The organism is Streptomyces sp. DSM 15324 (assembly GCF_001514285.1).
Taxonomy (GTDB): domain Bacteria; phylum Actinomycetota; class Actinomycetes; order Streptomycetales; family Streptomycetaceae; genus Streptomyces.
In genome coordinates, this window is sequence record NZ_KQ949037.1 from 1 (window position 1) to 113,768 (window position 113,768).

A 113,768-nucleotide genomic window follows, 5' to 3' on the forward strand; every position below is an offset into this window, starting at 1 on the left:
CCTTCCACGGCCAGGGCCGGCGAACGGTGACGGCCGAGCTGACGTTTCCGAGGGCGTTGTGCGAGCGTGAAGGTGCGGGCAGCGCGGCTTGGCTCGGGCTCAGGACCCAAGGAACTCGAGTGCCCTTGCCACGAATTCATCGTGGTACTGGAAGATCCCCCCGTGTCCGGCATCCGGGTAGAGGGACACGAGTTCACTCCTGGGCAGGCGGGCGGCCAGGTCGAGTGTGTTGTGGCTGGGCACCATGCGGTCGTTCTCGCCGTTTGCCACGAGCACCGGTTGACGAATCTCCGACAGGTCCGACGGCGCCTGACGGCCCCATTGTCTGATGGCCTTCAGCTGGGCTCGGAACGCCGGCAATGAGATGTCCTTGTCGCGGTGTTGCGTGCGCTCCTTCAGCCGTTCCAGCAAGGCCCGTCCCGCCCGCCGACCGCCCTCGGTTTCGGTGAAGAAGAGGGAGAGCTTGGGATCCTGGCGGGTCAGGGCGCCCTTGAGCGTGGCCTGGAGGGTGAGCGCCGGGACCTTGTCGATGCCGGGGCCACCGGCGGGGCCTGTGCCCGCCAGGATGACCTTGCGGATGAGGTGAGGTTCTTGTTCCGCGATGACCTGTGCGATGAAGCCGCCCATCGACAGGCCGAGCAGATCGACCTGGTCGAACCCGAGGGCTCGGATGAACAGCACCGCGTCGCGGGCCATCGCCTCGATCGTGTCCGGCGTGGAGCCGCTCGATCCGCCCACCCCGCGGTTGTCGAAGGCGATGACCCGGCGTCGTGCGGCGAGTCCGTCGACGACGCGCGGGTCCCAGTTGTCCAGGACCCCGGCCAGGTGAATCAGGAGGATCAGCGGTACGCCGTCCTCAGGGCCGAGTTCCCGGTAGGCGAAGTCCTCGCCGCGGACGGACACGGAGCGGGTCGGCGCGTTCTGGTACGACGACGAGGGCGAGGAGGACGGTGAATTCCGCTGTGTGTTCATGTCCAGGTCCTTCTGTAGCGAGTTTCAAGGACGGAGTTCTCTTCGCCGGCGCCCGATGCACTGCACCGACACTGTCGACCAGGTCACACAGTGGTGGGTACCGACCCATGTCATCCGGCTCGTTCTGATCACACCCGGCATCCGCCTCGCCGAGCGCTGAGGCGGCGCCAACCGAGGGACATTGGATTACACTCATAATACTGTGCATGAAGACGATGGATGGCAAGCGGGCCCCCGCAGTCGACCGCACTCCATGGTGCGCAAATGAACGCCCCGAGTGAGGGGATGCCGCTCCGCCTGGCACGGCACCTCGCCGCCGAACGGGCGGCCGTCGGAGCCTCGAATCCATTGAAGTACGATCGAAATGTAAAATGATAAGAGTGCCCGCCAAGAGCAAGCAGCCTCTCCGACGAGCAAAGGAGCGCGCGGTGCGCTACGGGAAAGAGCACAAGCAGGCGACCCGGCAGCGGATCATCGAGGCGGCCGGTCGCCGGTTCAAGCGGGACGGCATCGACGGCTCGGGCATCTCAACCCTCATGACGGACGCGGGGCTGACCAACGGCGCCTTCTACACCCATTTCACGTCGAAAGACGACCTCGTGGCCACCGCGGTCTCCGACCAATTGCAGGCGCAGAACGCGAGGATCGTCGCGCAGGCGGCACCCGGGCGCGCAGGACTTGAGCAGATCGTGCGCCGGTACCTGTCCGCCCAGCATCGCGACAGCTCCGACGACGGCTGCCCCTCCGCCGCCCTGCTCGACGAAATCCGGCGCTGCACAGACCCGACCAAGCAGGCTTACACCGACGGCGTACTGATGGTCATCGACGGCATCGCCGCCCGCCTGGCACCCGACGATCCCCTCTCGGCCCGCACCAAGGCGCTCGGCGCCTACGCGATGATGGCCGGGACGCTCCAGCTCTCCCGAGCCCTCACCGACCGGCAGCTTGCCGACGAACTGCTCGAACAGGGCATCCACAACGCCCTCGCCCTGCTGGGCGTGGAGCACGGGCACTCCAGCCCCGGGATGTGACACACCCGCACCCCTTGGATGGTTCCGACCCGGAACTCGGTCGACCTGGCGCGCGAGTGCCGAACGGCGAGTTGGTCCCTCTACCCCGACGCCGGCCATGGCGGCATCTTCCAGTTCCACGGGCAGTTCGTGGAGACGGTTCTCGAGTTCCTCGAGCGGCAAAAGGCGTGCGGTGCGGTCGTAGTCCGGGCCGAGGGTGGTGCCTCAGGGGCGTGGCGCCCTTTGGGCGAGCGGCTCGAGGCGCCCGTTCACTGACGCGACCTCGCCTTCCGCCTCACCCCATGAACGCGAGAGCGTTCTCGATCCCCAGCTCAAGGACCTCATCGGCGCGCTTCCGGTCGGACAGGGCGCGGGACAGCTGCATCGTCCCCACCAGCATGGTGAACAGCCCGATGGCCTTGGCCTGAGCGGACCGCGGGTCCTCGGGTGTGAGGCGGGCGGAGATCTCCTCCAGGATGGCCCGCGCGCCGTCGCTGTAGGCCTGCCTGGTCCCGTCCTCGCAGCGGCCGATCTCGTCGAGAAGGGCGGCGGAGGGGCATCCGAGGCCGGGGTGGTCCCGGTGCTCGGGAGACAGGTACTCGCGGATGAGGTCCTCGAGTCCCGGGCGGCCGGGCCGCAGGGTGCTGTAACTCGCGACCTGCGTGTGCAGTTCCTCGGCCACGACATGGGCGACGAGGTCGTCCTTGGACGCGAAGTGGGCGTAGAAGGCTCCGTTGGTGAGCCCCGCGTCCGCCATCAGCGTGGAGATACCCGAGCCGTCGATGCCGTCCTGCTTGAACCGGTGGCCGGCCTTTTCGATGATGCGTCGCCGCGTCACCTGCTTGTGCTCCTTGGCGTAGCGCACCACGAGCTTTCTCCGTTCGCTCCGTAAGGCCATGCTTCGCACTCAAGGATAAGCCATGGCCTGACGCACGTAATATCATGACCGGCGACCCCATGACCGGCGTGCTCACGACCGGATGCGGGCACCGGGTCCGAGTCGGGCGGTGACTTCCGCGGGGCTGAGGGTGGAGTGCTCCGCGGAACACTCGACGACGACGCGGACCGGGGCGTCGCAGTCGGTGTGACGGATGTCCAGTACGGGCCCCTCGGGGCCGAGGGCGTTCGCCTCGCCCCACTGGCTCAGCGCCATCAGGACAGGCCACAGATCCCAGCCCTTGCGGGTCAGGCGGTACTCGTTGCGGGAGCGGCTGCCCGGCTCCTGGTATGGGACGGTCTTCAGGATGCCGGCCGCGATCAGCTTCCGGAGGCGGTTGCTGAGGACGGCTTCCGACAGGCCGATGTGGCGGTGGAAGTCGTCGAAGCGGCGGACTCCGTTGACGGCGTCACGCAAGATCAGCAACGTCCATTTCTCTCCGACCACGTCGAGCGTGCGCTGGACGGGGCAGTTCTCCGTGCTCGCCTCAAGCCACTCCATCCCGCCAGCGTAAGGGTCTGGCTTCGTCATTGACAGTCAGGCGAGCGGGAAACTAGCTTCGTTTTCAAAAGTCAGATGGAAGGTGCCCGGCCGTGGGACGAACGCGTACGTATCAATGGGAAGATCCCGCGATCCTGGCGGAAGCCGCCGGACGCATGGCCGGCATCGACTTCCTGCGTGAGTTGCAGGCGGGGCGACTGCCGGCGCCGCCCATCAATTACTCCATCGACTTCACTCTGAGCGAGGTGGAGCCCGGCAGGGCGGTCTTCTCCCTGACACCGGGTGAGGAGCACTACAACCCGATCGGCAGCCGTGCACGGCGGCATCTTCGCCACCCTGCTCGACTCGGCGGCCGGCTGCGCGGTCCAGTCGACCCTTCCGCAGGGCGTTGCGTACACCTCGCTCGACCTCACGGTGAAGTTCCTGCGACGGATCACCTTGGACACGGGCACGGTACGCGCCATCGGCACGGTGGTTAGCAAGGGCCGTCAAACCGCCCTGGCCCAGGCGCAGTTGGTCGACGGCTCGGACCGTCTGTTCGCCCACGCCACCAGCAGCTGCATGCTCTTCCCGGTGCCACCCTCGCAGGGGTGAGCCTCGGCGGCGACCGGTATCGGTCCGGGCCGTGACGTCGCACTCCCTCGATCGCGGCGCAGACCGCCGGTGTGTGAGGTGAAACCGCTGCGGCGCACGTCGGTCGCGGCCCGTAACTCCTCGGGCCGCCGGCCTCCGTGCGCCGCAGCTGTGTCGAGGCGCCCGAAAGTGGTGGTTCCCTCGGGCGCCGGGCTGCTCTTCGTCAGGCGGCGTGGGTGGGGTAGTCGGTGTAGCCGGCCGCGCCGCCGCCGTAGAAGGTGGCGGGGTCGGGGGTGTTCAGGGGGGCGCCGGCGCGTACGCGCTCGACGAGGTCGGGATTGGCGAGGGCCATGGTGCCGACGGTGACGACGTCGGCCAGACCGTCTTCGACGTCCTTGGCGCGGGTGGCGATGTCGGCACCGGCCCGGTTGAGGATCAGCGTGGTCGGCCACAACTTGCGGAGGGTGGAGAGGAGTTCCTCGTCGCCGCCGTGGCCGATGTGCAGGTAGGCGAGGTTGAGGGGGGCGAGGGCGCGCAGGAGGTGCGGGTAGAGCTCGTGCGGGTCGCTCTCCGCGAGGTCGTTGAGCTTGAAGGGGTTGCCGGGAGAGATCCGGATGCCGGTGCGGCCGGCGCCGATCTCGTCGGCCACGGCCGTGGCGACCTCCACCGCGAAACGAATGCGGTTGTCGAGGGAGCCCCCGTACTGATCCGTGCGCTGGTTGGCGCTGGGGAAGAGGAACTGGTTGACCAGGTAGCCGTTGGCCCCGTGGATCTCGACGCCGTCGGCGCCGGCCGCGATGGCGGCCGCGGCGGCGCGCCGGAAGTCGTCGACCGTCGCGGCGACCTCCTCGGTGGACAGTTCGCGCGGCTCCGGCATCTCCTGGAGCCCGGACGGGGTGAACGTCTGGCCGGCCGGCTTGATCGCGGAGGGTGCCACCGGCTGCCGGTGGTGGGGGGTGTTGTCCGGGTGGGAGATGCGCCCGGTGTGCATCAGCTGGATGACGATGCGTCCGCCGGCCTTGTGTACGGCGTCGGTGACCTTGCGCCAGCCGGCGATGTGATCCTCGGTGTAGATGCCCGGGGTCACCGGGTAGCCCTGGCCGTCGGCGGAGGGCTGGGTGCCCTCGGTGATGATGAGCGCGTGCGAGGCGCGCTGGGCGTAGTACTCGGCGTTCAGCTCGGTCGGCACGCCGTCCGGGGTGGCCCTGCTGCGGGTCAGGGGGGCCATGGCCAGCCGGTGCGGCAGGGCGATCTCTCCGACGACGGTCGGGTTCCACAGGGCGTTGAGCATGGGTCATTCCTCAGGTGGTGTGTGGTGGTGCCGAAAGGGGCGGGGGCGGACACCGCGTGGACCTGGACACCTGGCTCTTCTGCCTCCGGGTCCGAGGACGCACCCGCCCTGCGCCCGCAGGTCGAGTCGCAGTCGGCAGTGGCCCATCAAAGTACGATCGTAATACTAAGCGGTCGGGTGGGCTGTGGCAAATGGGTCCCGGCAGGGGGCACGAAGCCGTGCGGCGCAGCTCGCGCAAGGACCTCACGCCAGAGCGGTGGGAGTTCCGCAACGGCAGCTGGAACCGCCTGCTCCGCCTGGATGACCTTGTCCTTGCGGGTGTGTCGTGTGCTCCAGTATTCGGTGGGGTGGGCGACGAGGCAGGCCGCGGCCGCCGTCGTCGAGACCTGGGCGCGGCGCAGGTGCGGGGCGGTGCTGCTGGCGTCGGAGATTCGCTCGTCAGGGCGGACTGAAGGATCATCCGCAGTTTGACAGGGCTCTTGCCGTAGCGGATGGCGGTCGTCACCAGTTCGGTGACCGCGAGTTCACTGGCTGCGAGTTCGGGGGGTGAAGACCAGTTCCTCCAGCTCTCGGAGGGCGGTTCGTGAGGTGTTGTCCGTTTGCAGGTGAGGTTGGGGCAGGGCTGCTGGTCGCGGGGGCTTGGTCGGCTACTGCCTTCTGGTGAAGCTGCCGGCGTCGGCCTCGGTGAGGACGTCGAGCCTGACGAGGCGTTTCAGCTTGGCGCGGGTGCCATCGATGTTCTTCGGCAGCGGTTCGTGGTCGAGGGCTTCGTGGACATCACGGGCCCGGAGGGGGCCGGTGACCTCGTTGAAGACGGCGAGGATGCGGGGGGTAGTCCGGGTGCTCGGGCAGGTCGGGCGCGGCGGTCTGGGCTGGGAGACGGTCAGCGAGAGCAGTAATGGCCTTCCGGTTGATCGTCAAGTGTTCGTCGTCACCGACGCGGCGCTTTCTGCCGCACATGCTGCGCCCCGTGCTCCGCCGTGACGTTCACGGCTGACGGCGTGCCCCCCGTGCTCGACCGGTAGGCCGCCACACGATCACAGTCACCTCGGAACTTGCTTGCGGCCCCTCGGTCGCTCCGATAGCATTACGATCGTAAGGTAATGAGTGGTCGCCCTCGCCCTCCCCGTGATGACGCTCGTGACCGGCGGGTCCCGGGCTCGGAAGGGGCGGTCGCACTCGCGCACGTCGGAAACGTGCCAGACCCTGCTCGTCCAACCCGCCTGTTCGATCCGATTCCCCTGTCCGTCACCGGGGCGGAGCCGCTCCGTCCATCCACATTGGAGAAGCACATGTCTTCCTCGAACGCCGAGCCCCGAACGTCCGCCGCCGACTTGCACCGGCTTGCCGATGAGTACGTCAGGCGCGTCAACCTGCGCGACCTCGACGCCCTGTTCGCCCTGTACGCGCCGGACTTCCGCAACCACGCCGCCGATGGCACCACCACCGGCCTCGAGGAGGCCCGCGCGGTGCTTGCGTCGTTCCTCGACGCGGTCCCCGACTTCGCCGCCACACCGGTCCGTGTCATCGCCGAGGACGACTGGTTCGCGATCAGCTTCATCCTCACCGGCACGAACACCGGGTCCTTCAACGGCACTCCCGCCACCGGCCGATCGATCAAGGTGCTGGAGGTCCACATGTTCAAGGTGGCCGACGGAAAGCTCACCGACCACTGGGGCCTCATCGACCTGGCGACGCTCTTCGCCCAGTTGCAGTCCTGAGAGGGGTACGTGAGTTGATGCCTGCTTCCCCCTTTCGGGAGGGGCAGGCGGGCCGGTCGCAGCGTCGCCGGGCGGCTACGGCCGCGACTGGGTGAACAAACCCTGCCCGGTCTCGACCAGGATTCCGCGCTCGGTCAGCCGCTTGAGCTTCAGGCGGGTGTTGTTGATGGTGTTGGACGCGATCTCCATGTCCATCGCCTCGCACACCTGCCGCGCACGCAGCGGAGCGTCGGCCGCGGTGAATACGGCCAGGATCTGCTGGTAGGCCGGATGGTCGGGCAGCTTCGGCGCCGGCGGCGCGGGTGGCTGCGGATCGGGCAGCTCCAGCAGTGTCTTGCGGGTGATCCGGATCTCCTCAGCGGCCCTGCCGAGCTCGTCCAGCCGTGCGGTCAGCTGCTCGATCTGCTCTCCTGTCGTCTCGGCCAGCGCGGCGATCTCCCGTTCCCGCTCCTCCAGCCGGGCCAGCACCGCCCCGAGGGTCAGCTCCCCGCCCGTCATGTGCTGCGCCAGGCCGCGCTTGCGGCCCGGTACTTTTTTTGCCGCATCACACCCCGTCGACTCCGCGGGCACCCCGGCCGCCGCATGCATGCTCTGGGTGTCGAGCACCACCAGGCTCGGGTCCGATTTCGGCCGCGCAATCTCCCGCACCTGCCGGCGCAGCAAGTCGTGGATGGTCTGGTCGGTGCCGTCGTCGCGCCACTTGGCGAAGTTGGTACGTCACCGCGCCGCCCGGCGGCAGGTCGTGCGGAAGCAGGTCCCACTGGCGGCCGGTGCGGCCCTGGTAGAGGAGCCCGTTGACGATCTCCCGCATCTCGTACCGTCCCTGGTGGCCGCTGACCGAACGGTGTGCGGCCTTCCACGCGACAATCATCGGCTCGATATCTCAGGTGGTCAGTTGATCGGATGCCTGGACGCGGGCCGTGGAGACGACTGCCAGGTTGCTGGGGAGACCCCAGGTCGCGTGATCGGCGTCAAAGGCTCCGGTGGGGCAGTCCGCCGGGCGCTACCGCCCACCGCAAGCCAGGGAAGGCCACAGCCGATCACGGGGTGTGACCGGCGCGGCGGAGAACAGGGCGCAGGGCCTCGATGACACCGGGGTCGTCCACGGTGGAGGGGATCGGTTCGTCGTGCCCGTCGGCGATGCCGCGCATCGTCTTGCGGAGGATCTTCCCCGAACGGGTCTTGGGCAGGGCGGCCACGACCGTGACGTCCTTGAGGGAGGCGACGGCGCCGATGCGCTCGCGTACGAGCTGGACGAGTTCGGCCTCGACCTCGCCCGGTTCGCGGTCGCTGCCGGCTTTCAGGACGACGAAGCCGCGCGGGATCTGTCCCTTTAGTTCGTCGGCGACGCCGATGACGGCGCATTCGGCGACGTCGGGGTGGGCGGCCAGGGCCTCTTCCATGCTGCCGGTGGACAGCCGGTGTCCGGCGACATTGATGACATCGTCGGTGCGGCCCATGACGAAGACGTAGCCGTCGTCGTCGAGGTGGCCGCTGTCGCCGGTGAGGTAGTAGCCGTCGTAGGCGGAGAGGTAGGAGGCGACGTAGCGGTCGTCGTCCTGCCAGAGTGTGGGCAGCGCGCCGGGCGGCAGGGGGAGCCGCACGACGATCGCGCCGTCGACGCCTGCGGGCACCGGCTCGCCCGAGGCGTCGAGGACGCGGACGTCCCATCCCGGCAGCGGGCGGGTGGGAGACCCGGGCTTGAGAGGAGCCGCCTCGATGCCCACCGGGTTGGCGACGATGGGCCAGCCGGTCTCGGTCTGCCACCAGTGGTCGATCACTGGTACGCCCAGCAGGTCGCTCGCCCAGTGGTAGGTCTCGGGATCGAGGCGCTCACCGGCCAGGAAGAGATAGCGCAGGTGAGAGAGGTCGTAGCCGGCGGTGAGCGTCCCCTTCGGGTCCTCTTTCCTGATCGCCCGGAAGGCGGTAGGCGCCGTGAACATGGTCTTGACGCCGTACTCGGCGGCCACCCGCCAGAACTGGCCCGCGTCCGGGGTGCCGACCGGCTTGCCCTCGTACAGCACCGTGGTCGCGCCGACCAGCAAGGGCGCGTAGACGATGTACGAGTGCCCGACGACCCAGCCGACATCGGAGCCGGTGAACATGGTCTCGCCCGGGCCCACGTCGTACACGGCCCCCATCGACCAGTGCAGGGCCACCGCGTAGCCGCCACTGTCGCGGACGACTCCCTTCGGCTTTCCGGTCGTTCCGGAGGTGTAGAGGATGTAGAGCGGGTCGGTCGCGGCCACCGGCACGCAGTCGGCCGGTGCCGCGGCGGCGACCAGGTCCGCCCAGTCGAGATCGTCCGGCCCCAGCGCGGCCGTCTCCTGCGGGCGTTGCAGGATCACGCTCTTCTCCGGCTTGTGGCCCGCGAGCTCGATCGCCTCGTCGAGCAGGGGCTTGTACGCGATGACCCGCTTGCCCTCGATGCCGCAGGAGGCGGAGACGACCACTTTGGGGGCGGCGTCGTCGATGCGAAGGGCGAGTTCGCGTGCGGCGAATCCGCCGAAGACGACGGAGTGGACCGCGCCGATGCGTGCGCAGGCCAGCATCGCGACGGCGGCCTCGGGGACCATCGGCATGTAGATGACCACGCGGTCGCCGTGTCCCACGCCGAGCTGTGCGAGTGCTCCGGCGAAGGCCGCCACCTCGTCCCTCAGCTGTTTGTAGGTGTAGGTGCGCCGGGTGCCCGTCACGGGGGAGTCGTGGACGAGCGCGGGTTGCTCGCCCCGGCCGGCTTCGATGTGCCGGTCGAGCGCGTTGAAGCAGACGTTGAGCCGTCCGTCGGGAAACCAGCGGTAGAAGGGCGCGCCCGAGGAGTCCAGAGCGCGTCGCGGAGCGACATCCCAGTCGACGCCCTCCGCTGCCTTCAGCCAGAAGCTCTCCGGGTCCTCGGTACTGGCGCGGAAGACATCTTCGTATGTTCCCATCGCGCACTCCTTTGTGGCATCAAGGGACGGTGATGTGGCTGGGTGCGGAACCGTGTCGGACACAGGCACCGCATGCCGGCCGACATGGTCTGGCAGGATGCCGGCGACCGGCGGGAACCGGTCACCGGCGTCGCGGTGGTGCGGCGGTCCGGCCGAAGGGCCGCTCCGCCCAGTGTGCCTTCAGCTCACGCGCCGAGGTGCTTGCGCAGCCATTGGCCCATCTGCTGGATCGCCTGGTCCACCTCGGGTACGCGCCCGGCGCCCAGGATGAACGAGTGCTGCCCTTCGGGCATCGGGTGGACCTCTGAGGTGACCTTGAAGTCCGCGAGGCGTCGGCCGAGTTCGGCGCCGTCGTCGGCGAGGGTCTCGTACTCGCCGTAGTGGACGGTCGTGGGCGGCAGGCCGGTCAGATCGGCGTTTGCGATGCTGATCGCGGGGTCGGTGAAGTCCACGGCGGGATCCTGCAGCCAGGCTCCTCGGAAGAGTTCGAGGGTGCTCCTGCTGAGCATCTTGTCGTTGTCCTCGTTCTCGTCCACCGACGCGTTCTGGATGGTGAGGTCGGTCCACGGCGAGACGCTGACGATCGCGCCCGGCGTCGCCTCGCCCTTCGCGAGCAGGCGCAGCGGGAGCATCACCGCGAGGGTGCCGCCGATCGAGTGGCCCGTGCTGCCGATGTTCCGCGGCTCGTAGCCCTGCGAGAGCAGCCACCGGTACGCCGTCTCGGCGTCGTCGAGCTGCGCCGGGTAGGGGTGTTCGGGCGCCAGGCGGAAGTCCACGACGAGGGAGCGGGCTCCGGCTGCCTTGGCGATGTGGCCTGCGGCCTTGCGGTCCGAGTGCATGGAGGCGGTGACGGATCCGCCGAAGTGGAAGTGGAGCAGTGCCTTGTCGGGGTCGGCGCCCTCGGGGATGGCCCAGAGGGCGGGGACGCCGCCCGCGTCCACCTCGGCGTACGTGACGCCTTCCGGCTCGGTCGACGCCTTGTGGTTCGAGTCCACGATGTCGCGGATGACGGCCAGGTCGAGACCGGGTGTCGACGACTTCGCGCTCACGCTCGCGAGGAACTCCGCGAACTCCTGTGCCTCTCGGCTTACGCCCATGGTGGTGCTCCTTCGCAGGTTGCTGCCACGCCCACGTCCCGCGTGCAGCCAGGTTGATGTGCTGGTCCTGACGCTACTGGCTGAGTATAAGAAAGTAAACCCAGGAGGTTGGGGGTCGCCTCTGGCTGCGGGCGCGGCGGCGCAGTGAGGGCGACCGAGGGTGATCAACGCTCCAGAATCTCTGCCGTTGCGGATCAGCGGTCTGAGGTCCGACTGTCTAGGAGGGAGTAGTCCCCCCGTCGCCTGGGCCGGTGCGGCGGAACGCCTGATGGTGATGCGTGAGGACGCCGGACTGCAGCCGTGTCTGTCTGCCGGGACCGTCCCGGATCCGACGACCGATTCGCTTGGCGCCGGCCTGCCTGTGGGGCGTACAGGGCGGCCGGATGCGGGACTACAAGGCTCCGCACGAACCTCAGCATCACGACAGCGATGCGGACGAGAAGACAACTCTGTTCGGGACCGGCGTTCCTGCCGGTCGCCGCCGTTGTTGACGCGCTCACTCATGCCGTCGAGGCGTACGTGAGCCGCAAGGCCAATCCGTTCTCCGACGGCCTTGCGCTGAACGCTCTCGTCCGCGCAGGGGCAGATGGCGTGGGGCGAGTCGACCATGGCACGGCATGAGCCGCGCGATCGGCGCGCACTTCCACGTCGCTCATGGCCTGTCGAACGCGATGCTCTTCCCCGCGGTGACGGCGTTCTCCGTACCGGCCGCCGAGAGCCGGTACGCCGACTGCGCCCGCGCGTTCGGAGTTGCCGCCGACGGCGACGGCGATGCCCTGGCGGCCGGGAGGTTCGTGGAGGCGCTCCGCGACCTGTGCGAGGATCTTGACCTTCAGCCGTAGATCTGCGGGTAGAGGTCCTGGATCTCGTCCACGGTGGGCACAACGGGGTTGTTGGCGGGGTTCCGGACACGAGCGCCTGCTCAGCCATGAGGGGCGACAGTCGGCGACGGAGGAACGGTGATGGCACAACAGCCAGGTCCGCGCGGAGTACGAGATGAGACGCATGACTGACATTGCTGAGGGCGAGGTTCTCACCGATGTGCACCGGGGCGTCGGCCGGATCCTTCTGAACCGACCCAAGGCGCTCAACGCCCTGACGACAGGCATGGTCGCGGCCATTGACGGTGCGCTCGCCGCATGGGAGCACACACCGCTGTCCGCTGTGGTGATCGCCAGCACCAGTGTGAAGGCCTTCTGTGCCGGCGGCGACATCCGCACGATCCGTGAGCACAGCCTCGCTGGGGATGCCGAGGCCAGTGAGCGGTTCTTCGCCTCCGAGTACCGGCTCAACGCCCGGATCGCTGAGTATCCCGTGCCGGTCGTGTCGCTCATCGACGGCATGTGCATGGGCGGTGGTCTCGGTCTGTCGGTCCACGGCACCTTCCGCGTCGTCACCGAGCGTGCGGTGCTGGCGATGCCCGAGACCGGGATCGGTTTCTTCCCCGACATCGGGGCCAGCTACTTTCTGCCGCGGCTGCCCGGCGCGATGGGCATGTACCTGGGACTGACCGGGCACCGTCTCGACGCTGCCGACGCCCTGTACGCGGGGCTGGCCACGCACTTCGTCCCCACGGACAGGCTCGGTGCGGTCGCAGACGCCCTGGCGGACAGCCCAGGCGCCCCGGTGGACGTCGTCCTGAACCGCCTTGCCGACCGTTCTCCGGTGGGGGCGAGCAGGCTGGCGGAGGTACGCGGGGAGATGGACTGGGCGTTCGGCGCGCCGACCCTCGGTGAGATCGAGAAACGCCTGCGTCACCTCGACACCGTCTGGGCGTCAGACGCGTTGATCGCCCTGGAGTCCGCCTCGCCGCAGAGCTTGGAGATCACTCACAACCTGCTGGCCCGGGGCAGACAGACGTTGCGCGAGTGCCTTGCCGCCGAGCTCACTCTCACGCGCACGACCATCCGCACGCCGGACTTCCTGGAGGGCGTCCGAGCGGCCTTGGTCGACAAGGACCGCAGTCCCATCTGGGAACGTGAGGCGCAGGGCGGACAGACGCCGCCGGCCTGACCGGTAGTGCAGGGTGAGCGGCTGCCCGTTGTCCGCACTGCCGCACTGCCGGACAGGTTGTTCTTGCCGAGTTGCGCGGCGCGGATCGCGGTGACGTGCCCGCGCTTCCGCCGCCGATGGTGACCACGCCGTAGCGCGTGCTCACGAAGTGCCCCCGTTCCGGGGACATGGTCGGCTCGTGGAGCGAGCGGTCATGCGGCGCGGATGTGCTGCGCCAGGGTGGCGTGGACCTGGTCACGGATGTCGGCGAGCACGGCCTCGTCGCTGCGGTGCAGGCACACGGTGGCGGTGGTGCTGATGTGAATGATCGCGGTGATCACCCGCGCCAGCGTTGCCGCGTCGGCGGCGCCGATGTCCTCGTTGCGCGTGAGCAGGCCCGTGATGCCGTCCTCGACGCGGCCGGCAAGGGTCAGACCCACTTGCCGGTATGGCTCGGCCGGGTCGCCGAAGACAAGTTCGCGCAGATAGGTGCGGCCGTTCTCGATGTGCTCCCGCACGCACTCCACCAGGGGGCGGATGAGAGCGATGACCCGCTCCAGCGCGCCCTGTCCTACGGCGGCGTCGGCGGCGGCGAGGCCGGAATCGACGGCGGCGGCGAACTTCTCGTTCTGCACCATGATCAGCAGCTCGGCCTTCGTGGACGCGTACAGGTAGAGCGTCCCGATGGCGACATCGGCCCGGCGGGCGACCTGCTGCGTCGTGACCCTGTCCACGCCGTGTTCGGCGAACAGCTCGCGGGCGGCGGTCATGATGCGCTCGCGCTTGTCCTGTTTGGCCCTCTCGCGGCGCCCGGTCGGCATGTGATCGCTTCCCATGGGGACCCCCTTGACAATAATTATGAGTGGACTCATAGTTGAGTGTACTCGGATCGATCGGATGGTGCGAGGTCGTGAGGCCCCCGGATGTCGCGCCGGGTTTGCCGATCCAGTCTCAGACCTGGATAAATAGGACAAGTATCAGGAGTGGCGCCCTATGCGAGCGTTCGTCGTCACCAAGTACAAGGAGCCGCTGCAGGAGGCGGAGGTCCCCGAGCCCACCGTGGGGGAGCACGACGTGCTTGTGCGAGTGGAGGCCGCCGGGCTGAACCCGCTGGATGAGAAGATCCGCGCCGGTGAGTTCAAGCAGATCCTGCCCTACAAGCTGCCGCTGATCCTGGGCAACGACGTCGCGGGCACCGTCGTCCGCGTCGGGACGGCGGTTCGCGGCTTCAAGCCCGGAGACGAGGTCTACGCCCGGCCCCACCAGGACCGCATCGGCACGTTCGCCGAGCGCATCGCCGTAGCGGAGGGCGACCTGGCGCTCAAGCCCGCTTCGATCAGCATGGAAGAGGCCGGCTCGCTGCCGCTGGCGGCGCTCACGGCATGGCAGGCGCTGGTGGAGCGCGGGAAGCTGCGGCCCGGGCAGAAGGTGCTCATCCACGCCGGTGCCGGCGGGGTCGGTTCGATCGCGATCCAGCTCGCCGCGCACCTCGGCGCGAGTGTCGCCACCACTGCCAGCGGTTCCAACGCGGCCTATGTGCGCGCGCTCGGCGCGGACACGGTGATTGGTTACCGCACCCAGGACTTCGAGCAGCTCCTGACCGGCTACGACCTGGTGCTGGACAGCCTCGGTGGAGAGACCCTCGAGAAGTCCCTGCGGGTGCTCAGGCCCGGCGGCAAGGCCATCGGGATCGCCGGTCCCCCGGACCCCGCGTTCGCCCGCCAGGCCGGCCTGAATCCGCTGCTGCGCCTGGCGGTCACAGCCCTGAGCCGCAAGATCCGCAAGCAGGCGAAGAAGCTCGGCGTGACGTACGAGTTCCTGTTCATGCACGCCAGCGGCGACCAGCTCCGCCGGATCACCACCCTCATCGACCAGGGCGCGGTGCGCCCGGTCGTGGGAAAGGTGTTCCCCTTCGACCAGACCCCGCACGCGCTGCAGTCCCTGTCTCAGGGCGGCATCCGCGGCAAGGCCGTCATCGGCAACAGCTGACCCGCCGCAACCGCGACGGGCGACACGAAACACACAGCGACACAGAACACGCAAGGAGAATCGGTCATGAGCAGCACAGACGCCCCGAACGAACCCGTCATCACCTCCTACGCGAAGGCCCCGGCCCGCACCGTCCGCGCAGGCGGCGTCACCTACGCCTACCGCGAGCTGGGTCCGAAGGGCGGTATCCCCGTCGTCTTCTTCGTCCACCTCGCCGCGACCCTGGACAACTGGGACCCGCGCATCGTCGACCCCATCGCGAAGGGCCGTCACGTCATCGCCTTCGACAACCGCGGTGTCGGGGCGTCCACCGGTCAGGTGCCGGACAGTGTCGAGGCGATGGCCGACGACGCCTACACCTTCATCAGGGCCCTCGGGTACGACAAGATCGACGTCTTCTCCTTCTCCCTCGGCGGCATGGTCGCTCAGGCCCTGGTGGTGAAGCACCCCGAGCTCGTCCGCAAGCTGGTCCTCACCGGCACCGGGCCCAAGGGCGGCAAGGACATGGACAAGGTCGCCAGAGTCACCTACTGGGACATCCTGCGTGCCACGTTGACCCGTTCGGACCCCAAGGAGTTCCTGTTCTTCAACCGCAATGCCACCGGCAAGCCCGCCGCACGCGCGTTCGTCAACCGGCTCAAGGAGCGCACCGTCGACCGCGACGTGGACATCAAGACCAAGGCGTTCCAGACGCAGCTGAAGGCCATCAAGAAGTGGGGGCGCTCCGCTCCCGACGACCTGTCGTCGATCACGCAGCCCACCCTGATCGCCAACGGCGACAACGACCGCATGGTGCCGTCGGTCCTGTCGGAGGACCTGCACCGGCGCATCAAGGGCAGCGAGCTGATCATCTACCCCGACTCCGGGCACGGCGGCATCTTCCAGTACCACCAGGAGTTCGCCCCCGTCGCGGTCGAGTTCCTGGCTCGATGACCGCCATCTGACCAGGAAAAAGGGCAACATCATGAGCACGTCGCCGGTCGCCGCGCCCCCGGAAGTGAAGAAGCCTCTCACCTCCTCGATCCTGCTGTGGGTGCGCACCGACCAGCCCCGCCAGACCGGCATGGACCACTGGAAGGGCCCGCACTCAGGGATCATCTCCGCCACCCCGGGGCTGGAGGAGTACCGGCAGATCCACCTCGCCGAGCAGAACACGGGCCTGTGGCCGGCCATCGAGGGGGTCCAGACCGCGATCCCAGCAGACCGGAAGATCGACGGCGTCGCGGAAGTCACCTTCCAATCGGTGCTCGCACCCCTGAAAGGGCGCGAGCAGACGAAGCTGGCCTACGCCGACGAGATCAACGTGTTCCGCCGCACCCTGCTCTACGCCGGCCCGCCGAACTCCTCCCGGTGGTACGACGTCGCGGGCCCCGGAGAGACGGTCGGTGCCCGCGCGCTGATCTACCTTCGCCGCAGGGACGGGGTCGGCGCCGGCGCCTTCCGGAAGTTCGTCAACGAGGAGCTCGCACCCGCGCTCGCCCGCACCGGAGTGCTGAAGGAACTGCGCACGCAGACGTTCCTGCCCTGGACGAAAAAGCTCTGGGACACCCCGGACGTCGCCCACGACAACCCCCACGACCAGCGCTTCCACGCCTCGGTCAGTCTCGGGTTCACCGACACCGCGGCACGGGACGCCTTCTTCAGAGGCAACGCGATCGAGGACCTGTCCGACCGGCTGGCACCGCAGGTCTCCGCGATCCACGCCTACGACGTCGCCGCCGCCCTCACCTACGTCAAGAACGGCGAGATCCTCCCGCACTACCAGGAGTGAGCAGCGCAGACGGGAAGCGGTTCCGCCGGATCTGCTCGGCACATCCATCCGCCCCGGCTTCCTTGCCCTCCTCGCACCCCAATCGCCGTCTGATACCCACCACGCATCCGGAGCCAGCCATGAGCGAGCAGCAGAGCACCATCCACTACGAGCGCACCTCACCGCAGATCGCGAAGATCACCTTCGCCAATCCGCCCGTCAACCTCATCGTCGGCGAGACGGTCCTGCGCCTCATCGAGATCGTCACCGAACTGGCCACCGACCCGGACATCCAGGTCGTGCTGTTCGACAGCGCCACCCCCGACTTCTTCTACAACCACTTCGACCTGGCCGCCGCCGCCGACTTCCCCGCCCCCGAGGACCCGGACGCGGTGCCGGCATGGACGAATCTGGTCCTGGAACTCTCCAAAGCGCCGTACATCACGATCGCGGTCATCCGTGGACGCACCCGCGGCGGCGGGAACGAGCTCGCCCTCGCCCTCGATCTGCGCTACGCCAGTCGTGAGAAGGCGATCTTCGGACAGCCCGAGGTCGGCAGCGGACTGCTGCCCGGCGGTGGTGGCAGCGAACGCCTGCCCCGGGCCATCGGACGCGACCGCGCCCTGGAAGCCATCCTCACCAGCGACGACTACGACGCCGACACCGCCGAACGCTGGGGCTGGATCACCCGCGCCCTCCCCGACAGCGAACTCGACGCCTTCGTCGGCACCGTCGCCGCCCGACTCGCCTCCTTCGACCGCGCCTCACTCGCCTCGGCCAAAGCCCAGATCAACCGGGCAACCCTGCCCCCGGACGGGGACCTGGTCGCCGCGTACGGCGAGTTCGCCCACTCCCTCACGCTTCCCGGTTTCCTCACCCGGGCCGCAGGCACGCAGGCCGTCGTCGAACAGGCCGGCATCGACTTCGAGTACCGTCTCGGGCACTACATCGGCATCGCCAACCAGCAAAGCTGACACCCATCAGAAAGTGAGCACGGATGCAGCGGATGCTGCGTCCGTCCTCATTTGCCGCGGGGCCCACCTGATTTCCGACGTCTTCGGCACGATGGTCGGATCGGGCTGCTGCCGGATCGACCGCCGATGTCCTCCACCGCTCGATGGCCGCGACGGTGCACCGCTTCTGGACACTGGTCGGCCGACCGTTCGCACGCCATGGATCACTGGGTCCCCGACGTGAAGAGATCGCGTCGGGACCGAACAACAAGCTCAGGCTTCCGTGCTGTGCAGGTCCGGGTAAAGCGCCTCGACCGGGCCGCTCAGAGCCGCCTTGACCCCCTTGGTCAAGTCGTCGGCCAGGACCTCGTATTCTCCGGCCTCGACGGCGTCGTAGACGGTCGTCACCAGCCGTGTCGGCAGCATCTTGGGGCCGTCGGCGTGCGCGGCCATATCGGTGTCGACGTAGCCCATGTGCACCCCCGTCACGTGGACGCCCATGGGTGCGAACTCGATGCGCAGCGAGTTGGTGGCCGACCACAGTGCGGCCTTGGAGGCGCTGTAGGCGCCGCCGAAGGCATACCAGCTGGCAACGGAGTGCACGTCGATGAGGACTGACCCCTTGTTGGCGGCGAGGATCGGTGCGAAGGCGCGGGCGAGGAAGACCGGTCCGAAGAAGTTCGTCTCCATGTTCGCCCGGATGTCCGCCTCGGTGACGTCCAGCAGGCTCGCGCTCGGCGGGGTGGCGCCCGCGTTGTTGACGAGCACGGTGACATCCGCCGCGGCGGCCACGGCCGCGTCGATCGACGTGCGGTCGGTCACGTCAAGGGTCAGGGGGACGATGCGGTCGTTGTCCCAGGCGCGGGGGGAGCGGGCGGTGGCGTAGACCTTGACGGCGCCGCGCGCCAGGGCGTCGTGGACGAAGTGGGTGCCGATACCGCCATTGGCGCCGGTGACGAGGACGACTGCTCCATCGAGGGAGGGCATGGGTTCCTTCTTTCCGAGGGGGATGTGAACTACGTGGCTGCGCACGGATGGGGCAAGGACACATCGCCCCGCGATGGGAGAATGAGCGGAGCCACATTCGAGCCCACATGACATTGAGTACAATCATGACTGATTACAGTCAGAATCTATTCCTGGAGGACACCGCCATGCCTCTCGGACGGCGCGAGCGGAACAAGCAGGAGAAACTCGACCGCATTGTCGCTGCCGCCAGTGATCTGTTCGCCGAGCACGGCGTCGATGAGGTCACGACCCAGCAGATCGCGGACAAGGCCGACATCGGCACCGGGACCCTGTTCCTTTATGCCAAGACCAAGGGCGAACTCCTCCTCCTTGTCCAGAACGCCAAGTACGTCGAAGCACTTGAGCGGGGCCGGGCGGACGCCGAGACCGTCCCAGGCGTGCTGGACGCGGTGCTGGCGATCGTCCGGCCGATCGTCGAGTGCAACCGCGTCCAGATCGACAACGGACGCACCTACCTGCGAGAGATGGTCTTCGGTGACCCCGAGGAGCCCCGGCATGGCGCGGCACTCGCCATCGTCGCGCAGACCGAGGAGGCCGTCGCCGCCGTGCTGCGCCGAGACGAGCGGGTCACCGAGGGCGACGCCGCGACGCTGGCACACATCGTGTCCGCCGTGATGTTCCTCAGCATGGCGGTGAGCGTGAACATCGCCTTGAGCGTGGAGGAGATCGTGCAGGACATCCGGGGGCAGGTCGAGGTCCTGCTGCCTCGCTGAAGTGCGGCCCGGGTGACCATCCGGGCAGTCCTCGGTTGCGGTATGGCCCGAATCCCCGAATGGCAGGTCATCCGGCCGTTGCTGCCCATACCGGTACGACTGGACGGCTGGGGCAGCCGGCCGGAGGGCTACCGGCACCGCGTGCTGCTGGGATTCCCGAGATTGCCCACCTGTACGGCGTCGGGTCCCACTCCCACCCCGCGCCTGGACCGCGCGTTGAGGAAGGTCGCTCGAAGGGGCGGCGGGGTGGTTCTGCCGGTGTTCGCACTGAGGCGACTGGGAGCCGGCCTCGTGCTGTTCAAGGTACTGAGCTGGGCTTGCGTCGGTCGGCTGCGGTCAGGTCTCCGGACTGCTTGCCGCCAGCTGGTCGCTGTTGACCTGTGCCAGTGACGCGAGAATCTCCTTGCGGCAGACATCGAGGATCTCGTCCGCCAGCGGAGAGCCGTCCGGGCATGCCCGCGACAACATGATCGCGCCGACCGAATGGGCGAGCATGTCGATCACCATCATGCGGGCCGCGCGCTGGTCCGCATCTCCCGGTGTATCGCCTTGGGGCTGAAGGGCCGTCAGCAGGTTCTCGATCCCGGCTGCGAACTCTGTTCTGATGTCCGCCGGCTGACGTGCGGCGTCGCCGCCGAGGGCCGCGATGGTGCAGCCGTCGCTGCGCCCGTCGCGATGCTCCCGCGAGACGTAGCGCTCGACGAACTCGGCGGGGTCCAGACCTTGTGCCCGTGCCACGGTCTGCGAGAGCCCGCTCGCGGACGCTTCGGCCATCAGGTCGGCCTTGGAGCGGAAGTGCTTGTAGAACCCGCCGTGGGTGAACCCGGCGGCCGCCATCAGCTCTGCCACACCGACACCGTCATAGCCGCGCTCACGGAACAGCCTGGAGGCTGTCGCGACGATGTGGGCACGGTTCTGCTCTGCCTGTGCCTTGGTGACCCGCATGTCCAGCCGTCCCTTCGTCGATCGGCGCTCGACGGTCCAGCATACATAGATGTCGATCGACATCGAAGAGGTTGACTTTTTAGATTACGATCGTCATCGTATTGCTCACCCCCTCCAGAAAGGCTCAGGCCATGAGTGACACGCATGTGACCGCACCGACTCAGTACATCGAGGTTGACGGCGACCGGTTCGCCTACCGGCGCTGGGGCAAGCCCTCGGGCGTCCCGATCTTCCTGGTCCAGCACTTCCGTGGAGGGATGGACAACTGGGACCCGCTGCTCACCGACGGCTTGGCGGAAGGCCGTGAGGTCATCCTGTTCAACGGCCGCGGCGTCGCCTCGTCATCGGGCACGCCCCGTAATCGGATCGAGGACATGGCCGACGACATCGCCGCGGTCATCCGGGCACTGGGGCTGGAGCAGGTCGACCTGCTCGGCTTCTCGCTCGGCGGTTTCCAGGCGCAGGAAGTCACGCTGCGCCACCCCCAGCTGGTGCGCAAGCTCCTCCTGCTCGGCACCGGCCTCCGAGGCGGGGACCCGACAAGTGACCCCCAGGTGCCTCAGTACGCCCTGAACCCGGTCCCCACCCTGGAGGACTTCCTCTTCCTGTTCTTCGGCCGCTCGGAAGCCGCGAAGCAAGCGGGCAAGGCCTTCTGGGAGCGCCGTCACCAGCGGGTCGACCAGGACCCGCCGAGCTCGCCCGCGGTCGCACAGGCGCAGTTCGAAGCGACTATGGCCTACGCGGAACCGCTGCCGGGCGAGAACCCCTACGCCCACCTGAACGCGATCACCCAGCCGACGCTGGTCCTCAACGGCGAGAACGACGTGATGATCGCTTCGATCAACTCCTGGCACCTCGCCCAGAACATCCCCAACGCTCAGCTGCTGATCTACCCCGATGCCGGGCATGGAGCGCAGTTCCAGTATCCCGAGCGGTTTCTGAAGCACGCCGTTCAGTTCCTCGACGAGTAACGCCTGCAGGGCTTCGGTGCAGTCGCTGACGCCTGGTCCGTGCGCGAGAATCCGGCAGGCCGGACCCCGGCCGCCGGAGCGGCTGGCCGAGGTAGGCGCATCCTCCGTGAGCGAGGCGGGGTGCGCCGTCGCCCGGCTGCCCTGCCCGCTCCCACGGTGTCCACCGCCGTGACCCTCCGGCCGGGACGGCTGATACGTGCCGCACGGGCGTCGAAGACGTGGGCGCCGGCCGCGCCGTCGGTGACCACGACGAGGAGCGCCTGAGGTCCAGCCACTGGGCGGCGATCCGCTCGATCGTGGTATCCGGGCAGAGCCACTCGACGCCCTCGCTGCTGGCCTTGACGACGTGGGCGACGCCGCTCCTTCCAGCGTGCCCCGGGCCGGTCCGCTGGGCGAGTCGGCCCGGGGGCGGCGGGGATAGTCGCCGGACCGGTCCCTGAGGCTCCGCTCGCCGAGACGGGGTCGTACAGGGCCTGACCGCCGCCGCCGAACTGCCCGAGCTCGGTCATCAGCGCAACGCCTCTGGATCTCGCCCGCCGTCCAGGAGGTGATTCCTTGATCATCGGTAGTCGGCTGCGCGCCACGCCCGACGTCCTTTCGCACGCCAGGCGCCTGGGGGGTGTCGGATTCAGGAGGGCCCGGGCGGCGCGGGCCTGCTGCGGTTGGCAGTGGAAGAACGGTGCCGCCGCTGTGCAGTGCGCCGATTTCGAGAGCCGGCCGGCGGATGGCCTCCTCGTACAGAGCCAGAGTGCGCGCAGGTCGGTGTTCTCCTTCCGTGGCCGGCTCAGGTTGGCTTCCGTACGTACGTCGGATCCGGAGGGTTCCGTCAGCGTCGCAGGCCGGGCCGGCGCCGGGATGCGGGGCCGAAAGCGCACGTCGACCAGGGCGGCGTAGTGCCGCGGCCGGCACTTGCCGCACCATCGTGCCGCCAGCCCCGTCCCGCCACGGCGACCACACCGAAGCCCGCGCGCTGACGGATGGGAACGGCCCTCACGACGTCCTGCCCACAGGTGTAAGTCGTTGACCGTGGACACCTCCCGGTCCCAACTCGCCTTTCCGAACGAGGGCCACGCTCATCACGACGCCGCCGCCACTCGAACGCCGCTCGGTGGTCCATGGACGCGTCACGCCGGTCCCGCCTGCGTCGCGTGAACCACAGGAAGGCCACGTATGTGCGCAGGTCCCGGGCATGAGCGTGTCGGCGAACGTTCAGCCCGTCGCGCGCAGCAGATCGGGACTCGGCGCGGCGAGGTTGTCCTCGGCGAGGGCGTGCGGGCGCACTGGCAGGTGCGGTCATCGTGCTGACGTCCTTCGGGCTTCGACAACTCGAAGATCAGCCGATGGCCGTTCATCTATGCGGGCACCGACCCGATGCCGGAGCAAACCCCGGATCAGGTCGAACCCGTACACCACTTCCCTGGATGCAATCCAAGGCACTCGGGGCACGGGGCTCCGCAGACTGTTGCGGCCGCCGGCAGCCCTCGGATTCGGGGCCGGAGCAGAGGACGCCGTTGGACAACTCCCGTGTCCGTCATGAGCGTCGGGACACGCGAGCCGTCGGCCCCGCGTGATCATGCCAGGAGGATGCCGTGTGACCGGCCTGATCTCAGTTGCTGTCGGGCGTCATCGAGACCACGACCTTGCCGGCCGTGGTGCGACCCTGCTCGACGTAAGCCATCGCCTCGAGCGTCTGATCGAACGGGAAGGTGCTGTCGATGACCGGGCGGAGCTTCCCGCTGTCGTAGAGGGCGCCGAGCTCGCGCAACTGGGAGCCATTGGCCTGCATGAAGAAGAACTGGTAGCGAACGCCCAGGGCCTTCGCCTGCTTGCGGATCTTGCGACTGAGCACGTTCATGACCAGCCCCAGGAAGGAGGGAGCGCCGAGCTGCCCGGCGAACCCGGCGTCCGGCGGGCCCACGACGCTCACAGCCAGGCCGCCGGGCTTCAGCACGGTCAGCGACTTCTCCAGGTTCGCCCCGCCCACGGCGTCCAGCACCAGGTCGTAGCCGGACAGCACCTTGGAGAAGTCCTCCGTCTTGTAGTCGACGACGATGTCGGCACCGAGGCTTCTGACCAGCTTCTCGGAATGAGCGCTCGCGGTCGTCGCCACGGTGGCACCGAGGTGTTTGGCGAGCTGGATGACCGTCGATCCGAGACCGCCGGCACCGGCGTGGACGAGCACTTTCTGACCCGGCTTCACATGGGCCTGGTCCACGAGGACCTGCCAGGCGGCCAGGGCCACCAGCGGGACCGCGGCCGCCTCCTGCGGGGTGAGCGAGACCGGCTTGGGCGCGACGTCGTCCATGTCGATCGCGATGTACTCCGCGAAGCCTCCGATCCGCAGGTCGCGCGGACGGGCGTAGACCTCGTCGCCGACTTCGAAGCCGCGCACGGCGGAACCGACCCGCTTCACGACGCCGGCCACGTCATGACCGAGCACGAACGGAGGCTTGTACTTCAACAGCTGTTTGAACTCCCCGTTGCGGACCATCTTGTCCAGCGGGTTGATGCTCGCGGCGCTCACCCTGACCAGAACATCGCGGTCACCGACGCTGGGCTCGGGTACCTCGGCGGCGCGCACGCCGTCCTTGCCGTACTTTTCGACGACGAATGCCTTCATGTCGGCCGCCTTTCCATGTGATCTTCTCGGTCGTCTGCGTGTGGTCATGACGCTACTTGTTGAGTATGGAAAAGTAAACTCAGGTCGGGTTAGAATCACCCCCATGGATGCGAGGACGGAAGCTCGTCAGGACGCCGGCATGGACACCCGACTCGACCGGGACATGTCGAACTGCTCGATCGCCCGGACCCTTGAGGTCGTGGGGGAGAAGTGGACGATCCTGATCCTGCGCGAGGTCTGGTACGGCTCGTCCCGCTTCAGTGACTTCGAACGGGTCCTGGGCTGTCCCCGCAACCTTCTCGCTGCCCGGCTCCGGATGCTTGTCGAGGAAGGGATCCTGGCCACCGAGACCTACAAGGAGCCGGGTTCGCGGAGTCGGCCGAAGTACGTGATCACACCCAAGGGCGTGGATCTGGTCCCGGCCGTGATGGGGCTCCTGCAGTGGGGCGACCGCTACCGCGCCGACCCGGAGGGCCCGGCCGTACTGACGCGACACCGCGGATGCGGTGCGCACGTCGATGCCCAGATCCGCTGCGAACGCGGCCACGCCGTGCAGGCGGAGGACATCGAGAGTGTCCCCGGCCCCGCATTTCGTCTGAGGCCCGCGGAGTGAGCTGAGCGCGGTGGCGGCAGGAGTCCGGGTGGGCTCAGTCCGCCGGGGTGCGCTCACTCCGTCTGGCTCGGGCCTGGTGGAGGCGGACTTTGGTGCGGTTGCCGCAGCGGGACATCGAGCACCAGCGGCGGTTGTGGGCGGGCGAGCGGTCCAGGAAGCGCAGGGCGCACATGTCCGCGCTGCACACGCGTACGCGCCGGATCTCGGTCGACAGGAGCAGGTCTACGGCGTCCTGCGCGATCAGTGCCAGCGCGGTCGCGGAATCAGGTGCCATGGTCGTGGTGCCGGCGGGCTCCAAGTGGCCGCCCTTGATGGTGATTTGCGGCGCCGGCCGGGGCACCTGTGCTGCCGATTCGTTGAGCAGCACGACGTCGCTGGAGGAGGGCAGTCGGCCGTCGGAGACCGCGAGTACGGCCCGGTCGACCGCCTCGCGCAGCCGTCGGCCCGATGCCAGGACGGCGGCATCCACGGGATCCGGGATGCCCGGTGTGAGCAGTCCGGCCCGCTGAAGCCAGAGGGTGAGATCACCCGGGTTCCGGAGCGTCTCCCCCGGCGTGGGCCGCCACCGGTGGCGGAGGGTGTTGGTGAAGTCCAGACAGACCCGCCCGCCGTCCCAGATCCACCTGTCGTCCGTTGTCACGCCTTCATTCTGCACGTTAGGTTTAACCCCCTAAGAGGGTTAGTTCATGCCGGGGAGGCGCATCCATGGGACAGCCCACCGTGACCACAGGCGTGACGCAGGTGGACGGGGTCCGCCTGCACTACCTCCGAGCGGGATCCGGTCCTCTGCTCGTCCTGCTCCACGGCTGGCCGCAGACCTCCGACTGCTGGCAGCCGGTGCTGGCGGATCTTGCCGCAGACCACACCGTTGTGGCACCCGACCTGCGTGGCTACGGCCTGAGCGACAAGCCCTCGACCGGATACGACAAGCGGCGGATGGCCGCCGACATGGCGAGCCTCGTCGAAGCACTCGGTTTCGAGACGACCGCCGTCGTGGGTCACGACCGGGGCGCTCGCGTGGGGCACCGCTGGGCGCTGGACCGCCCCGATCAGGTGGAACGGCTGGCTGTGCTCGACATCGTGCCGACCCGGGAGATGTTCCGCCGGCTGGACGCCTCGCTCGCCTCCGGGTACTGGCACTGGCTGTTCCAGATGCAGCCGGACCTTCCCGAGCGGCTCGTGGGGCACGACGTACGCGGGTATCTCGAGTACTTCTTCGAGCGGTGGACCTATAACCGGCACGGGCTGACACCCGAAGCGGTCGACAGATATGTCCGAGCCTTCTCCCGCCCTGGTGCCATGCGCGCGAGTTTCGACGACTACCGCGCCATGGAGCAGGACGTCGCCCTCGACGACATCGATGCCGCCGAGGGCCGCCGCCTCACCATGCCGGTACTGGCGCTCTGGGGTTCCGCAGGGCTGCCCTCCCGCCTGCCGACGCTGGAGATCTGGCGCGCCTACGCGGACGACGTCACCGGAGCAGAAATCCCGGAGTGCGGCCACTTCATCCCGGAAGAGCAACCGGATGCACTGCTGGGCCATTTGCGGTCGTTCCTGGCCCACGAGGCGAGTCGGTGACCCAGCCACCACGACGAGAGCGGCGCCCCTGCGGGTCCACAGTCTCACTGGCCGGCCGGGGCAAGTCGTCCGAGCCGCCTCCCGGACCGAGGGGCGGCCCAGTTGCTTCCGGTCAGGCCGCCACGCAGTCAGATCCGGGCCGAGACCGGGACACCCGCCGAAGCGTCCCCCGCGGCCGCGCTGTCGGATATGCGCCGCCTGGGCGTCCAGGCTCGGCGCGCGGTGAAGCTCAGGAAACCGCGACGTGGGCAGCGCGCAAGGAGGCCTTGTCGATCTTCCCGACCGCGTTCTTCGCTATGGCCTCCACCACGAAGAACTCGGTCGGACGCTTGAAGCCGGTGAGGTTGCGCGCACAGAGCTCCCGCAGCGCCGTCAGATCGACGGTCAGGCCTGGTCGCGGCTGTATGTAGGCCACGACCACCTCTCCCCACTTCTCGTCGGGTACGCCGATCACGGCAGCTTCGAGCACCGATGGGTCGCCTGTGAGGACGTCCTCGATCTCCTTGGGGTAGATGTTCTCCCCGCCACGGATGATCATGTCTTTCGAGCGCCCGACCAGGGTCAGATAGCCCTCGGCGTCGAGGTGACCCACATCGCCCGTGTGCAACCAGCCGTCGACGATGACTCTGGCCGTTTCCTCAGGGCGGCCGAGGTAGCCACGCATGACGTTGGGGCCCTTCACGAGGACCTCACCGTCCGTGCCCGGCCCCACCTCGGTACCTTCGGCGTCGACGATCCGAATCTGCTGGCCGGGGAAGGGAAGTCCCACGGTGCCGGCACGTCGCGGGCCCGCGACGGGGTTGACGGTGGACCCGCAGGTTCCTTCGGACAGGCCGTACCCCTCGACAAGAGGGAACCCGTAGCGGGCTTCGAACCGGTTCAGCAGCTCGGCGGAGGCAGGTGCGGCGCCACAGACTCCGAACCTCAGCGACGATGTGTCGGGCTGTATGTCGTCCGGGAGCGCAGTGAGCATGCCGTAGATCGTCGGCACGGCGCTGAAGAAGGTGGGGCGCTCCTGCTCGACGAGGTCGAAGAAGCTGTGTGGGTCGAACCGGCGGCCCGCGATGACGACGCTCGCCCCCGCGAGAAGAGGCGTGAGAATGCTGACCACGATGCCGTTGACGTGGAAGAGCGGCAGGATCAGCAGGCACCGGTCGGCGGGCCCGATGTCCAGGGACAGGCGGCCCATCTCCGTCATGGCGTCGATGTTGGCGTGGTCCAGCATCACGCCCTTGGGCGTCCCGGTGGTGCCGCTGGTGTATATGAGGAGAGCCAGTGCGGACGGGTCCACATGCGGTGCGTGATCCGAACTCGCCCCTTCCTTGTGCAGTGCGCCGACGGCGAGTACGGCAGTACCGTCCGTGACGGGCGCCTCGCGGTCTTCGACCACCAGCAGACGCGCACCGGAGTCCTTGACCTGTCGGTCCACCTCGACGTCGGTCATGCTCGGGTTGACCGGCGTGATGGTGGCGCCGATCCGCCAGGCGGCGAACAACAGCAGCACGAACTCGATGCGGTTCGTCAGCTTGAGGGCCACGACATCGCCGGGACCGATGCCGAGGTCCTGGAGCTGACGCGCTGCCGCACGGACGCGGTCCAGCAACTGCGTGTTGGTGAGTGACTGGCGCCCGTCCGAGACCGCTGCCCCATCGGGGTCGTGAGCGGCGCGGCGGTCGGGCAGTGAAGCGAAGTTCATGGCGGGCGTACCTGTCTCGGTGTTGTGCGGTCCGGTCAAGGAGTCGATGCCGGCGCGGGGCGCAGCTGCCGGGTGAGGAACTCGATCTGGTCGCGGACCAGGGCCTCGAAGGTCTCGCCGGTGTAGAAGTCGAAGTGGCCGGCGTCGTACCTCTTGATCTCTCCCCGGGGTGCGGTGCGCGCGTACCTGAGGGTCTGGGCGGGAGGCGTGACGGAGTCGGTGTTGCTGACGCAGAAGAGGATCGGCATGGCGACCTTCTTCGCGGCACGCCCAGGCCGGTAGGTAGCGATGGTCGGAATGACCCGTGCCGCCACCTCGTTGCGGAATGTCGTGCCGGGCGGCTGGAGCGTCTGGTAGCCGGGCAGGGCGTCAGGGGCGTTCATGAGGGCCGGCGAACCGGGGGCGGAGGCGATGGGAACCATCGCGGGTGCCTTGCCGCGCACTCTGGCCGCCATGTCCCGAGCGAGCACGGGGGTCATTTTGAGCGAGGCGACCGGGCCGAGCGCGAGCGCGGAGGCGAGACCATCGGTGAACGGGCACTGGGACACGGCCGCGCGCAGTTCGGGATGCCGAGAGGCGACGGTGATGGCGTGGCCTCCGCCGAAGGAGCTGCCCCACACCGCGATGCGGGAGCGGTCGACGTCAGGGCGGGCCTTGACGTAGGCGATGGCGGCGTCCCAGTCGGCGAGCTGACGCTTGATCGACAGGAGCTGGCGCGGGTGGCCGCCGCTGTCGCCGAAGTGCCGGTAGGTGAAGGCCACGGCGGCGATGCCGGCCTGAGCGAAACGCTCGGCGAAGGCGTCCAGGCGCATCTCGCGGGTGGCGCCGAGGCCGTGCCCGAGGATGACGACGGGCGGGGAGGTGACGCCGGTCGGGAGGTAGAGCCATCCGGCACAGGTGCTGTCGCCGGAGGGGAAGGTGATGTCGTGGCGGGTGAAGGAGTGCGCAGTGGTCATCGTCTGCTCACCGCCGCGTCGTCTTCATCGAGCGGTGCCCGGGCACGCTGCCCGAGGCGAGCGCCTGGGCGTAGGTGTCCGGGTTGTAGAGCGGGAGCTCGCCGGTGACGTCCGTCGTCTTCATGTAGTCGAGCATCAGTTCCTGGCCGTCCTTCGACATGACTCGGGTGAAGAACTCGGCGCGTTCGACGTGGAGTCCGTCCTCCAGGGGCATCGAGCCGCCGAGGTATACCGACCTCTTGGCGGCCGCGACCGACCCCTTCGACCGCCGGCCGAAGTGCTCTGCGAGCTCGACCGCCTGCGCGACGACCTTGTCCTGGGGTACGACCTTGTCGACCGCCCCGTTGGCGAGCGCTTCCGCGGGCGTGAACGGCTTGCCTTCGAGGATCGCGGCCAGGGACCGGTGGGTGCCGATCAGGCGGGTCAGCCGCTGGGTGCCGCCTCCGCCCGGGATGATGCCGAGGAGGATTTCGGGCTGGCCGATGAAGAAGTCCCCGTCGGCCATGACCCGCAGATCGCAGGCCCAGGCGAACTCGGCGCCGAGGCCGAGAGCCGAACCGTTGAGCGCGGCGACGAAGAGGACACCGCTGGCGTTCATCCGGAGGAAGGTCGTGTGCAGACGCTCCAGCTGGAGGGCACCCCGCATCGGGGTCCTGCGCATGAGTGCCCCGAGGACCCGGGACCGGTCCACGTGCTTCGCCATGCGTACGACGGCGGCGGCACCGCGTCGGCCGACCGTCGGGCTCGCGGCGCCCTCTTCCTGCAGCCACCGGACCGCGGCATGGCTGACGAACCGCTCGGGATGTGCCCCGGTGAAGACGACGGCACGGATGCTCGGATCGCGGTCGACCCGGGTCACCAGCTTGTCCAGCTGCTGGGCGATGTCGAGGCCGAACAACTGGTGCGGGCCGCCGTCGACCCGGACGACAAGGACGGCTCCGCGGTCCTCGATCTCCAGATGACCCTTGTCTTTGTATGGCATGGATTCTGCTCCCGTGCTGGGTTCATGGGGGAGTGCAAAGCGAGTGAGGGAGGGGCTGCCGGCGCCAGGAATCTGGGACAGTGCGTGAAAGCCCGTCCGGGGAGGCGCGCCCGTGTCCGAAACGGCACGTCGCTCGAGATGTGTACTATTGCCGTGACGAGTTACATAACCAAGTTATTTCAAGAGTGTCAATGGTGGAGGCGCGAGAGGCATGGCAGGGCGGCCGAGGCTCGATGACGCACCGGAGCGGCTTGTGCGAGCCGCTGTCGGCCTGCTGGCCGAACAGGGGCCGTCGGCCATCAAGGCGCGTACGGTGGCGTCCGCGAGCGGGCTGTCGACGATGGTCGTCTACGGCCATTTCGGTGGGATCCCCGAACTGATGCGGGCCGTCGCCGACCACGGCTTCAGGGAGCTCGGCGCGGCGTTCGCCCAGGTGCCGGTGACGGATGATCCGATCGCGGATCTCTTCGCCATGGCTTTGACCTGCCGCCGAGTGGCCCACGAGAACCCTCACCTGTACGACCTGATGTTCGGCCTGTCCACTCGTGCGACGTACCGGCCGCTGTCGGACGCGGACCTTCGCTTGAGCGGACATTCGCCGGCCTTCCGGGATGCCCACGTCCATATCACCGCGGCATGTCGACGGCTCGTGGACTCGGGCAGGGCCGAGCGGCAGGAACCTGAAGTCATAGCCGCCCAGTTGTGGAGTCTGGTCCACGGGTACGTCACCCTTGAGCTGGCCGAGCACTTCGGCGAGTTCGAGGATCCCGTGGTGCAGGTGATGCGGCCGATGGGCGTGAACTTCTCTGTCGGTCTGGGCGACGAGCGGGAACGGGCCGAAGCCTCGCACGAGGCGGGCGCGCGCCTGTACGACTCAATCGTTCAAGGTCGGTGAAAGTCGGTAGGGCAGGGCGCTGTCCCGCGCGGGACCACCCATGTGCGGCTAGGGCGACTTGGTCTCCGCGGCAGAGGCACCGGTGCCCGGCGTGAGCTGGTCATGCCTCCCCAGCGCCGCGACCTCCCGTTCGAGGGACGGAACGGCACGGGCCGCGAAGCGCCTCGCCCATGGCCAGGCCAGTGGCGAATTCAGCGCTGCCTTGGCCCAGTTGGCCACGACGACCGCGCGGGGGACGTACACGCGGCTGCGGCGGCGGACGAGCCCGTCGACGATCGCGGCAGCCGCCCGGTCGGCACTCGTGGTGACATTGCCCGGGTAGGGAAGCCGGTTGCGCAGACCCTGGAACGAGGGAAGGTCCGCTTCGGCGCCCCGGACGAGATCCGTGTCGATCCAGGAGGGGTGCACCAGGCCGACCGTGACGCCGAGGTGCGCCACCTCCTGGCGGTAGGTCAGGGCGAGCAGCTCGGCCGCGGCCTTGCTGGCGCCGTAGGAGGCCATCGCCGCCAGCGGCATGAAGGACAGCGCGGACGCCACGACCAGTACGTGTCCCCGGCTGCGCTCCAGATGGGGCGTCACGTACTTGAGGGTTCGGAAGACACCGTTCAGATTGATGTCCAGGACCCGCTCGAACGACGCCTCGTCCGTCTGTCGCACGGTCCCGTACGCCACGACCCCGGCATTGGCGACGACCAGATCGATGCCGCCCATGACCCCCGCGGCCTCGTCGATCGCTGACCGCAGGACGGTGCCGTCGCGCACATCGGCCTCACGCCAGGAAGCGGCGGGGCCCAGCTCGCGGGCGAGGTCACGGAGCCGATCGGGTTCCAGTCCGATCAAGGCCACCTGAGCGCCTCGGGCGATGGCCAGGCGGGCCACCTTCTCGCCGATGCCGCGCGCCGCTCCGGTGACAACCAGTTTTCTGCCCAGCAAGTCACGTTTCATGGCCGCAACATAACTTCGTTATTTATTGAGCGCAAGATGTCGCGCGGATGAATTGTCACCGCTCCACCTGCTGGGTCTTACGACTGGACGAACCTATGCTGACGGTCATGAGGCGGACATCCTTTGCGCACTGGCCCTGTTCGATCGCGCGCACCATGGACCTGCTCGGGGACTGGTGGACGCCGTTGGTGCTGCGTGAGGCGTTCTACGGGATCCGGCGGTTCGACGCGTTCCAGGTGTCACTGGGGATCGCGCGCAACACATTGACGGACCGGTTGCGTCGGCTGGTGGACGAGGGGCTGCTGGAGAAACGGCCGTACCAGACGGAGCCGGTTCGGTACGACTACGTGCTCACGGAGAAGGGGCGCGACTTCTACGGTGTGCTGCTGGTGATGAACCGGTGGGGGGACCGCTGGCTGTCCGGTGAACAGGGCCCGCCGGTAGTCATGCGGCACGAGGCCTGCGGACAGGAAGCCCACGCCGAGGTGGTGTGTTCTTCCTGCGGTGAGCAGATGACCGCGGAGAACACCAGTCCTCGGATGGGCCCCGGCTATCCGCCACACCTGGCCGAACGGCCGGATGTGCGGGAGCGTTTCGCCGGCTGACTCAGCGGCTCTGCCGGGGCTGCGCTTTCCCTTGACAGGTGAGTCCATCTACGCAACTTTACTGGTCACGTCAGGTCATGGGAGTTCTCGGATCGGCATGGAGGCTGCAGGAAACATGGAGTGGACAGGCGCGCGCTATGCGGACAAGCCGACGGTGGAGGTCCGCACCTGGATCGCGGCCCCGCCCGAACAGGTGTGGACGCTCGTGTCCGACATCGAGTTGATGCCGCGTATGAGCTCCGAACTGCAGTCCGTCGAATGGCTGGACGGCAGGACCGCCCCTGCCCTGGGAGCCCGGTTCATCGGCCGGAGCAAGCACGAGGCACTCGGGGAGTGGGCCACCACCTCCCACATCGTCGAGTGCGAGCCGCCGAGGCTGCTTGCCTGGGCCGTCGAGAACCCGCAGAACCCGACGGCGATCTGGCGGTTCACGTTGGAGCCGCAGGGCGGTGGCACTCTGCTGAGCGAATGGATGCAGATGGGGCCGGCCCGTTCGGGCCTCTCCTTCGCCATCGATCGCATGCCGGAGAAGGAGCAGAAGATCGTCTTCGTGCGCATGCGGGAGTTCGAGGCCAACATGACCATCACCCTCGAAGAGATCAAGAAGCTGGCCGAGAGGGCCCGGCCCGCGGGCGAGGCGAGGCTCTGATGCGTACCTCCACCACGATCGAAGCTTCCGGGGGCGACTGGCGGGAGATCGTCGCCTATGTCACCGAGGCGGAGAAGCTCGGTCTCGACATCTGCTGGGTGGCGGAGGCGTGGGGCTCCGAGGCCCCCTCGCCGTTGGGCTACCTCGCGGCGAAGACCGAGCGCATGCTCCTCGGAACCGGAATCATCCAACTCGGCACCCGCACGCCGATGGCCATCGCCCGCGCCGCGATCACACTGTCGCAGATCTCCGAGGGGCGCTTCCTTCTCGGCCTGGGCCCCTCCGGGCCGCAGGTGATCGAGGGGCTGCACGGCGTGTCCTTCGCCCGGCCGCTGGTGCGGATGCGGGAGACCGTCGAGATCGTGCGGGAGGCCGCCGCGGGCGGCAAAGTCTCCTACTCAGGAAAGGAGTTCCGGATTCCGCTGCCGGGCGGGCAGGCGAAGCCCATGCGTCTGTCGATGCGTGCCGAGCATGACATTCCGGTCTACCTCGCCACTCTCTCGCCGAAGATGCTGCACCTGACCGGTGAGATCGCCGATGGGTGGCTGGGCACCAGTTTCGTGCCCGAGGGCGCCAAGGAGGCGTACTTCGACCACCTGGACCAGGGCCTTGCCGCCGCCGGTCGCGCCCGTGCCGACCTCGACATCTGCCAAGGCGCCGAGGTCGCCTTCGCGGATGACGAGGACGCGCTGAGCGCGATGGTGGCCGGACGCAAGAAGGAACTTGCCTTCAGCCTCGGCGGCATGGGTTCCGCGACCACAAACTTCTACAACAACGCCTACAGCCGCCAGGGTTGGGCCGAGGTGGCGGCCGAAGTCCGGACACGTTGGCAGGCCGGGGACCGGGACGGCGCGGTCGGCCTGATCACCGACGAAATGGTGCTGGCGACCACTCTGATCGGAACCGAGGGCATGGTGCGCCAACGGCTGCGTGTGTGGCGCGACGCCGGTGTGGACACCGTACGTTTCTATCCGGCCGGAGAGACCCTCGACGCTCGGCTCACCACTATCGGCCGGGCCATCGACCTGGTCCGTGACATCGAGAACGAGGCGGCACGGTAGCGGCACGGCCGGGTGCGGTCGAGGAGTGCTGTTGCAGGCGTTGGTCGACGTCAACCGTGCGCGCTGACGCCGTCCGCCGCCAGGCCCGACATCAGCAGGGTGATCGTGTGGAACGTCCTGGCCAGGGCGTCCTCCCGGTCCGCCGCGGCGGCGATGATCTGGTTGCCCTCGCACAGGACGGCCAACAGCAGCCGGGCGACGATGGCGACCGGAACATGCGATTCCACCTCACCGCGTTCGGCCAGGACAGTCAAGAGCCGTTCGATCGGCGGCTGGGCCACCGTGTCGTTGATGTGCCGGTACTGCTCCACCAGCACCGAGGGCGCCTGGGCCATCAGCTCTCGATGCAGGGGATCGTCGATGGTCCGCCGCAAGAAGGCGTGCGTGAGGTTCGACACGGCGGTCAAGGCAGGCTCGCCCGGCGTCGCACGGATCGCCTCGGACGCCGCGTCGGCGAGCGCTCCGACCCGCTGGAGCAGCTCCGTGTAGAGCTCGGCGAACATCGCCTTCTTGTCCGGAAAGTGGTGATAGAAGGTGCCCTTGCTCACCTGCGCCGCCGCGGTGATGGCCTCGACCGACGTGTCCGCGAACCCGTTGTCGACGAAGAGTTTGCGCGCGGCCGCCACCAGGTCCGCCCGGGTCTGCTCCGCATACAGCTGTCGTCGGTTTGGCCCTCTCATGTTGACCATCGTATATTCAATGACCTGGGGTCAGTGAATGACTCGTGGTCGGTCAGTCGTCGTCGTGGCAGTGCCCTCCGGAAGGCAGACGTAGCCGTGGAAAAGCGCAGAATCTTGTTGCTGGGTGCGACGGGGTACACGGGGCGGCGGGTTCTCAGGGAACTGCTCGCACGAGGTGAGAAGCCGACCTTGGTCGGGCGAAGCCGAACGAAGATGCTGACCCTGGCCGACCGCTTCGAGGCGGAACTGCCGGTGGCGGAAGTGGACGTCACCTCTTCCGCCCGCCTCACGCGCCTTCTGGGCCCCAGCGATGTGGTCGTCTCCACGATCGGGCCGTTCATGCAACTGGGCATGGCCACGGTCACGGCCGCCGCGCGGGCGGGAGCGCGCTACTTCGACTCCACGGGGGAGGGCCCCTTCGCCCGCCGGGTCCTCCTTGAACTGGACTCCGTCGCGGCCGCCCGGGGAGCGACTCTCGTGCCCGCGTTCGGCTACGACTACGTGCCCGGCAACCTCGCCGGCGCCCTGGCCCTGGAACAGGCGGGCGAGCGCGCATGCCATGTCGAGATCGGCTACTTCATCACCCGTTCGGGGCGCGGGAGTGAGCTGCATTACCGGAGCACCCTGCGCGACTCCTGGGACCTGACCACGGGTGGCACGCGCCAGACGCTGGTCGCCGCGGCGGCCGAGGACGGGTTCGCCTACCGCTCCCCACGTCCTGGAGCCTCTTCCCGACTGGTCGACGAGCGGGCCGCCAAGCGTGTCCTCACCTTCCGCTACGCCGGTGTGCGACGCCCGGCCATAACCGTCCCGGGCACGGAGCATCTCGGCCTGCCTGAGGTCTTCCCTCGGCTGGAGAGCGTCGAGGTGGGGATGGGCTGGCTCGGGCGGTGGACGCGTCCGGTACAGATCGCCGCCATGCTCCAGGCGCCCTTGCTGAGGTCGGCGAAGGTGCGGGCTGCTCTGACGCGGTGGTCCGGGAGGCTCCCGGGAGCACATCGTGAGCCGGACACCGACGGCCGTTCCCTGGTGATCGCGGTCGCCCGCGACGGCCACGGTCGTCCCCTGGCCACGACGGCCCTCACCGGACCCGATCCCTACGAGATGACGGGCTCCCTCCTGGCGTGGGGTGCAGTCCATGCGGCGGCGCCGGATGCCGTCCTGAAGCCCGGTGTGCACGGTCCGGTCGCGGCCTTCGGGCTCGACACCCTCAGGCTCGGCGCCGCCGAGGCGGGAGTACACGAAGTCGACGGGGCCTCGGCACGTCGGTGATCGCTGCGCGGGCATGGATCACGGCATCGGGGCGTTGAACCACAGCGACTGAGTTGACGAACAGGTTGTGCGATCGGGAGCGAGTCGGCCACCGACGTGGAGTCGACCGTCCCAGTGGAAAGGAATGGTCCATGGACGAGCAGGGTGAGCACTTCGACGTCGTCGTACTCGGCGCGGGCCCGGGCGGGTACGTAGCCGCCATCAGGGCCGCCCAACTGGGCAAGCGCGTAGCAGTCGTCGAGGAGAGGTACTGGGGCGGCGTCTGCCTGAACGTGGGCTGCATCCCCACCAAGGCCCTGCTGCGCAACGCCGAACTGGCGCACGTCTTCACGCGCGAGGCGAAGACCTTTGGCATCAAGGTCGATGGTGAGGTCTCCTTCGACTACGGGGAGGCATTCCGCCGTAGTCGGAAGGTCGCGGACGGCCGGGTCAAGGGCGTCCACTACCTGATGAAGAAGAACAAGATCACCGAAATCAGCGGACGCGGCTCGTTCCTCGACCCGCACACACTCCAGGTGGCCGACTACGACGGCAACACCCGCACCATCGGCTTCGAGAACTGCATCATCGCCGCCGGGGCGACCCCCAAGCTGCTGCCCGGCACCAAGCGCAGCGCGCGCGTGGTGACGTACGAGGAGCAGATCCTCGCCGAGGACCTGCCGCAGTCGATCGTGATCGCCGGCGCCGGGGCCATCGGCGTCGAGTTCGCCTATGTGCTGCACAACTACGGCGTCAAGGTCACCGTCGTCGAGTTCCTGGACCGTATCGCCCCGCTGGAGGACGCCGAGGTCTCCGCCGAACTGGCCAAGCAGTACCGGAAGTTGGGCATCGACGTGCTCACCTCGACCCGCGTCGAGTCGATTGACGAGTCCGGCCCGCAGGTCCGAGTCACCGTCACCGGCAAGGACGGCACCGAGCAGGTGCTGGAGGCCGACAAGGTCCTGCAGGCCATCGGCTTCGCCCCGAACGTCACCGGATACGGCCTGGAGAACACCGGCGTCCGCGTCACCGAGCGCGGCGCGATCGACGTGGACGGCCGCTGCCGCACCTCCGTACCGCACATCTACGCCATCGGCGACGTCACCGCGAAGCTGATGCTCGCGCACGCCGCCGAGGCGATGGGCGTTCTCGCCGCCGAGACGATCGCGGACGCGGAGACCATGGAGCTGGACTACGTGATGATCCCGCGATCCACCTTCTGCCAGCCGCAGATCGCCAGCTTCGGCTACACCGAGGCGCAGGCGAGGGAGAAGGGGTACGACGTCCAGGTCGCCAAGTTCCCGTTCACCGCGAACGCCAAGGCCCACGGCCTGGGCGACGCGACCGGCTTCGTGAAGCTGATCAGCGACGGCAAGTACGGCGAACTCCTCGGCGGCCACCTCATCGGCCCCGACGTCACCGAACTCCTTCCCGAGCTGACCCTGGCCCAGCAGTGGGACCTCACCGTCCATGAGGTCGCCCGCAACGTCCACGCCCACCCCACCCTGGGCGAGGCGGTCAAGGAAGCCGTCCACGGCCTCGCGGGCCACATGATCAACATGTAGCAGGGCGCTGCCCCCTCGAAACGAACAGGTAGATGCCGGCGAGCGCGTTGTCATACACGTTGCGGTGACGCAGCTCTGCGCTTGGGGTGGCCGGTGGTGCCGGACGTGTAGGGGACCACCGCTGTGTCGTCTTCGTCGCGTTCGACCGTCCGGAACGTCACGGGCTGCTCGGCTACGACCGAGGTGTAGGACTCCGGCGTCTCGTTCCCGGACTACGGCGCGCCGCCGCTCTCGATCAGGAAGAACTCGGTGCAGTCCGCCCTCTCGCGGAATCCCTGCCAGGCGGCCTTTCCGATCGGCAGCTCCGGGGTGCCCTCGAAGGCGAAATACGCCCTTCGCGTCGGAGTCGGTGAGGTGGTAGGCGACCTCGCGGCCCTGCAACAGCACGTTCGGGGCAGGACAGCGCGACCTTGTCCCCGGGCTGGATCCCGCGCGAGACGAGCAGGTTCGCCACCCGGTTGGCCGCGGCGTCGAGGGCCTCGTACGTGATGCGGTCGTCGACGAAGACGATCGCGGTGCGTTCCGGGTAGCGGGACGCGAATCCGTCAGCAGTCGTGACGCGTTGCGGCTCAAGCCGTGCATCGTCGTTCTTCGGGGTCTTCGGGCGGGTGGTCAGGGTCCAGTGGTGGGGGTCTGGACGAAGGCCGGAGGCGGCACGAAGCCGTCTACTTCCCGGCCCAGCAGGGCGGCGAACTCGATGGTGGTGAGATCGCCCCCGCTCGGGCCCATGGCCTGCAGACCGATGGGCAGTCCGCTCCTGCCTCGGCGCACCGGGATGGTCGTCGCCGGCCCCCCGGAGACGTTGGCGACGGCGCTCCACTTGACCTGGTCCCAGTAAGGGCGTCGCACACCTTCGACTTCGAATGGCCGCCCGAACCAGTCGATCAGCTTGCTGTGGTGGGCGGGGGCGGCCGTCGGGGTGACCGGCATGAGCACGATGTCGAAGTCCTGGAAGAACTCGAACCATCGTTGCCGGATCTCATTGCGCACCATGTGGGCCTGCAGCCAGTGATAGTGGGACTGAAAGGTTCCGAGCAGGGCGGGACCGGCGTCACCCCGCGGGTGCTGGACGAACCGGGCCAGCACCGCGGCGCTGGAGGCAGGAGCGAGGCCGGTGCGGTCGCCCGCGCCGAAGAGCAGGGGCTGGAAAGCCTTCCCGTGATTCGTCGCGATGTCGACAGGGAGGCCGGCGGGCTGGACCGTGATCTTCGCGCCGGCCGCCCGCAGCACAGTGACTGCATCGTCCACGGCTGCCGCGACGTCGCTGTCGACGGGACACGCGGGATCCTCACTCCAGACGGCGACCCGGAAGTCGGCGAGCTTGGTCGCGCGCGGCGGTGCGAGTGTGTAGCTGAAACCGCCGTCGTAGTCGGCGGGCCCGACCGTTGCCCGCAAGATCGGGACGAGGTCACGGGCGTCGCGGACCTGCGCGCCGCCGCAGCCCATGTCGGCCTCGGTCCATCGTCCCGGGCCCGGGCCGTAGGGCACATGCCCGATGAGGGGTATGGACCGCCAGGTCGACTTGTGCCCGTACAGGCCGTTGAAGTGGGACGGGATCCTGGTCGATCCGCCGATTTCCGAGCCGAAGTCGAACGCCGTTAGGCCCGCGGCGGTGGCGACGGCGCCGCCCCCGGCGGATCCGCCCGAGGTACGGGTCGTGTCCCACGGGTTCGATGAAGGACCGAACACCGGGTTGTCGGCCTGGACGTCCTGGTTACCCGGAGGCATGTTGCTCTTCCCCATGATCACGGCACCGGCCGAACGCAGCCGCTTGACCGCCTCGGCGTCCTGGTCGGGCACGTAGTCCTTGAGGTCTGTTCGCCCGCAGACGGTGCGCATCCCGGCTGTCTCGAAGCTGTCCTTGACCGTGATCGGCACACCGTGCAGAGGACCGAGGTCTCGCCCGGCCGCCCGCGCGGCGTCCGCTTCCCCGGCCTCGCGACGGGCCCGCTCGAGGTCAAGGGTCACCACCGCGTTCAACGCGGTGTTATGGGTGGCGATCCGCTCAAGATAGAGCTCGACGAGTTCCCGGCTCGAGATCTCACCCGCGGCCAGCGCGCGTGACTGCTCCACTGCGGGCTGGAAGGGGACGTCACTCACGGCATGCCTCATCTCTGACTCTGACGGCGCCATCAAATGTGAGTCATAACATTACATTCGACAGACCATAGGCTCGGGATGACGTGCAAGGCAATGGCCCTGCGGAATGAACGGAGGATCCTGTGGCATCAAGGGGCCGACCTCGTCGCCAACGTCGTCGTAGAGGAGCTACGCATGCAGGCGGCGCGGCACGGCACTCTGCGGCCCGGCTGCCCGGGACTCGAGGATCTCGTTCTCGGCTATCTGTCGCCCGAGCACCGGGACCAGTGCGGCCTCGGATGTCCCTCCGGGCCCTGCTCGACTAGTTCGACCGCTGCGAAGGCCCAGGTCGCTGCAGCTGTCCCGCGCCGCCTTCGACTCGAAGCTCGCCGATGAGGTCCTCGAGAAGGGCATTGAGAAGGGTATCGAGAACGCTCTCGCGTTCATCGACTGAGCAGTGTGGGATCAGGCCGGATCGACGAATATGTCGAGCGCGAGATCACCTTCGAAGTCGGCAGGGCTGTAGACAGACAGGTCGGTGACGCCCTCGTCCGACAGGACCTCGTCGTCGATGAACAGGTTGGCGGTGCACTTCCGCGCGTCACGCGTGAGGATGGCGTACGCGGCGTCAGCCATGATCCGCGGACTACGGGCTTGTCCGGCGCCGCCGACCACGTTGCGCACGGCGGCTGTGTCGATCAGGGTCCGCGGCCACAACGAGTTGGCGGCGATGCCGTCGGCGGCGAGCTCCTCGGCGAGCCCGATGGTGCACAGACTCATGCCGTACTTCGACAGCGTGTAACCGAGGTGCTTCCCCACCCAGTGCGGCGCGAGGTTCAACGGCGGGGAGAGCGTGAGGATGTGCGGGTTGCCCGCCTTGCGCAGGTGCGGGATAGCGGCCTTGCTCAGCAGGAACGTGCCACGCGTGTTGATGTCCTGCATCAGGTCGTACCGCTTCATCTCCAGCTGCTCCGACGACGACAGGTCGATCGCGCTGGCGTTGTTCACCACGATGTCGATGCCACCGAAGGCGCTGACCGCCGCGTCGACAGCGGTGCGCACATCGTCCTCGTCGCGGACGTCACCGACGACGGCCAGCCCCTTGCCGCCCGCGCGCTCAATCTCGTCAACGGCGGTGTGGACCGTGCCTTCGAGCTTCGGATGCGGCACGGCGGTCTTGGCGAGCATCACCACGTTCGCACCGTCGCGGGCCGCGCGCAGAGCGATGGCGAGTCCGATGCCGCGGCTGCCTCCCGACATCAGGATGGTCTTGTCGGCCAGCGTCTGTGTCATGGTCGAACCTCCAAAATAGATTGCCGAGCTAATCGTACGCGATGCTAATGGTATCTTCCGCGTATGACTTCCACTCCCGCACGCCAGATCGACCGGCTCTACCACGAGCTCCTGGCCCCCAAAGAGACACAGTCCGTTCGCGCTGCCGTGCGCCGGATCGCAGAGCACGAAGTGGCTCCGCACGCCGTGGCGATCGCGGGCGGCGACGAGCGCACGGACGGCTTCCCCCGGCAGGTGTTTGACGGGCTTGCGTCGGCGGGGGTCTTCCGGATCCCCTTCCCCAGCGAGGTCGGCGGCGACGGTCTGACCCACCCGGCGAGCGCCACCGCCGCGGCCATCGAGGAACTGGCCTACTACTCCAGCAGCGTCGCGGCCGTCTTCGATGTGCACTGCATCCTGGCGGGCAACGCCCTGCGGCAGGGCACCGAGGAGCAGCAGCAGCGATGGCTGCGAAAGGTCGCGGAGGGCTCAGTGGTCGGCGCGTTCGCCACCACCGAGCCGGATGCCTCAAGTGACCTGTCCCCGCAGGCGGTTCAGACCGAGGCGATACGCACCGAGGCCGGCTGGGTGCTGAACGGCCACAAGCGGTGGATCTCCAACTCGCCCGTCGCCGGGTTCGTGGTGGTTCTCGCCCGCACCGGCACCCGGCTGAGCATGTTCATCGTCGACACGGCGCTTCCCGGAGTGGAGGTCGGCCTTCCCGACCGCAAGATGGGCAACCGCGGCCAGCTCACCGCGGACGTCCGCTTCACGGATGTGCACCTGACCGACGACGATCTCCTCGGTGGCGCCGAGGGACACGGACTGCGCCATGCACTGTCCACTCTGACCTACGGCCGGATCGGCATCGCGGCTGCCGGGGTCGGCATGGCGCAGGCCGCCTTCGACCACACCGTGGCCCACCTGTCGACGCGACACGCCTTCGGCAAGCCGGTGGCCGCCAACCAGCACTGGCAGTTCCTGCTCGCCGAACGGGCCACCGAGATCGAGAACGCCCGCACCCTCTACACCAAGGCCGCCCTGCGCCTGGACGCGGGCAACCCGTCCCCGGAGCCCGAGGCCGCGATGGCGAAGTACTACGCCACCAAGCTGTCGGTGGACATGGCGCGCGACGCCGTCCAGGCCTTCGGAGGCCTCGGCTTCGCGCGCGAACTGGGTGCCGACGGCAGCCCCGGCCCCGTCGAGGCGATCTACCGGGACAGCAAGATCGGCGAGATCTATGAGGGCACCAACGAGATCCAGAAGTGGGTCATAGCCCGGCAGATCTTCGGTCGGGCCATCGTCGGCTGAGCACCCAGGACGCACCGGCCGTAAGCCGGCGGAAGGTGGGGAATCTCGCCGGCCTGCAGCGGTCCTGGTGCCTCGGGCCTTCTCGTACGATGGACAGGACCATACGTACGACTAACCATGGGCGGGATAAACGATGTCCGAGGCTCCGCTGGTTCCGGGGACAGTGGCCGAACACACCATCTGCCTGCTGGTCAAACTCGGGCAGGTGGCGTTCAGGATCGCCGAGGACGGCATTGGCGGGACCGGCCTGCGGGTGCGGCATTACAGCGTCCTGCAGGCTTTGGCGGACAACGGTGCGATGCCGCAACTGGCACTTGGCTCGTTCCTGCGCATCGACCCCGCGACGATGGTGACGAGTCTCGACGACCTGGAGCGCGCCGGATACGCGGAGCGGACACGAGATCCGCAGGATCGTCGCCGCTACGCCGTGGACATCACCACCGAAGGGCGCAAGGTCCTGGCCCGCCTCAACCACACACTCGTAGATCTCGACGGCGAAATCCTCGCAGACCTGGGTGCCACGGAACGGCAGTCGCTTCACGTCCTGCTGGGCAGTCTCGCGGCAAGTCCCACTCTGACGTCCCTGTTCGACACCGTCCGGGAGCAGAACGGTGGGAAACGGGCTTAACGGCTCTAGGGGATCGCCCCGAGGTATAGCGCTATGCCCCGGTTATGGTGAAGTCGGCTTGCCGGGCCGTATGCCATCCGGCGGACTCGTTGTGGTGGGCAGGGGGCGCCCTGTTCGTAGGCCATGCGTCAATTGGGTCGAGCATGGGGCAACACCCGAGTCCCTGACCGTGATCGAGGTGCTCGTTCCCGGCAGGTTCGTCACCACGTTCGCCGAGCGGTTTGTGTGGTGTTGCTCGGAGGGTTGGGCGACCGGGCTCCACGAAAAGTGCGCCGGTCGGCAGACTGAGTCTGGAGGGGCACGCGCTCGTCCCCGTCGAGGGGGGGGGCGTCGTCTACAACGGCGTGCACGTCGGTTGCCGCGGTGACCCTTGACTGCGGCCTCCCCGCCAGGGGCGACGAATGGCGTACGGCAGCATTGGCCCCTGCTCGGTCTGTTGAGGAGCTTCAAGAAGGTGAGCAGCACCTCTGAGTAGCCTGCAGCGGCTGGCGACGCGCCCCGTGCCGACTGCGCCAGCGGTCGGCTGTGCGTAGGGCTGGTGACCTTGACCTTGCACTGCCGGTGCTGAACAGTGCGGTGGTGGCGGAGCGGATTTCGTCGACAACCGGAAGCGTCCCGGACGATCAGCTTCCCAGCGTCGTACGACTGGACGATATTTGACGAGATACGTTTCGGCCGCGGGACCTTAGGGGCGTATTTCGGTGGGGTCCGTGCAGTCAGTGACGGCGACGCTGTAGGAGTCTGCTGGCCGGGGGCAGGGTCGCATCGAGGCATAGGGGAGCTCACGGGATGTCGCACACTGGGCGCAGAGGCACAGCCGGGCTGAAGGTAGGCTTGGTGGTCGGTTGTCAGGGACGCTTGCGAGTAGCTGGTCCCTCAGCTCCATCGGCTCCCTCGTTCAGCGCTTGGGCGAAGTCATCGGCGTATTCGCTGATGCGCTGAAGGATGCGGAGTCTAGCGCCTCTGCGGTTGCTGGGGGTCTGCAACTGTCCGATGGCGGAGACCAAGGGCTTGGTACTTTGCCTCGCTCTGCGAAGTGCTTCGATCGATGGGCTGTGCAGATGGTCGCCCTGGGTGACTCGAGCCCACACGAGCGCGGTTACCGCAGCCCGGGTCAAGGGGGACTCCACGTTGGCAAGGCGGACCAGGCCTTCCGTGAGCGCAGCATGGTCCTTGACAGGGATCTGCCAGGTACGCAGCGCTCGACGACGCGCAGCGAAATTCACGTTCAGTGGATCAGCGTCCAATTCCTGCGCGAGGGTCTCGACTGCAGTGTCGAGCAGTGGCCAGAGACCGCCGGGCAGCAGGCTTCGCTTGAGGACGGCAAGGCTACGTTGGGCGGCGATCCACGGTACTCCCAGGATGACGGCGCATTGTGGCCAGGTTCCGCCGCCAGCCATTTCGACGAGCTTGAGGGAGGCTACTCGGCGTGGGCTTGATCCGCTTTGATGGACATCCTCCCGGGGTGAACCCCTGATCTCGGATGTCCGTCAAAGCGGATCAAGCCCATAGCGTCTGTGGTCACACGCGAGTGGCGAAGATTTCCAGTCGGCATAAAAGGGGGATAGTGGGCACCGAGATCACGACCTCGATCCGGAGCCACGCCTGGTGGAAGGCCATCCGGGCGAGTAAGCCGCTGACTTCGTCGGTGAGCTGTTGTCGTAGGGCGGAGGAGTTTTCGGGGCGACGTTCCACGCTCGCCCCGACTGCGCGGTGAGGCCGCCGTCTCGATCCCGGATGTGGTCGCTGCACAGCCGGGATGCCGGCGTGCCCCCTGCTGGGACCGCTTAAAGTGGCTGTGTGTCCACAGGAAACGCCGTAGTGGCGCGCTACGTGCGCTTTCTCAGAGAGCAGCGGGGTCTGTCCCTGGCCGAGTTGGCCCGGCAGGCCGGGCTGGCCAAGCACACACTGTCGCATCTGGAGCAGAGTACCGGCAACCCCACGGTGGACACCCGGTTCGCCATAGCTGCTGCGCTCGGTGTCCCGGTCACCCGGCTGGTGGCCGAACGGGAGCAGGTGATGACCGTGCAGCGGGCCGACTGCAGCGGGGCCTCGGTGACCTCGTGTGCGGCGCGGAAGGCGTCCATCACGGTCGGCCAGGACAGACGCAGATCCCGGGCAGCCTGGATGACGGTGGAGGCGGCGTCGCGTATGCGCCGCCCGGCAGCACCGCGCAGTCGCATGGTGATCCGTGCGCCGGCCGGGATCTGCGGGATCTGCTCGGTGAAGGACCGGCGCGGGCAGCCGGCCTCCCGGCACCACCATCGGCGCTTGTGCCGGTGGAACTCCAGTCCGCGCTCGCCGTACGGCAGATCACGGGGCCGGATCACCGCCGAGCCCTTCACCCTGGTGGCGAACACCCCGCAGGCCGGGCACGCCCGGGCCCTGTCATCGGCCGTGGCCAGGTGGACCCGGCGTGTCCCGTCCGCCAGCCGCTCGACCCGGACGACGGACACCCCGTCGAGGTCGAGGAGCAACGTCGTATCGTTGAACAAGCCCGTGGCTCCTGCATGATCGTTCTGCGTAGAGAACAGAAATGATCACGCAGGGTCACGGGCACCTTGCGTCCAGGGCCAAGCGGCCCGACCCAACACGGAACGTGACGCCGTGTCAGCAAGCCGAAACCAGCGCACCGCTCAACTTCGAAGACCCCGACCGACCCCTTTGAACGGTTGTGGTCCGCACCGTCCGGTCACCAGAAATCTCCCGGTCGTCCGCAACCGCCCACGACCGTCCGGGCAACCCGCAGCATCCAGGATGCGTACCGGCCGGGGAGACGTGTGGCCCGGCTTGTTGATCGGTCAAATCGTGAACCGGACGGGACGCTAATCGCGTGTATCGGTGACGTCAAGGTGTCGTATCCGTCCGATTTCTATGCAGGTGGCACGCGTCGAAAAAGTACGTCTGGGGCTCTTGACGACTCTCGAACCGGCGTGACAGTGTCCGTCGCCATCAGGTTGTTTGACCGGTCAAAAAGGAGGTGAAGCGGATGGTCACGATGGACGACGTCGCCCGGCGCGCAGGCGTCACCAAGCAGACGGTCTCCAACGTCGTCAGAGGGCGTACGGTCGTCAGCCCGGACACCCGGGCGAAGGTGGAGGCCGCGATCGCGGAGCTCGGTTACCAGCCGAACCTGCTGGCGCGGAGCCTCGCCACCGGCACCACCATGACGGTCGGCTTCATCGTCCCCACGGTCGCCAACCCGTTCTACTCGGTCGTGGTGGAGGAGGTGGAGACCGTGCTCGAGGAGCGTGGCTACCACCTGCTGCTGGCCACCACTCGCGGGGACGGGGAACGCGCCAGACGCCATCTGACGTCCCTGTCCAACCGTTCCCTGGACGCGCTGCTGGTGGCGGGTGACCGGGATCTGGGTGAGCACGTCCCCCTGCTGGAACGGCTCGGTCTGCCGGTCGCCCTGTGCATGTGGGACAGCGAGCCGCCGTCCGCCCTGCCCGTCGTCACCGTGGATTTCGAGAAGGCGGGCTATCTGGCGGGCCGCCACCTGTGCCAGTTGGGACATCGGCGGCCGGTCGTCATCGCCGATGTCCCGGCGCACAGGGTCCGCATCGAGGGCATGCGCAGGGCCTTCGCCGAAGTGGGCGTCACGTTAGGGGACGAGGCGGTCCTGTCCGCTCCCGGGGCGACGCCCGAGGCGGGTTACGCCGCCGCTCTGCTCGCGCTGGCCGCGCCGGAGCGACCCACCTGCGTGCTGACCTCCACCGACGCCATCGCGCTCGGAGTGACGGAGGCCTTCCGGCATCACGGCCTTCGGGTGCCGGAGGACATCTCAGTGGTGGGCATCGACGACATCCCCCAGGCCGCCCACGCCCATCCGCCCCTGACCACCGTCGGCCTGCCCATGCGGCGTATGGCCCGTGACGCTGCCGAGTTGCTGCTGAACGCGATCCGTGACAAGCAGCCCGTCCCACCCGATCTGTCCCTGCTCAGCCCGGCGATCATCCGCCGCGAGAGTTCCGCGCCACCGGCACAGAACTGACGACAGAACTGACAGCCGGTACCGCCGCGTTCTGACGGTCGGTGGCCCCCGCAGACCCGGGACCGCGCCCGTGCGGTTCCCGGCACCCCGGTCGGGGCGGCAAGAGGTCCCGCCGCCGCCCCGACCACGGGTCGACCGAACTCCCATCCGCTCCTTGGCCGCCACACGGCCAGGGTCGTCCGGCCCCCGGCCCCGTGCCGCCCGGATTCCCGCCGCCCCTCCAGCCGGGGCCCGGAGCCAGTGGTCTCCCCGCCCTGCTCCGGGCCTCCAACCCGCCGCACCCTCCGGCGGGACCGGCGCCGTGTCACTCGTACACCGCCGTGCTGCCCCGCCACTCGACCCGCTCACCCCTTTGCTCCCCGAGCGGGCACCCCTCCGCACCGCCTCGCGCCCGGTCCCGCCGTACGCCGCCTCCACACACGGCGACATCCGGCACAAAAGCCGCAAGCCTTAGTCAACAGGAGCCGATCATGAACCACGACAACCACCTTTCCCGGAGAGCACTCCTCGGCAGATCAGCGACCGTCGCCGGCGCTGTCCTGGCCGGAAGCGCGCTCAGCGCCTGTGGCACGGGCGGTTCCGGCGGCAGCGGCGGGGGCAAGCCGACGCTGCAGGTGATGATCGACGGAACGGACACCGAGTTCGGAAAGCTGATGGCGCAGTTCGAGAGCGCCAACGACTGCAAGGTCGTGGTCTCGAAGTTCGACAAGGTCAAGCTGAACGCCTCCATCGCCGCCGGCAACCCGCCGGACCTGGTGCGTACCAACGGCGCCTCCGAGATGCCCAACCTCATAGCCCGCGGTCTGGTGGAGAACCTCGACCCGTACCTGGCCAAGAGCACCGTCTTCAAGGCGGACGACCTCGACCCGATCGTCGGCGTCTACCGCTTCGACGGCAAGCAGCAGGGCAAGGGGTCCCTCTACGGCTTCCCCAGCGACTACTCGCAGGACTGCATGCTCTGGTTCAACAAGGAGCTGTTCGACCGGGCCAAGGTCCCTCACCTCAAGCCCACCGACACCCTGAGCTACGACGATGTGCTGGACCTCGGCAAGCGGCTGACCGTCCGCAAGGGCGGCAAGGTCGACGTCTACGGCTTCGACCCGGCGTGGAACTTCGTCAACCAGGGTCACCTGATGCAGATGATCGCCCAGCAGGGCGGCTCCCTGTGGAACGACGACTTCACCAAGGCGGACTTCACCACGCCCGAGGCTCGCAAGGCGATCCAGTGGTACCTGGACTGGGGCAAGGCCCGGGTCGGGACCGGCCCGCTGGACCCGACCTCCGACTGGCAGGGGCCGATCTACGACTCCGGTCGTATCGCCATCCAATCCTACGGCTACTGGTTCGGCGCGATCATCAACAGCGCCGACGCCGGGGCGAAGCGTGCCGAGCTGGCCGCCGCCTCCGGATTCGTGCCCGCCCCGCAGATGGGCTCGACCCGGGTGGACTCCTGTATGACCGGTTCCGGCGCGTGGATCCCGAAGCAGGCCGCGCACAAGGAACTGGCCTTCAAGTTCCTGGAGTTCTGGCGCGGCGGCGCCCCGGGCGTCGAGCACTTCGAGGCCGGCGGCGGCCTGCCCGCCCTGAAGCACATGCGCTCCCTGCTGCCGCGCACCACGGCGTTCGACAAGGACCACTACGACGTCCAGATGGAGAACCTGAAGAACTTCTCGATCCTGCAGTTCTCCCCGTACGCCGACTACACAGCCGTCGAAGGGGCGATCACCACCAACGTGGAGGCGGCGATCAAGGGCCAGGCCAGTCTGGACAGCGCGATCCGCAAGCTGCAGACCGCGATGGACGACATCGTCCAGCAGGGCAAGCAGCAGCTCGGCGCCTGAAGTACTCGGCAAGGAAAAGGACGTCAACATGTCCGTGCTCGCACGGGAGGCAGCGGTCGCCGGGTCACCGGCGGCCGTTGGCCGCGACACCACATCCGGGGTCCGGTCCCCGAACCGGCGCTGGAAGCGCTACCCCACCTGGAAGTTCTACGCGTTCGTATCGCCGTGGGTGATCGGCTGTCTCGCGCTGACGGCCGTTCCGATGGTGTACGCGCTGCTGCTGAGCTTCACCGACTTCGACGGTCTGTCAGGCAACTGGCACTGGGTGGGCCTGCGGAACTACACCACGGCCGCGCACGATCCCGTGGTCCGGGAGAGCCTGCGCCGCACCGGCCTGTACGCGCTGGCCGTCGTGCCGCTCAGTCTGGCCGGCGGCCTCGGCTTCGCGCTGCTGCTCAACCAGCGGCTGCGCGCCATGGGCGTCTTCCGTACGATCTTCTACCTGCCGTCGGTCGTGCCCATCGTCGCCACCGCACTGATGTTCAAGCTGATGTTCGACCGGGATACGGGGCTGGTCAACGGCTTCCTCGGCTGGTTCGGGATCGACGCGGTCTCCTGGCTCACCGATCCGCAAGCCTTCATGATCCTGGTCCTGCTCTCGCTGTGGGGTCTGGGCGGCGGCATGGTGGTCTTCCTCGCCGGGCTGCAGGCCATCCCGGCCGAGATGCTGGAGGCCGCCTCGATGGACGGGGCGGGCGCCTTCCGGCGCTTCTGGCACGTCACGCTGCCGCTGCTGAGCCCCATGATCTTCTTCCAGCTGGTGCTCACCCTGATCACCACCCTGCAGACCCTGGTCCAGCCACTGCTGCTGGCCCCCGCCGTCAGCGGCGGCGCGGGCGGCGGCGCCACCGACGCCACCCACGTCCAGCAGGGCGACTTCCTGTACATGGTCAACGTCTACGCACAGTTCTTCAGCTACCAGAAGTACGGCTACGGGGCCGCCCTGCTGTGGATCCTCTTCCTGGTCATCCTGGTCGTCACGGCTGTGGTGCTGCGTTCGAGTTCCCTGTGGGTCCACTACGAGGTCGACCAGGACGGAGACGACAAGTGACCACTCCCAAAGTGACCTTGGCCAACCGCGACGCGACCGCGGCCCGGCGCGGCCGGGGGCTGATGTACGGCCTGCTGATCCTGCTGGCCGCACTGTTCCTGGCCCCGCTGGTGTGGAACCTGCTGTACGCGCTCAAGAGCCGTGCCGAGAGCTCCAGCACCCAGGTGCACATCTGGCCGCAGCACGCCGAGTGGGGGAACTTCCACAGCGCGCTCGCCCTGATCGACTTCTTCCGGTACACGGGCACCACCATCATGCTGGCCACCACCTTCTCCCTCCTGGTGACGGCGTCCAGCTCGATGGTCGGCTTCGGCTTCGCCCGGCTGCGCGGACGCGGACGCAAACCGCTGTTCAGCCTCATGCTCGCGACCACGATGGTGCCGCAGATCCTCACGGTGATCCCCACCTACGTGATCTTCAGCAAGATGGGTCTGATCAACACCTACTGGCCCTGGGTGCTGTGGGGCCTGGCGGCCTCGCCGTTCCACGTCTTCCTCTACCGGCAGGCGTTCGCGGGTCTGCCCCGCGAGCTGGAGGAGGCGGCGATCCTGGACGGCTGCGGTTACTTCCGGATCTACTGGCAGATCTTCCTGCCGCTGGTGAAGCCGGTCATCGCGACCTCGTTCATCCTCGCGTTCACCTGGGTGTGGGGCGACTTCATCACCCCCGCCATCTTCCTCAACGGTGACAACACCACCCTGGGCGTGGCCATGGCCTCCGGCTACACCCTCAACGGCATCAGCCTCAACAACGTCCTGGCCGCCGGGACCGTGTTCTACGTCCTGCCGGTGCTGGTGCTCTTCTTCTTCGCCCAGCGCTCCTTCACCCGGGGCGTCGCCACCAGCGGCCTCAAGGGCTGAAACACCGCCCGGCCCACCACTCGTACTCCCAGCACACACGAAGGATCACCCATGCCGCTCACGAGTGAGCCCACCCCACACGGCTACGTGGAAAGCTTCTCGCCCGGCCACGGCCGTGCGGCGCCCCGTGCCGCGTTCACCTCGGACGCACCCGTCGTCGACCTGACCGGGGAATGGCGGTTCCACCTGGCCCCGGACCTGCCGCGGACCACGGAGGGCTTCGAGAAGCCGGACTACGACGACAGCGGCTGGGACACGATCTCCGTACCCTCCCTCTGGCAGCTGGAGGGCCTGCCCGGCGAACCGCGGTACGGCAAGCCCGCCTACACCAACCAGCCGTACTACTTCCCCATAGACCCGCCCCACGTGCCGGACGCCAACCCGACCGGTGAGTACCGCCGCGACTTCACCCTGCCCGGCGAGTGGCCGGCCGGCCGCACCCTCGTGCGGTTCGAGGGCGTCGACTCCTGCTTCGCCGTGTGGCTCAACGGAACCCTCCTCGGGGACGGCAAGGGCAGCCGGCTGCCCACCGAGTTCGACGTCACCGACGCACTGCGGCCCGGCCGCAACGTCATCGCGGTCCGGGTGCACCAGTGGTCGGCGGGCACCTACCTGGAGGACCAGGACATGTGGTGGCTGTCGGGCATCTTCCGGCCCGTCGCCCTGCTGTCCCGGCCCGACAGCTCGCTCACGGACTTCCACGTCCACGCCGACTTCGACCACCTCACCGGCAACGGCACGCTGTCGGTGGACACCACCGGCGGCCCGGCCCGGCTGTACGTCCCGGAACTCGGCCTCGTCGACGCCGACCCGGCCGGTCCCCACCTCCTGCCCGGTGTCGAGCCGTGGTCGGCCGAGCGGCCCCGCCTCTACGACGGTGAGCTGGTGACCGACGGCGAGCGCGTCCCGCTGCGGATCGGCTTCCGCCGGATCGAGGTCCGCGACGGACTGATCCTCGCCAACGGACGCAAGCTGTTCTTCCGGGGCGTCAACCGCCACGAGTGGAACCCGGACACCGGCCGTACCCTCAGCCACGACGACATGCTCACCGACGTGCTGCTGATGAAGCGCCACAACATCAACTCGGTGCGCACCAGCCACTACCCGCCCGACAGCGCCTTCCTCGACCTGTGCGACGAGCACGGGCTGTGGGTGATCGACGAGTGCGACATGGAGACCCACGGCTTCTACCACGTCGACTGGCGTGACAACCCCACCGACGATCCCCGCTGGCTCGAGGCATGCCTCGACCGGATGCACCGCACGGTCGAACGCGACAAGAACCACCCCAGCATCGTCATCTGGTCGCTCGGCAACGAGTGCGGACACGGCGCCAACCTCCAGGCCATGGCCGAATGGACCCGTGGACGCGACCCCGAGCGGCTCATCCACTACGAGGGCGACGACAACTGCGGCTACACCGACCTCTACAGCCGCATGTACGTCGAGTACGACGAACTGCACCTGATCGCCCGTCACCAGGACGCCGTCACCCGCGACCCCGCCCTCGACGCCCGGCGCCGGCAGATGCCGTTCATCCAATGCGAGTACGCCCACGCCATGGGCAACGGACCGGGCGGACTCCACGAGTACCAGGAGGTCTACGAGGAATTCCCGCGTATGCACGGAGGCTTCGTCTGGCAGTGGATCGACCACGGACTGCGGCGCAACACCCCGGACGGCCGGGAGCACTACGCCTACGGCGGCGACTTCGGCGAGCCCCTGCACGACGGCAACTTCCTCTGCGACGGACTGATCTTCCCCGACCGCGTGCCGTCGCCCGGCCTGGTGGAGTACAAGAAGGCGATCGAACCCGTCCGCATCGCGATCGACACCGCCGCGCGCACTGTCCGCCTGAGGAACCTCTTCCACACCCACGACACCTCTCACCTCGCCTTCCGCTGGCAGGTCGAGGACGACGGGGAGCTCCTCGCCGGCGCCGCCCTCACCGTGCCCCCGGTTCCGGCCGGCGAGCAGATCGAGCTGCCGTGGCCCGCCGCCCTCTCGGAGACCTGCGCCACTCGCGGGCTCGAGGGCGAGCGCTGGATCACCGTCACCGCCGTTCTCGCCGACGACGAGTCATGGGCCCCGGCCGGCCACGAGGTCTCCTGGGCGCAGGCCCCGGTCGAGCGCTCCTCCACGCCCGCTGCGGCCACCGTCCGGACACCCGCCCCCGCCGTCCGCACCACGGGCACCCACACCCTTGCCGGCACACACAAGTTGGGCGACGCCGTCTTCGACGCGGTGTCGGGCACCCTGCTGCGGCTCGGCGACCTCGAGATCGACGGCCCCCGCCTCGACCTGTGGCGCGCCCCCACCGACAACGACCTGCTCACCATCGACGGACCGCTCGTCAACGACTGGCACAAGGCCGGACTGCACCGTCTGCAGCACCGGGTGGTCTCCGTCGAGGCCACCGGCACGGGACTGGAGGTCGTCACCCGCACCGCGCCCGCAGGGCTGGACCACGCCATGCTGTCGTCGTTCCGCTGGGAGTCCGACGCCGACGACCCGGGACAGCTCTGGCTCCACCTGAGCACCGAGCCCGTGGGCACCTGGCCCTGCCCGCTGCCCCGCATCGGCATCCGTCTCGCCCTGCCCGAGGCCATCGAGACGGTGGACTGGTTCGGCCTCGGACCCGGAGAGGCGTACACGGACACGACCGCCGCCGTCCGCGTCGGCCGCTACACGTCCAGCGTCGACGACCTGCAGACGCCGTACGTCATGCCGCAGGAGAACGGCAACCGGCGCGAGGTACGCCACGCCCGGCTCACCGACCGCGACGGCGGCGGCCTCGTCGTCACCGGCCTTCCCCACGTCGACCTGACCGTGCGTCGCTGGACCAGTGAGGACCTCGACGCCGCCAAGCACGTCAGCGACCTGAACCGACGGGACCGGGTGTACGTCAACCTCGACATCGCCCAGCACGGCGTCGGCAGCGGAGCCTGCGGCCCGCGCGTCCAGCCCCGGTACGAGCTCCACGCCCGCCCGGTCGCCCTCACCCTCGGATTCCGCGCATGCTGAAGCTCTGGTACCGCCGCCCCGCCAAGGGCTTCCCGCAGGCGCTGCCCCTGGGCAACGGTTCCCTCGGCGCCATGGTCCCCGGCGGTACCGCCCATGAGCGTGTCGACCTCAACGTCGACACGCTGTGGTCGGGCGGCCCGGGCGACCGCAACGACTACAACGCGGCGCAGCACCTTCAGGCGCTGCGCCGGGCGGTGCTCGACGACCACGACCACGTTCGCGCCGAGGGCCTGGCCAAGCGGATGCAGGGCCCCGACACCCAGGCGTACCAGCCCCTGGGCGCCCTGCTCCTCGACCTCAGTCACGGCGGCGAAATCACCGACTACCGAAGGGAGTTGGACCTCAACGATGCCCTGTGCACGGTGACCTACACCGCCGACGGGGTACGTCACACCCGCGAGCTGTTCGTCTCCGCCGTGGCCGGCGTCCTCGTCGTCCGGCTCAGCTGCGACACACCCGGCGCGCTGGACCTAACCGCCCGCCTGGAATCGGCCCATCCCGGCTCGGCCCCCGGGGTGACCGTTTCGGGCCGGGCCCCCGCGCACGTCGAGTTCCAGGCCAGCGACCCCGACGCGGTTGTCGACACGCCAGACACAGCCGACGCACCCGACGCCAGAGCCGGATTCAAGGCTGCCGTGCGGGTCGCCCCGGACCGCGTCGCCGTCACCCCCGACACGGTTCGCTACACGCCCGGCACCGGAACCGGGTTCGCGGCGGCCCTGCGGATCGTCCCCGACCAGGGCACCGTCACCTCCGACCCCGAGACGGGTGGCCTGCGGCTGACCGGCGCGACCAGTGCGACCGTCCTGGTCGCCGCCGCCTCCGGCTTCCGGGGGTGGGACCGCCTGCCCGAGGGACCGGAGTCCGGCCCCGAGGCCGAGGTCGCCGAGCTGCTGGACACCGCCGCCGAGATTCCGTACCACCGCCTGCGGTCCGAGCACATCGCGGACCACCGATCCCTCCACGACCGGACCGTCCTCAGCCTCGGCGAAGACCCGGCACTCGATGCCCTGCCCACCGACGAACGCCTCGCCGCTGTCCGCTCCGGCACGGACGACCCGGGCCTGACCGCCCTGTTCTTCGCCTACGGCCGCTACCTGCTCATCGCCTCCTCCCGCCCAGGCACCCAGCCGGCGAACCTCCAGGGCATCTGGAACACCGAGGTCCAGCCGCCCTGGCAGTCCGACTGGACCACCAACATCAACCTCCAGATGAACTACTGGCACGCCGAGACCACCGGTCTGCCGGAATGCCACGAGCCGCTCTTCGACCTGATCACCGACCTCGCCACGGCAGGACGCCGCACCGCCGACGCCTACTACCGCTGCGGCGGCTGGACCGCGCACCACAACGTGGACATCTGGCGCAGTACCAACCCGGTCCAGGGCGGCCCCCAGTGGGCCAACTGGCCCATGGCTGGGGCCTGGTTGTGCGCCCACCTGTGGGAGCACCACCGCTTCACCGGCGACCGTTCCTTCCTCGCCGACCGGGCCTGGCCAGCAATGCGCGAGGCCGCCGTCTTCCTGCTCGACTTCCTCGTCGAGGACGCCGACGGTCACCTGGTCACCTGTCCCTCGACCTCGCCCGAGCACCGCTTCCGTGTGCCGGCCGCCCCCGCGACCGGGGCCCATGAGACAACTCTCGTCGCGACCACCGCGTCCGTCACCATGGACCTGTGGCTCGTCGACGAGCTGTTCGGCAACTGCCTGGACGCGATAAAGGAGTTGGGCCTGGCCGATCCGCTCGCCGACGCCCTGCGCGGCGCCCGGCAACGGCTCAGCCCACTGCCGTACGCCCCTGGGCGACCCCTCGCCGAGTGGCTGCACGACGCCGAGCCCGAGGACCCCGGCCACCGGCACCTCTCCCACCTCTACGGCCTGTATCCCGGCGACCGGATCGACGCCGAGCGCACCCCGGAGCTGTTCGACGCCGCCCGGGCCGCCCTCGACCTCAGGCTGGCGCACGGGGGAGGCGGCACCGGATGGAGCCTGGCCTGGGTGGTCGCACTCGCCGCGCGCCTCGGCGACGGGGAGCTCGCACACCGCAGCCTGCACGGGCTCCTGTCCGACTCCACCTCCGACAACCTCTTCGACCTGCACCCACCGGAGCTCTTCCAGATCGACGGCAACTTCGGCGCCACGGCCGCCGTCGCGGAGATGCTGCTGCAGAGCCACACCGGCGAACTGCGGCTCCTCCCCGCGCTGCCGGACGCCTGGCCCAGCGGCAACGTCCGGGGCCTACGGGCGCGCGGTGGGGTCACCGTCGACATCGACTGGCAGAACGGCTGGCCGACGCACGTCCGCCTTCACCTCCCGCGCCCCGGCCGCTATCGGCTGCGCCTGCCCGCGTCCGGCCCTCTCCCGGTGGTGACCGACGACCAGGGCATGGACGTTGAGACCGGGTGGACCACACTGGAAGCAGGCCTCGCCCGGGCCGAGTTCACGGCGGAACGGGCGGTCGTACACCACGTGCGCACGTGAGCATCCCACCGGTCCCGCCTCTGGCGGCACCCCCGTCCTACCGACAGGCATACCGTCGGGCGAGCGCGTGGAACGCCTCCTTCGGCTCCCGGTGCCAGGGCGAACTCGGTTCGCCGGGACGCTTCTTGACCGCCTTGGAAATGCCGTAGCTCGCCATGCCGACGTCGAGTCGGGGTTGTCGGGGTGGTGTTCGGCGTCGGCGGTCCCGAACTCGAAGGCCATCGCCGCGTACAGGCTCGGTGATGGCGAGGGGCTTGCCCCAGCGCTGGAACTTCTCAACTCCCGTACGTAGAGGAATGGAAGCTCGCTAATACGAGTGGCCACGATCATCCGCGAGTCGGTGTAGGGGTCGAACGGGTACGGGTCGATGCGGCCGATGCTGTCGGCCTGCCGCCAGTATCTGTCCGGGAAGTTGTAGGACTTCAGCCGGTTCCAGGCCGGCTTTCCCCACGTGGCGACCATGTTGTCGTACACCGTCTGGGGAATCTGCTTGATGTCGGCGTGCTTGGAGTTCAGCGGCTGGGTGTAGGTGCGCCGGTCGGTGGCGGTCCAGGTGCCGGTGGAGAGGTCGCTGGTCTGCCAGGTGTAGAACAGCGCGTTGGCGTCGCCCCACAGGTACCACGTGCCGGCGGCCTGGGCGAGGATCGGGCCCTCGATGCCTCCCTGCGGCGCCAGTCCCGAGGTGAACTGGGTGAAGCTGCCCGGATCGAGCGAGGTGGACTTCGCACCCGTGAGGCTGTTGTGGCCTTTGTAGTACAGGTAGTTGACGCCGTTCACGTTCTTGGCGAGGGTGCCGTCGATGACGTCGTAGCCGGGGTCGAAGAAGACCTGCGGCGACGTCACGGTCTGGAAGTCCGTGGTGTAGTTCACCATGATCACGTTGTGGCCACTGCTGTTCACGGCCGAGTAGATGAGGGCGTACTGGCCGCGGGAGGCGTCCCAGAAGGCGTCGGGTGCCCAGGTGTGGGTGGCCATGTCGTGCAGTTTCAGCAGGCGGTAGTTGTCGAAGGAGCGCAGGTCGGCGGAGTCCCAGACGTGGATGTACGGGCTCTTCTTGGTCCAGTCGGTGCCCTTCAGGTTGGTCGCCATGACGACGTAGGTGCCGTCCTGCTTGGGCAGGATGACGGGGTCGCGCAGACCGCCGTCGCCCGCGGTCGGGGTGACGACGGGGTTGTTCTGGTTCAGCGGCACCCACTGCAGCGCGTCGGTGCTGACGGCGAGGTGCAGGCCGTAGTCCGTGCCGAGGTTTCTCGGTGACTGGGTGAAGTAGGCCATGACGAACGGGGAGGTCGTCGCGGCGCTCGCGGACTGGCTGCCGAGGGGCAGCGCGCCGGTCATGGACAGCGGCACGGCCGCGGCCATGCCGAGGAAGAGCCGGCGCGACGGGAGGGGGGTTGCGCTCATCTGGTGCCTCCGGGGCGTAGGAGGGTGCGGGCGGGATGGAGAACCCGTGGGTGGCCCCGGCCCGGAGCCGCCCACGGGTTCGGTCCCTCGTCAGTTCCAGGGAGCCGCGGTGAGCCAGCTGGTGTCCTGGGCCCACGACTTGGTGTTGTCCCAGGCGTTGGTGCCGCCGTTGCCGGCTATGTAGGCCGTGTAGTTGTAGTGGCGGATGTACTTTGTCGGGAAGTTGAACGACTGGAACGACTTGCCGACGCCGCTGTTGCCCGTGGTGGGGCAGAAGGTGGCGTCCTGCGCGAACGCAGTAGCCCCGTTGTCGGTGTTCAGATAGAGCTGGTAGTTGAAGTGGCGCAGGAATTGTCCGGGTTTGTCGGCGGACTCGAAGGACAGGCAGGAGCTGTTGGCGAGGCCGTTGCGGACGATCCAGGTGGCGTCGGCCTTGTCGGTGGCCGGGCTGGCGGTGTTGATGCTGGAGATGACGACCTTGGTGTCGGCGTCGTTGTGGCGCAGGTAGTGGGAGGTGCAGCAGGGCGAGGTGGTGGCCTGCAGGGAGATCCGGGAACCGGGGGTGAGGGTTCCGGTGCTGGTCGAGCCGCTGTTGTAGCCGGCCGCGGTGATGTTGGCCTGGACGGCGTTCTCGGTGGCGTCGGAGGGGTAGCCCTGGGTCATGACGCCTTCGTAGAAGGTGCCTTGGCCGGTGTTGCTGTTGTCACCGCCGATGCCGAGGATGATCGCGCCCTGCTTCTTCATCGGGTTGTAGCCGGTGTCGTTGGGGCGTACGCCGTTGTAGAAGGTGGACAGGCCGCCCGACTGGGCGTCGCCGCCGCGGATGGCCCACTGGTTGGGGCCGCCCTTGAGCATGGCGGTCGTGAACCGGTTGTTGATGCTGGGGTCGCCCGCGTTGAGTCCGCGGTTGACCCCGGAGAACAGGCCGTTCTCCAGGTCGGCCATGACCCAGGGGCCGTTGCCGCTGCCCCAGCCCCAGCCCTTGCTGGTGCCGAAGTAGAGGGCCTCCATGGTGCCGTTGCCGTCGTCGTTGCCGGTCGTCTCGGCGTTGCCGTAGCCGAAGCAGCAGCCGCCGTTGACGTGCGTGCCGTCGAAGATGGCGTACATGCCCTCGGGCTGGTCGCCGGTGGCGATGCCGTTGGTGTTGTTGTTGCGGTAGCCGGTGCCGGGGGCCACGTAGACGCCGTACGCCTTGTGCCCGCCGACGGTGACCGGCGCCTCGAAGGCGTTGGCCAGGTTGTCGTTCCCGCCCGCCGCCGGCCCGGGCCAGTGACCCCTGAGCGCCTGGGTGAGGTTGTTGCCCTTGGGGGACTGGTCGTAGATGACCGTGATGACGCAGCTGGTGTTCGCGCAGAAGGAGTCCTGCTGCGCGGCGTCGGCGTATCCGCCGGCGCTCAGCAGGCCGATGTCCTTGGTCGCGTTGTCGGAGGCACGCTTGACCTGGTACAGCGGGCCGTTGTACGCCCCGTACAGGGCGCGGGTGGTGCTGTGTGCCGCGACGCAGGGGGTGTTGCCCGCGGCGTAGATGTCGCACGGCCCCTGGGTGGCGGCCTGCGAGGTGGTGGCCGTGGCGGTGAGCAGACCGGCGGCGAGCGCGGCGGTGGCACCGGCCGCGAGCAGCGCGCGTCTGACGCCGCGCATCCACTGTTTCTTGATCACGAAGGACTCCTACGCAGAGTGGAGCGGGAGGTGATGGAACTCCCGGGTGCCGCCATCACGGCGGCAGCCCGGCCCGGGCGGTAGCTCCGGGGGCCGGCCAAGGCGGCGGTCGCCGTCCCCGGAGTGTGGGGGTCCGCCGCCGGAGCGGCGGACTCCGCAGAGCGCTCACGGTGAGGCCTCACGGTGAGACGGTCGGGTCAGCTCGTCACGCCGAAGGTCGCGTCGCTGCGCCCCGTCGTGGTGGTGATCGGGTCGAGCTTCAGGTAGTAGGCGTAGTGGCGGATGTAGCGGTCGGGGTGGTTGTACGACTGGAACGACGACCAGGTGGAGTCGGCGAGGCCGGCGACTTTGCGGAAGGTGGCGTCCGCGGCGAACTGGCTGCTGCCGTCGTAGAGGGCGAGCTGGAAGTCGTAGTTGGCGTGCCGCAGGAAGTAGCCGGGGTGGTTCACCGACTCGAAGGAGACGGTGCCGGTGCCGGCCAGGCCGGGCCTGATCCGGAACTGGGAGTCCTCGACGGGGCTGACGTTCGGGTCGATGCGCACGTCGAAGTTGATCTGGCGCACGTACCGGTCCTGGAAGTTGTACGACTGGAGCCGCTGGGCGGGGGTGTTGGGCCAGCGGGCGAGCACGCGGCTCTCCTCGGCGGCCGTGAGGGTCATGATCGCGCCGTGCCGCTTCGGGGTGCCGCCCATGTCGTAGCTGGTCGCATCCTGAAGCCGGTAGGTGCTGACGTCGAACGGGTTGGTCGTCAGGATCGGCCGGTATTCACGTACGCCCTGCGGATTGTTGTAGTCGATGTAGAGGGCCCACTCGTTGCGGTCCCTGAACTTCATCCAGACCGGGCCTTCGACCACATTGCCGGTGAGGCCGATGCTGGAGAGGTTGCCGAGGTTGGTCCACGTCCCCAGGATCGAGTTGCTGCCCTCGACGTTGTTCTGGCCGTCGCCGGAGACTCTCAGGTAGCGGTAGGGGCTGGTGCCGGGCACCTCCGTCATCTGGGTGTCGACGACCGGCGTGCTGCCGGGGGGGTCGATCCAGATCTGCGGGGTGGTGATGGTGCGGAAGTCCTTGGTGCGGGCGGAGTAGATGCGGTACTTGAAGATGCCGTTCACCGTGGCGTTCGTCGCCCAGTACAGGACGTAGTCGTTGGTCTCGGGGTTCCAGATCGCCTCCGGCGCCCACGCGTTCTTTCCGCCGGGGATCAGTCCGGCGGCGCCGAGCAGCCACGGCTTCGACCAGGTCACCAGGTCGGTCGACTCCCACACCACGAAGTTGGGGCTGCCGTTGGTGTACGTCGAGCCGCAGCGGATGCACAGGTCGGTCGCGATGATCCAGTACTTGCTCCCGTCAGGAGAGCGCACCAGTGCGGGGTCGCGCACGCCTTTCGTGCCGATCATGGAGTTGAGGATCGGTGCTCCGCCGTTGAGGTCGTTCCAGTGCAGGCCGTCCGTGCTGTGAGCGAGGTACAGCATCTGACCGGTCGCGGAATCGCCGGTGAAATGCACCATCAGATAGCCGGGGTCGGCGGCGGCCGCCCGCTGGGGCGTGGTCAGGGCTTGCCCTGTGAAGAGGAGACAGACGGCGAGCAATATCACCGTCAGCCGAACGCGGAGCGCAGACATCGGATCTCCTGTCGTGTGCGGGTGCCACCGCCGGGCGAAGGGGGAGCGGGGGTGGGCGGGGGGAACTGGTCTCGGAACGGGCGGGAGAGGACCCGGCAACCGCGCGAGCCGGAAGGACGGATCCGAACGACGGGGTTTGGCCGCTTCGCCCAGGACACCGTGGTGACGGCGGGTCAGGGCGCGCGAGCACGCGCGTCCGCCCGGGTGGGGCGGTCGCGACAAGAGCCGGGCGTCTGCGCCTCTCAGCGCCCGTGCAGGCGTTTCAGGTGGGCGGCACTTCGGACGGAAGCCTTCATGGCCAACTCACTATTCGATCAGGCGTGTTGGACGACATATCGAACGCTGTTCGTGAAATCGGGCAGAGGCTAGATCCGGAAAAGAGGGCGCGTCAATACATCCGACACATCCGATCCGCCGAACGTACAGATGAGCGATCCGGCCCTCACCCGGCCCCCGGCCCGGCTCGTACGAGATAAGCCCCGTCCGCTTCTGGGGGGACGACGGGGTCCTCAAGGAGGCAGCGAGCGGCCGCCTCCGCTCCCGCGCATCCAGCAACATCCCTCGCCCGCGCAACCCCCAGCACACCGCACCCGCTGCCGGCCGCACCCTCGATCACCAGCCACATCGCAGCGCTCAACCCTGTCAGGCAATCAACTGCACAAGGTCCCCCGGTTTCTGTTATTGCCCCGTCGTCCCCCCGTCTCCTGTACATGTACGCGACACGACAGATCACTCGGCGCACCCTGCTCGAGGCCACGGGCGCCGCGGCCGTGGGTCTCGCCGGCGTCGCCACCCCCTCGGTGGCCGCGGGCGGAGCTTTCGCGCACCACGGCCTCCCCCACACCGGCGCCGACCTCGCCCGCATGGTCGTCAAAGTGGAGGCCGGCGCCGCGCTCTGCACCGCCGGGTGCGCGAAGCTGACCGCCGACCCGCATGCGCAGAGGGGCTACATGGCGTGTCCGCAGGTCATCGTGTACCGGGGCGTGGAACGGCGCCCCCGCAGCACGTGGCCGCGGCACTGCGGGACGACCCGACAGCCGGAAAGAATTTGTTCACACGGCTGGACACGAGCAGTGTCCATACCCCTTAATCCATCCAATGTGCCAGCGAAGAGCTGTGTTCCATATTTCGAACGACGTTTGAAAAGTCGAACCGCATGGGGCAGATGTCGTCGGCCTGTCGGCCGTAGGGCGCCGCGTCGGCAGCACACAAGCCCGTGACGCGCCACGCCCGACCGTCGGACGTGTGAGCCAGCACATCAGAAGTCCAACCAGTCGCTCTGCCGTATCGAAAGGCTCGAGATGTCTTCCTCCGTCAGCAGACGTCGTCTCCTGCAACTGGCCGGGGCCACCGTGGCCGCCTCTGCCACCGGAACCTTCCTCGGCGCGTCGTCCGCCCGAGCGGCCATCGCCCCCGCGAGGACCGACATCGGGGTCGTGGCGCACCCCTTCGAACTCGGCCAGGTCCGACTCACCGCGAGCCGGTGGCTGGACAACCAGAACCGCACCCAGAACTACCTGCGGTTCATCGATGTCGACCGGCTGCTGTACAACTTCCGTGCCACCCACAAGCTGTCCACCAACGGCGCGACCGCCAACGGCGGCTGGGACGCGCCGAACTTCGGCTTCCGCACCCACATCCAGGGACACTTCCTGACGGCATGGGCACAGTCGTACGCCGTGACCGGGGACACCACCTGCCGGGACAAGGCCACCTACATGGTCGCGGAGTTGGCCAAGTGCCAGGCCAACAACAGTGCCGCCGGTTTCAACCCCGGGTACCTCTCCGGTTACCCCGAGTCCAACTTCACTGCTCTCGAGCAGGGAACCAGTGGCGAGGTGCTGTACTACACCATCCACAAGACCCTCACCGGCCTGCTGGACGTATGGCGCCACATCGGCAGCACACAAGCCCGGGACGTGCTCCTCGCCCTGGCCGGATGGGTCGACTGGCGCACCGGCCGGCTGACCACCCAGCAGATGCAGACCATGCTGCGCGTCGAGTTCGGCGGCATGAACGCCGTGCTGACCGATCTGTACCAGCAGACGGGCGACGCGCGGTGGCTCACCGTCGCCCAGCGGTTCGACCACGCCGCGGTGTTCGACCCGCTGGCGGCCAACCAGGACCAGCTCAACGGAATTCACGCCAACACCCAGGTCCCCAAGTGGATCGGGGCCGCCCGCGAGTACAAGGCGACCGGCACCACCCGCTACCGGGACATCGCCACCAACGCCTGGAACATCACCGTCAACGCGCACACCTACGCCATCGGCGGCAACAGCCAGGCGGAGCACTTCCGCGCCCCGAACGCCATCGCCGGCTACCTGACCAACGACACATGCGAAAGCTGCAACACCATCAACATGCTCACCCTCACCCGGGAACTGTTCACGCTGGACCCGAACCGCGTCGCACTGTTCGACTACTACGAGCGGGCGTGGCTGAACCAGATCATCGGCCAGCAGAACCCGGCCGACGACCACGGCCACGTCACCTACTTCACCCCCCTCAAGCCGGGAGGCCGACGCGGGGTGGGCCCGGCGTTGGGCGGCGGCACCTGGAGCACCGACTACGGCACCTTCTGGTGCTGCCAGGGCACGGGCCTGGAGATGCACACCCGGCTGATGGACTCCATCTACTTCCACAACGACACCACGCTGACCGTGAACCTGTTCGTGCCGTCGGTGCTCACCTGGACGGAGCGCGGCATCACCGTCACCCAGACGACGACCTTCCCTGTCAGCGACACGACGACCCTTCAGGTCACCGGCAGCGTCAGCGGAACATGGGCGATGCGCATCCGTATACCGAGCTGGACCACCGGGGCCACCATCAGCGTCAACGGCGTCGCGCAGAACATCACCACCACGCCCGGCAGTTACGCCACCCTGAACCGCTCGTGGACCTCCGGTGACACGGTCACCGTCCGCCTGCCCATGCGGATCGGCATCCGACCGGCCAACGACAACGCCAACGTCGCCGCGATCACCTACGGCCCCGTGGTCCTCGCGGGCACCTACGGTGACTCCACGCTCAGTGCCCTCCCTGCGCTGACCACGTCCTCGATCAAACGGACCAGCAGCAGTTCACTCGCCTTCACCGCCACCTCCAGCGGCTCCACCGTCAACCTGGGCCCGTTCTACGACGCGCACGGCTTCAACTACACCGTCTACTGGAACACCACCGGCAACACCGTCCGTCTCGTCAACGCGAGCAGCGGTCTCCTGCTGGGTATTCAGAACATGTCCACGTCCAACGGCAGCCGCGCTCTGCAATGGACGGACAACGGCACCGCCGACCACAACTGGGAAATGATCACTGATGGAAGCGCGGTCCGCTTCCGCAACGCCAACAGCGGCAAGGTGCTCGGCGTCCTGAACATGGACACGGCAGACGGCGCGACCGTTCTGCAGTGGTCGGACAACGGCACGGCCGACCACAAATGGACCCTGCTCGACCAGGGCGACGGGACCTACAAGATCCGCAACGTGAACAGCGGCAAGCTGCTCGCCATCGCGGGCAACTCCACCGCCGTCGGCGCGTTCGCGGTCCAGGACGCGGACGACGGCACGGCCGACAACCGCTGGAGCATCGTGCTGAACCAGCCTGGCGCATAGCCTTTCCGGTGGCTGGTGAAGAGACTGGAAGACGGCGTGTGGTCTTTTTCCTCGTCGTCAGATCTCGTCGCCGCCGGGCCCGTGTCGTTGCGGGACGGCCGCCGAAGCCCGCTCTTCGATCCGGTGCACCGCGGCTCGCAGGTCGTCCAGGTGGCGCCGCGTCACTTCCTGCGCGGACATGACCGTCTTGCGCAGGCGGCGCAGGACCGCCCTCCCGCTCCCGCTCTGCGCAGAAGGCGATGTAGGACCGGCCCGATGCGCCGAGCAGCATGTGCGAACGGAAACCGATGGGCGCGACGGGGACCACCTCGTCGAAGTACGCCTTGGGCTGTTGGTGTCGATCGTCTCCATGTAGTCCAGCCGGGGAACGGTCAGCACGAACGGCCACATCACGCACGCTCACAGCTCCTCCATGACCGACGACGCCAGCTCGACGAGCCACTCGGCGTCGTTGTACGGGGCCCTCCGGGGTCTGAGGCTCGCGACGAAAGCCCGGTCGCGAGCCGCTGCCAGACCCCGCGCTCGAGAGAGCTGATCGTTTTCACCTGGTACTGCCGCATGGGACGACCCTCACCTGCGGAGATGGGGAGCGGATTTCATTACGGTGGCCAGTTCCGCCGCGCGGTCCAGGTCGGCCTCGGCCATGCCGAGATCGCGCAGCGACGTCGGGCCGCCGACCCCGCGGATCAGGTCGAAGACGCCGGTGGGGGCGTCGGGCACGCCCAAGGCGCGCGCGATGCGTTCCATCGTCTGTTCAGCGGCGGGCGCGTTGTACGCCATGGCATGCGGGAGGATCACGGTGTGGGTCTCGGCGTGCGGCAGGCCGAAGGTGCCGCCCAGCGTGTGACAGAGCTTGTGGTGCAGTCCCATGCCGACGGCGCCGAGGCAGCTGCCGGACAGCCATGCCGCCTGCAGCAGATCCGCCCGTGCCTTCACGTCCGAGGGACTGTCGTGGAGGGCGGGGAGGGCTCGGCCGATGGCGGCGACCGCTTCCAGGGCCATGGCGTCGGTGACGGGATCGGCGTCCGGCGAGTAGAGGGCTTCCACGGCGTGGGCCAGCGCGTTGATGCCACTGGTCACGGACATGGCGACGGGGAGACCGAGGGTGAGCTCGACGTCGTAGACGACCGTTTCCGGCAGGATCGCGGGTGAGGACCGGGTGACCTTGCGGCCGTCCACCGTCTCGCCGAGCACGGGGGTGACCTCGGAACCGGCATAGGTGGTCGGCACGATGATCTGAGGCAGGTCCGTGCGGACCGCCAGCGCCTTCGCGAGGCCGGTCGTCGAGCCGCCGCCGATGGCCACGAGGCAGTCCACCCGCTGGTCGCGCAGGAGGCCCAGGGCCTGCTCGGTCACCTCGACGGGGGTGTGCATGGCCGCGCCATCGAACTCGGCCACCACCAGGTCGCCCAGGACTTCACGGAGCCGTTCGGTGTCCTTGCGCAGGACCGGTGATCCGTCGGAGAGGAGCAGTACCCGGGACCCACCGAGCCGTTCGGCCTCATCGTGGACCTGCGGGAGCGTTCCCGCGCCGAAGACCACCCGGCTCGGGCTGGCCGTGTGCACAAAACTCCTCATGAAGCTGCTCTCCGTGCCACGGGGGTCAGGGGGTCTGTCGCAGTATTCGAGGCCGTGCACCGGCGTTCCTGCACAATCTCGGCATCGCTCTGCACAGAAACGGCGTCGGCCGCCGCCTGGTCCGTGCTTGCCCGCTCGTACGGAAGGCAGCAACACTGTGCCGCGAAGGAGGGCCGCATGAGCGAGATGTGACTCGGTGACACCCACGGAATACTGGTTCGGCCAGGGGTGCATCCCGTCCGCACGAGTGCGGGTCTCGGCTGGGAGAGGCTGTATGTGTCAACGCAGCGGGAACTGCCGTACCGGGATGCCTTTCAGGGAGCCGGCAGCCACCTGGTGATCCTGCATCTGGACGGGCCGGTCACCGTCCGCAGGGGACGCCGCGGGTTGACGGCCGCGCGGCAGGTGCCACCCGGCGGTCTGTTCCTGCATCCGGCCGAGACGGAGCTGGACGTGGAACTCGGCGGCTACCTGAACACCGTGCATGTCTACCTGTCGGACGCGGCCCTCCAAGCGACCGCAGATGGTGTCCGGCCGGTACGGCTGGAGGAGGAGTTCGGCACCACGGATCCGCTCCTGCAGCAGCTGGTTCTGGCCTGGACGGTGTCGTACGGCGCTGGGAGCCCAGTGCCGGCACCTACGCGGATCAGCTCGCGCTCATGACCGCGGCCCAGCTGGCCCGTCGCCACAACGTGCGGCAACGGGTCGACGAGCGGGCGCGGGGCGGCAGGCAGGGCTCACCGACCGGCAGTTCGCGGCCGTTCGGGAACTCATCGACGCCCGGCTTTCCGAGCCGCTGGCATTGGAGGACCTCGCCTCGGCCGCGGGTCTCGGCGTCAGCCAGTTCGCCCGGCGTTTCAAGGCCCGCGTCGGGTGTCCTCCCCACCGGTACCTCGTGCGCCTGCGCGTGGAGCAGGCCGCCCGCCTGCTGCGCGCGGGTTCCATGCCCATCGCGCAGGTGGCGGCGGCATGCGGCTTCTCCCACCAGGAGCACCTGACCCGAGTGATCCGTGCCCAACTCGGCACGACGCCGGCCGTCCTGCGCCGCGAGGGCTGACGGAATCGCTGCGTGAGGCGCGCCGGCTGCAGCGGGCTATAGTTCCCCGTCGTCGAACGAAAGGAGCGACGATGGTCGCGCGCCTTGCGGGTTTTCTCCCCGGCGGTCTGAACGAGGAGCAGGCCGCGGTCTACCAGGCCATCTCCGGAGGCCCACGCGCCGCCGGTCCCCAGCTGTTCGCCCTCACCGACAGCGAAGGACGGCTTCGGGGACCGTTCAACGCGATGCTTCTCAGCCCTCCGATCGGCGCCGCTCTGCAGACCGTGGGTGCGGCGGTGCGCTACCAGTCCTCGCTCAGCGACCGTGTCCGGGAGATGGCCGTGCTCCTCGTCGCCGCTCACTGGGGCAGCGCTTTCGAACGAGAGGCGCACGAGGCCGTGGGGCGTGCCTGCGGTCTGACCGAGGAGGAGCTCGGCTCCCTGCGCTCCGGTGCGCTGCCGACCCCCACCGATCCCGACGAGACCATCGCGCTGCAGACCACGGCCGCCCTGCTGCGGTCCGGCAACCTGGGTGACGACGAGTACGGCACGGCCGTGTCGGCGATCGGCGAGCGCGGCCTGTTCGAGCTGACGACCCTGGTGGGCTACTACTCCACGCTCGCCCTGCAGCTCCGCGTTTTCGCAGGTGAGGAAGGCGAGCCGAGGCCGTCAGCGCCCTGAGGGAAAACTCGGTCACCCCTCCGGTGAGCGCTCTGCCATCCGTTTCGCGACCCGCGCGATGGTCTCGCGAAGCCACGTGTGCGCCGCGTCGTGGGTGTGGACGGGGTGCCACCAGAGAGCTTCGTGGAGGGGCATGGCGCCGCACGGCGGCTCCATGATCCGAATGCCTGCGGCGTCCCGCAGCCGCTCGGCGAGCCTGGCCTGGACGAGAGCGATTCTCCCGGTTCCGGCGACGAGGAAGCACAGTGCCTGGAAGGTGTCGGCGGAGACCTCAGAGCGGGGCTCGATGCCGAGCATGCTCAGCTGCCGCGTCGACGGTGTGTCGTACAGCCGCCGGTACGTCACCCAGGGCAGCCGGCTCAGGTCGTCCGGCGTGAGCTCGTCGCCCACCTCCGCATTGTCCTGTGAGACCACGAAGACCCAGCGGTCCTGGAAGACCTCGACCGCCGGGTAACCGCTGATGAAGCCGTGCGGCAGCAGCATCCCGTCGGTGGTGCTCAGCAGCGCGGCCGTCTCCTCGGTGACCGTGGCGGGAGTCAGCTCGAAATGGAGCCGGACCCCGGGCGCCTCCGCGTGAATGGTGCGGGTCAGTTCGGTGCCGAAGACCGTCACCGCGTAGTCCGAAATGATGATCTTGAACTCGTGGCGGTCCTCGGCCGGGTCGAATTCGGCCTGGCTGCTGAAGACCCGTTCCGCCATGTCGCAGGCCCTGGCCGTCCGGTCCAGCAACGCCTGGCCGAGGGCGGTCAGCTCGTAGCTGTTGCCAGTCCTGAAGAGGAGCTCGTCGTCGAAATGCCGGCGCAGTCGCGCGAGGGCGCCGCTCATCGCGGGCTGGCTGAGCCCGATGCGCTGCCCGGCCTTGGTGACGTTGCGTTCCTCCAGCAGAGCGCGCAGAGCAACCAGGAGATTGAGGTCAAGGCTGGCCAGGTGCATGGCGCTCCCGAGGGCTGGTCACCCGCCGCAAGACGAGAGACGAGACAAGAAGCTCATCGGTGCCGCCGATGAGCTTCATCCGGCGAATCGATTTCCCCAATCAGATGCGGTGCGGCCAGATTAGTCGCACCGCCACCGAGAGGACACATCCGTGAAACGTGATGTTGATTCACCGACCTTCTCCGGCCCCTTCGCCCTCGGCACCGTCAGCGCACCAGGCCGGGATCCGTTCCCCGCTCTGGTCGTGCCGGGCCGCCGCGTGCTTGACCTGCGTGCCGCTCTGGGCGCGCCGGAGCTCACCGTGCGCAGGCTGCTGGAGGGCTGGGACGAGGTGCTGCCCCGTCTGCGCACTCTGGCCGCGGACACGACCGACGACTGGCTGCCGCTCGACGGCCTGCGGGTACATGCCCCGGTGGAGCCACGGCAAGTGTTCCAGTCCGGCGCCAACTACCGGCAGCACGTCATCGACCTGGCCGTCGCCCACCGCGCCCCCGAAGACCCCCGCACGGTCGAGGAGGCGCGGACGGAGTTCGCGGAGGTCATGGACCGGCGAGCGCGCGAGGACCTGCCCTACGTGTTCATCGGTCTGCCGAGCGCGATCACCGGCCCGTACGACGACGTGGTACTCCCCGCATGGGCCGCACAGCCCGACTGGGAACTGGAGCTGGCGGCCGTGATCGCCAAGCCCACCCACCAGGTCTTTGTGGAGGAGGCGCTGGAGTACGTCGCCGGCTACACCATCGCCAACGACCTCACCGACCGCGCCACCGTCTTCCGCCAGGACATGCCCGGCATCGGCACCGACTGGCTGCACAGCAAGAACGCTCCCGGCTTCACCCCGCTCGGCCCCTGGATCGTCCCCGCCGAGTCAATCGCGGACCCCGGTGACCTGCGGGTCACGCTGAAGCTGAACGGCGACACCATGCAGGACGAGTCCACCAAGGACATGCTCTTCGACATCGCACGGCTGGTGTCGTACATCTCCCAGACCTCCCGGCTCCTGCCCGGTGACCTGGTGCTCACGGGCAGTCCGGCCGGCAACGGCATCCACTGGGGACGCCTGCTGCGCGACGGTGACGTCATGGAGGGATCCATCACCGGGCTCGGTGTGCAGCGCACCCGCTGTGTGGCGGAGACACCGGCATGAGGCTGGACCGGCGGGACCCCGAGGGCGCGATCGCCGAGGCCGCGAAGGCGTACTCGAACTGGGGACGCTGGGGAGAGGACGACGTTCTCGGCACCCTGAACTTCCTCGACGAGGCGAAACGCCGCGAGGGCATGGCCCTGGGCCGACGCGGGGTGAGTTTCTCTCTCTCACAGCGCTTCGACATGAACGGACCGCAGAGAGGCTGGCTCAGGCGCACCAACCCCATCCACACCATGCTGATGACCGGGGCCGACGCGGCGCTCGGCAACCAGGGCACCCCGCACGGCATCGGCGGCGCCGACGACCTCATCACGATGCCGCTGCAGTGTTCCACCCAGTGGGACGGACTCGGCCACGTCTTCGACCACGGCTTCGCCTGGAACGGGCGGCGGGCCGACAAGGTCGTCACCTCCGACGGTGACCTCGTCACCGGCATCGAGCACATGGCCCCGCACGTCGCCGGGCGCGGCGTCCTCCTCGACGTGGGACGGGCCATCGGCGTCGACGGCGAACTGCCCGACGGTTTCGCCATCACCGAGGAGCACCTGACCGCCACGGCCGAGGCACACGGCGTCATCGTCGGCCGGGGTGACATCGTCCTCGTGCGCACCGGGCAGCTGGCCCGGGTCCGGCGCGAGGGCTGGGGCGAATACGCGGGCGGTGACGCACCCGGCCTGTCCTTCACCACCGCCGGCTGGCTGCACCGGACCGAGATCGCCGCGATCGCCACCGACACCTGGGGATTCGAGGTCCGGCCCAACGAGTTCGAGAACGCCTTCCAACCGCTGCACCAGGTCGTCATCCCCAACATGGGCCTTCTGATCGGCGAGATGTGGGACCTCGACGCCCTCGCCGAGGACTGCGCGGCCGACAGCGTGTACGAGTTCTGGCTCACCGCCGCGCCCCTGCCCATCACCGGAGCCGTCGGCTCACCCGTCAACCCCATCGCCGTCAAGTAGCGCATCGGCCCGATCGCCGTGAAGTAGCTGGATCGCACAGCCAGAGGAACAAGGGAGTTCCCATGACCGACACTCGCACCGTCCTCGTCGTCGGCGGCGGCACCGCAGGAAACGGCCTGACCGTCCTGCTCCGCAAAGCCGGCATCGACGTCGACCTCGTCGAAGCCCAGGCCGACTAGAACGTCCACGGCTCCGGCATCACCACTCAAGGCAACGCCCTGCGCGTCCTGCGCGAGATCGGCGTGTGGGAGGAGGTCGAGAAGCACGGCTTCGGGTTCGACGCGCTCGGCATCACCGCTCCCGACGGGACGGTGCTGCACGTCGACGCGCATCACCACACTGGCGGACCGGACCTGCCTGCGGTTGTCGGCATGCAACGGGCGGACCTCCAGCGCATCCTCATCGACGCGGTCCAAAGATCCGGTGCCCGGGTCCGGCTGGGCACCACCGTCCAGCAGCTGGAACAGGACGCCGCAGGTGTCGACGTCACCTTCAGCGACGGCACGTCGGGCCGGTACGACCTGGTCGTCGCCGCCGACGGACTGCACTCCGCGACCCGCGCCATGATCGGCATGATCGAGCGGCCCGAACCCGTCGGCATGGGGATCTGGCGTGTCTGCGCACCTCGTCCCGCACGTGTCGAGCGCACTGATCTCGCTTACGGCGGACCCTGTTACATCGCCGGTTACTGTCCCACCGGCCCGGACTCCCTCTACGCGTACCTGGTGGAACCTCAGCGGGACCGCGCGAGCCTCGTCCCCGACGCCTACGCCGAGGAGATGCGCCGTCTCGCCGAGCCGTACGGCGGTGCCTGGGACGAGATCCGCGCGTCCATCACCGATCCGAAGAAAGTCAACTACACGGTGTTCACCCGGCACCTGGTCGAGGGCTCCTGGCACCGCGGCCGCGTCGTGCTCGTCGGCGACACCGCGCACAGCTGCCCGCCTACTCTCGCCCAGGGCGCCGCGATGTCCCTGGAGGACGCCCTGGTCCTGGCGGAGCTGCTCGCCGACCACGACGACTGGAACGACGAACTGCTCACGGCCTACTACGAGCGGCGCATCCCCAGGGTCCGGCTGGTCGTGGACGGCGCCGTCCAGATCTGCCAGTGGCAGCTGGACGGGGTACGCGACGCCGACGTGCCCGGTTTGATCGGCCGCACGATGACCATGCTGACGGAACTGCCGTGACAACGCCGACCGTCGACGTCCACGCCCACGTCGTACTCCCCGAGCTGGAGGAGGCCGTCGCCGGGTGGCCGGAACGCGCCGCCGCACGCGCTCTGGAGGCCCGCCGCAACGGCCCAAAGGCCCAGGCCGTCAGTGGACCCATGATCCGTGAACGCATCCCCATGCTGGCCGACGCCAAAGCCCGCCTGGCCGCGATGGACGCCTGCGGTGTCGACATACAGCTCGTGTCTCCCGTCCCCGACTACCACTACTGGGCGGACGAGGAGCTGGCGCGCACCGTGTGGGAGCTGGCCAACACCGGTGTCGCGGCACACTGCGCGCAGGCACCGGAGCGGCTGCGCGGCCTCGGGCTGGTCCCGCTCCAGCACCCTCACCTGGCCGTCGAGGCTCTCGAACACGCCTTGGAACAGGACCTGTCGGGTATCGAGATCTCCTCGCACGCACCCGGCCGCGAACTGTCGGACCCCGCATACGAACCCTTCTGGAGCCGCGCCGAGGAGACCGGGGCGGTGCTGTTCCTGCACCCCTACGGCTGCACCCTCGACGAACGCCTGGACCAGTGGTACCTGTCCAACACCGTCGGCCAGCCCACCGAGAACGCCGTCGCGCTCTCCCACCTGATCTTCTCCGGTGTCCTGGACCGGCACCCGGAGCTGAAGCTGATAGCCGCGCACGGGGGCGGCTATCTTCCCACCCACATCGGCCGCTCCGACCACGCCTGGCGGGTCCGTCCCGATGCCAAGGGCTGCGCCCACCCACCCAGCAGCTACCTCAAGCGGCTGTACTTCGACTCGCTCGTCCACGACCCGTCCGTCCTGCGCGAGCTGATCCGGATCGCGGGCACCGACCGGGTGCTGCTCGGTTCCGACTTCCCCTTCGACATGGGGGCCGACGACCCACTGGCCGCCCTGCGAGCCGCTCACCTGCCCGACCCCGACTTCCACGCCATTCGTGGTGCCAACGCGGCATCGCTGCTGCGCCTCACCTGAGGCCACTCGAACAGGAGCCCCACTCATGACCGAGCGTCTGCTCACCCACCTGAGGCATGTCGACCTCGCCGTTCCCGACTACGACAAACAACTCGACTTCTACGCCGGCATCTGGGGCCTGACCAAGATCGCCGAGGACTCCGGCGTCTCCTTCCTCGCTGCCGAGGGCAGCCCCGAGCAGTACATCGTGCGGCTGCGCAAGGATGAGGAGAAGCGCCTCGACCTCATCTCCTACGGCGCCGCCACCCCGGCCGACGTCGATACCCTCGCTGAACAACTCCTCGCCGGAGGAGTGCAGTTGATCTCCCAGCCGGGCAAGGTCGACACACCCGGAGGCGGCTACGGCTTCCGCTTCTTCGACATCGACGGGCGCACCATCGAGGTCTCCGCGGACGTCACCGTACGACAGCACCGCAAGATCGAGGAGAAGGAGTCGATCCCGGTCAAGCTGTCGCACGTCGTCATCAACTCCCCCGATCTCAACGCCACCAAGGAGTGGTACGAGCGCCACCTCGGCTTTCGGCTCTCCGACACCCTCTGGCACCCCAGGATGGGCGAGGCCATGCACTTCATGCGGATCAGCTCCCAGCACCACTCCATGGCCATCGCCCAGGGCCCGCACACCGCCCTGCACCACATCTCCTTCGAGATGCGCGGCATCGACGAGTACATGCGCGGCACCGGCCGACTGCTGCGCGCCGGGGTGCACAAGGTATGGGGCCCCGGCCGCCACTACGCGGGCGACAACACCTTCTCCTACTTCCACGACCCGCACGGCAACACCGTCGAGTACACCACCGAACTGGAGCAGTTGGACGAGGACACCTGGCACCCCCACGTCTACGACTTCTCCACCGACGAGGTCTCCGACCAGTGGGGCACGGCCAACCCCGTGAACGAACTGGTCGCCAAGGAGTCCTTCAACGACCCCGACCGCGGCTGCTTCATCGCCCCGCCGGTCTGATCCTCCCTACTCCGGGGGCACGGCGATGCCCCGCTCATCGCCCTGAGTGCCCGCCGTGACCCCGGCCCAGCCCTCTGGAGCCCCCATGCGCTTCGCCACGTACGAGTATCAGGGCCGCCGCCACTGCGGCGTGATGGACGGTGCCGCCATACGTCCCTTCCCCGACGGCACGACACTGCTCGACCTGATCTGCTCCGGCCTCCCGCGAGCGGCAACGGACCTCCCACCCACCGCGGACCCGGTCCCGCTGGACGCCGTACGGCTGCTCCCGCCCCTGGAACCGCCGTCCGTGCGCGACTTCTACACCTTCGAAGAGCACATCGAGGGCGTACGGCGCTCCGGGGACCGCGGCGTACCCGAGGCGTGGTACGACGCACCCACCTTCTACTTCACCAACCCCCAAGCCCTGATCGGCGCGCACGACGACGTCCCGTATCCCCCCGGCAGCAAGGTGCTGGACTTCGAACTCGAGGTCGCGGTCGTCATCGGCCGCGAGGGCCGCGACCTGACGCCCGAGCAAGCGCGCGACCACATCGCCGGATACACCCTGTTCAACGACTGGTCGGCCCGCGACCTCCAGATCCGCGAAATGCAGGTCGGACTCGGCCCCTGCAAGGGCAAGGACACCGCCACCACCCTCGGCCCCCACCTCGTGACCCCGGACGAGCTGGAGCCGTACCGGGACGCCGACGGCTTCCTGCGCCTCGCACTGACCTCGGAGATCAACGGCGTGGTCGTCGGCAAGGACCTGCTGTCCAACATGAGCTGGACCTTCGAGGAGATGATCGCCTACGCCTCGCGCGGTACCGTCGTCCGCCCCGGCGACGTGCTCGGCTCGGGCACCTGCGGCAACGGCGGCTGCCTGGCCGAACTGTGGGGTCTCCGAGGGGAGCGGATCCCGCCGCCGCTGAAGCCGGGCGACACCGTCGCCCTCACCGCGGACGTCCTCGGCTCCGTCCGCAACACCGTCATCCCCGGCCCGGAGCCGGTACCCCTCCCGACCGGACGCCGACGTCCCCGAAGCCGACCCTGAACGGACCGGACTCCGACGTCACACCCGCCCTGCTCAGCCACGACACCGCATCGGTCGCGCGGATGAGCCGGATCCGGCATACCGATCGCACGGAGGGTGGGCGGCGGGCCCCCGAGGCCGCATAGTCGTCCCACCTGCACGCCGCGTCCCCGTTCTGCGTCGGCGTGACGTCCTCCCGGCATACGAGCGCCGTTGGCGCCTGTACGGCATGCCCACTCCACACACCGTCCCCAGGAGTTGCCATGACTGCTTCCGTTCCCTTGCCCTCCGCCGCGATCGACGAGTCCGCCCTGCCGTCCGTGAGTGTGTCGGGCCCGGCACACCTGCTACGGGTGAGCGCGCTGATGGCGGGCAGTTGTCTGCCCGTGCTGGGGGCGGTACTGATCGCTCCTGTGCTGCCGAGGATGCAGGACCACTTCGCCTCGACCACCGGCGCCAAGGCGCTCGTCCCTCTGGCGCTGACCATTCCGGCGCTGGCGCTGGCGCTGCTGGCGCCGTTCGCCGGTGTGATCGTGGACCGCGTGGGCCGCAAGCGTCTGCTCCTGGTGGCGACCGTCCTGTACGCGCTGTTCGGCACTGCACCGCTCTGGCTGGACTCGCTGGGCGCTATCATCGCCAGCCGCGCCCTGGTCGGCGTCACCGAGGCTGCCATCATGACCTGCTGCACCACCCTGATCGGCGACTACTACTCCGGTCACCGGCGGGTGAAGTACCTCGCCCTGCAGACCATGTGCGCCTCCGCGTCCGCCACGGCGTTCTTCGTGCTCGGCGGCGCTGCCGGTGCGGCAGGCTGGCGGGTCCCGTTCTGGGTGTACGCGGTGAGCCTGCTGCTTGCCCCGATGCTGGCCTTCGCCCTGCCCAGACCGACGGCGGGCGAGGTCACAAAGACAGCCGTGGAAGGTCTCCCGGCTGCCCATCGCCCCTTCCTTTGGCGGCAGATGACGGGCATCTGCGCCCTGACCTTCTTCGGGGCGATGATTTTCTACACCGTTCCCGCGGAGATGTCGTACCTGCTCGATGACCTCGGCGTGGAGAACACTGGTGTCATCGGTCTGGCAACCGCGGGCGCGAGCGCTGCCACGGTGGCCGGAGCGATCACCTTCGCCCGGCTGAAGCGCTCCCCCGACCCGATGCTGCCCGCCGTCCTCACCATCTGCGCGGCCGGTTTCGGCGTGATGTTCCTCGCCGACAGCATCCCGCTGATGGTCGTCGGTGCAGTGATCAACTGCCTGGGTACGGGAATGCTGTTGCCGGCGGTCCTCACCAGTGCCATGTCCCGGCTGAAGTACGAGGACCGCGGCCGGGGCACGGGGCTGTGGACATCTGCCTACTTCGGTGGCTGTTTCGTGTGCCCGCTGGTGCTGCTCGCCGTCGAGTCGGTGGTCGGCACTCTGGCCGGTGCCGTGGGCCTGCTGGGCCTGGCCACCGCGGCAATCGCGCTCGGGCTGCTGGTCGCCGGGCGGCGGGCCGTGCACACGGGCCCCGCACGATCCGTGTGAACACCCTGGAGACCCCGACCGACGGCGGCCTCACCGCGCACAGCGGCGCCGCGCCGGTCTCGGACGCCGTGCGCCAGGAAACCTGAACCACGCGCCCCGCGCCGCCGGGGCACCCGAACCAGCAGAAAGGCCCTCTCACCCATGGACAAGGCCCGCCCAAGCGCCGACGAGGCGGTCGCCGACATCCCCGACGGAGCCTCCCTGGCCGTCGGCGGCTTCGGCCTCAGCGGCATCCCCGACGTACTCATCCAAGCCGTGCACGCCCAAGGCGCGACAGGTCTGGAGGTCGTGTCGAACAACTGTGGTGTGGACGGGCACGGACTCGGGGTCCTGCTGGCCGACGGCCGGATCGCCCGCGTCACGGGCAGCTACGTGGGCGAGAACAAGGAGTTCGCCCGTCAGTATCTGTCGGGCGAGTTGGAAGTGGAGCTGGTGCCGCAGGGCACGCTCGCCGAGCGGCTGCGCGCCGGCGGCGCGGGCATCCCCGCCTTCTACACCCCGGCCGGGGTGGGCACCCAGGTGGCGAAAGGCAGTCTGCCTTGGCGGTACGCGGCCGACGGCACGGTGGCCGTGGCCTCCCCGCCCAAGGAGACCCGCGACTTCAACGACCGTACCTACGTCCTGGAGCACGGCATCACCACCGACTTCGCCCTCGTACGGGCCTGGCGCGGCGACCGCCACGGCAACCTCGTCTTCCGCAAGGCGGCCGCCAACTTCAACCCCCTCGCCGCCATGGCCGGCCGCATCACCATCGCCGAGGTCGAAGAACTCGTGGAACCGGGCGAGTTGAGCCCCGAGGCGGTCCACCTGCCGGGCGTCTTCGTCCAGCGGGTGGTGGAACTGACCTCGGCCGAGGCGGCCGACAAGAAGATCGAGAGAAGGACCGTACGCGCATGACCACCACGCCCGATACGCAGCTGGGCTGGACCCGCGACCAGATGGCCGCCCGCGCCGCCGCCGAACTCACCGACGGCTCCTACGTCAACCTCGGCATCGGCCTGCCCACTCTCATCCCCGGCCACCTCCCACCCGGCGTCCACGTCGTCCTGCACTCCGAAAATGGCATCCTCGGCACCGGCCCCTACCCGACTGACGATGAGGTCGACCCCGACCTCATCAACGCCGGCAAGGAGACCGTCACTGTCCTGCCCGGCGCGAGCTTCTTCGACTCGGCTCTTTCCTTCGGCATGATCCGCGGCGGCCACATCGACACCGCCGTCCTCGGCGCCATGCAGGTCTCCGCCACCGGCGACCTCGCCAACTGGATGATCCCCGGCAAGATGGTCAAGGGCATGGGCGGCGCCATGGACCTCGTCCACGGCGCCCGCCGCGTCATCGTGCTCATGGAGCACACCGCAAAGGACGGCAGCCCCAAGATCGTGAAGGAGTGCACCCTCCCACTCACCGGCGAACAGTGCGTCCACCGCATCATCACCGACCTCGGCGTCCTCGACATCACACCCGACGGCCTCGCACTCGTCGAAATGGCCCCCGGCGTCACCATCGAGGACATCACGGCCCGCACCGACGCGCCACTCCGCTTGGACCACCTCTCCGCCGCCGGGACGCCAACGGAGACGTGGTCTTGCGCGATCCCACCGGCGCTCTATTCGGCCTTACCCGGCACGCCCGATAGTGCCACTCCGCCCGAACAAGTTGCCCCGGGCAATCGCGCACCAGCCTGTTACACTCCCCGATCACGCTTTCGCGGTTCTGTGTCCTGGAAGCTTCGGTGTTCAGGTTGTGCTCAGGCTCTGACGGGCATGGGGAAACTCCCGTACCGGAAGCGCCAAAACTCTGGCAAAGGGGTCTGGGGCGAGGTCCGGGCGCCATGTCATGGTGCCTGCCATGTCGACTGATCACCTCACTCACGACCGGCCCGCGGGCCACATCCGTCACGCGGCGAGCAAGGTGCCGGAGGTGACCGTCTACTTCTGGATCATCAAGGTGCTGACCACCGGGATGGGTGAGACGGCGTCCGATTTCCTGGCCCACCTGCTCGGCCCGGTCCCCGCTGTCGGCCTCGGCGGCATCGCCCTGGTGGCCGCTCTCGCGGTGCAGTTCGCCGTCCGTCGGTACGTGGCCTGGGTCTACTGGACGGCGATCGTCATGGTCAGCGTGTTCGGCACGATGGCCGCCGACGTCCTGCACGTCGGCCTCGGCGTGCCGTACACGCTCTCGACCCCGTTCTTCATGGCCGCGCTGGCGGCGGTCTTCGCCCTCTGGCACCGCGTCGAGCGCACCCTGTCGATCCACAGCATCCACACCCGGCGCCGCGAGAGCTTCTACTGGGCCGCCGTGCTGGCCACGTTCGCGCTGGGCACCGCCGCGGGCGACCTCACCGCCACCATCGGCCTCGGGTACCTGGGATCCGCAGTCCTGTACGCCGCCGCGATCGCCGTTCCGGCCGTCGCCCACCGGTGGGGGAGCCTGAACGCGGTGGCCGCGTTCTGGGCGGCGTACGTCATCACCCGGCCGCTCGGTGCCTCTGTCGCCGACTGGATGGCCGTCGGCCACGGCAGGGGCGGACTCGACCTGGGCCTGGGGCCCGTCACGCTGTCCTGGACGGTGGCGATCCTCGGCTTCGTCGGCTACCTGGCCGTCTCCCGCAAGGACGTCCAGCGCGACATCACGCCATGATGCGCCGGTGGCGTCGAGTGCGGCGTGGTCACCCGGCGGGCAGGCTGACCACGAACCGTGCCCCGGGGGTGTGTCCGGGGTCGTACGTCACCTCGCCCCCGGCGGAGCGGGCCAGGCGTCGCGCCAGCGGCAGACCCAGGCCCGCTCCGCTGTGTCCGTCGCCGGGATCCGCGCGCCGACCGGGCTCGAAGAGCTGTCCGGTGAACGGGGGCGGCACGCCGGGGCCGTCGTCGATGACGTCGATGCGCACGCCGTCGCCTGCGCGGTAGGCGCGGACGGTGATCTTGGAGCGGGCGTATCGGCAGGCGTTGGTCAGGAGCGGGCTGACGATGCGCTCGAGGAGGGCGGGTGGGACTCCGGCCGCCAGAGGTGGGCCGTCAGCAGCGACCGTCAAGTGACATGGCGTGTCGAGGACTTCGGTGAGGCGCCGCAGCGCGGGGAGGACCTCGGCGGTGCCGGGAGCGGTGAGTGTGCCGCCGCGGGCGTCGTCGAGGAGGGTGTCGCAGATGGTGCGCATGGACTGGGCGGCTTCGGCGATGACCTTGTGGGTGGCGTGCGTCTGGTCGGCGGTGCGGGGGTGAGTCCGCCACCAGTCGAGTTCGGCGATGATCCGGCTCAGGGGTGTGCGCAGCTCGTGCGAGAGTTCGCCGGTGAGCTGCCGCTCGTGGCGCAGGAGGGTGCGGATGCGGTCCAGTATGGCGTCCAGCGACGCACCGAGGCGCGCGAGTTCGGCCGGGTGCCGCGTATGGCCGAAGCGTTCTTCGGAAGCGACGGCGCTCCACTGGGTGGCCTGATCGGTCATCCTGCGGACCGGGCGCAGCGCGCGGCCCACCGCCAGCCGGGTCAGGGCATAGGTGCAGGCGAGCATCACGGCGTCCAGGGCGAGCGATCCCAGGAGCAGGGTGTCGGCCGAACTCCGGTAGGGGGAAAGGTCGAGCGCGGTGACCACCAGAACCCCGCTCTTGTCCGAGGACACCCGCTGTGAGCACAGCCGGAAGGGGCTGTCCACGTCGGCGGTGACGCACCGCGGCCCGCCATGCCCGGCGAGGGCGTCGGCGACGCGGGTGAGGGGACCGGCGTTCGGCGGCTCTTCCAGAAGGTGTCCGTCGCCGTAGATCCACACGTTGGCGTCGAGGAGGGCGTCGTTGGAGGTCTCCAGGACCCGCACGGTCGTGCCGGTGGTGTCGATGGTCGTCGCGACGGCGGCGGCGCGGGTGCGCAGTTCGTCGTCCGCCTGGTGCTGGAGGCGGTGCCGGGCCACGGCGTTGAAGGTGACGGTGAGGACCAGCATCAGCAGCGCGGCCGTGGTGAGGGCCACGAGGGAGAGACGGCCGCGCAGCGTGCGGGGCGCCAGACGGTGGAGGAAGGCGGTCACGGCGGGCCGCAGCCGGTGGCGGGTGCCGCTCATGACAGCCGGTGGCCGATCCCGCGGGCCGTGCCGATCGTCCGCTCGCTGCCCGCCGCCCGCAGCTTGCGGCGCAGGCGGGTCAGATACTGGTCGAGGGTGTTGTCGTGGACCTGGGCGCCTTCGGGCCAGGCCGCCCGGACCAGCTCGTGGCGGCGCACGATGCCGCCGGAAGCCGCCATGAGGGCCGCCAGGAGACGGAACTCGGTCGGTGTCAGGTCGACTCGGGTGCCTTGGACGCTGACCATGTGCCGCACGGCGTCCAGTGCCAGGTCGCCCGCTGTGGCGGCAGGCGGCGGTGCGGCCCGTTTGAGGGCTGCCCGCAGGCGGGCCGCGAGTTCGGCGAGGTGGAACGGCTTGGGCAGGTAGTCGTCGCCTCCGGCCGAGAACCCGGACAGCCGGTCGGCCAGCCGGTGGTGGGCGGTCAGGAAGATGACGGGGGAGAGGAATCCGTTGGCGCGCATCGCCTGGCACACGTCCCGGCCGTCGGCGTCCGGCAGCCCGATGTCGAGCACGGCGGCGGAGATGTCGGGGGTGGCCAGTCGTAGGGCGGTGGCGCCGTCCGGTGCGGGCACGGGGTCGAAGTCCTCGTCGCGCAGTCCGCGCATCAGCACGTCACGCAGGGCGTGATCGTCCTCGACGACCAGGATCGTCTGGCGCATGGTCCTCCTTCTGCTCTCGTGCCAGGTCCGTCTGTTCGGGCGCTGTGCGCGTTCGGCCCCCTGCTGTGCTGCCCGTCGGTTCTGCCGTCTCGGCTGTGCTGCCCGTCGGTTCTGCCGTCTCGCGCGCCGAGCCGGTGTCCGTGTCCGTCGTGCCGGGGGTCCATCGGTCGGGGAGCCAGCGGGCCACGGCGCACAGGTAAAGGCCCAGCCAGCCGAGGGCGAACAGCCAGCCGCCGATGACGTCGGTGAACCAGTGCACTCCGAGGTAGACGCGGGTCAGGCCGACCAGGGCGCCCCAGCCGCCGATGACCAGGGTGAGCGGGGTCGTGCCGCGCGGCCCACGCACCCGCACGGCGATGATCAGCAGCCCCGCGGTGAGGGCCGCCGTGGTGGTGTGACCGGACGGGAACGCCCATCCCGAGGCATGCGTCGCCCAGTCCGTCAGGGGTGGCCGCGGCCGGGCGACGAGCGCCATCACCGCGTACCGCAGCGCCTGGCCCGCCCCGAGGCAGCCCAGACAGAGCGCGACGGCGAGTGCGCGCTGCCGTGAGGTGCGCCCCGCGATGATTCCGGCCAGCACCGCCGGCGCGTACGGGACGACACCGGTCCCGGTGTCGGTCAGCCCGCGGGCGAATGCCACCGCCACGTCGGGGCGGTGGCCGACGGACCACGAGAGGATGTCGGCGTCCGCGAACAGCGGTATGCCCTGGTGGCCCACCACGACCATGGTCAGCACGCCGAAGGCCGTCCACGCGCCGAGGCCGCAGCTGCCGGCCAGTTCGGCGACCTCGCCGCGTTTCACGATCCCACCAGCAGCGGACGCAGACGGGTGGCCGCGAGCCGCAGGGCTGCGGACTCCGCACGCCTGCGCAGGGCCGACATGAGGAGCAGGGCGGTCACGGCGCCCACCACGACGCCTGCCAGCACGTCGTGGGGGTAGTGCGCGCCCACCCAGACACGTGAGACGGCCATCGCGCAGGCGGCCGCCGCGGCGAGGGCGCCGAGCCGGCGGGAGACGAACAGCAGGGCTACGGCCGCCGCGGCGGCGACGGCCGCGTGGTTGCTGGGGAAGGACCAGTCGCCGGGTGCCGGACACGCCTCCAGCGTGGTCACCCGCAGGCTCTGGCAGGGCCGGTCCTCGCGCACCAGCAGCTTCAGCACCGCGTCCACCCCGAAGGCCACGACCACGACGAACGGCACGGCGAGCGCCGTCACCGAGGCGGTGGCGCCGACACGCCGGGCGTGCCACCAGCCGACGGCCATGAGCACCGCGAACAGGGCGAGCCCGTACGTCGACCAGGCCGACACCGTGTCGTCCAGCCGGACGGGGGAGTGGCGGGCGAGGTTCACCACGTCGCTGTAGGCCGAGCCGTCGACCGACGAGCCGTCAAGGGCGAGAATCATCCGCGTGCCTCCTTCGCCTTCGCGGCCCGGCGCGAGCGGTACACCTCGGAGGCGACCGGAATCAGCGACAGGGCCACGATCACCGCGACGATCGGCAGCAGATAGTGGTCCACGTTCGGCACGGAGGAGCCCAGCGCATAGCCCGCCAGGGTGAGGCCCAGGCTCCACACGAGCCCTCCGGTCACCTGCCAGACGGTGAACGTCCGCACCGGCACCCGCAGGGCGCCCGCCATGGGATTCAGGACCGTGCGCACCACCGGAACGAAGCGGGCCAGGACGATCGCCTTCGCGTACCCGTACCGCTCCAAAAGCTCCTCCGCGCGTCTCGCCCCCTCGTGCAGGCGGGCCGAGCGGCTACGGGCGAGCAGGGTGCCGCCCGCTCGACGGCCCAGGAGGTAGCCGCACTGCGAGCCGGCCAGCGCCCCCACCGCCGCGGCGACCAGGAGCGGGGCGAGCGACAGCTTCAGGCCGCGGTCGTCGGCGCCCGTGCACAGCAGACCGGCCGTGAACAGCAGCGAGTCGCCCGGCAGGAAGAAGCCGATCAGCAGTCCGGTCTCGGCGAACAGCACCACGCCGACGCCCAGCACGCCGAACGCGGACAGCAGCGACCGCGCGTCGAGCACATTGACGGCGAGCTGCGACGACAGGTAGGTGGCGGTGGTCATCGTCGAAAGCCCCTTCATCGTTCTTCCGGACCGTCGGGATGCGACAGAACACCGGCACGGCCCATCCGACACGTGACTACAATCCTGTAGACGGTCTACTGAACTGTAGACGATGGCGGAGTGAGGAACGTTCCCATCAAGGACGCGCGGCGTGCGCGGCCACCACGTGCTGCCCGCCGGAGTCGGCGCGACTGCGGTCAATCTGCGGTTCCTCACCCGCTCGGGCCCGTCCACCGCCCGTCGCACGCCGCACGCCGCACGTCAACGAACGCGGAAGGCAGCGCAGGGGGCCACGTGGCCACGTAGTACCGCGGTACTACCGGCCCGCCGCGGTTCAGCCTCCCAGTACCACCGGATTCGGGTGATGCGGCACCTACCGTTGCCGGTGAGGCGTCCGAGGTGACGGACGCCGGAGCCCGACAGGGAGAACGCGAATGATCGACGCACGGCGGTTGACCAAGAGGTACGGCGAGAAGACGGCCGTCGACGGGCTGGACTTCGTCGTGAAGCCCGGCACGGTGACCGGCTTCCTGGGGCCCAACGGCGCGGGCAAGTCCACGACCATGCGCATGATCGTCGGCCTTGACGCCCCGACGAGCGGTTCCGTCACCGTGAACGGCCACCCCTACGCCCATCACCGGGCGCCGCTCCAGGAGGTCGGTGCCCTCCTGGAGGCGAAGTCGATCCACCCGGGCCGCTCGGCATACAACCATCTCAGAGCGCTCGCGCTCACCCACGGCATTCCCGGCAGCCGGGTCGACGAGGTCATCGGCCTCGCCGGACTCGACAGCGTGGCGAAGAAGCGGGCCGGCGCCTTCTCTCTCGGGATGGGCCAGCGGCTGGGCATCGCGGCGGCGCTGCTCGGCGATCCGCAGACGGTGATGCTCGATGAGCCGGTCAACGGGCTGGACCCGGAAGGGGTGCTCTGGATCCGCAACCTCCTGAAGGGGCTCGCCGACGAGGGCCGGACGGTGTTCGTGTCCTCCCACCTGATGAGCGAGATGGCCCTGGTGGCGGACCACCTGATCGTCGTGGGACGCGGGCACCTGCTGGCCGACACGACCGTGACGGACCTGATCCGTGAGGCCGGCGGGGACACGGTGAAGGTGGTCACCCAGGACCCGGCCCGGCTGCGAGACGTACTTGCCGGGCCGGACGTCGACGTCACCGGCCGGATCGGCTCGGAAGAGCTGCAGGTGACCGGGCTGACCGCCCGCGAGATCGGGCTGAAGGCCGCCGAGCACGGGATCGCGCTGTTCGAGCTGAGCGTGCGGACGGTGTCCCTGGAGGAGGCGTTCATGGACCTGACCAGGGATGCCGTGGAGTACCACGGCACCACGACCGGCATCGACACCCTCGGGAGGCCCGCATGAGCACCCTCACCGCAACCGCGGAGGAACCCAGGACCTCTTCCGCCCGCCCCGCCTACCGGGTGACAGGACGGCGCGTGCTCGCCTCCGAGTGGGCCAAGCTGTGGTCCCTGCGCTCGACCTGGATCACCCTGGGCCTCGGCCTGCTGTTCCTGGTGGCCTTCGGCCTGATCTCCGCGAGTCGCTACAAGTCGGGGATCGCCTCGGGCCACCTGGACCGGGACTTCGCCGATTCGACGGCCGTCAGCCTGTCCCTGTTCGGTACGAACTTCGCCCAGCTGGCCCTGGGCGTGCTCGGCGTGCTGGTCACGGCGGGCGAGTACTCCACCGGCATGATCCGTTCCACGCTCGCGGCGGTGCCCCGCCGGCTGCCCGTGCTGTGGTCCAAGGCGGCCGTGTTCGGGCTGGTCGCACTGATCGTGGGGACGGTGGGCGGGTTCGTCTCCTTCCTGTTCGGCAGTGGAATCGTCTCGGGCACGCCCGCGGCCATGAGCCTCTCGCACGCCGGTGTACTGCGGAGCCTGCTGGGCGCCGGGCTCTACCTCGGCCTGGTCGGGGTGATCGGCGCCGCCCTGGGCGCGCTGCTGCGGTCGGTGGCCGGAGGGATCTCGGTGCTGGTCGCCGCCCTGATGCTGATCCCGGGACTGATCTCCCTGCTCCCGAGTTCCTGGCAGGACGACATCAGCCCCTACCTGCCCTCCAACGCGGGTGAGTCGATGTTCGCGCTGACCCACGACTCCACGGCCCTGTCGCCGGGCGCCGGACTGCTGGTCTTCCTGTGCTGGACGGCGCTCGCGCTGGGCGGCGCGGCGTACCGGCTCGCACGCACCGACGTCTGACGCCCGCACCATGGACAGGTGACCTTCGTGACCACCGATGACCTCAGCGGGATGGGACCGCTGGTCGCCCGGCTGTCCCGGGGCGGCCAGCGGTTGCGGCAGGCCGACCGGACCCATCCGTGGGTGCTGGACACCGTGGTCGTGGTCCTCGTCTTCGGGATGTTCTGCCTGCCCGACCTGCTGCGCGGCGGGGTGGACGACGGCGACGGCCCGCGCCGCTTCCGGCTTGCCTTCACCGAGTTGTCCGTCGCGGGAATGCTGGCACTCCAGGCAGGACTGGTACTGCCCCTGCTGTGGCGGCGACGCAAGCCCATGGCGGCCTTCGGTGTCATCGCCATGGTGTTCGTCGTCCAATGGTCCCTGGGCGCGGCGCTGCGTGCGGACGTCGCGCTCTTCGTCGCCCTGTACAGCCTGGCCCTGCACGGTCGGCTGCGGCAGCTGCCGTGGGCCGCTGCGGTCATGGCGGGAGCCATGCTGCTGGTCGCGGTCGCGGTCGCGGTCCGCGCGTCCGCGGTCGTGTCCGTCTGGGACGCGCTGTTCTTCCTGCTCAGCACGGCGACGGCAGCCCTCGCGCTCGGCCTGGTGATCCGGATCCGCCGGGCCCAGCTCGCCGGCCTGCGGGAGCGCGCGGCCCGGCTGGAGATCGAGCGCGACCAGCGCAGCAGGCTGGCCACGGCCACCGAACGCACCCGCGTGGCGCGCGAGATGCACGACATCGTCGGCCACAACCTGTCCGTCATCATCACGCTCGCCTACGCCGGCGCCTACGCCGGCGACATCGCACCCGAACGGGGCAAGGAGGCCCTGCGGCTCATCGGGGACACCGGCCGGCAGGCCCTGGGCGAGCTGCGGCGCGTGCTCGGCGTGCTGCGCGAGGCAGAGGACGGTCCGGCCGGTGGGCCCGAGCTCAGCCCGCAGCCCGGCATCGCGGACATCGGCGCACTGTGCGCCACCGTGCGCGCCGCCGGGCTGGAGGTCGTCTACCGGACCTCCGGCGACATCGAGGCCCTGGACGGCGGGGTTCAACTGACGGTGTACCGCATCGTCCAGGAGGCCCTCACCAACACCATGAAGCACGCCGCCGGCGACGCCCAGGTGCACCTGGCGGTCGCCGTGACGGACACCCGGCTGACCATCCGGGTCCAGGACACCGGCCCGGCCACACTGTCCGGACCGCCGAACGAGGAAGGACACGGCCTGGTGGGCATGCGGGAGAGAGCGGCTCTGTACGGAGGCACCGTCAGCGCGGGACCGACGGGCGGCGGAGGATGGAGCGTCGAAGCCGTCCTCGACCTCACGCCCCGGGGCGGTGACCGGTGACCACCGTCCTCATCGTGGACGACCAACAGCTGCAACGCTACGGCTTCCACCTGCTCCTGGACTCCGTCCCCGAGACCGACGTCGTCGGGGAGGCCGCCCACGGCGCGGAGGCCGTCCGCAAGACCGCCGAACTGCGCCCGGACGTCGTCCTGATGGACGTCCGCATGCCGGGCATGGACGGCATCGAGGCCACCCGCCGCATCGTCGCCGCCGGCGGCCGCTCACGCGTCCTCGTGCTCACGACGTTCGACCTCGACGAGTACGTCCACGCCGCGATCCGGGCGGGGGCCAGCGGCTTCCTCCTCAAGGACGCGCGCCCCGAGGAACTCCTCGCGGGGATCCGCGCCGTCGCCTCCGGAGACGCGGTGATCGCACCCGCGCTCACCCGCCGCCTTCTGGACGAGTTCGCCCAGTACGTCCCCGCCCGACGGGGTGATGCCGCCGAGGACCCGAGACTCGGTGCCCTCACCGACCGCGAGCGGGAGATCCTCGTCGCCGTCGGCAAGGGCTGGACCAATGGCGAGATCGCCGCCCGGTTCGTCCTGTCCGAGTCGACCGTCAAGACCCACGTCGGCCGCGTCCTGGCCAAGATCGGAGCCCGCGACCGGATCCAGGCCGTGATCTTCGCCTACGACCACGGCCTCGCCCGGCCCAACGCGGACTGAACCCGATGAGCGGCGGCCGGGGAGACCGGCGACCTGCTCGCTGCGGGCGCGCCGCGGGGCCGCCCTTCACATGTCCAGGCGGTACCGGTGTACGCGCAGGGTGGTGATGCGGGCCAGGCAGCCGTGGTGGACCGAGGCGGCGGCGCAGGCCGGCCGTGGTGACATCCCGGCCGGGGAGTTGGCCGGCCGCGACGGAGAGCCCGGCCCGCGGGCTCACCGCCGGACGGCTGCCGCGGCAGCCGTCCGCCCGCCGCCCGAGTCCCACCTGCTCCGGCAGCGCCCCGGCCCGCACGGCGGGACGGCCGCGCACCGCATGCTGGGCGAGTCGGATGTTGTCGCGCACGGTCGGACGCGGCAGCAGGTCGCGGGATGGCAGAAGCACTCCTGGCCAGGAGGGATCAGGCGCCTGCCGTGGGAGACGGAGCAGGTCGGAGGCGTGTGACGATCCGGTTCGCGGCTGTCTTCTGCAGCAGCCCGTAGGCGAGGACCGGCAGGAGCAGGTGCGGTTTGTCGGGCAGGGACGCGGTGATCAGAACCGCGCTCGCGCTGCTGTTGTTCATGCCGCAGGCGAGCGTCAGCGACGAGGCGGTACCCGCCTCCAGCCGCAGGATGCGGGCGGCGGCACGGCCCAGGGCGAAGGAGAGCAGACAGACCAGGGCCGCCACGGCCAGCGCGGCGGCGAAGAGCTGCGGGCGGGGCCGGGTGAGAACGGATCCGAGGGCGCCGCTCGCGTTGACGTAGGTCAGGACCAGCGAACCGGCCATGGCCGACGGTGCCACCGCCGTGACGAGACGGCTCAGCCACCGCGACGGCAGGACGAGTGCGCCCAGCAGTCCCGCCGCGCAGGGAAGGACCACGGGGGTGAGGGCCGCCCCGCCCTCGGCCAGCCGCGCGATGGCAGTGAGGGTCTGGGCGTAGCCGCCGCTGAGCAGCGGCGAGAGCGTCGCCAGCAGCAAGGGGGTGGTGAGCGGACTGAGGAGGGTGGAGGCCAGGACGAGGCCCACCATCGTCGGCTGGTCGCCGTCGCCCTTGTCGGTCCACACGGTGGCCCCGGCGGCGACCGGCATCGCCACGACGAGGATCATCGCGGTGAGCAGTCCGCTGCCGCCGTCGGTGTCGGGGGTGCGCCGTAACAGGAACGCGATGAACGGCACGACGGCCAGCGGGATGGCGAGGTGCAGCACGAGCCCGGCGAGCAGGCCCGTCGGCCGCCGCAGCAGAGGGCCCAGCGCGCGGAAGGGTACCTGGAGCCCGGCGGAGAACAACACCAGGGACAGCAGGAGCGGTGCGGTGTGCAGCGCCAGGTTCGTCGGCGGCAGGGGATGGGGGCGGCGCAGCCAAAGGCCGGGGCCGGGCAGGAGCAGGGCGAGGGCGTAGGAGAGGACGGCGGCGCGGCCGAGCCGGTGCCGCAGCCAGGACGCCGCGCGGGTGTGCATGGCCCCATCTTGATCAGACCGGACGAGACCGGCCGGGAATGCCGCGCGGCAGTCAGGATGCGTTCAGGCAACCGCTGGCACGGTAGGGCCTCGGCGGTCGGGGCCGCCGAAGTGCGGGGCCACGGCGCGCTGTCACCGAGACTGCTTGCGGCGCGGCGCCGCCGTCAGGCGACTGCAGCGGCTGCGGGGGCCCGGCTATGGGGGCGGGGTCGCCCGTGTTGCCGATCATCACGATCGGCGGGGCGGCGGGGGCGTTGATGTGGTGGGCGGGAGTGCCCTTGACCGCGGCCGACCTTCTCGGGAACCGGCGGGCGTATTCGGCGCCCGCCAGGTGCCGTACGAGAAGCCGAAGTAGTTCAGCTTGCTCGGTGCGGGCGCCGTCCTCTCTGAAGCCCGGGCCGGACGGCAGGTGAACGCGCAACCGCCCGGGGGCGTCGCCCCGGGCGGTCGGCACGGCGAGGTGCAGGCTCAAGCCTTCTTGACCACGCTGGACTTGAGCTGCATGGCCCCGAAACCGTCGACCTTGCAGTCGATGTCGTGGCCGTCCACGCCGTCGACGATGCGGATGTTGCGCACCCTGGTACCCGCCTTGATCCCGCTCGGGCTGCCCTTGACCTTCAGGGTCTTGACCACCGTCACGGTGTCACCGTCGGCGAGGACGTTGCCGACCGCGTCCCTGGTCACCTTGTCTCCGGTGTCATTCGAGGATTCCTCGGACGGCGACCATTCGTGCCCGCACTCGGGGCAGACCAGGAGCGCACCCGACTCATAGGTGTACGCGCTGGAGCATTCGGGGCAGGGCGGAAGGTTGTCACTCATGGCAAGGTCTTTCCGTAGTGGAGCTGGTACGTGCGTCCGTTGGTGATCAGGTGGGCCAGCCGCAGGTGGGCCAGCCGTCGCTGCGCCACCCCTGCTGACCATCCTCGCCGTCGAAGCGGCGGACCGCGTCCGGGCCCAGCCCGTCGGCTTGCGGGCGGACGATGCCGCTAGAGCCGAGCCCCGGGGTCAGTTCCACGACCACGGTCAGGGGAAGGCGCATCACCCGGGTTCCTTGCTGAACTCGGGAGCGGTGGCGGGGTTCGGGAGCAGATCCTGGTTCTGCCGGGTGGTGCCCGACGGCAGCACCCCCGCCAGCTCCAGGTGGGTGCGGGCGCCCTGGATCGCCTCCGGGGTGGTGGCGTAGTCCCTGCCGTTGTGCCGCAGCAGTTCCAGAGCGCCGACGGAGTCCAGGACCTGGCGCTGGCCGGTGCGTATGCCGGAGGCCAGGACGAGGATGCCGCGCCGGTTCAGCTTCTCGACGGCGTCCTTGAGGACCAGGGCGCCGGTGGCGTCCATGGTCGACACCCGCGACATGCGCAGGATGACGACCCGTACGTCGGCCACGTCGGTCAGCTCCAGCAGGAAGCGGTGCGCGGCGGCGAAGAAGACCGGACCGTCGATGCGGTACGCGACGATGTGCTCGGCCAGCAGCGCGTGTTCCTCGGCACTGTGGTCGCCCCGGTCGAGCGGCACTTGGTCGAATCGGGCCTGGTTGGCCACGGCGCGCAGGGCGAGGACGCCGGCCACGGCCAGGCCGATGACCACCGCGTACACGAGGTCGAGGGCGAGGGTGGCCACCGCGGTGAGGACGAGGATCAGCGCGTCGGATCGGGTGGCCTTCGCCATGGCTTTCAGCGAGCCGACCTCGACCATGCGGACCGCGGTGGCCAGCAGCACGCCAGCGAGGGCGGCGAGGGGGATCGTCGAGACCAGGGGCGCCGCGGCGAAGACGATCACTGCGAGGATCGCGGCGTGGGTGAGGGAGGCCAGCCGGGAACCGGCGCCCGTGCGGACGTTGACTGCGGTCCGGGCGATCGCGCCGGTCGCGGGCACCCCGCCGAACAGCGGGGCGGCGATGTTGGCCAGTCCCTGGCCGAACAACTCGCGGTCGGGGTCGTGCTTCTGCCCCACGGTCATACCGTCCGCGACCGAGGCGGACAGCAGGGACTCCAGGGCCGCCAGCGCCGCCACCGCCACAGCCGGAGCGAGCAGGGTGCCGAGCGAGCCGAGATCCAGGAAACCGAGGGAGGGCGAGGGGAGCCCGGACGGCAGGTCACCGATCGGCTTCGCCGCGTCCAGGCCCGCGACCCGGGCGACGACCGTGGCCGCGACGACCGCGAGGAGGGAGAACGGGACGGTCGGTCGCCAGCGGGCGCCGATCAGCATGACCGCGGCCACCGACACCGCGAATCCGATGGCCGTCCAGTTCGGATGCCGCGCGAACTCCTCGACGGCCCGCCAGGCGACGACGAGCACACGGTCGCCCTCGGGCCTGGGCACGCCCAGCGCGCCCGGGATCTGCTGCAATCCGATCACGCAGGCGATACCCAGCGTGAAGCCCTCCACCACCGGTGCGGGCACGTACTGCATGTACTTGCCGGCCCGTAGCGCGGCCAGCGCCACGAGCATGACGCCCGCCAACAGCCCGACGGTCAGCACGCCCGTCGGCCCGTACTTGCCGACGATCGGCACCAGCACCACGGTCATGGCCCCGGTGGGACCCGAAACCTGGAGATTGGACCCGCCGAACACCGCGGCGAGCGCCCCGGCGACCACGGCGGTCGCCAGTCCCGCCTCCGCGCCGAGGCCGGAGGAGACGCCGAATCCGAGCGCGAGCGGCAGGGCCACGATGGCCACGGTGAGGCCGGCGAGCAGGTCCCGCCGGGGGGCGCGTCGTATGTCCGTCAGGTCGGCGCGGGTGGGCAGAAGTCCGGTGAACCGGGCCGCTGCCCGGCCGATGGGCAGGGTCATCGCGCGGGGACCTCGTTCTCCCGCAGCTCCGCCAGCAGCTCGCCCTGCCCGGCGAGCATCTCGGTGAGGATCCGGCGCGCGGCCTTCATGAGGTCGGCGACGTCCCCGCCGGCCAGCGCGTAGACGACGGTTGAGCCTTCCCGCGTCGCGGTGACGATCCCCGAGCGACGCAACACCGCCAGCTGCTGCGACAGGCCCGACGGCTCCACCTCGATGGCGGCCAGCAGCTCCCGCACCGGCTTCGGCCCCTCCTGCAGCAGCTCCAGCACCCGGATCCGTACGGGATGCCCCAGCATCCGGAAGAACTCGGCCTTGGCCTGGTACAGCGGAACGGACACGACCTCTAGGCCTCCCTACCCATGGTTTCCGCCCCTCCGGGCGGACGCGACTGCGCTGCGCCCGCGGCTACCGGTGGAGCAGGCGCAGCTACCTCAGCATGTATGGACTTGCGAAATTTTGCAATTCAGAAATCTGTGAGTTGTCCTCGGGTCGCCCTTCGGGCCGGTTCTCGGGTCGCCCTTCCACTTCGTGGGCGGTGATGCAGAAGGGTGGGCACGCCAGAGCTCGAAGAATCCCCCGGGGCGGGTGATGGCGGACCGGGTGGGGGCAGGGTGGCATGGTTCGAGCACACCCCGCCCGTGGGAGGTCGACATGTCCGGTCGTCGTTTCGCGCTCGCTCCGCGCTGGGCCGCACGCATGGCTGTTACCGCGGGCACCGGAGCGATCGTCGTCCTGCTGCTGTTCGGCGGGCTCGACAGCCTGTTGCTCGTCCTCGTGGGAGCCGCCGGGCTGGCGGTGACGGCGGCGGGAGTGTGGTGGGCGCTGGTGCACACCGGTCCGGTCAGAGTGCTGGCCGCGCTTCTGGCCATGGCCGCCCCCGCCGTCGTCGTCGTGCTCTACGTGGTGGCCGGGCTGCTGTGGGTGGTACTCGTGTCGCTCGCGCTGTGGGTACTGGCCGTCTTCTGCGGCCGGGTCGCACTGGCGGGCGCCGAGGCCGGCCCGGCAGAGCCCCGGGAACGCCCGGCGGTGCCGCCGCGGCGGCCATACCTGATCATGAACCCGCGTTCGGGGGGCGGCAAGGTGGGCCGGTTCCGGCTGCGGGAGAAGGCTGAGGCACTCGGCGCCGAGGTCCTCGTCCTGGACGTCACGCACCAGCAGGACGTGGCCGCACTCGCCCGCCGGGCCGCCGACGCGGGCGCCGACCTGCTCGGCGTCGCGGGAGGCGACGGCACCCAGGCCCTGGTCGCGGCCGTGGCGGCAGAGCGCGACCTGCCGTTCATGGTGATCTCCGCCGGTACCCGCAATCACTTCGCCCTGGACCTGGGGCTGGACAGGGACGACCCCTCGACCTGTCTCGACGCACTCACGGACGGCGTCGAACTCCGCATCGACCTGGGCTTCATCAACGACCGCGTGTTCGTGAACAACGCCTCGTTCGGTGCCTACGCGGCCGTCGTCCAGAGCCCCGCCTACCGCGACGACAAGGTCCACACCACCCTGCAGATGCTGCCCGATCTGCTGACGCACCAGTACGGACCGCGTCTCGTCGTGCGGGCCGGGCCAGGCGCCACCGTCGAGCAGCCACAGGCGGTGCTGGTCAGCAACAACCCCTACCGGACGGACGACCCGGCCGGGCTGGGCCGCCGGGACCGGCTGAACTCCGGCCACCTCGGGGTGCTCGGCGTCAAGGTCGACAGCGCCGCGCAGGCGGCGGGCATGCTCCGCGGTCACCGTGCACCCGGGCTCGCGCAGTTCACCGCCCAGGAGGTGGTCGTCGACGCCGACGAGGATGCGATCCCGGTCGGCGTGGACGGCGAGGCCCTGACCCTGTCGACTCCCGTGCGGTGCCGTATCCAGCCACGCGCCCTACGGGTCCGGGTTCCCCGCGAACGACCCGGCGTGCGGCCCGGCAGACCCCCGATGGACTGGCGTCGGGTGCGGCGACTGGCCCTGACGACGTTCCGGAGGGCCGCGGGACACGGCGGCGACCAACGGCCGAGATCACCTGGGACGAGACCCACGGGAACCTGATTCGGGCGTCGTCCGTCTCAGGGGCGTCGGGGGTAGTCAGGGTGATCGGCGTAAGGCGACGCAAGGTCGAGCAGGTCATCGCACGGCCAGGTCTCGCCGTCGTACTGGCAGTCGTCGCGGTTGTCCCACGGTCGTTCGGGGTCGCCCGTGGCAGGGCTGAGGACATGGCGGGCGACCACGCGTCGCTTGGCCTCGACCTCCCGCAGGACACGAGCCGGGTCGTGCAGCGCGACGTGCAGGGCGATCGCGGGATGGAAGCCGGAGAGTCCTCCTCGGCAGAAGTCGACCGTGTGCCCGTAAGCGGTCCACTCCCCGCAGCCGTCACCGTCGCAGCGTCGGGCCAGGTCGGCCTCCTCGTCCAGCCGTGCGTGGAGGAACGTCACCAGGTCTTGACTCATGAGGCCATGCTGGACGATGCGCCAGGTCCGGTCGCCTGATTTCCGTGCTGCGGGCGGGACCTGGTCAGCAGGCCGAGAGTGGAATGATCTCGCCGTGGCTGGTGTGATCACGGCGTCGGAGCCTTCCTGGACACCACCGTTCTCCGGGCCGAGCCCGCGCGCCTTCGGGAACCTGGTGACCATGCTGCCTCGCGCCCGTGCGGACTCGGTCCGCGAGGGCCGGTCGTGGAGCCTTGCGTTGGAGGGCCGGACCTTGCTGGTCACCGCGTATTGGCGGCACGTTGGTCCCCACCCGTGACCGCGCCGTCGCCGAGCGGTCGAGGTCCGGCGCCAAGGCCGCCATCGGCACGACCCTGACGATCGCCGATGGAGGCTGCCCGGGCACCGGAGTCGTCGTCCGGCCCCGCCGCGAACGCGGCCAGAGTGAACTCCGGCCCGCGTCGAGCACGTCCTCGCCCGCATGGTGATGTACGGGACAGCCCTTGGCGGGCCTGGTCACAGCGCGGCGTGGTGCAGCCAGGTCAGCAGGTCGTCGATGACCTCCTGGCTGTTGGTCTCGTTGAACAGTTCATGGCGGGCCCCCGGATACGTCCGGTACGTGAGGTCCGCGACGCCGGCCGAGCGGTAGCGCTTGACCAGCAGGTCACTGAGCCGGAGTCCTTCGTTGAGCGGGTCCATGTCTCCGACCATGACGCACAGGGGCAGCCCGGCCGGAGCGTCCTGGGGGTCGGCGAGCAGGGGCGTCGCTGCCGCGAGGTCCCCCATGGCCTGGGCGTCCAGGCTGAAGCCGCACAGCGGGTCCGCGAGGTAGGCGTCGACGGCGCGTTCGTCGCGGCTGAGCCAGTCGAAGGGGGTGCGGGCGGGCTCGAACGCCGCATTGAGCGCGCGCAGGGGGTTCGCGTCGGTGGTCTGTCCCGCGAGCATGAGGTCCACCGCTGTGGTGCCGGTCAGCGCGACGGCGTCGACGAGGTCGGCGTGCCGCAGCAGGTAATGCTGGGCCGCGAAGGACCCCAGGCTGTGGCTGATCAGTACCAGCGGGAGGCCCGGGTGCCGCTCGTGGGCGATGGCAGACAGGGCGGCCAGGTCCCCGACCAGCCGGTTCCAGCCGTCGTCACCGAGGTGCCCGGGCGAGGCGTGCCTGCTGAGTCCGTGTCCGCGGTGGTCGTTGGCGTAGACGACGAAGCCCTGCTCGACCAGGGCCGCGGCGAGCGGCGCATAGCGGCCGGCGTGCTCTCCCATGCCGTGGGCGATCTGCACGACGGCACGCGGGGATGTGCCGGGCCGCCATTCGTGCACGTGGATCGTGACACCGTCCGTGCTGTCGAAAGTGAACAACTCAACTCCTGAGGTGGGGATCCGGGCAGCGTCAGACGGGGTGTTCGCCGAGATAGCCGGCGACGATCCTGGCCTGGTCGGCACCGAGTTCCCGGGCCGCTGCGTGGGTGGTGATGTCGCCGTGGGAGAGGACGTAGCCGTGGTCCGCGATCTCCAGGGCCAGGCCGACATGCTGTTCGACGAGCAGTACTCCGCAGCCGGAGTCGTCCGCGTACCGCCGCACGACGGGAAGCAGCTCCTCCACGATGATGGGTGCCAGACCGAGGCTGAGTTCGTCGAGCAGGAGCAGTGTGGGGCGCCGGGCCAGTGCGCGCCCCATGGCGAGCATCTGTTGCTCGCCGCCGGACAGCAGGCCCGCCCGGCGGTCCTTGAGGCGGGACAGGACGGGGAAGTAGCGGTAGGCGGCTGCCTCGTCCAGGCGCTCTCCCCGATGGGCGAGGCGCAGATGTTCCGCCACGGTGAGAGAGGAGAAGATGCCCCGTCCCTCGGGGACATGGGCCATGCCGAGACGGGCCCGGGTGGCTGCCGGGATCCTGTCCAGGGGCGTACCGGCGAAGGTGATCGTGCCGGCCATGGGACGCAGCAGTGCGGAGATGGCCTTGAGCGTGGTCGATTTCCCCGCTCCGTTGGCTCCGAGCAGGGCCACGACCTGTCCTGCCTCCACGGTCAGGTCGACGTCGCGGACGACAGGGGCACCGTCGTATCCGGCGGTGAGTCCGCTCACCTCGAGAACAGGGGTGCTCATGAAGGCTCCGGTGTGCTGGTGGCGGCCTCGGACGGGCCGGGGGTGGACGGTGTGCCGGCGTGCTGCCGGGATGCGGCGGTGGGCCGGACTGCGGAGGCCCCCAGGTAGGCGGTGACGACCGCGGGGTCGGTGCGGACCCGGGCGGGTGGCCCGGAGGCGATGACCTTGCCGAATTCCAGGACGACCACGTGGTCACAGATGCCCATGACGAGACTCATGTCGTGGTCGATCAGGAGCAGTGATGTGCCGTCGTCCGCGACGGCACGCAGCCGGCGTCCGAGTTCGGCGCTCTCCGCCGTGTCCAGCCCGGCGGCGGGTTCGTCGAGGCAGACCACGCGCGGCCGGGCGGCCAGGGCCCGGGCCACGCCGACGAGTTTGCGCTGGCCTTGGGACAGTTGCCGGGCCGAGGCGTGCGCGAGATCCTCCAGCCCCAGGGCCGCCAGGGCCTCCGCGGCGGCGGAGTCGGGGGACACCCGACGGCCCAGGGTTTCGCCGAAAGCCCTCCACCAGCTCGGCCGGTCCGCCGTGATCTGGAGGTTCTCCACGACCGTGAGGTCCTCGAAGAGCTCACTGCTCTGGAACGTACGGGCGAGGCCGCGTCGTGCTCGCATGTGCGGCGGCAGACCGGTGAGGTCCCGGCCGTCCAGCTCCACCCTTCCGCTCGCCGTGACGAGGCCGGTGACGGCATCCACGAAAGTGGTCTTGCCCGCCCCGTTCGGGCCGATCAGCCCGACGAGCCGGCCTTGCCCGACCTCCAGGGACACCTCGCTCAGTGCGTGCACGCCGCCGTAACTGACGCTGACCGACTGGACCGACAGGACGTTCACGAGGCGACCTCCGAGGTGTCGAGCGCGGTGGGTGCGTGGTGGCCCGCGGCGGGATTCCGGTCGTCCGGCGCACTCACCCGGGCCGCGGCCCGCGCGGCTCTTCTCGCCGTTCTGCGGCGGTGGTTGGCGCCCGCGATTCCGTCGGGGTTGGCGATCAGCGTCACGATCAGGGACACCCCGCCGAACAGCAGCGCCCAGGTCCCCTTGATCCCGAACCATGTGTCCAGGGCGTGCGGCAGCAGCGCCTCGGTCGACATCAGTCCCGCGATCACGGCCCCGGACACCATGGTGATGCCGCCGATGTAGGCGAAGCCGATGAGGCTCAGCGCGGCGAGCGCGGTGAACCGGGCCGCGCTGACAGAGCCGAAGTTGTAGCCGTACAGGGTGCCGGCGACGCTGGCGATGAAGGAGCTGATCGCGAAGGCGGCGATCTTCACGGCCCGTACGTCGACTCCCGACGCCGCCGCGGCCCGTTCGTTGGACCGGACGGCGAGCATGCGCCTGCCGAGACCGGTGCGCCGCAGATGGGCGACGTACAGTCCGAGACAGACGGTGACGGCCAGCACGAGGAATCCGAACATCGGGCTGGGCTCGTTGCCGTCCAGACCGCGGAAGTCCGCTCCCGGGCCGAGGTTCACCCCGAACAGCCGCGGCGGGGGCACGGACACACCGGCGGTGCCGCCGAAGGAGGTGTTCCCGAACAGGGCCTGCTCCATGGCCAGGGCGGCGGCCAGGGTGACGACGGCGAGGCTCACACCGCGCACCCGGAGGGCCGAGACACCCGCGGCCACGCCGAGCAGTGTGGCCAGCAGGGTGGCGCCGAGGGCGTCGAAGGGGAAGGGGACGCGCAACTGGACCGCGAGGTGGGAGAGGGCGAAGCCCGCGGTGCCGGAGAGGGCCAGCTGCATCACGGAGATCTGTCCCACGTAGCCGGTGATGACGACGTACGACAGGACGATGACCATGCCGATCATCGAGTTGGTGAGCGCCTGGCGGAAGTCGAACGGCAGGACCACCAGGGCCACCGCGGCCACGACCGCGGCCGACAGGGCCGGACGGAGCAGCCGTTCGGGCAGGGGGACGGCGGGCAGCCGCTGTTCCACGGCTTCCCCGCGGCGCGGCAGGCCGGCGCTCCGGACGTAGAGGGCGACCACCATCAGGACGAAGACCAGGAGCTGCTGAAGTCCCGGCATGGCGTTGCCGTTGTCGGTCGGGAACCAGCTCTGCGTGGAGAGGTAGTACACGATCGACTGCAGCACCCCGATGAGGATGCCCGCGGTGCAGGCGATCCACAGCGACGTGAAACCGGCGAAGAGGGCGGCCGCGAGAGCAGGGACGACCTGGAGCGGCAGGGTGAGGGAGTCGACCTGGACGATGGGCGCGGCCAGGACGCCGAGCAGGCCGGCGACCAGGGCGGCCAGGAGCGTGTTGGCCAGGGAGATCCCGTTCGGAGACAGGCCCGCGAGCAGCGCGGCCTGTTCGTTCTCCGACGCGGCGCGGGTGGCGAGGCCGAACCGGCTCCACCGGTACAGGGCGCCCAGGGCCAGGGCGATCGCGACGACCAGGCCGGTCAGCAGGAACCGGTCTGCCGGCGTGGTGATGCCGAGCACGGTGACGGTCTCGCCGGGGAGGACGCTCGGTGCCTGCTGGGGCTGGGTGCCGAAGACCAGCAGCACCGTGGCCTGCAGGGTGAGCAGGATGCCGAGCGAGGCGGCGAGCTTGGCGAGCGGTGAGACGGTGCGCAGCGGCCGGAACACCGCCACCTCGATGAGGACTCCGACGGCGAGCGCGGCCACGAGCGCTCCGACGAGAGCGGCCGCGGTCGGCAGGGTGAATCCGAAGAACCCGGAGGCGAGCGCCCAGAAGATGTAGGCCGAGGCCATGGCGACGGCTCCGGTGGACAGGTTGATGATGCCCGAGCCCCGGTAGGTCACCACGACGCCGAGCGCGATACCGGCGATCAACGCTCCCTGGCCGAGTCCGAGCACGGCGAAGAGCAGGATCTGATCCATGCATGACTCCTGTCATGGCTGGGGGAGTGCCGTGGCGGCACGGTGCGCCGTCGGGGAGGGACGGCCGCACCGTTGCCACGGGGGTGAGCCCGAAGGCCCGTGGGAGTGGTGGGCGCAGGGCTCACCGGGGCGGGCGGATCCAGTCGGTCAGCGGCTTGAACTGGCCCTTGCCCTGGTACTGGTAGAACCGCGCCTGGTCGTTGCAGACCGCGGGGGCGTCCTGGTACTTGCCGCACTTGACCTCGGCGGCGCCCATGATCACCGGCCCGGTGAACTTCCTCAGTTGCTCGGTGACCGTCGCGGGGGTGATCTTGTCGGGGCCGACGGCGTCGAAGATCTTGGCGTACGTCAGCACCGTGCTCCAGGCCAGCGGTGCGAAGACCTTGGCTGCGGTCTCCTGCGTCAGCCCCACCTGTGCCGAGGTGGTCAGGAACGCCTTGGAGTCCGCTGCCGAGGAGTCGGCGGTCAGCGTCTGGGCGACCCCGTACGTCCAGGTGGGCAGGTCGCCGCCGAGACCCTGGGCGACGTCCGCGGACATGCACAGGGGGGTCGAGACCACCGGCTTGGTGACCCCCAGTTGCTTGAGGGCCTTGGCCACGCCGACGCAACCGGAACCCACGGTGATGGGGACGACGACGTCGGCCGTGCTCGCCCCCGCCGCGGTGACCGGGCCGATGAGATCGGTGGCCTGGGCGTCGAATCCGACGGACTTCACCTTCAGTCCGGCGGCCTCGAGGCCCTTCACCGCCGCGCCGGAGGCGATCTTGTCTCCCGGCGTGTTCGTGTGGATCACCGCCGCGGTCTTCGCCTTGAGCACATCACGGGAGTACGTCCCCCAGTCGCCGAAGATGTGCGGCAGGTCGCCGAAGGTGCTGAAGGTGTTCTTCGCCGTGGACAGGGTGGGGCCCGTCGCCACGCCGACCAGTACCGGCTTCCTGCCCGCGATCACGGCGTTGAAGGAGGCGTCACCGACGTAGAGATTGCCGACACCGATGGCGGAGACACTCGGGTCGCCGAGCAGTTGCTGGCCGCACTTCTGCCCCTCCTCCTCGGCCGACACCACGGCGCAGACCTTCAGCTCCAGCGGGTGCCCGCCGATCCCGCCCAGCTTCTCGTTGACGTACTTCACGGCGGCGCGGGCGCCCGCGGTCGCCTCGGGGTTGCCTCCGGGGCCGCCCTCCACGTTCACCCAGCCCAGGCCGACCGGGGAAAGGCTTCCGTCGGCCTTGCCCGCCTTGCCCGCCACGTAATCCAGGTAGTCGGTCACGACGGCGCTCGACGGGCGCGAGTCCGTGGCGGAGGAGGCCGCCTGGGAGTCGGCGGGCGATGTGGACGCGGGTGTGCTCGGACCTCCGCACGCCGAGACGCCCAGCAGGGACGTCATGACGGCGGAGACGAGGACAAGCGTTCGGGGACCTGAGGTTGCGGGCATGCGGGATCCTCCGTACTGGGAACAGGGCAGGGCAGTGCCCGGCGGGGCATGCGGAAGGAGAGACGCGAGGCAGCGAGAAGCCCGAGGTCGGCCCGGGGTGACCGGCGCGGCGGACTGGCTCGAAGAGGCGCGAAAGGCCTGATCATTTGGCCTTTCGAGCTTTCGTAACTTTCTTACGGAGCTGGAATCTAGGTGTAGGCTTTCCGTCGTGTCAACGCCTCGGTGACACCGAATTAACGATCAGGCAATGGGGAGGGGCAGGGCATGACAACGGAAGCTGGGCGGCGCCGGCTCCCGCGGCGTTCCCTTGAGGAGACGCGGGCGCTGATGCTCGAAGCGGCCACCAAGCTCGTGTGCGTGGGCACGGGCGACACCAGTGAGGCAGCCGTCTCCGCCGCCCTCGCCCATGTCCGCGTGAAGCAGGTCACCGAGGAAGCCACGCGCATCATGCGGGAGCGGCTCGGCGACGACCGGGCACCGGCGATCACGACCGGATCGATCTACCAGATCTGGCCGGCGCAGGCGGATTTCCAGGCGGAACTCCTCTTCCATCTCACGAGCCGCCAGGCCGAGTTGGTCCCGAGCCTGCCGGACAGCATCCGCCGCTTCGAGGAAGCGATCGACAAGGGCATCACGTGGCAGGAGGCACTCAACGACGTGCTCACCCACAACCACGAGAACCACCGCATCGACCCCATCTACCGCGTGATGCTCGGCTTCTACGCCAGCGCGGCCAACCCGCGGGTGCGTGAGGCCCTGGGGCATTACGGCGATTCGTTCACCGCGATCGCCTGCGAGGCGTACGAGGCCCTGCTCGACGCGTACGGACTGCGGATGCGCGTGCCCTACAAGGTCGAACACCTCGCCACCACGCTCGCGGCCCTGCTCGACGGCTTCCATATGCGATGGATCGCCGGATACGCCGATCTGGCCGACCCGGAGCACCAGGAGGGCTGGTCCCTCCTGACCCGGGCCGCCGTCACGCTGTTCGACCAGTTCACCGAGCCGACCCCGCCGACCGGCACCCCGGGGCAGGCCGAGGAGACCCCGGACACACCGACCTGACGCCGGTGACGACGTCCAGCTCGGGCTGTTGGTAGAGCTCTGCTTCGTCCCAGCCCGCCGGGGCGGCGGCAGCACCTGGAAGGTGAGAGGCCCTCGGGGCCGTCGGCGCCGGCGAACAGGGTGAAGAAGATCCCGCGGGCCGCGTCGCCGCACGCCCCGTGCCGGACCGGCTCCCGGTCGCCCGGTCAGCCCTGCCGCTCTCGCGCGCGCACCAGACCGGACTCGTAGGCGATGACGACGAGTTGGGCGCGGTCCCGGGCGTTCAGCTTGGCCATGGCCCGGTTGGCATGGGTCTTGACCGTGACCCGGGTGACGAAGAGGCGTTCGGCGATCTCGTCGTTCGACAGGCCCGCGGCGACCAGTGTCAGCACCTCCCGTTCCCTGGGCGTGAGGGAGGCCAGCCGACCGGGGTCGACGAGATCGCCGGGGGCGGGCTGGGAGAGGGCTCGGGCGATGAGGCCCTTGGTCGCCGCGGGGGAGAGCAGCGCCTCGTCCGCGGCCACCAGCCGGACGGCGTCCAGGAGTTGCGCGGGTTCGACGCCCTTGCCCAGGAAGCCGCTCGCACCGGCCCGGAGCGCCTCGATGACGAGGTGGTCCTCCTCGAAGGTGGTGAGGACGAGGACCCTGACTCCGGCGAGGTCCTCGTCCTCGGCGATCAGACGGGTGGCCTCGATACCGTCCACCTCGGGCATCCGGATGTCCATCACCACGACGTCGGCCCGCTCGGACCGGGCCAGTCGCACCGCCTCCCGTCCGTCGGAGGCCTCCCCGACGACCTCCAGGTCCTGCTGTGCGTCGATGAGCAGCCGGAAGGTGCCCCGGAGGAGGGCCTGATCGTCGGCGAGCAGGACGCGAATCGTCATGGGCGGTTCTTCCTCACGGGGTGTCAGACGGCGGCGGGGTGAAGCGGGAGGGGGAGTTCGGCCACCACCTGGAATCCGCCCTCCGGACGTGGACCGGCCGTGACGGTCCCGCCGATCGCGACGGCCCGCTCGCGCATTGCCGAGCAGCGCGACGACGACGGTCAGCCCGGCGAAGAGCACGGCGCGGCCGGAGGTGTCGAGGGCCTTGGCGGTCGCCTCGGCCACGCCCATGCCCGCCGTCAGATGGGCACGCTGACGGTTGACGATGAACAGGGCGTAGTCGATGCCCACACCCAGGCCGATCAGTGAACCGAGGGTCAGTGTGGTGTCGGAGAGCGTGATGACGTGGCTGAGGAGGATCACGGTGACCGCGGACGTCCCGACGCCGACGACTGCTGTGACGATGGGCAGGGCCGCCACCCACACCGCCCGGAAGACGAACAGCAGCACCACGAAGGCGAGGACGATGCCCATGGCGTCGGCGACGGCGTTCGGCTCGGGGTTGACGGTGAAGGCCTGCCCGTTCAGCGCGATGCGCAGGCTCGCCGACTCCCGGGCGGTCGCGAGTTCCCTCACGTGGTCGATCTGCGCGTCGGAGACGTTCTCGTCGAACGCGACCGTGGCGTAGGCCGTGCCGCCGTCCTCGCTGACCTGCGCCCTGCCGTCAGACGCATAGGGGCTGGTCACGGCGGCGACCCCGGGGGCGCCGGCGATGTGCTCCAGCACCCCGGACATCGCCCTCTCGGCCACGGGACCGGTGACCTTGCCGTCCGTGGACTGCCAGACGACCCGGCCGCTCCTGCCCGCCGCGCTGTTCGACGACTGCTGCAGCAGGGCCGTCGCCTTGGCCGAGTCGGTGTCCTGCGAGATCGGGCTGTTGCCGAAGTCGTTGCCGGCCGCGCCGACCGCCGCGCCGAGGGTGAGCAACAGCCCCACCCAGGCCAGGACGACGACGAGCCGGTGCCTGTGGCACCAGCGGGCGAGAGGTGACATCGACGAGCCTTTCCGGAAAACGCCATGAGGTCGGGCCGACTCTCGCGGCCCGCACTCACGGTCGCAGCTCCCCGGACCGTCGTCGTCGGCCGCTCGCAGGCACTTGCGCCTACTGCGCTCGCAGCAGGAGGCGCGACGCGAGGAGGCGGTGACCGACGACCAGGGGCGGCGTGCGGGTGCGGGGAGCGCCCAGCCCGGCACGGTGGATGCCGACGTGGAGACTGCTGCGAGACTCGCAAGGTGAGCGACGCGAAAGAGACCTCCCGTCAGGCCCTGCTGCGCCGGGGCTTCTTGCTGGAATACGTGACCTTGGGCTGGAACGGGGTCGGCATCGTGGTGCTGGCGGTCGCTGCCCTCGCGGCGAAGTCGGTGGCACTGGCCGGTTTCGGCCTGGACTCGCTGGTCGAGATCGGCGCCTCGACCGTGGTGATCTGGGAGTTGTCCGGCACCGGTGAGGACCGCCGGCGCCGTGCCCTGCGGCTGATCGGTGTCGGCTTCGCGCTGCTGGCCGGGTATCTGCTGGTGCAGTCGACGTGGGTGCTGATCAGCGGCTTCCGCCCGCACCACGCGCCGCTCGGGATCGGGTGGACCGCGCTGACGGCTGTCGTGATGTTCGCCCTGGCCTTCGGCAAGGCCCGTACCGGTGCCGCACTGGACAACCCGGTGCTGAGGATCGAGGGCCGCGTCACCCTGATCGACGGGCTGCTCGCGTCCGCGGTGCTGCTCGGCCTGGTCCTCAATGCCATGGCCGGGCTCTGGTGGGCGGATCCGGCAGCCGGTTACGTGCTCGTGTACTACGCGGCCCGCGAAGCGAAGGAGATCCTCGGAGACCACTGACAGCGGTTGCCGTGGTGCCACGTCGTCACTCCAGGTCGGGGTTCGGGAGGTCGGGTTCGGGCCCGCCCGGCGAGGTGCGAGGCGCAGCCGCGCGCCGCTCGTGGGTTCGGCGTGGCCTAACGTGGCGCCCGAGGAAGATCGGTCGGTTTCCGCGGGCGCCGTGCGCGGCCGCGCCACCAGGAGGTGTCGATGGCCACCCTGCAAGGCCTGGACCGTGGGCTTCGGGCTCTGGACCTCATCTCCCTGGCGGCCGACGGTCTGACGGTGGCGGACCTGGCGGCGCGACTGGAGATCGATCGGGCCGTCGCGTACCGGATCGTGCAGACGCTGGAGGAGCACGCGATGGTCTCCCGGCAGGGCAAGCGGGTGAGGCTCGGGGCCGGAGCCGCCACCCTCGCGGGGCGGTTCCGGCATCAGCTGGTGCGGGCGGCCCAGCCGGTGCTCCAGGAGCTGGCCGACGCCACCGGTACCTCCGCCTTTCTGACGGTGGCGCACGGCGCGCGGGAGTGCGTTCCCGTCGCGGGCGCGCAGCCGACCGTCCAGCACGGGCCGGTCCAGGTGGGTTACCGCATCGGTGTCCGGCATCCGCTGGAGCGCGGGGCGAACGGCATCGCCATCCTCGCGTTGCAGCCACCCCTGCCGGACGAGCCGGAGGGGATCGTGCGGGCGCGGGAGCTGGGCTACAGCGTCACCTCGGGACAACTCCAGCAGGGCGCCACCGGAATCGCGGCGGGGTTCGAGGTCCCGGGCGCGGTCGGCGCCTCGGTCGGCGTGGTGGCCACGCACGCGTTCGACGTCGAGACGGTCGCCGCCGAGGTGAAGCAGGCGGCCGCGCGGCTGGCGTCGCTCGGCGAGGCCTGACGGCGCAGGGCGTCACCGGGCGCCGCGGCAGGCGGGGATCACCCCCCTCGCAGTCAGGCGGGGCGTTTTCCAGGGGCGCAGCACCACAGTGCAGTGCAGTGCAGTGCTGGTGCACGGGCGCCGCGGGCCGTGTCCACGGCGGCCCCGCACTCAGGTCACGCCACAATTGTGGCCAATTTCAGCCGTCAACGAGCACGGAATGCCACGGTAGTTGACACCTCCTGTCCCTGGGCAGCAGGATCAGGACGCCGCGTGAAGGCGGCACGGGCAAGAGGGGTGACCTCCCGATGGCGTTTCAGGCAGGAGGACAGCGGTTGGTACCGCGGTCCGTCCCCGACACTCTCGAGGCCCAGGCGTATCTGCACGACTACGCCACCTACCTGGAGGCCGTTCCCTTCCCGTCCGTGGTCCTCGACCACCGCTGGGACGTGGTCCTGGCCAACACGGCTTTCGAGACGCTCTTCGGAGGCGTGAGCCCGCACCCCACGGCCCTGCCCTGGGACAACTTCCTGCGGTTCGTCCTCTTCCACCCGGACGCGTCGTCCGTCCTCGCCGACCACGAGTCGGGCTGGTGCCTGCCGATGCTCGCCTGCTTCTCGGCGGCCGTGGAGCGGCACGGGCACGACGCCGGGCTGCAGGCGATCCGGCGGGAGATCGCGCAGGACCCCATCATGGAGGCCGCCTACCGCCAGGGTCTGCCGCACTGGATCCGTGCGGTCGGCGAGGTCGCCGTGGAACTCGACGGGGCGGTCCGCTCGCTGCACCACCCCGACGTCCGCCGGGGCGACACCGCGTGTCGTGTCGTCGTCGAGACTCCGACCCCCCTCCTCGACATGGGGTACAGACGGCTGACGCTGGTGCTGCGCGAGCCGCGCCCGATGCCCGCGCGTCGCGGAACCCGTCGTTCCACGACACGACGCACAGCGAGCCACCTCAGCGTGGTCCCCGCCCCCCGGGTCTGACCGGGCACCGTCGGCGTTCAGGTCGCCGACGGCGCCCTGGTCAGCGGGCGCGGCCGTCGTGGGTGACGAGACCGACGCCGTGACTCGGCTCGGCCGAGGTCCCGGCCGGCACCGGGATTGACCCGGTGGTGCTCCGGGGAGGACCCGGGGTGACAGCGTGGTCGGTGATGTGCCGGTGAGGGCGGTATCGGGGACGAGCCGCGCCTTGCCCGGTGCAGGGCGGGAAGATCGATGGATCGGTACAGCAGACGGCCGGAGCCCGTGGTCGCGCAGGCCGGCACGACGGCCGACCCGGGCCTGTTCACCCCCGCGAGCGTGACGTGGCAGATGCACGGCGACCCCATGCTGTGGGTCGCGGGCATCCGTGCCCTCTATCTCCAGGCCCTCCATCCCCGTGCCGTGCGCGGCGTGATGGAGAACTCCGACTTCCGGCGCGACGCCTGGGGCCGGCTCATGCGCACGGCGAACTTCGTCGGCACCACGACGTACGGCACCACGGAGGCCGCCGAGAAGGCGGGCGCCCGGGTCCGCAGGATCCACCGGCTGCTCTCGGCCACCGACCCCGGCACCGGCGAGCGGTATCCGGTCGACGAACCCGAGCTGCTGCTGTGGGTGCACTGCGCCGAGATCGACTCCTATCTGCACGTCCTGCGCCGCTCCGGCTATCCCCTCACCGACGCCGCCGCCGACCGGTACGTCCGCGAACACCGGGTCAGCGCCCGCCTGGTGGGCCTCGACCCCGCCGACGTGCCGGCCGACCGGGCCGCGATGGACGCCTACTTCGCGCAGGTACGGCCCCGCCTCGCCGCCGGCGCCGACGCCCTGGCGGTGGACGACTTCCTGCGCAGCCCGCCCACGCACCCCCTGCTCGTCCCGGCGCGCGCCCTGCTGTGGCGGCGCGTGGCGCGTCTCGCCTACGCCTCGCTCCCGCCGTACGCCCACGAGCTGTACGGCAGACCGGCCCCTCGCCCCGCCGCCGTCACCCGGGAACTGCGTGCCGTGGGCGCCCTGCTGCGCCGCGTCCCCGCCCGCGTACGCTGGCAGCTCCCGCCCCAGCACATCCTGCGCGCCATGGCGAGACTGGGCCCCGAGGCCCGGCCCGCACCGCACAAGGTCCCGCTGTAGCCGGCCGCGCGGGAAGGGCCCCGGCTCCCGCGCCGCTCAGCCCCAGCCCAGTTCCGTGTACGGCCGCCCGCTCCGGATGCCGTCGATCGCCGCTCGCGCGTAGTCGACCATCGGCTCCGGGAGCGCGTCCAGGGGCCACCAGGCCCAGCTCAGGCACTTGTCCGGTTCCATGAGCCGCGGCTCGCCGGCCCAGCGGCGGGCGCGGAACACGAGCTGGATGCGGGGGCGCCGCCGGAAGCCGTTGTCGACGTGGACGGTGTGCACCAGCTCCACGTCCGCCGGGTCGATCTCCAGGCCGGCCTCCTCCCTGGCCTCCCGCACCAGACAGGTCACGGCCGACTCCTGTTCGCAGTGCCCGGCCAGGAAGTGGTGGGTGCGGGGCGCGAAGGCGGCGTCCGGATGGCGCAGCCCGAGCAGGATCTCGCCGTCGCGCTCCAGGTAGAGGTGGACGCCCAGGACGTGCGGGGCCTCCCGCCGCACCGGCACGCTCGCGTCGCCCCGGTGCAGGGCGAGCACCTCGGCCGCCGACGGCGCCATGACGAGATGCCGTACGGTCGCGGCGTCGAAGAAGGCGAACATGATGCCCTCGCCGACCGGGATCCGTGCCGGGTCGCCGTCCCAACGCCCGAGGAACACCGTGGTGTCGTTGACGACCGTGAACCGGGTCATCCCCTCGATCACCAGCCCGGTCTCCTCCAGCAGCTCCCGCGCGACCGCCTCCTCCGGCGTCTCGTCCCCCTCCCGTGCCCCGCCCGGCAGCGACCAGGTGCCCGGATCCCAGATCGCCTTGTACGCGTCCCGCAGATGCAGCAGGTACTGCCCCCGCTCGTTGACCAGGAGCGCGGCCGTCTGGCTCGGCTCATTGCCCATGGGATCCCCCCTCGTATCCAAGCCGGCGTAGATCGTGTTACGAAGAACCATGCCTGCTCACGAGGGACACCACACCTACGACGCCGTAGTCGTCGGCGGCGGACACAACGGCCTGGTCGCCGCCGCCTACCTGGCCCGGGCCGGACGGTCCGTGCTGGTGCTGGAACGGCTCGACCACACCGGCGGCGCCGCCGTCTCCACCCGCCCCTTCGCCGGTGTCGACGCCCGCCTCTCGCGCTACTCCTACCTGGTCAGCCTGCTGCCGCGGAAGATCGTGGACGACCTCGGCCTGCGCTTCCGCGTCCAAGGGCGCACGATCTCCTCGTACACCCCCGTCGAGCGCGCCGGACGCCCGACGGGGCTCCTCGTCGGCGGGGGAGAGGACCGCACCCGGGAGGCCTTCGCCCGGCTCACGGGGGGCGAGCGCGAGTACGCGTCCTGGCAGCGCTTCTACGGCATGACCGGGCGCGTCGCCCGGCGGGTCTTCCCCACGCTCACCGAACCCCTGCCCGGCCGGGACGAGCTGCGCCGCCGCATCGACGACGAGGACGCCTGGCGCACGCTGTTCGAGGAGCCGATCGGCGCCGCCGTGGAGGCGAACTTCAGCGACGACCTCGTACGGGGCGTGGTCCTCACCGACGCCCTCATCGGCACCTTCGCCGACGCCCACGACCCCTCCCTCAAGCAGAACCGCTGCTTCCTCTACCACGTCATCGGCGGCGGCACCGGGGCCTGGGACGTGCCCGTCGGCGGGATGGGCGCCCTCACCGACGCCCTGGCCGCCGCCGCGCGCGACGCCGGAGCCGTCCTCGCCACCGGCCACGAGGCCGTCCGTATCGCCACCGACGGCCACCACGCCGAGGTCACCTGGCGCACCGCCGACGGCGAGGGCGTCACCGCCGCCCGGCACGTCCTGGTGGGCGCCTCCCCGCAGGCCCTCGCCGCGCTCACCGGCGACGCGCCGCCCGCCCCCGCCGAGGGCGCCCAGCTCAAGGTGAACATGCTGCTCAAGCGGCTGCCCCGGCTGCGGGACGGCTCGGTCGACCCGCGCGAGGCGTTCGCCGGCACCTTCCACATCGCCGAGGGCTACGAGCAGCTCGCCACCGCCCACGCCCAGGCCGCCGCCGGTGAGCTGCCCGCCGCCCCGCCGTCCGAGATCTACTGCCACTCCCTGACCGACCCGACCATCCTCGGCCCCGACCTGGTCGCGCGGGGCTACCAGACCCTGACCCTGTTCGGCCTGCACACCCCGGCCCGGCTCTTCGCGCGCGACAACGACTCCGCCCGCGAGGCGCTCCTCAAGGCGACCCTCGCCCAGCTCGACGCCCACCTCGCCGAGCCGCTGGCCGACTGCCTCGCCCAGGACGCCGACGGGCGCCCCTGCATCGAGGCGAGAACCCCGCTCGACCTGGAACGCGACCTCGGGCTGCCCGGCGGCAACATCTTCCACCGTGACCTGTCCTGGCCGTACGCGGACGAGGCCACCGGCCGCTGGGGCGTGGAGACCCCGCACGCCAACGTCCTGCTGTGCGGGGCGGGCGCGGTCCGCGGGGGAGGGGTGAGCGGGGTGCCGGGGCACAACGCGGCGATGGCGGTCCTGGAGGCCGACCGGTAACGGCCGCCGCGGGCAGTAAATCTGACGGTCTATCAGAAAACCTCTTCCGTCGTCCGGCCCGCTGCGGCATCCTGCGCCCATGCAGACGGAGCTGAGCAATCACCTGGGAGTCGAGCACGCCGTCTTCGGCTTCACGCCGTTCCCCGCCGTGGCCGCGGCCATCAGCCGCGCGGGCGGATTCGGCGTGCTCGGCGCGGTCCGCTACACCGCCCCCGACGACCTCAAACGCGACCTCGACTGGATCGAGGCCCATGTCGACGGACGGCCGTACGGGCTCGACGTCGTCATGCCCGCCAAAAAGGTCGAAGGCGTCACCGAGGCCGACGTCGAGGCGATGATCCCCGAGGGGCACCGGCAGTTCGTCCGCGACACGCTCGCCACGTACGGCGTCCCGGAGCTGGCCGAGGGCGAGGCCTCCGGCTGGCGGATCACCGGCTGGATGGAGCAGGTCGCCCGCAGCCAGCTCGACGTCGCCTTCGACTACCCGATCCGACTGCTCGCCAACGCCCTCGGCTCCCCGCCCGCCGACGTCGTCGCCCGCGCCCACGAGTGCGGCGTGCTGGTCGCCGCGCTCGCCGGAAGCGCCCGGCACGCCCGCAAGCACCAGGAGGCGGGCATCGACATCGTCGTCGCCCAGGGCTACGAGGCCGGCGGCCACACCGGAGACATCGCCTCGATGGTCCTGACCCCGGAGATCGTGGACGCCGTCGACCCGCTGCCCGTCCTCGCCGCCGGCGGCATCGGCAGCGGGCGCCAGATCGCCGCCGCCCTCGCCCTCGGCGCCCAGGGCGTCTGGCTCGGCTCGCTGTGGCTGACCACCGCCGAGGCGGACCTGCACTCGCCCGCTCTGACCCGCAAGCTCCTCGCGGCCGGCTCCGGCGACACCGTCCGCTCCCGCGCCCTCACCGGCAAACCCGCCCGCCAGCTCCGCACCGAATGGACCGACGCCTGGGACGACCCGCACGGCCCCGGCACCCTGCCCATGCCCTTGCAGGGCCTGCTCGTCGCCGAGGCGGTCTCCCGCATCCAGAAGCACGAGGTCGACCCGCTGCTCGGCACGCCCGTCGGGCAGATCGTCGGCCGGATGAACGAGGTCCGCCCGGTCCAGGCGGTCTTCGACGACCTCACCCGCGGCTTCGAGCAGGCCGTGGACCGCGTCAACCGCATCGCCGGAAGGAGCGGACAGTGACCGGTACGAGCACACCCCCCACGGGCTTCTGGGCCCAGGCGACCGCCGACCCCGACCGCCCGGCCCTGATCGCCCCGGACGGCGAGGAGTGGACCGCCGGACGGCTGCACGCCGCCGCGAACCGGCTGGTGCACGGACTGCGCGCGGCCGGGATGGAACGCGGCGACGCCTTCGCCGTCGTCCTCCCCAACTCCGCCGAGTTCTTCACCGCCTACCTCGCCGCCAGCCAGGCCGGCTTCTACCTCGTCCCCGTCAACCACCACCTCGTCGGCCCCGAGATCGCCTGGATCGTCGCCGACTCCGGCGCCAAGGTCCTCATCGCCCACGAGCGCTTCGCCGAGCAGTCCCGCCGCGCCGCCGACGAGGCCGGCCTGCCGCTCAGCCACCGGTACGGCGTCGGAGCGGCCGAGGGCTTCCGGCCGTACGCCGAACTCCTGGACGGACAGCCGGCGTCGGCCCCGGACGGCCGCACCCTCGGCTGGGTCATGAACTACACCTCCGGTACCACGGGCCGCCCGCGCGGCATCCGGCGTCCGCTGCCCGGGAAGCTCCCCGAGGAGGCCTACCTCGGCGGCTTCCTCGGCTTCTTCGGCATCCGCCCCTTCGACGGCAACGTGCACCTGGTCTGCTCGCCGCTCTACCACACGGCGGTCCTGCAGTTCGCGGGCTCCTCGCTGCACATCGGCCACCGCCTGGTCCTGATGGACAAGTGGACCCCCGAGGAGATGCTGCGCCTCATCGACGCCCAGCACTGCACCCACACCCACATGGTCCCCACCCAGTTCCACCGGCTGCTCGCCCTTCCCGAGGCCACCCGGCAGGCGTACGACGTCTCGTCCATGCGGCACGCCATCCACGGTGCCGCGCCCTGCCCGGACCACGTCAAACGGGCGATGATCGACTGGTGGGGCGAGTGCGTGGAGGAGTACTACGCGGCCAGCGAGGGCGGCGGTGCCTTCGCCACCGCCGAGGACTGGCTGAAGAAGCCCGGCACGGTGGGCAAGGCCTGGCCCATCAGCGAGTTGGCGATCTTCGACGACGACGGCAACCGCCTCCCGCCGGGTGAACTCGGCACGGTCTACATGAAGATGAGCACCGGGGGCTTCGCCTACCACAAGGACGAGGCGAAGACGCGCAAGAACCGCATCGGTGACTTCTTCACCGTGGGCGACCTGGGCGTCCTCGACGAGGAGGGCTATCTCTTCCTCCGCGACCGCAAGATCGACCTGATCATCTCCGGCGGGGTCAACATCTACCCCGCCGAGATCGAGTCCGCGCTCCTCGCCCACCCCGCGGTCGCCGACGCCGCCGCCTTCGGCATCCCGCACGACGACTGGGGCGAGGAGGTCAAAGCGGTCGTCGAACCGGCCCCCGGTCACGAACCCGGTCCCGACCTCGCCGCCGCCCTCCTGGCCCACTGCGCCGACCGCCTCGCCGGCTACAAGCGCCCCAAGTCCGTCGACTTCGTCACCGAGATGCCCCGCGATCCGAACGGCAAGCTCTACAAGCGCCGCCTGAGGGAGCCGTACTGGGAGGGCCGCACCCGGCCGCTGTGACGACGGCGGCGCACGCCCGGACCACCGGGTGGGGCCGGGCGCCGACACCGCCGAGAACCCCGTCGGCGGGGCGCGCACCGCATCGGTTCCACCCGGGTGGCGGCGCCCCGCTCGACCCGTCCGTGCGGGCTCCGAGAAGACGGCGGACCGGTCCCTGTGCGGTGCCGACGCCCTCCGTCCGGGCGGCGTCGGGACGGGGCGCCCGACGCCCGCCGGTCGGCTCCGACTTGACCTGTCCCGGTGGCGCGCAGAGGATCATGTGCCATGACGTCCGGACACGGCAGCACGGTCGACGGGGTGCTGCGGCGCAGCGCCCACCGCACCCCGGCACGCGTCGCGGTCGAGTACCGCGACCGCACCTGGACGTACCAGGAGCTCGACGACGCGGTCTCGCGCGCGGCGGCCGTCCTGCTCGGCGCGGGGCTCGGACGGGGCGACCGGGTCGGTGCCTACGGCCACAACTCCGACGCCTACCTCATCGCCTTCCTCGCCTGCGCCCGCGCGGGCCTGGTCCATGTGCCCGTGAACCAGAACCTCACCGGGGACGACCTCGCGTACATCGTCGAGCAGTCGGGCAGCGCCCTCGTCCTGGCCGACCCCGGTCTGCGCGACCGGCTCCCGGCGGGCGTACCGACCATGCCCCTGCGCGACGCCGACGGCTCCCTGCTCGCCCGGCTGGCGGACACCGGGCCGTACGACGGGCCCGGGCCGCGCACCGAGGACCTGGTCCAGCTGCTGTACACCTCCGGCACGACCGCCCTGCCCAAGGGCGCGATGATGACCCACCGGGCGCTGGTGCACGAGTACCTCAGCGCGATCGCCGCCCTCGACCTCAGCGCCGGCGACCGCCCCGGACACTCCCTGCCCCTGTACCACTCCGCGCAGATGCACGTGTTCCTGATGCCGTACCTCGCGGTCGGCGCCACGAACCTGGTCCTCGACGCGCCCGACGGCGAGCAGCTCTTCGACCTGATCGAGGCCGGCCGCGTCGACAGCCTCTTCGCCCCGCCCACCGTCTGGATCGGTCTCGCCGGCCGCCCCGACTTCGCCACCCGTGATCTGAGCGGACTGCGCAAGGCCTACTACGGGGCGTCGGTCATGCCGGTGCCCGTCCTGGAACGGCTGCGCGAGCGCCTGCCGAAGCTCGATCTCTACAACTGCTTCGGACAGAGCGAGATCGGCCCGCTCGCCACCGTCCTCGCCCCCGACGAACACAAGGGCCGCATGGACTCCTGCGGGCGCACGGTCCTCTTCGTGGACGCCCGGGTCGTGGACGAGAAGGGCGACGAGGTCCCCGACGGCACGCCCGGCGAGATCGTCTACCGCTCCCCGCAGCTGTGCGAGGGCTACTGGGAGAAGCCCGAGGAGACCGCCGAGGCCTTCCGGGACGGCTGGTTCCACTCCGGGGACCTCGCCGTGCGGGACGCCCACGGCTACTTCACGATCGTCGACCGGCTGAAGGACGTCATCAACTCCGGGGGCGTCCTGGTCGCCTCCCGCCAGGTCGAGGACGCCCTCTACACCCATGAGGCG

At 69.6% G+C, this 113,768-nt stretch carries 96 protein-coding genes and 10 pseudogenes (1 of these 106 running past the window's edge); 58 read left to right on the top strand and 48 right to left on the bottom strand.

Annotation, left to right across the window (positions count from 1 at the left end; translation table 11 throughout):
- Positions 1-99: 99 nt before the first annotated feature.
- The gene (locus tag AQJ58_RS35195) at positions 100-972 is read right to left on the bottom strand and encodes an alpha/beta fold hydrolase (RefSeq protein WP_067257730.1); all 873 of its coding nucleotides are present in this window, start codon (positions 970-972) and stop codon (positions 100-102) included.
- Positions 973-1,400: 428 nt separating this feature from the next.
- Between AQJ58_RS35195 and AQJ58_RS35200 the strand changes: the two genes are divergently transcribed.
- Positions 1,401-2,003 (top strand): TetR/AcrR family transcriptional regulator, encoded by a 603-nt coding sequence (locus AQJ58_RS35200; protein ID WP_234357684.1) that lies wholly within the window; start codon positions 1,401-1,403, stop codon positions 2,001-2,003.
- A gap of 274 nt (positions 2,004-2,277) precedes the next feature.
- Here the strand turns inward: AQJ58_RS35200 and AQJ58_RS35210 are convergent, their stop codons facing one another.
- Complete coding sequence (locus tag AQJ58_RS35210; protein ID WP_055705492.1) at positions 2,278-2,850, bottom strand: TetR/AcrR family transcriptional regulator; 573 nt, start codon at positions 2,848-2,850, stop codon at positions 2,278-2,280.
- A 102-nt stretch (positions 2,851-2,952) separates the two neighbouring features.
- Positions 2,953-3,420: a winged helix-turn-helix transcriptional regulator gene (locus AQJ58_RS35215; RefSeq protein WP_067257733.1), complete on the bottom strand. Its 468-nt coding sequence runs from the start codon at positions 3,418-3,420 to the stop codon at positions 2,953-2,955.
- 92 nt (positions 3,421-3,512) lie between these two features.
- Here AQJ58_RS35215 and AQJ58_RS35220 point away from each other — a divergent pair.
- Positions 3,513-4,014: pseudogene (locus AQJ58_RS35220) on the top strand (PaaI family thioesterase).
- Positions 4,015-4,216: 202 nt separating this feature from the next.
- Here AQJ58_RS35220 and AQJ58_RS35225 read toward each other — a convergent pair.
- On the bottom strand, positions 4,217-5,284 hold the full coding sequence (locus AQJ58_RS35225; RefSeq protein WP_067257735.1) for an alkene reductase: 1,068 nt from the start codon (positions 5,282-5,284) through the stop codon (positions 4,217-4,219).
- Between the two features lie 1,292 nt (positions 5,285-6,576).
- Between AQJ58_RS35225 and AQJ58_RS35235 the strand changes: the two genes are divergently transcribed.
- Positions 6,577-7,005 (top strand): ester cyclase, encoded by a 429-nt coding sequence (locus AQJ58_RS35235; RefSeq protein ID WP_067257740.1) that lies wholly within the window; start codon positions 6,577-6,579, stop codon positions 7,003-7,005.
- A 497-nt stretch (positions 7,006-7,502) separates the two neighbouring features.
- Here the strand turns inward: AQJ58_RS35235 and AQJ58_RS41925 are convergent.
- The 3 genes and pseudogenes from AQJ58_RS41925 to AQJ58_RS35250 form a co-directional block, all read right to left on the bottom strand.
- A pseudogene (locus tag AQJ58_RS41925) lies at positions 7,503-7,885 on the bottom strand (transposase); the annotation flags it as partial.
- A 160-nt stretch (positions 7,886-8,045) separates the two neighbouring features.
- Positions 8,046-9,935, bottom strand: coding sequence for a propionyl-CoA synthetase (locus AQJ58_RS35245; RefSeq protein WP_067257746.1), 1,890 nt, complete (start codon positions 9,933-9,935; stop codon positions 8,046-8,048).
- Positions 9,936-10,120: 185 nt separating this feature from the next.
- Positions 10,121-11,032, bottom strand: coding sequence for an alpha/beta hydrolase (locus AQJ58_RS35250; RefSeq protein ID WP_067257749.1), 912 nt, complete (start codon positions 11,030-11,032; stop codon positions 10,121-10,123).
- 617 nt (positions 11,033-11,649) lie between these two features.
- Here AQJ58_RS35250 and AQJ58_RS45530 point away from each other — a divergent pair.
- Both AQJ58_RS45530 and AQJ58_RS35260 read left to right on the top strand, forming a co-directional pair.
- On the top strand, positions 11,650-11,874 hold the full coding sequence (locus AQJ58_RS45530) for an iron-containing alcohol dehydrogenase (protein ID WP_067257752.1): 225 nt from the start codon (positions 11,650-11,652) through the stop codon (positions 11,872-11,874).
- Between the two features lie 163 nt (positions 11,875-12,037).
- Positions 12,038-13,045 (top strand): enoyl-CoA hydratase/isomerase family protein, encoded by a 1,008-nt coding sequence (locus tag AQJ58_RS35260; RefSeq protein WP_067257755.1) that lies wholly within the window; start codon positions 12,038-12,040, stop codon positions 13,043-13,045.
- A 191-nt stretch (positions 13,046-13,236) separates the two neighbouring features.
- Here the strand turns inward: AQJ58_RS35260 and AQJ58_RS35265 are convergent, their stop codons facing one another.
- On the bottom strand, positions 13,237-13,860 hold the full coding sequence (locus tag AQJ58_RS35265) for a TetR/AcrR family transcriptional regulator (RefSeq protein WP_067257758.1): 624 nt from the start codon (positions 13,858-13,860) through the stop codon (positions 13,237-13,239).
- Positions 13,861-14,017: 157 nt separating this feature from the next.
- Here AQJ58_RS35265 and AQJ58_RS35270 point away from each other — a divergent pair, with 157 nt between their 5' ends.
- The 4 genes from AQJ58_RS35270 to AQJ58_RS35285 all read left to right on the top strand — a co-directional run bounded on the left by AQJ58_RS35270 (position 14,018) and on the right by AQJ58_RS35285 (position 17,737).
- Positions 14,018-15,013, top strand: a complete 996-nt coding sequence (locus AQJ58_RS35270; protein ID WP_067257760.1) for an NADP-dependent oxidoreductase — start codon at positions 14,018-14,020, stop codon at positions 15,011-15,013.
- A 66-nt stretch (positions 15,014-15,079) separates the two neighbouring features.
- The gene (locus tag AQJ58_RS35275; protein WP_067257763.1) at positions 15,080-15,946 is read left to right on the top strand and encodes an alpha/beta fold hydrolase; all 867 of its coding nucleotides are present in this window, start codon (positions 15,080-15,082) and stop codon (positions 15,944-15,946) included.
- 31 nt (positions 15,947-15,977) lie between these two features.
- Positions 15,978-16,784, top strand: coding sequence for a strictosidine synthase (locus AQJ58_RS35280; RefSeq protein WP_079079425.1), 807 nt, complete (start codon positions 15,978-15,980; stop codon positions 16,782-16,784).
- A gap of 119 nt (positions 16,785-16,903) precedes the next feature.
- On the top strand, positions 16,904-17,737 hold the full coding sequence (locus AQJ58_RS35285; RefSeq protein ID WP_055705479.1) for an enoyl-CoA hydratase/isomerase family protein: 834 nt from the start codon (positions 16,904-16,906) through the stop codon (positions 17,735-17,737).
- Between the two features lie 252 nt (positions 17,738-17,989).
- Here the strand turns inward: AQJ58_RS35285 and AQJ58_RS35290 are convergent, their stop codons facing one another.
- Positions 17,990-18,703 carry an SDR family oxidoreductase gene (locus tag AQJ58_RS35290; RefSeq protein WP_067257766.1) on the bottom strand — a complete coding sequence of 238 codons (714 nt, stop codon included), beginning with the start codon at positions 18,701-18,703 and terminating at the stop codon, positions 17,990-17,992.
- A 125-nt stretch (positions 18,704-18,828) separates the two neighbouring features.
- Here AQJ58_RS35290 and AQJ58_RS35295 point away from each other — a divergent pair, with 125 nt between their 5' ends.
- On the top strand, positions 18,829-19,458 hold the full coding sequence (locus AQJ58_RS35295; RefSeq protein WP_234360392.1) for a TetR/AcrR family transcriptional regulator: 630 nt from the start codon (positions 18,829-18,831) through the stop codon (positions 19,456-19,458).
- Between the two features lie 336 nt (positions 19,459-19,794).
- Here the strand turns inward: AQJ58_RS35295 and AQJ58_RS35300 are convergent, their stop codons facing one another.
- Positions 19,795-20,466 (bottom strand): TetR/AcrR family transcriptional regulator, encoded by a 672-nt coding sequence (locus AQJ58_RS35300; RefSeq protein WP_234357682.1) that lies wholly within the window; start codon positions 20,464-20,466, stop codon positions 19,795-19,797.
- A gap of 68 nt (positions 20,467-20,534) precedes the next feature.
- Here AQJ58_RS35300 and AQJ58_RS35305 point away from each other — a divergent pair, with 68 nt between their 5' ends.
- Positions 20,535-21,374, top strand: a complete 840-nt coding sequence (locus AQJ58_RS35305; protein WP_067257768.1) for an alpha/beta fold hydrolase — start codon at positions 20,535-20,537, stop codon at positions 21,372-21,374.
- A 1,606-nt stretch (positions 21,375-22,980) separates the two neighbouring features.
- Here AQJ58_RS35305 and AQJ58_RS35310 read toward each other — a convergent pair.
- Positions 22,981-23,994 (bottom strand): NADP-dependent oxidoreductase, encoded by a 1,014-nt coding sequence (locus AQJ58_RS35310; RefSeq protein WP_067257771.1) that lies wholly within the window; start codon positions 23,992-23,994, stop codon positions 22,981-22,983.
- 139 nt (positions 23,995-24,133) lie between these two features.
- Here AQJ58_RS35310 and AQJ58_RS35315 point away from each other — a divergent pair, with 139 nt between their 5' ends.
- Entirely contained in the window at positions 24,134-24,607 is a 474-nt protein-coding gene (locus tag AQJ58_RS35315) for a winged helix-turn-helix transcriptional regulator (RefSeq protein ID WP_031143657.1), read from the top strand.
- Between the two features lie 34 nt (positions 24,608-24,641).
- On the opposite strand, the gene AQJ58_RS35320 is transcribed toward AQJ58_RS35315, so the two are convergent.
- Positions 24,642-25,247, bottom strand: coding sequence for a CGNR zinc finger domain-containing protein (locus AQJ58_RS35320; protein ID WP_067257773.1), 606 nt, complete (start codon positions 25,245-25,247; stop codon positions 24,642-24,644).
- Between the two features lie 65 nt (positions 25,248-25,312).
- Between AQJ58_RS35320 and AQJ58_RS35325 the strand changes: the two genes are divergently transcribed.
- Positions 25,313-26,185 carry an alpha/beta fold hydrolase gene (locus tag AQJ58_RS35325; protein WP_067257776.1) on the top strand — a complete coding sequence of 291 codons (873 nt, stop codon included), beginning with the start codon at positions 25,313-25,315 and terminating at the stop codon, positions 26,183-26,185.
- Between the two features lie 229 nt (positions 26,186-26,414).
- Here the strand turns inward: AQJ58_RS35325 and AQJ58_RS35330 are convergent, their stop codons facing one another.
- From AQJ58_RS35330 to AQJ58_RS35340, 3 genes are read right to left on the bottom strand one after another with little or no spacing between them, the layout of a single operon-like run.
- Entirely contained in the window at positions 26,415-27,881 is a 1,467-nt protein-coding gene (locus AQJ58_RS35330; RefSeq protein WP_067257779.1) for a class I adenylate-forming enzyme family protein, read from the bottom strand.
- Positions 27,882-27,916: 35 nt separating this feature from the next.
- Complete coding sequence (locus AQJ58_RS35335) at positions 27,917-28,837, bottom strand: alpha/beta hydrolase (RefSeq protein WP_067257782.1); 921 nt, start codon at positions 28,835-28,837, stop codon at positions 27,917-27,919.
- Positions 28,838-28,844: 7 nt separating this feature from the next.
- Positions 28,845-29,819, bottom strand: a complete 975-nt coding sequence (locus AQJ58_RS35340) for an enoyl-CoA hydratase/isomerase family protein (RefSeq protein ID WP_067257785.1) — start codon at positions 29,817-29,819, stop codon at positions 28,845-28,847.
- Between the two features lie 211 nt (positions 29,820-30,030).
- On the opposite strand from AQJ58_RS35340, the gene AQJ58_RS35345 reads away from it, so the two are divergent.
- Entirely contained in the window at positions 30,031-30,714 is a 684-nt protein-coding gene (locus AQJ58_RS35345) for a TetR/AcrR family transcriptional regulator (protein ID WP_067257788.1), read from the top strand.
- Positions 30,715-30,762: 48 nt separating this feature from the next.
- Here the strand turns inward: AQJ58_RS35345 and AQJ58_RS35350 are convergent, their stop codons facing one another.
- Positions 30,763-31,659: an SDR family oxidoreductase gene (locus AQJ58_RS35350; RefSeq protein WP_067257791.1), complete on the bottom strand. Its 897-nt coding sequence runs from the start codon at positions 31,657-31,659 to the stop codon at positions 30,763-30,765.
- Between the two features lie 95 nt (positions 31,660-31,754).
- Here AQJ58_RS35350 and AQJ58_RS35355 point away from each other — a divergent pair, with 95 nt between their 5' ends.
- The 3 genes from AQJ58_RS35355 to AQJ58_RS35365 all read left to right on the top strand — a co-directional run bounded on the left by AQJ58_RS35355 (position 31,755) and on the right by AQJ58_RS35365 (position 33,974).
- Positions 31,755-32,264, top strand: a complete 510-nt coding sequence (locus tag AQJ58_RS35355) for a winged helix-turn-helix transcriptional regulator (RefSeq protein WP_234360393.1) — start codon at positions 31,755-31,757, stop codon at positions 32,262-32,264.
- A gap of 115 nt (positions 32,265-32,379) precedes the next feature.
- Positions 32,380-32,913, top strand: a complete 534-nt coding sequence (locus AQJ58_RS35360; RefSeq protein WP_055705465.1) for an SRPBCC family protein — start codon at positions 32,380-32,382, stop codon at positions 32,911-32,913.
- Positions 32,913-33,974, top strand: a complete 1,062-nt coding sequence (locus AQJ58_RS35365; RefSeq protein WP_067257794.1) for an LLM class flavin-dependent oxidoreductase — start codon at positions 32,913-32,915, stop codon at positions 33,972-33,974. Before AQJ58_RS35360 ends, AQJ58_RS35365 begins: the two co-directional genes overlap by 1 nt.
- 50 nt (positions 33,975-34,024) lie before the next feature.
- Here AQJ58_RS35365 and AQJ58_RS35370 read toward each other — a convergent pair whose 3' ends face one another.
- On the bottom strand, positions 34,025-34,600 hold the full coding sequence (locus tag AQJ58_RS35370) for a TetR/AcrR family transcriptional regulator (RefSeq protein WP_067257796.1): 576 nt from the start codon (positions 34,598-34,600) through the stop codon (positions 34,025-34,027).
- Between the two features lie 150 nt (positions 34,601-34,750).
- Between AQJ58_RS35370 and AQJ58_RS35375 the strand changes: the two genes are divergently transcribed.
- Together AQJ58_RS35375 and lpdA are read left to right on the top strand one after the other, a co-directional pair.
- The gene (locus AQJ58_RS35375; RefSeq protein WP_067257799.1) at positions 34,751-35,926 is read left to right on the top strand and encodes a saccharopine dehydrogenase NADP-binding domain-containing protein; all 1,176 of its coding nucleotides are present in this window, start codon (positions 34,751-34,753) and stop codon (positions 35,924-35,926) included.
- 131 nt (positions 35,927-36,057) lie between these two features.
- A complete protein-coding gene (gene lpdA, locus AQJ58_RS35380; RefSeq protein WP_067257801.1) occupies positions 36,058-37,470 on the top strand; it encodes a dihydrolipoyl dehydrogenase in 1,413 nt (470 codons plus the stop codon).
- 50 nt (positions 37,471-37,520) lie between these two features.
- Here lpdA and AQJ58_RS45750 read toward each other — a convergent pair whose 3' ends face one another.
- The 4 genes from AQJ58_RS45750 to AQJ58_RS35390 form a co-directional block, all read right to left on the bottom strand.
- Positions 37,521-37,631, bottom strand: coding sequence for an AMP-binding protein (locus tag AQJ58_RS45750; RefSeq protein WP_324613857.1), 111 nt, complete (start codon positions 37,629-37,631; stop codon positions 37,521-37,523).
- 74 nt (positions 37,632-37,705) lie between these two features.
- Entirely contained in the window at positions 37,706-38,086 is a 381-nt protein-coding gene (locus AQJ58_RS45080) for an AMP-binding protein (protein ID WP_234360401.1), read from the bottom strand.
- A complete protein-coding gene (locus AQJ58_RS35385; RefSeq protein ID WP_199844759.1) occupies positions 38,083-39,570 on the bottom strand; it encodes an amidase in 1,488 nt (495 codons plus the stop codon). Before AQJ58_RS35385 ends, AQJ58_RS45080 begins: the two co-directional genes overlap by 4 nt.
- Before the next feature lie 444 nt (positions 39,571-40,014).
- Positions 40,015-40,842, bottom strand: a complete 828-nt coding sequence (locus AQJ58_RS35390) for an SDR family oxidoreductase (RefSeq protein WP_067257806.1) — start codon at positions 40,840-40,842, stop codon at positions 40,015-40,017.
- Positions 40,843-40,905: 63 nt separating this feature from the next.
- Between AQJ58_RS35390 and AQJ58_RS35395 the strand changes: the two genes are divergently transcribed.
- The 4 genes and pseudogenes from AQJ58_RS35395 to AQJ58_RS45085 form a co-directional block, all read left to right on the top strand.
- Positions 40,906-42,132, top strand: coding sequence for an acyl-CoA dehydrogenase family protein (locus tag AQJ58_RS35395; RefSeq protein WP_067257809.1), 1,227 nt, complete (start codon positions 40,906-40,908; stop codon positions 42,130-42,132).
- A 133-nt stretch (positions 42,133-42,265) separates the two neighbouring features.
- Positions 42,266-42,760, top strand: a complete 495-nt coding sequence (locus tag AQJ58_RS35400) for a MarR family winged helix-turn-helix transcriptional regulator (protein WP_067257812.1) — start codon at positions 42,266-42,268, stop codon at positions 42,758-42,760.
- Between the two features lie 905 nt (positions 42,761-43,665).
- Positions 43,666-44,199, top strand: coding sequence for a hypothetical protein (locus tag AQJ58_RS35405; protein ID WP_159056369.1), 534 nt, complete (start codon positions 43,666-43,668; stop codon positions 44,197-44,199).
- A gap of 394 nt (positions 44,200-44,593) precedes the next feature.
- Positions 44,594-44,692, top strand: a pseudogene (locus AQJ58_RS45085) (helix-turn-helix domain-containing protein); the annotation flags it as partial.
- 146 nt (positions 44,693-44,838) lie between these two features.
- Here AQJ58_RS45085 and AQJ58_RS45535 read toward each other — a convergent pair.
- A pseudogene (locus AQJ58_RS45535) lies at positions 44,839-45,216 on the bottom strand (helix-turn-helix domain-containing protein); the annotation flags it as partial.
- A 533-nt stretch (positions 45,217-45,749) separates the two neighbouring features.
- Here AQJ58_RS45535 and AQJ58_RS35415 point away from each other — a divergent pair.
- The 6 genes from AQJ58_RS35415 to AQJ58_RS35440 all read left to right on the top strand — a co-directional run bounded on the left by AQJ58_RS35415 (position 45,750) and on the right by AQJ58_RS35440 (position 56,013).
- Entirely contained in the window at positions 45,750-46,757 is a 1,008-nt protein-coding gene (locus AQJ58_RS35415) for a LacI family DNA-binding transcriptional regulator (RefSeq protein ID WP_067257820.1), read from the top strand.
- Between the two features lie 470 nt (positions 46,758-47,227).
- Complete coding sequence (locus AQJ58_RS35420; RefSeq protein WP_067257823.1) at positions 47,228-48,598, top strand: extracellular solute-binding protein; 1,371 nt, start codon at positions 47,228-47,230, stop codon at positions 48,596-48,598.
- Positions 48,599-48,626: 28 nt separating this feature from the next.
- On the top strand, positions 48,627-49,649 hold the full coding sequence (locus tag AQJ58_RS35425; protein WP_067257826.1) for a carbohydrate ABC transporter permease: 1,023 nt from the start codon (positions 48,627-48,629) through the stop codon (positions 49,647-49,649).
- On the top strand, positions 49,646-50,509 hold the full coding sequence (locus AQJ58_RS35430; RefSeq protein WP_067257829.1) for a carbohydrate ABC transporter permease: 864 nt from the start codon (positions 49,646-49,648) through the stop codon (positions 50,507-50,509). Before AQJ58_RS35425 ends, AQJ58_RS35430 begins: the two co-directional genes overlap by 4 nt.
- A 51-nt stretch (positions 50,510-50,560) precedes the next feature.
- Positions 50,561-53,533 (top strand): glycoside hydrolase family 2 TIM barrel-domain containing protein, encoded by a 2,973-nt coding sequence (locus AQJ58_RS35435; RefSeq protein WP_067257832.1) that lies wholly within the window; start codon positions 50,561-50,563, stop codon positions 53,531-53,533.
- On the top strand, positions 53,527-56,013 hold the full coding sequence (locus AQJ58_RS35440) for a glycoside hydrolase family 95 protein (RefSeq protein WP_067257835.1): 2,487 nt from the start codon (positions 53,527-53,529) through the stop codon (positions 56,011-56,013). The genes AQJ58_RS35435 and AQJ58_RS35440 overlap by 7 nt, the downstream gene beginning before the upstream one ends.
- Before the next feature lie 37 nt (positions 56,014-56,050).
- On the opposite strand, the pseudogene AQJ58_RS41940 reads toward AQJ58_RS35440, so the two are convergent.
- From AQJ58_RS41940 to AQJ58_RS35450, 4 genes and pseudogenes are all read right to left on the bottom strand, one after another.
- Positions 56,051-56,256 (bottom strand): annotated as a pseudogene (locus AQJ58_RS41940) (abortive phage infection protein); the annotation flags it as partial.
- Between the two features lie 60 nt (positions 56,257-56,316).
- Positions 56,317-57,417, bottom strand: a pseudogene (locus AQJ58_RS41945) (alpha-L-arabinofuranosidase); the annotation flags it as partial.
- Between the two features lie 90 nt (positions 57,418-57,507).
- Positions 57,508-59,076 carry an alpha-L-arabinofuranosidase B gene (locus AQJ58_RS35445; RefSeq protein WP_067257836.1) on the bottom strand — a complete coding sequence of 523 codons (1,569 nt, stop codon included), beginning with the start codon at positions 59,074-59,076 and terminating at the stop codon, positions 57,508-57,510.
- 197 nt (positions 59,077-59,273) lie between these two features.
- Complete coding sequence (locus AQJ58_RS35450) at positions 59,274-60,698, bottom strand: glycoside hydrolase family 43 protein (protein ID WP_067257840.1); 1,425 nt, start codon at positions 60,696-60,698, stop codon at positions 59,274-59,276.
- A gap of 1,301 nt (positions 60,699-61,999) precedes the next feature.
- Between AQJ58_RS35450 and AQJ58_RS35455 the strand changes: the two genes are divergently transcribed.
- Positions 62,000-64,315, top strand: coding sequence for a beta-L-arabinofuranosidase domain-containing protein (locus AQJ58_RS35455; protein WP_067257842.1), 2,316 nt, complete (start codon positions 62,000-62,002; stop codon positions 64,313-64,315).
- 57 nt (positions 64,316-64,372) lie between these two features.
- On the opposite strand, the gene AQJ58_RS45540 is transcribed toward AQJ58_RS35455, so the two are convergent.
- Both AQJ58_RS45540 and AQJ58_RS35460 read right to left on the bottom strand, forming a co-directional pair.
- A complete protein-coding gene (locus tag AQJ58_RS45540) occupies positions 64,373-64,495 on the bottom strand; it encodes a hypothetical protein (RefSeq protein WP_267892121.1) in 123 nt (40 codons plus the stop codon).
- Between the two features lie 390 nt (positions 64,496-64,885).
- Positions 64,886-65,893, bottom strand: coding sequence for a maleylacetate reductase (locus AQJ58_RS35460; protein ID WP_234360394.1), 1,008 nt, complete (start codon positions 65,891-65,893; stop codon positions 64,886-64,888).
- A gap of 276 nt (positions 65,894-66,169) precedes the next feature.
- Between AQJ58_RS35460 and AQJ58_RS45095 the strand changes: the two genes are divergently transcribed.
- From AQJ58_RS45095 to AQJ58_RS35470, 3 genes are all read left to right on the top strand, one after another.
- Positions 66,170-66,556, top strand: coding sequence for a hypothetical protein (locus AQJ58_RS45095; protein WP_234360395.1), 387 nt, complete (start codon positions 66,170-66,172; stop codon positions 66,554-66,556).
- 139 nt (positions 66,557-66,695) lie between these two features.
- Complete coding sequence (locus tag AQJ58_RS45100) at positions 66,696-66,950, top strand: helix-turn-helix transcriptional regulator (protein ID WP_234360396.1); 255 nt, start codon at positions 66,696-66,698, stop codon at positions 66,948-66,950.
- Between the two features lie 71 nt (positions 66,951-67,021).
- A complete protein-coding gene (locus tag AQJ58_RS35470) occupies positions 67,022-67,609 on the top strand; it encodes a carboxymuconolactone decarboxylase family protein (RefSeq protein ID WP_067257844.1) in 588 nt (195 codons plus the stop codon).
- A gap of 12 nt (positions 67,610-67,621) precedes the next feature.
- Here the strand turns inward: AQJ58_RS35470 and AQJ58_RS35475 are convergent, their stop codons facing one another.
- Positions 67,622-68,542, bottom strand: coding sequence for a LysR family transcriptional regulator (locus tag AQJ58_RS35475; RefSeq protein ID WP_067257847.1), 921 nt, complete (start codon positions 68,540-68,542; stop codon positions 67,622-67,624).
- 151 nt (positions 68,543-68,693) lie between these two features.
- Here AQJ58_RS35475 and AQJ58_RS35480 point away from each other — a divergent pair, with 151 nt between their 5' ends.
- From AQJ58_RS35480 to AQJ58_RS35525, 10 genes and pseudogenes are all read left to right on the top strand, one after another.
- Complete coding sequence (locus AQJ58_RS35480) at positions 68,694-69,689, top strand: fumarylacetoacetate hydrolase family protein (protein ID WP_067257849.1); 996 nt, start codon at positions 68,694-68,696, stop codon at positions 69,687-69,689.
- Positions 69,686-70,648: a cyclase family protein gene (locus tag AQJ58_RS35485; RefSeq protein ID WP_067257852.1), complete on the top strand. Its 963-nt coding sequence runs from the start codon at positions 69,686-69,688 to the stop codon at positions 70,646-70,648. The genes AQJ58_RS35480 and AQJ58_RS35485 overlap by 4 nt, the downstream gene beginning before the upstream one ends.
- Positions 70,649-70,710: 62 nt before the next feature.
- Positions 70,711-71,838: pseudogene (locus AQJ58_RS35490) on the top strand (FAD-dependent oxidoreductase).
- Positions 71,835-72,827 carry an amidohydrolase family protein gene (locus tag AQJ58_RS35495; RefSeq protein WP_067257854.1) on the top strand — a complete coding sequence of 331 codons (993 nt, stop codon included), beginning with the start codon at positions 71,835-71,837 and terminating at the stop codon, positions 72,825-72,827. Before AQJ58_RS35490 ends, AQJ58_RS35495 begins: the two are co-directional and overlap by 4 nt.
- 25 nt (positions 72,828-72,852) lie before the next feature.
- Positions 72,853-73,791 carry a VOC family protein gene (locus tag AQJ58_RS35500; RefSeq protein WP_067257857.1) on the top strand — a complete coding sequence of 313 codons (939 nt, stop codon included), beginning with the start codon at positions 72,853-72,855 and terminating at the stop codon, positions 73,789-73,791.
- Between the two features lie 85 nt (positions 73,792-73,876).
- Positions 73,877-74,824 (top strand): fumarylacetoacetate hydrolase family protein, encoded by a 948-nt coding sequence (locus tag AQJ58_RS35505; RefSeq protein ID WP_067257860.1) that lies wholly within the window; start codon positions 73,877-73,879, stop codon positions 74,822-74,824.
- A gap of 242 nt (positions 74,825-75,066) precedes the next feature.
- Positions 75,067-76,323, top strand: coding sequence for an MFS transporter (locus AQJ58_RS35510; RefSeq protein ID WP_067257863.1), 1,257 nt, complete (start codon positions 75,067-75,069; stop codon positions 76,321-76,323).
- Between the two features lie 141 nt (positions 76,324-76,464).
- Positions 76,465-77,220 (top strand): CoA transferase subunit A, encoded by a 756-nt coding sequence (locus AQJ58_RS35515; protein ID WP_067257865.1) that lies wholly within the window; start codon positions 76,465-76,467, stop codon positions 77,218-77,220.
- Between the two features lie 20 nt (positions 77,221-77,240).
- Positions 77,241-77,882: pseudogene (locus AQJ58_RS35520) on the top strand (CoA transferase subunit B); the annotation flags it as partial.
- Positions 77,883-78,171: 289 nt separating this feature from the next.
- Positions 78,172-78,963 (top strand): COG4705 family protein, encoded by a 792-nt coding sequence (locus tag AQJ58_RS35525; RefSeq protein ID WP_067257867.1) that lies wholly within the window; start codon positions 78,172-78,174, stop codon positions 78,961-78,963.
- A 28-nt stretch (positions 78,964-78,991) separates the two neighbouring features.
- Here AQJ58_RS35525 and AQJ58_RS35530 read toward each other — a convergent pair whose 3' ends face one another.
- The 5 genes from AQJ58_RS35530 to AQJ58_RS35550 are packed head-to-tail and all read right to left on the bottom strand — an operon-like array spanning position 78,992 to position 83,099.
- Complete coding sequence (locus AQJ58_RS35530) at positions 78,992-80,371, bottom strand: sensor histidine kinase (protein ID WP_067257869.1); 1,380 nt, start codon at positions 80,369-80,371, stop codon at positions 78,992-78,994.
- Positions 80,368-81,030, bottom strand: coding sequence for a response regulator transcription factor (locus tag AQJ58_RS35535; protein WP_067257872.1), 663 nt, complete (start codon positions 81,028-81,030; stop codon positions 80,368-80,370). Before AQJ58_RS35535 ends, AQJ58_RS35530 begins: the two co-directional genes overlap by 4 nt.
- Entirely contained in the window at positions 80,984-81,832 is an 849-nt protein-coding gene (locus tag AQJ58_RS35540) for a phosphatase PAP2 family protein (protein WP_067257874.1), read from the bottom strand. The genes AQJ58_RS35535 and AQJ58_RS35540 overlap by 47 nt, the downstream gene beginning before the upstream one ends.
- Positions 81,829-82,434, bottom strand: coding sequence for a phosphatase PAP2 family protein (locus tag AQJ58_RS35545; RefSeq protein ID WP_067257876.1), 606 nt, complete (start codon positions 82,432-82,434; stop codon positions 81,829-81,831). Before AQJ58_RS35545 ends, AQJ58_RS35540 begins: the two co-directional genes overlap by 4 nt.
- Positions 82,431-83,099, bottom strand: a complete 669-nt coding sequence (locus AQJ58_RS35550) for a DedA family protein (protein ID WP_067257877.1) — start codon at positions 83,097-83,099, stop codon at positions 82,431-82,433. The genes AQJ58_RS35545 and AQJ58_RS35550 overlap by 4 nt, the downstream gene beginning before the upstream one ends.
- 434 nt (positions 83,100-83,533) lie before the next feature.
- On the opposite strand from AQJ58_RS35550, the gene AQJ58_RS35555 reads away from it, so the two are divergent.
- Genes AQJ58_RS35555 through AQJ58_RS35570 form a run of 4 tightly spaced genes read left to right on the top strand, consistent with a single transcriptional unit; the run spans position 83,534 to position 87,293 of the window.
- Positions 83,534-84,472: an ABC transporter ATP-binding protein gene (locus AQJ58_RS35555; protein WP_067257881.1), complete on the top strand. Its 939-nt coding sequence runs from the start codon at positions 83,534-83,536 to the stop codon at positions 84,470-84,472.
- Positions 84,469-85,308, top strand: a complete 840-nt coding sequence (locus AQJ58_RS35560; protein ID WP_067257887.1) for an ABC transporter permease — start codon at positions 84,469-84,471, stop codon at positions 85,306-85,308. Before AQJ58_RS35555 ends, AQJ58_RS35560 begins: the two co-directional genes overlap by 4 nt.
- Before the next feature lie 27 nt (positions 85,309-85,335).
- Positions 85,336-86,628: a sensor histidine kinase gene (locus AQJ58_RS35565; protein ID WP_067258175.1), complete on the top strand. Its 1,293-nt coding sequence runs from the start codon at positions 85,336-85,338 to the stop codon at positions 86,626-86,628.
- Complete coding sequence (locus tag AQJ58_RS35570) at positions 86,625-87,293, top strand: response regulator (protein WP_067257890.1); 669 nt, start codon at positions 86,625-86,627, stop codon at positions 87,291-87,293. The genes AQJ58_RS35565 and AQJ58_RS35570 overlap by 4 nt, the downstream gene beginning before the upstream one ends.
- Before the next feature lie 398 nt (positions 87,294-87,691).
- On the opposite strand, the gene AQJ58_RS35580 is transcribed toward AQJ58_RS35570, so the two are convergent.
- The 5 genes from AQJ58_RS35580 to AQJ58_RS35595 form a co-directional block, all read right to left on the bottom strand.
- Complete coding sequence (locus AQJ58_RS35580) at positions 87,692-88,729, bottom strand: bile acid:sodium symporter family protein (RefSeq protein WP_067257895.1); 1,038 nt, start codon at positions 88,727-88,729, stop codon at positions 87,692-87,694.
- A 468-nt stretch (positions 88,730-89,197) separates the two neighbouring features.
- Positions 89,198-89,548 carry a zinc ribbon domain-containing protein YjdM gene (locus AQJ58_RS35585; protein ID WP_067257897.1) on the bottom strand — a complete coding sequence of 117 codons (351 nt, stop codon included), beginning with the start codon at positions 89,546-89,548 and terminating at the stop codon, positions 89,198-89,200.
- A 46-nt stretch (positions 89,549-89,594) separates the two neighbouring features.
- Positions 89,595-89,768, bottom strand: a complete 174-nt coding sequence (locus AQJ58_RS43585; protein ID WP_159056370.1) for a hypothetical protein — start codon at positions 89,766-89,768, stop codon at positions 89,595-89,597.
- On the bottom strand, positions 89,768-91,519 hold the full coding sequence (locus AQJ58_RS35590) for a SulP family inorganic anion transporter (protein ID WP_067257900.1): 1,752 nt from the start codon (positions 91,517-91,519) through the stop codon (positions 89,768-89,770). Before AQJ58_RS35590 ends, AQJ58_RS43585 begins: the two co-directional genes overlap by 1 nt.
- Positions 91,516-91,857, bottom strand: a complete 342-nt coding sequence (locus AQJ58_RS35595) for an ArsR/SmtB family transcription factor (protein ID WP_067257903.1) — start codon at positions 91,855-91,857, stop codon at positions 91,516-91,518. Before AQJ58_RS35595 ends, AQJ58_RS35590 begins: the two co-directional genes overlap by 4 nt.
- 313 nt (positions 91,858-92,170) lie before the next feature.
- On the opposite strand from AQJ58_RS35595, the gene AQJ58_RS35600 reads away from it, so the two are divergent.
- Positions 92,171-93,550, top strand: a complete 1,380-nt coding sequence (locus AQJ58_RS35600; protein WP_067257906.1) for a diacylglycerol/lipid kinase family protein — start codon at positions 92,171-92,173, stop codon at positions 93,548-93,550.
- 17 nt (positions 93,551-93,567) lie between these two features.
- Here AQJ58_RS35600 and AQJ58_RS35605 read toward each other — a convergent pair whose 3' ends face one another.
- Positions 93,568-93,948 carry a DUF6221 family protein gene (locus AQJ58_RS35605; RefSeq protein WP_067257908.1) on the bottom strand — a complete coding sequence of 127 codons (381 nt, stop codon included), beginning with the start codon at positions 93,946-93,948 and terminating at the stop codon, positions 93,568-93,570.
- 94 nt (positions 93,949-94,042) lie between these two features.
- Here AQJ58_RS35605 and AQJ58_RS41955 point away from each other — a divergent pair.
- Positions 94,043-94,379, top strand: a pseudogene (locus AQJ58_RS41955) (IS5/IS1182 family transposase); the annotation flags it as partial.
- A 64-nt stretch (positions 94,380-94,443) separates the two neighbouring features.
- Here AQJ58_RS41955 and AQJ58_RS35610 read toward each other — a convergent pair.
- From AQJ58_RS35610 to AQJ58_RS35630, 5 genes are all read right to left on the bottom strand, one after another.
- A complete protein-coding gene (locus AQJ58_RS35610; protein WP_067257911.1) occupies positions 94,444-95,283 on the bottom strand; it encodes an alpha/beta hydrolase in 840 nt (279 codons plus the stop codon).
- 31 nt (positions 95,284-95,314) lie between these two features.
- Positions 95,315-96,028, bottom strand: coding sequence for an ABC transporter ATP-binding protein (locus tag AQJ58_RS35615; RefSeq protein ID WP_067257913.1), 714 nt, complete (start codon positions 96,026-96,028; stop codon positions 95,315-95,317).
- On the bottom strand, positions 96,025-96,855 hold the full coding sequence (locus tag AQJ58_RS35620; protein ID WP_067257915.1) for an ABC transporter ATP-binding protein: 831 nt from the start codon (positions 96,853-96,855) through the stop codon (positions 96,025-96,027). The genes AQJ58_RS35615 and AQJ58_RS35620 overlap by 4 nt, the downstream gene beginning before the upstream one ends.
- A complete protein-coding gene (locus AQJ58_RS35625; protein ID WP_234360397.1) occupies positions 96,852-98,867 on the bottom strand; it encodes a branched-chain amino acid ABC transporter permease in 2,016 nt (671 codons plus the stop codon). The genes AQJ58_RS35620 and AQJ58_RS35625 overlap by 4 nt, the downstream gene beginning before the upstream one ends.
- 121 nt (positions 98,868-98,988) lie before the next feature.
- Positions 98,989-100,299, bottom strand: coding sequence for an ABC transporter substrate-binding protein (locus tag AQJ58_RS35630; RefSeq protein ID WP_067257917.1), 1,311 nt, complete (start codon positions 100,297-100,299; stop codon positions 98,989-98,991).
- A gap of 264 nt (positions 100,300-100,563) precedes the next feature.
- Between AQJ58_RS35630 and AQJ58_RS35635 the strand changes: the two genes are divergently transcribed.
- Positions 100,564-101,364: a hypothetical protein gene (locus AQJ58_RS35635; protein WP_067257919.1), complete on the top strand. Its 801-nt coding sequence runs from the start codon at positions 100,564-100,566 to the stop codon at positions 101,362-101,364.
- A gap of 185 nt (positions 101,365-101,549) precedes the next feature.
- On the opposite strand, the gene AQJ58_RS35640 is transcribed toward AQJ58_RS35635, so the two are convergent.
- Positions 101,550-102,227 (bottom strand): response regulator, encoded by a 678-nt coding sequence (locus AQJ58_RS35640; protein WP_067258178.1) that lies wholly within the window; start codon positions 102,225-102,227, stop codon positions 101,550-101,552.
- Between the two features lie 198 nt (positions 102,228-102,425).
- A pseudogene (locus AQJ58_RS35645) lies at positions 102,426-103,220 on the bottom strand (MMPL family transporter); the annotation flags it as partial.
- 240 nt (positions 103,221-103,460) lie between these two features.
- On the opposite strand from AQJ58_RS35645, the gene AQJ58_RS35650 reads away from it, so the two are divergent.
- The 4 genes from AQJ58_RS35650 (at position 103,461) to AQJ58_RS35665 (ending at position 107,005) form a co-directional block, all read left to right on the top strand.
- Positions 103,461-104,057, top strand: a complete 597-nt coding sequence (locus tag AQJ58_RS35650; protein ID WP_067257921.1) for a cation efflux transmembrane domain-containing protein — start codon at positions 103,461-103,463, stop codon at positions 104,055-104,057.
- A gap of 189 nt (positions 104,058-104,246) precedes the next feature.
- Complete coding sequence (locus AQJ58_RS35655; RefSeq protein ID WP_067257923.1) at positions 104,247-104,918, top strand: IclR family transcriptional regulator; 672 nt, start codon at positions 104,247-104,249, stop codon at positions 104,916-104,918.
- Between the two features lie 287 nt (positions 104,919-105,205).
- The gene (locus tag AQJ58_RS35660) at positions 105,206-105,880 is read left to right on the top strand and encodes an MmyB family transcriptional regulator (protein ID WP_199844761.1); all 675 of its coding nucleotides are present in this window, start codon (positions 105,206-105,208) and stop codon (positions 105,878-105,880) included.
- Between the two features lie 231 nt (positions 105,881-106,111).
- Entirely contained in the window at positions 106,112-107,005 is an 894-nt protein-coding gene (locus tag AQJ58_RS35665) for an oxygenase MpaB family protein (RefSeq protein WP_067257928.1), read from the top strand.
- Between the two features lie 36 nt (positions 107,006-107,041).
- On the opposite strand, the gene AQJ58_RS35670 is transcribed toward AQJ58_RS35665, so the two are convergent.
- Positions 107,042-107,875: an NUDIX hydrolase gene (locus AQJ58_RS35670; RefSeq protein WP_067257931.1), complete on the bottom strand. Its 834-nt coding sequence runs from the start codon at positions 107,873-107,875 to the stop codon at positions 107,042-107,044.
- A 49-nt stretch (positions 107,876-107,924) separates the two neighbouring features.
- Between AQJ58_RS35670 and AQJ58_RS35675 the strand changes: the two genes are divergently transcribed.
- From AQJ58_RS35675 to AQJ58_RS35690, 4 genes are all read left to right on the top strand, one after another.
- Positions 107,925-109,490 (top strand): phytoene desaturase family protein, encoded by a 1,566-nt coding sequence (locus tag AQJ58_RS35675; protein ID WP_067257933.1) that lies wholly within the window; start codon positions 107,925-107,927, stop codon positions 109,488-109,490.
- A gap of 79 nt (positions 109,491-109,569) precedes the next feature.
- Complete coding sequence (locus AQJ58_RS35680) at positions 109,570-110,679, top strand: NAD(P)H-dependent flavin oxidoreductase (RefSeq protein ID WP_067257935.1); 1,110 nt, start codon at positions 109,570-109,572, stop codon at positions 110,677-110,679.
- Positions 110,676-112,235 (top strand): acyl-CoA synthetase, encoded by a 1,560-nt coding sequence (locus AQJ58_RS35685; protein ID WP_067257938.1) that lies wholly within the window; start codon positions 110,676-110,678, stop codon positions 112,233-112,235. The genes AQJ58_RS35680 and AQJ58_RS35685 overlap by 4 nt, the downstream gene beginning before the upstream one ends.
- A 264-nt stretch (positions 112,236-112,499) precedes the next feature.
- Positions 112,500-113,768: the 5' portion of an acyl-CoA synthetase gene (locus AQJ58_RS35690; protein ID WP_067257941.1), read on the top strand. 228 nt of this gene lie beyond the right edge of the window; only the first 1,269 of its 1,497 coding nucleotides appear in the window; its start codon is at positions 112,500-112,502; the stop codon falls past the right edge of the window.

What these genes read in the sequence shown, in the direction of transcription:
- AQJ58_RS35195 (WP_067257730.1), bottom strand. Translation starts at nt 972, where the DNA reads ATGAACACACAGCGGAATTCACCGTCCTCCTCGCCCTCGTCGTCGTAC.
- AQJ58_RS35215 (WP_067257733.1), bottom strand. Translation starts at nt 3,420, where the DNA reads ATGGAGTGGCTTGAGGCGAGCACGGAGAACTGCCCCGTCCAGCGCACG.
- AQJ58_RS35225 (WP_067257735.1), bottom strand. Translation starts at nt 5,284, where the DNA reads ATGCTCAACGCCCTGTGGAACCCGACCGTCGTCGGAGAGATCGCCCTG.
- AQJ58_RS35235 (WP_067257740.1), top strand. Translation starts at nt 6,577, where the DNA reads ATGTCTTCCTCGAACGCCGAGCCCCGAACGTCCGCCGCCGACTTGCAC.
- AQJ58_RS35245 (WP_067257746.1), bottom strand. Translation starts at nt 9,935, where the DNA reads ATGGGAACATACGAAGATGTCTTCCGCGCCAGTACCGAGGACCCGGAG.
- AQJ58_RS35250 (WP_067257749.1), bottom strand. Translation starts at nt 11,032, where the DNA reads ATGGGCGTAAGCCGAGAGGCACAGGAGTTCGCGGAGTTCCTCGCGAGC.
- AQJ58_RS45530 (WP_067257752.1), top strand. Translation starts at nt 11,650, where the DNA reads ATGAGCCGCGCGATCGGCGCGCACTTCCACGTCGCTCATGGCCTGTCG.
- AQJ58_RS35260 (WP_067257755.1), top strand. Translation starts at nt 12,038, where the DNA reads ATGACTGACATTGCTGAGGGCGAGGTTCTCACCGATGTGCACCGGGGC.
- AQJ58_RS35265 (WP_067257758.1), bottom strand. Translation starts at nt 13,860, where the DNA reads ATGGGAAGCGATCACATGCCGACCGGGCGCCGCGAGAGGGCCAAACAG.
- AQJ58_RS35270 (WP_067257760.1), top strand. Translation starts at nt 14,018, where the DNA reads ATGCGAGCGTTCGTCGTCACCAAGTACAAGGAGCCGCTGCAGGAGGCG.
- AQJ58_RS35275 (WP_067257763.1), top strand. Translation starts at nt 15,080, where the DNA reads ATGAGCAGCACAGACGCCCCGAACGAACCCGTCATCACCTCCTACGCG.
- AQJ58_RS35280 (WP_079079425.1), top strand. Translation starts at nt 15,978, where the DNA reads ATGAGCACGTCGCCGGTCGCCGCGCCCCCGGAAGTGAAGAAGCCTCTC.
- AQJ58_RS35285 (WP_055705479.1), top strand. Translation starts at nt 16,904, where the DNA reads ATGAGCGAGCAGCAGAGCACCATCCACTACGAGCGCACCTCACCGCAG.
- AQJ58_RS35290 (WP_067257766.1), bottom strand. Translation starts at nt 18,703, where the DNA reads ATGCCCTCCCTCGATGGAGCAGTCGTCCTCGTCACCGGCGCCAATGGC.
- AQJ58_RS35295 (WP_234360392.1), top strand. Translation starts at nt 18,829, where the DNA reads ATGACTGATTACAGTCAGAATCTATTCCTGGAGGACACCGCCATGCCT.
- AQJ58_RS35300 (WP_234357682.1), bottom strand. Translation starts at nt 20,466, where the DNA reads ATGTCGATCGACATCTATGTATGCTGGACCGTCGAGCGCCGATCGACG.
- AQJ58_RS35305 (WP_067257768.1), top strand. Translation starts at nt 20,535, where the DNA reads ATGAGTGACACGCATGTGACCGCACCGACTCAGTACATCGAGGTTGAC.
- AQJ58_RS35310 (WP_067257771.1), bottom strand. Translation starts at nt 23,994, where the DNA reads ATGAAGGCATTCGTCGTCGAAAAGTACGGCAAGGACGGCGTGCGCGCC.
- AQJ58_RS35315 (WP_031143657.1), top strand. Translation starts at nt 24,134, where the DNA reads ATGGACACCCGACTCGACCGGGACATGTCGAACTGCTCGATCGCCCGG.
- AQJ58_RS35325 (WP_067257776.1), top strand. Translation starts at nt 25,313, where the DNA reads ATGGGACAGCCCACCGTGACCACAGGCGTGACGCAGGTGGACGGGGTC.
- AQJ58_RS35330 (WP_067257779.1), bottom strand. Translation starts at nt 27,881, where the DNA reads ATGAACTTCGCTTCACTGCCCGACCGCCGCGCCGCTCACGACCCCGAT.
- AQJ58_RS35335 (WP_067257782.1), bottom strand. Translation starts at nt 28,837, where the DNA reads ATGACCACTGCGCACTCCTTCACCCGCCACGACATCACCTTCCCCTCC.
- AQJ58_RS35340 (WP_067257785.1), bottom strand. Translation starts at nt 29,819, where the DNA reads ATGCCATACAAAGACAAGGGTCATCTGGAGATCGAGGACCGCGGAGCC.
- AQJ58_RS35345 (WP_067257788.1), top strand. Translation starts at nt 30,031, where the DNA reads ATGGCAGGGCGGCCGAGGCTCGATGACGCACCGGAGCGGCTTGTGCGA.
- AQJ58_RS35350 (WP_067257791.1), bottom strand. Translation starts at nt 31,659, where the DNA reads ATGAAACGTGACTTGCTGGGCAGAAAACTGGTTGTCACCGGAGCGGCG.
- AQJ58_RS35355 (WP_234360393.1), top strand. Translation starts at nt 31,755, where the DNA reads ATGCTGACGGTCATGAGGCGGACATCCTTTGCGCACTGGCCCTGTTCG.
- AQJ58_RS35360 (WP_055705465.1), top strand. Translation starts at nt 32,380, where the DNA reads ATGGAGTGGACAGGCGCGCGCTATGCGGACAAGCCGACGGTGGAGGTC.
- AQJ58_RS35365 (WP_067257794.1), top strand. Translation starts at nt 32,913, where the DNA reads ATGCGTACCTCCACCACGATCGAAGCTTCCGGGGGCGACTGGCGGGAG.
- lpdA (WP_067257801.1), top strand. Translation starts at nt 36,058, where the DNA reads ATGGACGAGCAGGGTGAGCACTTCGACGTCGTCGTACTCGGCGCGGGC.
- AQJ58_RS35390 (WP_067257806.1), bottom strand. Translation starts at nt 40,842, where the DNA reads ATGACACAGACGCTGGCCGACAAGACCATCCTGATGTCGGGAGGCAGC.
- AQJ58_RS35395 (WP_067257809.1), top strand. Translation starts at nt 40,906, where the DNA reads ATGACTTCCACTCCCGCACGCCAGATCGACCGGCTCTACCACGAGCTC.
- AQJ58_RS35400 (WP_067257812.1), top strand. Translation starts at nt 42,266, where the DNA reads ATGTCCGAGGCTCCGCTGGTTCCGGGGACAGTGGCCGAACACACCATC.
- AQJ58_RS35415 (WP_067257820.1), top strand. Translation starts at nt 45,750, where the DNA reads ATGGTCACGATGGACGACGTCGCCCGGCGCGCAGGCGTCACCAAGCAG.
- AQJ58_RS35420 (WP_067257823.1), top strand. Translation starts at nt 47,228, where the DNA reads ATGAACCACGACAACCACCTTTCCCGGAGAGCACTCCTCGGCAGATCA.
- AQJ58_RS35425 (WP_067257826.1), top strand. Translation starts at nt 48,627, where the DNA reads ATGTCCGTGCTCGCACGGGAGGCAGCGGTCGCCGGGTCACCGGCGGCC.
- AQJ58_RS35435 (WP_067257832.1), top strand. Translation starts at nt 50,561, where the DNA reads ATGCCGCTCACGAGTGAGCCCACCCCACACGGCTACGTGGAAAGCTTC.
- AQJ58_RS35440 (WP_067257835.1), top strand. Translation starts at nt 53,527, where the DNA reads ATGCTGAAGCTCTGGTACCGCCGCCCCGCCAAGGGCTTCCCGCAGGCG.
- AQJ58_RS35450 (WP_067257840.1), bottom strand. Translation starts at nt 60,698, where the DNA reads ATGTCTGCGCTCCGCGTTCGGCTGACGGTGATATTGCTCGCCGTCTGT.
- AQJ58_RS35455 (WP_067257842.1), top strand. Translation starts at nt 62,000, where the DNA reads ATGTCTTCCTCCGTCAGCAGACGTCGTCTCCTGCAACTGGCCGGGGCC.
- AQJ58_RS45540 (WP_267892121.1), bottom strand. Translation starts at nt 64,495, where the DNA reads ATGTCCGCGCAGGAAGTGACGCGGCGCCACCTGGACGACCTGCGAGCC.
- AQJ58_RS35460 (WP_234360394.1), bottom strand. Translation starts at nt 65,893, where the DNA reads ATGAGGAGTTTTGTGCACACGGCCAGCCCGAGCCGGGTGGTCTTCGGC.
- AQJ58_RS35470 (WP_067257844.1), top strand. Translation starts at nt 67,022, where the DNA reads ATGGTCGCGCGCCTTGCGGGTTTTCTCCCCGGCGGTCTGAACGAGGAG.
- AQJ58_RS35475 (WP_067257847.1), bottom strand. Translation starts at nt 68,542, where the DNA reads ATGCACCTGGCCAGCCTTGACCTCAATCTCCTGGTTGCTCTGCGCGCT.
- AQJ58_RS35485 (WP_067257852.1), top strand. Translation starts at nt 69,686, where the DNA reads ATGAGGCTGGACCGGCGGGACCCCGAGGGCGCGATCGCCGAGGCCGCG.
- AQJ58_RS35500 (WP_067257857.1), top strand. Translation starts at nt 72,853, where the DNA reads ATGACCGAGCGTCTGCTCACCCACCTGAGGCATGTCGACCTCGCCGTT.
- AQJ58_RS35505 (WP_067257860.1), top strand. Translation starts at nt 73,877, where the DNA reads ATGCGCTTCGCCACGTACGAGTATCAGGGCCGCCGCCACTGCGGCGTG.
- AQJ58_RS35510 (WP_067257863.1), top strand. Translation starts at nt 75,067, where the DNA reads ATGACTGCTTCCGTTCCCTTGCCCTCCGCCGCGATCGACGAGTCCGCC.
- AQJ58_RS35515 (WP_067257865.1), top strand. Translation starts at nt 76,465, where the DNA reads ATGGACAAGGCCCGCCCAAGCGCCGACGAGGCGGTCGCCGACATCCCC.
- AQJ58_RS35525 (WP_067257867.1), top strand. Translation starts at nt 78,172, where the DNA reads ATGTCGACTGATCACCTCACTCACGACCGGCCCGCGGGCCACATCCGT.
- AQJ58_RS35530 (WP_067257869.1), bottom strand. Translation starts at nt 80,371, where the DNA reads ATGAGCGGCACCCGCCACCGGCTGCGGCCCGCCGTGACCGCCTTCCTC.
- AQJ58_RS35535 (WP_067257872.1), bottom strand. Translation starts at nt 81,030, where the DNA reads ATGCGCCAGACGATCCTGGTCGTCGAGGACGATCACGCCCTGCGTGAC.
- AQJ58_RS35545 (WP_067257876.1), bottom strand. Translation starts at nt 82,434, where the DNA reads ATGATTCTCGCCCTTGACGGCTCGTCGGTCGACGGCTCGGCCTACAGC.
- AQJ58_RS35550 (WP_067257877.1), bottom strand. Translation starts at nt 83,099, where the DNA reads ATGACCACCGCCACCTACCTGTCGTCGCAGCTCGCCGTCAATGTGCTC.
- AQJ58_RS35555 (WP_067257881.1), top strand. Translation starts at nt 83,534, where the DNA reads ATGATCGACGCACGGCGGTTGACCAAGAGGTACGGCGAGAAGACGGCC.
- AQJ58_RS35560 (WP_067257887.1), top strand. Translation starts at nt 84,469, where the DNA reads ATGAGCACCCTCACCGCAACCGCGGAGGAACCCAGGACCTCTTCCGCC.
- AQJ58_RS35580 (WP_067257895.1), bottom strand. Translation starts at nt 88,729, where the DNA reads ATGCACACCCGCGCGGCGTCCTGGCTGCGGCACCGGCTCGGCCGCGCC.
- AQJ58_RS35585 (WP_067257897.1), bottom strand. Translation starts at nt 89,548, where the DNA reads ATGAGTGACAACCTTCCGCCCTGCCCCGAATGCTCCAGCGCGTACACC.
- AQJ58_RS43585 (WP_159056370.1), bottom strand. Translation starts at nt 89,768, where the DNA reads ATGCGCCTTCCCCTGACCGTGGTCGTGGAACTGACCCCGGGGCTCGGC.
- AQJ58_RS35590 (WP_067257900.1), bottom strand. Translation starts at nt 91,519, where the DNA reads ATGACCCTGCCCATCGGCCGGGCAGCGGCCCGGTTCACCGGACTTCTG.
- AQJ58_RS35600 (WP_067257906.1), top strand. Translation starts at nt 92,171, where the DNA reads ATGTCCGGTCGTCGTTTCGCGCTCGCTCCGCGCTGGGCCGCACGCATG.
- AQJ58_RS35605 (WP_067257908.1), bottom strand. Translation starts at nt 93,948, where the DNA reads ATGAGTCAAGACCTGGTGACGTTCCTCCACGCACGGCTGGACGAGGAG.
- AQJ58_RS35615 (WP_067257913.1), bottom strand. Translation starts at nt 96,028, where the DNA reads ATGAGCACCCCTGTTCTCGAGGTGAGCGGACTCACCGCCGGATACGAC.
- AQJ58_RS35625 (WP_234360397.1), bottom strand. Translation starts at nt 98,867, where the DNA reads ATGGATCAGATCCTGCTCTTCGCCGTGCTCGGACTCGGCCAGGGAGCG.
- AQJ58_RS35630 (WP_067257917.1), bottom strand. Translation starts at nt 100,299, where the DNA reads ATGCCCGCAACCTCAGGTCCCCGAACGCTTGTCCTCGTCTCCGCCGTC.
- AQJ58_RS35635 (WP_067257919.1), top strand. Translation starts at nt 100,564, where the DNA reads ATGACAACGGAAGCTGGGCGGCGCCGGCTCCCGCGGCGTTCCCTTGAG.
- AQJ58_RS35640 (WP_067258178.1), bottom strand. Translation starts at nt 102,227, where the DNA reads ATGACGATTCGCGTCCTGCTCGCCGACGATCAGGCCCTCCTCCGGGGC.
- AQJ58_RS35655 (WP_067257923.1), top strand. Translation starts at nt 104,247, where the DNA reads ATGGCCACCCTGCAAGGCCTGGACCGTGGGCTTCGGGCTCTGGACCTC.
- AQJ58_RS35660 (WP_199844761.1), top strand. Translation starts at nt 105,206, where the DNA reads ATGGCGTTTCAGGCAGGAGGACAGCGGTTGGTACCGCGGTCCGTCCCC.
- AQJ58_RS35665 (WP_067257928.1), top strand. Translation starts at nt 106,112, where the DNA reads ATGGATCGGTACAGCAGACGGCCGGAGCCCGTGGTCGCGCAGGCCGGC.
- AQJ58_RS35670 (WP_067257931.1), bottom strand. Translation starts at nt 107,875, where the DNA reads ATGGGCAATGAGCCGAGCCAGACGGCCGCGCTCCTGGTCAACGAGCGG.
- AQJ58_RS35675 (WP_067257933.1), top strand. Translation starts at nt 107,925, where the DNA reads ATGCCTGCTCACGAGGGACACCACACCTACGACGCCGTAGTCGTCGGC.
- AQJ58_RS35680 (WP_067257935.1), top strand. Translation starts at nt 109,570, where the DNA reads ATGCAGACGGAGCTGAGCAATCACCTGGGAGTCGAGCACGCCGTCTTC.